Annotated in this window: 100 protein-coding genes and 1 riboswitch (1 of these 101 only partly in view); of the genes, 34 read left to right on the plus strand and 66 right to left on the minus strand. The window is 47.9% G+C overall.

Annotation, left to right across the window (positions count from 1 at the left end; all coding sequences use genetic code 11):
• A protein-coding gene (locus tag ACJJI1_RS20515; RefSeq protein WP_444957843.1) for an enoyl-CoA hydratase/isomerase family protein crosses the window boundary here: on the plus strand, positions 1–176 show its final stretch. It extends 670 nt beyond the left edge of the window; the window shows 176 of its 846 coding nt (coding positions 671–846); the start codon falls outside the window, past its left edge; it ends in the stop codon at positions 174–176.
• 101 nt (positions 177–277) lie between these two features.
• Positions 278–1,270: a zinc-dependent alcohol dehydrogenase family protein gene (locus ACJJI1_RS20520; protein ID WP_444957844.1), complete on the plus strand. Its 993-nt coding sequence runs from the start codon at positions 278–280 to the stop codon at positions 1,268–1,270.
• A gap of 263 nt (positions 1,271–1,533) precedes the next feature.
• On the opposite strand, the gene ACJJI1_RS20525 is transcribed toward ACJJI1_RS20520, so the two are convergent.
• Positions 1,534–2,580 carry a LysR family transcriptional regulator gene (locus ACJJI1_RS20525; RefSeq protein WP_444957845.1) on the minus strand — a complete coding sequence of 349 codons (1,047 nt, stop codon included), beginning with the start codon at positions 2,578–2,580 and terminating at the stop codon, positions 1,534–1,536.
• Here ACJJI1_RS20525 and ACJJI1_RS20530 point away from each other — a divergent pair.
• Both ACJJI1_RS20530 and ACJJI1_RS20535 read left to right on the plus strand, forming a co-directional pair.
• Positions 2,555–3,589, plus strand: a complete 1,035-nt coding sequence (locus ACJJI1_RS20530; protein ID WP_444917287.1) for an alkene reductase — start codon at positions 2,555–2,557, stop codon at positions 3,587–3,589. The two genes, ACJJI1_RS20525 and ACJJI1_RS20530, sit on opposite strands and share 26 nt — an antisense overlap.
• Before the next feature lie 35 nt (positions 3,590–3,624).
• Positions 3,625–4,509: an SDR family oxidoreductase gene (locus ACJJI1_RS20535; protein WP_444913183.1), complete on the plus strand. Its 885-nt coding sequence runs from the start codon at positions 3,625–3,627 to the stop codon at positions 4,507–4,509.
• A gap of 225 nt (positions 4,510–4,734) precedes the next feature.
• Here the strand turns inward: ACJJI1_RS20535 and ACJJI1_RS20540 are convergent, their stop codons facing one another.
• From ACJJI1_RS20540 to ACJJI1_RS20550, 3 genes are read right to left on the minus strand one after another with little or no spacing between them, the layout of a single operon-like run.
• Positions 4,735–5,670 carry a TauD/TfdA family dioxygenase gene (locus ACJJI1_RS20540; RefSeq protein WP_444957846.1) on the minus strand — a complete coding sequence of 312 codons (936 nt, stop codon included), beginning with the start codon at positions 5,668–5,670 and terminating at the stop codon, positions 4,735–4,737.
• On the minus strand, positions 5,663–6,433 hold the full coding sequence (locus ACJJI1_RS20545; RefSeq protein ID WP_444913185.1) for a class I SAM-dependent DNA methyltransferase: 771 nt from the start codon (positions 6,431–6,433) through the stop codon (positions 5,663–5,665). The genes ACJJI1_RS20540 and ACJJI1_RS20545 overlap by 8 nt, the downstream gene beginning before the upstream one ends.
• A complete protein-coding gene (locus tag ACJJI1_RS20550) occupies positions 6,411–7,214 on the minus strand; it encodes an iron-containing redox enzyme family protein (RefSeq protein WP_444957847.1) in 804 nt (267 codons plus the stop codon). The genes ACJJI1_RS20545 and ACJJI1_RS20550 overlap by 23 nt, the downstream gene beginning before the upstream one ends.
• A 1,515-nt stretch (positions 7,215–8,729) precedes the next feature.
• Between ACJJI1_RS20550 and ACJJI1_RS20555 the strand changes: the two genes are divergently transcribed.
• Positions 8,730–9,362: a hypothetical protein gene (locus tag ACJJI1_RS20555; protein ID WP_444917290.1), complete on the plus strand. Its 633-nt coding sequence runs from the start codon at positions 8,730–8,732 to the stop codon at positions 9,360–9,362.
• Positions 9,363–9,686: 324 nt separating this feature from the next.
• Here ACJJI1_RS20555 and ACJJI1_RS20560 read toward each other — a convergent pair whose 3' ends face one another.
• On the minus strand, positions 9,687–10,592 hold the full coding sequence (locus ACJJI1_RS20560; protein WP_444913188.1) for a LysR substrate-binding domain-containing protein: 906 nt from the start codon (positions 10,590–10,592) through the stop codon (positions 9,687–9,689).
• A gap of 230 nt (positions 10,593–10,822) precedes the next feature.
• Between ACJJI1_RS20560 and ACJJI1_RS20565 the strand changes: the two genes are divergently transcribed.
• Complete coding sequence (locus tag ACJJI1_RS20565) at positions 10,823–11,836, plus strand: aldo/keto reductase (RefSeq protein ID WP_444913189.1); 1,014 nt, start codon at positions 10,823–10,825, stop codon at positions 11,834–11,836.
• Positions 11,837–11,848: 12 nt separating this feature from the next.
• Positions 11,849–12,262, plus strand: a complete 414-nt coding sequence (locus tag ACJJI1_RS20570) for an SRPBCC family protein (RefSeq protein ID WP_444913190.1) — start codon at positions 11,849–11,851, stop codon at positions 12,260–12,262.
• Between the two features lie 189 nt (positions 12,263–12,451).
• On the opposite strand, the gene ACJJI1_RS20575 is transcribed toward ACJJI1_RS20570, so the two are convergent.
• From ACJJI1_RS20575 to ACJJI1_RS20695, 25 genes are all read right to left on the minus strand, one after another.
• Positions 12,452–12,787, minus strand: a complete 336-nt coding sequence (locus ACJJI1_RS20575; RefSeq protein WP_444957848.1) for a DUF6488 family protein — start codon at positions 12,785–12,787, stop codon at positions 12,452–12,454.
• A gap of 45 nt (positions 12,788–12,832) precedes the next feature.
• Positions 12,833–13,381, minus strand: coding sequence for a hypothetical protein (locus tag ACJJI1_RS20580; RefSeq protein WP_444957849.1), 549 nt, complete (start codon positions 13,379–13,381; stop codon positions 12,833–12,835).
• A gap of 64 nt (positions 13,382–13,445) precedes the next feature.
• A complete protein-coding gene (locus ACJJI1_RS20585) occupies positions 13,446–14,141 on the minus strand; it encodes a HupE/UreJ family protein (RefSeq protein WP_444957850.1) in 696 nt (231 codons plus the stop codon).
• Positions 14,142–14,203: 62 nt separating this feature from the next.
• Positions 14,204–17,359 carry an efflux RND transporter permease subunit gene (locus ACJJI1_RS20590; protein WP_444957851.1) on the minus strand — a complete coding sequence of 1,052 codons (3,156 nt, stop codon included), beginning with the start codon at positions 17,357–17,359 and terminating at the stop codon, positions 14,204–14,206.
• A 9-nt stretch (positions 17,360–17,368) separates the two neighbouring features.
• Entirely contained in the window at positions 17,369–18,598 is a 1,230-nt protein-coding gene (locus ACJJI1_RS20595) for an efflux RND transporter periplasmic adaptor subunit (protein ID WP_444957852.1), read from the minus strand.
• Complete coding sequence (locus ACJJI1_RS20600; protein WP_444957853.1) at positions 18,595–19,830, minus strand: TolC family protein; 1,236 nt, start codon at positions 19,828–19,830, stop codon at positions 18,595–18,597. Before ACJJI1_RS20600 ends, ACJJI1_RS20595 begins: the two co-directional genes overlap by 4 nt.
• Positions 19,831–19,918: 88 nt before the next feature.
• Complete coding sequence (locus ACJJI1_RS20605; RefSeq protein WP_444957854.1) at positions 19,919–20,872, minus strand: M56 family metallopeptidase; 954 nt, start codon at positions 20,870–20,872, stop codon at positions 19,919–19,921.
• On the minus strand, positions 20,872–21,255 hold the full coding sequence (locus tag ACJJI1_RS20610) for a BlaI/MecI/CopY family transcriptional regulator (RefSeq protein ID WP_444957855.1): 384 nt from the start codon (positions 21,253–21,255) through the stop codon (positions 20,872–20,874). The genes ACJJI1_RS20605 and ACJJI1_RS20610 overlap by 1 nt, the downstream gene beginning before the upstream one ends.
• 579 nt (positions 21,256–21,834) lie before the next feature.
• Complete coding sequence (locus ACJJI1_RS20615; RefSeq protein ID WP_444957856.1) at positions 21,835–22,332, minus strand: hypothetical protein; 498 nt, start codon at positions 22,330–22,332, stop codon at positions 21,835–21,837.
• Between the two features lie 89 nt (positions 22,333–22,421).
• Positions 22,422–23,315 carry a cobalamin-binding protein gene (locus tag ACJJI1_RS20620; protein ID WP_444957857.1) on the minus strand — a complete coding sequence of 298 codons (894 nt, stop codon included), beginning with the start codon at positions 23,313–23,315 and terminating at the stop codon, positions 22,422–22,424.
• 30 nt (positions 23,316–23,345) lie between these two features.
• On the minus strand, positions 23,346–24,179 hold the full coding sequence (cobS, locus tag ACJJI1_RS20625) for an adenosylcobinamide-GDP ribazoletransferase (protein ID WP_413662186.1): 834 nt from the start codon (positions 24,177–24,179) through the stop codon (positions 23,346–23,348).
• Complete coding sequence (locus ACJJI1_RS20630; protein WP_444957858.1) at positions 24,163–24,768, minus strand: histidine phosphatase family protein; 606 nt, start codon at positions 24,766–24,768, stop codon at positions 24,163–24,165. Before ACJJI1_RS20630 ends, cobS begins: the two co-directional genes overlap by 17 nt.
• A complete protein-coding gene (gene cobT / locus ACJJI1_RS20635) occupies positions 24,758–25,804 on the minus strand; it encodes a nicotinate-nucleotide--dimethylbenzimidazole phosphoribosyltransferase (protein ID WP_444908122.1) in 1,047 nt (348 codons plus the stop codon). The genes ACJJI1_RS20630 and cobT overlap by 11 nt, the downstream gene beginning before the upstream one ends.
• Before the next feature lie 18 nt (positions 25,805–25,822).
• Positions 25,823–26,371 (minus strand): bifunctional adenosylcobinamide kinase/adenosylcobinamide-phosphate guanylyltransferase, encoded by a 549-nt coding sequence (gene cobU / locus ACJJI1_RS20640; protein ID WP_444908121.1) that lies wholly within the window; start codon positions 26,369–26,371, stop codon positions 25,823–25,825.
• Complete coding sequence (locus ACJJI1_RS20645) at positions 26,364–27,146, minus strand: heme ABC transporter ATP-binding protein (protein ID WP_444957859.1); 783 nt, start codon at positions 27,144–27,146, stop codon at positions 26,364–26,366. The genes cobU and ACJJI1_RS20645 overlap by 8 nt, the downstream gene beginning before the upstream one ends.
• Positions 27,146–28,168, minus strand: coding sequence for a FecCD family ABC transporter permease (locus tag ACJJI1_RS20650; RefSeq protein ID WP_444908119.1), 1,023 nt, complete (start codon positions 28,166–28,168; stop codon positions 27,146–27,148). Before ACJJI1_RS20650 ends, ACJJI1_RS20645 begins: the two co-directional genes overlap by 1 nt.
• On the minus strand, positions 28,165–29,673 hold the full coding sequence (locus tag ACJJI1_RS20655) for a cobyric acid synthase (protein ID WP_444957860.1): 1,509 nt from the start codon (positions 29,671–29,673) through the stop codon (positions 28,165–28,167). Before ACJJI1_RS20655 ends, ACJJI1_RS20650 begins: the two co-directional genes overlap by 4 nt.
• A gap of 12 nt (positions 29,674–29,685) precedes the next feature.
• On the minus strand, positions 29,686–30,300 hold the full coding sequence (gene cobO / locus ACJJI1_RS20660; protein WP_413662193.1) for a cob(I)yrinic acid a,c-diamide adenosyltransferase: 615 nt from the start codon (positions 30,298–30,300) through the stop codon (positions 29,686–29,688).
• Between the two features lie 36 nt (positions 30,301–30,336).
• A complete protein-coding gene (locus tag ACJJI1_RS20665) occupies positions 30,337–32,193 on the minus strand; it encodes a TonB-dependent receptor plug domain-containing protein (RefSeq protein ID WP_444957861.1) in 1,857 nt (618 codons plus the stop codon).
• Between the two features lie 103 nt (positions 32,194–32,296).
• Positions 32,297–32,444, minus strand: a riboswitch (cobalamin riboswitch).
• A 201-nt stretch (positions 32,445–32,645) separates the two neighbouring features.
• Positions 32,646–33,254: an SMI1/KNR4 family protein gene (locus tag ACJJI1_RS20670; RefSeq protein WP_444957862.1), complete on the minus strand. Its 609-nt coding sequence runs from the start codon at positions 33,252–33,254 to the stop codon at positions 32,646–32,648.
• A 188-nt stretch (positions 33,255–33,442) separates the two neighbouring features.
• Positions 33,443–34,069 carry a LysE family translocator gene (locus ACJJI1_RS20675; RefSeq protein WP_444957863.1) on the minus strand — a complete coding sequence of 209 codons (627 nt, stop codon included), beginning with the start codon at positions 34,067–34,069 and terminating at the stop codon, positions 33,443–33,445.
• 54 nt (positions 34,070–34,123) lie between these two features.
• On the minus strand, positions 34,124–34,777 hold the full coding sequence (locus ACJJI1_RS20680; protein WP_444957864.1) for an RDD family protein: 654 nt from the start codon (positions 34,775–34,777) through the stop codon (positions 34,124–34,126).
• Positions 34,778–35,047: 270 nt separating this feature from the next.
• Positions 35,048–35,401 carry a DUF1428 domain-containing protein gene (locus tag ACJJI1_RS20685; RefSeq protein WP_413662197.1) on the minus strand — a complete coding sequence of 118 codons (354 nt, stop codon included), beginning with the start codon at positions 35,399–35,401 and terminating at the stop codon, positions 35,048–35,050.
• A gap of 234 nt (positions 35,402–35,635) precedes the next feature.
• The gene (locus ACJJI1_RS20690; RefSeq protein WP_444957865.1) at positions 35,636–36,259 is read right to left on the minus strand and encodes a class I SAM-dependent methyltransferase; all 624 of its coding nucleotides are present in this window, start codon (positions 36,257–36,259) and stop codon (positions 35,636–35,638) included.
• 918 nt (positions 36,260–37,177) lie between these two features.
• Positions 37,178–38,113, minus strand: a complete 936-nt coding sequence (locus ACJJI1_RS20695) for an SPFH domain-containing protein (RefSeq protein ID WP_413662199.1) — start codon at positions 38,111–38,113, stop codon at positions 37,178–37,180.
• A gap of 447 nt (positions 38,114–38,560) precedes the next feature.
• Between ACJJI1_RS20695 and ACJJI1_RS20700 the strand changes: the two genes are divergently transcribed.
• Both ACJJI1_RS20700 and ACJJI1_RS20705 read left to right on the plus strand, forming a co-directional pair.
• Positions 38,561–39,847 carry a hypothetical protein gene (locus tag ACJJI1_RS20700; RefSeq protein WP_444913960.1) on the plus strand — a complete coding sequence of 429 codons (1,287 nt, stop codon included), beginning with the start codon at positions 38,561–38,563 and terminating at the stop codon, positions 39,845–39,847.
• A 545-nt stretch (positions 39,848–40,392) separates the two neighbouring features.
• Positions 40,393–41,667: a hypothetical protein gene (locus tag ACJJI1_RS20705; protein ID WP_444957866.1), complete on the plus strand. Its 1,275-nt coding sequence runs from the start codon at positions 40,393–40,395 to the stop codon at positions 41,665–41,667.
• 288 nt (positions 41,668–41,955) lie between these two features.
• Here ACJJI1_RS20705 and ACJJI1_RS20710 read toward each other — a convergent pair whose 3' ends face one another.
• The 4 genes from ACJJI1_RS20710 to ACJJI1_RS20725 form a co-directional block, all read right to left on the minus strand.
• Positions 41,956–45,102, minus strand: a complete 3,147-nt coding sequence (locus ACJJI1_RS20710; protein ID WP_444957867.1) for an efflux RND transporter permease subunit — start codon at positions 45,100–45,102, stop codon at positions 41,956–41,958.
• 13 nt (positions 45,103–45,115) lie between these two features.
• Complete coding sequence (locus ACJJI1_RS20715; RefSeq protein WP_444957868.1) at positions 45,116–46,357, minus strand: efflux RND transporter periplasmic adaptor subunit; 1,242 nt, start codon at positions 46,355–46,357, stop codon at positions 45,116–45,118.
• 14 nt (positions 46,358–46,371) lie between these two features.
• Positions 46,372–47,736 carry a TolC family protein gene (locus ACJJI1_RS20720; protein ID WP_444957869.1) on the minus strand — a complete coding sequence of 455 codons (1,365 nt, stop codon included), beginning with the start codon at positions 47,734–47,736 and terminating at the stop codon, positions 46,372–46,374.
• Positions 47,737–47,820: 84 nt separating this feature from the next.
• Positions 47,821–48,213, minus strand: coding sequence for a hypothetical protein (locus tag ACJJI1_RS20725; RefSeq protein WP_282933047.1), 393 nt, complete (start codon positions 48,211–48,213; stop codon positions 47,821–47,823).
• A gap of 222 nt (positions 48,214–48,435) precedes the next feature.
• Between ACJJI1_RS20725 and ACJJI1_RS20730 the strand changes: the two genes are divergently transcribed.
• Both ACJJI1_RS20730 and ACJJI1_RS20735 read left to right on the plus strand, forming a co-directional pair.
• Positions 48,436–49,368, plus strand: coding sequence for a DUF2092 domain-containing protein (locus tag ACJJI1_RS20730; RefSeq protein ID WP_444957870.1), 933 nt, complete (start codon positions 48,436–48,438; stop codon positions 49,366–49,368).
• The gene (locus ACJJI1_RS20735; RefSeq protein WP_444957871.1) at positions 49,365–49,853 is read left to right on the plus strand and encodes a hypothetical protein; all 489 of its coding nucleotides are present in this window, start codon (positions 49,365–49,367) and stop codon (positions 49,851–49,853) included. Before ACJJI1_RS20730 ends, ACJJI1_RS20735 begins: the two co-directional genes overlap by 4 nt.
• 43 nt (positions 49,854–49,896) lie before the next feature.
• On the opposite strand, the gene ACJJI1_RS20740 is transcribed toward ACJJI1_RS20735, so the two are convergent.
• Both ACJJI1_RS20740 and ACJJI1_RS20745 read right to left on the minus strand, forming a co-directional pair.
• On the minus strand, positions 49,897–50,100 hold the full coding sequence (locus tag ACJJI1_RS20740) for a zf-HC2 domain-containing protein (RefSeq protein ID WP_444957872.1): 204 nt from the start codon (positions 50,098–50,100) through the stop codon (positions 49,897–49,899).
• A 2-nt stretch (positions 50,101–50,102) separates the two neighbouring features.
• Positions 50,103–50,720, minus strand: a complete 618-nt coding sequence (locus ACJJI1_RS20745; RefSeq protein ID WP_444957873.1) for an RNA polymerase factor sigma-70 — start codon at positions 50,718–50,720, stop codon at positions 50,103–50,105.
• 403 nt (positions 50,721–51,123) lie between these two features.
• Here ACJJI1_RS20745 and ACJJI1_RS20750 point away from each other — a divergent pair, with 403 nt between their 5' ends.
• On the plus strand, positions 51,124–52,170 hold the full coding sequence (locus ACJJI1_RS20750) for a methyltransferase domain-containing protein (protein WP_282933054.1): 1,047 nt from the start codon (positions 51,124–51,126) through the stop codon (positions 52,168–52,170).
• A 25-nt stretch (positions 52,171–52,195) separates the two neighbouring features.
• Here the strand turns inward: ACJJI1_RS20750 and ACJJI1_RS20755 are convergent, their stop codons facing one another.
• Positions 52,196–53,188, minus strand: a complete 993-nt coding sequence (locus ACJJI1_RS20755; protein WP_444897503.1) for a hydrolase — start codon at positions 53,186–53,188, stop codon at positions 52,196–52,198.
• A gap of 34 nt (positions 53,189–53,222) precedes the next feature.
• Positions 53,223–54,476: an MFS transporter gene (locus tag ACJJI1_RS20760; protein ID WP_413662210.1), complete on the minus strand. Its 1,254-nt coding sequence runs from the start codon at positions 54,474–54,476 to the stop codon at positions 53,223–53,225.
• Positions 54,477–54,553: 77 nt separating this feature from the next.
• Here ACJJI1_RS20760 and ACJJI1_RS20765 point away from each other — a divergent pair, with 77 nt between their 5' ends.
• Complete coding sequence (locus tag ACJJI1_RS20765) at positions 54,554–55,801, plus strand: ArsB/NhaD family transporter (RefSeq protein ID WP_444933377.1); 1,248 nt, start codon at positions 54,554–54,556, stop codon at positions 55,799–55,801.
• A 9-nt stretch (positions 55,802–55,810) separates the two neighbouring features.
• Here the strand turns inward: ACJJI1_RS20765 and ACJJI1_RS20770 are convergent, their stop codons facing one another.
• The 4 genes from ACJJI1_RS20770 to ACJJI1_RS20785 all read right to left on the minus strand — a co-directional run bounded on the left by ACJJI1_RS20770 (position 55,811) and on the right by ACJJI1_RS20785 (position 61,476).
• Positions 55,811–56,260: a DUF411 domain-containing protein gene (locus ACJJI1_RS20770; RefSeq protein WP_444916207.1), complete on the minus strand. Its 450-nt coding sequence runs from the start codon at positions 56,258–56,260 to the stop codon at positions 55,811–55,813.
• 28 nt (positions 56,261–56,288) lie between these two features.
• The gene (gene egtD, locus ACJJI1_RS20775; RefSeq protein WP_444957874.1) at positions 56,289–57,257 is read right to left on the minus strand and encodes an L-histidine N(alpha)-methyltransferase; all 969 of its coding nucleotides are present in this window, start codon (positions 57,255–57,257) and stop codon (positions 56,289–56,291) included.
• Between the two features lie 2 nt (positions 57,258–57,259).
• Positions 57,260–58,564, minus strand: a complete 1,305-nt coding sequence (gene egtB / locus ACJJI1_RS20780) for an ergothioneine biosynthesis protein EgtB (RefSeq protein WP_444957875.1) — start codon at positions 58,562–58,564, stop codon at positions 57,260–57,262.
• A gap of 362 nt (positions 58,565–58,926) precedes the next feature.
• On the minus strand, positions 58,927–61,476 hold the full coding sequence (locus tag ACJJI1_RS20785; protein WP_444913971.1) for a TonB-dependent receptor: 2,550 nt from the start codon (positions 61,474–61,476) through the stop codon (positions 58,927–58,929).
• 325 nt (positions 61,477–61,801) lie between these two features.
• Between ACJJI1_RS20785 and ACJJI1_RS20790 the strand changes: the two genes are divergently transcribed.
• Positions 61,802–64,129, plus strand: coding sequence for a penicillin acylase family protein (locus tag ACJJI1_RS20790; protein ID WP_444957876.1), 2,328 nt, complete (start codon positions 61,802–61,804; stop codon positions 64,127–64,129).
• 22 nt (positions 64,130–64,151) lie between these two features.
• On the opposite strand, the gene ACJJI1_RS20795 is transcribed toward ACJJI1_RS20790, so the two are convergent.
• The 8 genes from ACJJI1_RS20795 to ACJJI1_RS20830 form a co-directional block, all read right to left on the minus strand.
• Positions 64,152–64,415 (minus strand): hypothetical protein, encoded by a 264-nt coding sequence (locus tag ACJJI1_RS20795; protein WP_444957877.1) that lies wholly within the window; start codon positions 64,413–64,415, stop codon positions 64,152–64,154.
• Between the two features lie 64 nt (positions 64,416–64,479).
• Positions 64,480–65,874 carry a siroheme synthase CysG gene (gene cysG / locus ACJJI1_RS20800; RefSeq protein ID WP_444928045.1) on the minus strand — a complete coding sequence of 465 codons (1,395 nt, stop codon included), beginning with the start codon at positions 65,872–65,874 and terminating at the stop codon, positions 64,480–64,482.
• 92 nt (positions 65,875–65,966) lie between these two features.
• Positions 65,967–67,250 (minus strand): serine--tRNA ligase, encoded by a 1,284-nt coding sequence (gene serS, locus ACJJI1_RS20805; protein ID WP_282933066.1) that lies wholly within the window; start codon positions 67,248–67,250, stop codon positions 65,967–65,969.
• A 47-nt stretch (positions 67,251–67,297) separates the two neighbouring features.
• Entirely contained in the window at positions 67,298–67,672 is a 375-nt protein-coding gene (gene crcB, locus ACJJI1_RS20810; protein WP_282933067.1) for a fluoride efflux transporter CrcB, read from the minus strand.
• A gap of 19 nt (positions 67,673–67,691) precedes the next feature.
• Positions 67,692–69,035 (minus strand): replication-associated recombination protein A, encoded by a 1,344-nt coding sequence (locus ACJJI1_RS20815; protein ID WP_444957878.1) that lies wholly within the window; start codon positions 69,033–69,035, stop codon positions 67,692–67,694.
• On the minus strand, positions 69,028–69,639 hold the full coding sequence (gene lolA, locus ACJJI1_RS20820) for an outer membrane lipoprotein periplasmic chaperone LolA (protein ID WP_282933069.1): 612 nt from the start codon (positions 69,637–69,639) through the stop codon (positions 69,028–69,030). The genes ACJJI1_RS20815 and lolA overlap by 8 nt, the downstream gene beginning before the upstream one ends.
• 93 nt (positions 69,640–69,732) lie before the next feature.
• The gene (locus ACJJI1_RS20825; RefSeq protein WP_444957879.1) at positions 69,733–72,075 is read right to left on the minus strand and encodes a DNA translocase FtsK; all 2,343 of its coding nucleotides are present in this window, start codon (positions 72,073–72,075) and stop codon (positions 69,733–69,735) included.
• A 226-nt stretch (positions 72,076–72,301) separates the two neighbouring features.
• Positions 72,302–73,357 carry a methyltransferase domain-containing protein gene (locus tag ACJJI1_RS20830; RefSeq protein ID WP_282933071.1) on the minus strand — a complete coding sequence of 352 codons (1,056 nt, stop codon included), beginning with the start codon at positions 73,355–73,357 and terminating at the stop codon, positions 72,302–72,304.
• A gap of 410 nt (positions 73,358–73,767) precedes the next feature.
• Between ACJJI1_RS20830 and trxB the strand changes: the two genes are divergently transcribed.
• The 4 genes from trxB to infA all read left to right on the plus strand — a co-directional run bounded on the left by trxB (position 73,768) and on the right by infA (position 76,552).
• A complete protein-coding gene (gene trxB, locus ACJJI1_RS20835) occupies positions 73,768–74,715 on the plus strand; it encodes a thioredoxin-disulfide reductase (protein WP_444917332.1) in 948 nt (315 codons plus the stop codon).
• An 88-nt stretch (positions 74,716–74,803) separates the two neighbouring features.
• Positions 74,804–75,496 (plus strand): leucyl/phenylalanyl-tRNA--protein transferase, encoded by a 693-nt coding sequence (aat, locus tag ACJJI1_RS20840; RefSeq protein ID WP_444959403.1) that lies wholly within the window; start codon positions 74,804–74,806, stop codon positions 75,494–75,496.
• The gene (locus ACJJI1_RS20845) at positions 75,489–76,208 is read left to right on the plus strand and encodes an arginyltransferase (protein ID WP_444957880.1); all 720 of its coding nucleotides are present in this window, start codon (positions 75,489–75,491) and stop codon (positions 76,206–76,208) included. The genes aat and ACJJI1_RS20845 overlap by 8 nt, the downstream gene beginning before the upstream one ends.
• 125 nt (positions 76,209–76,333) lie before the next feature.
• A complete protein-coding gene (gene infA, locus ACJJI1_RS20850) occupies positions 76,334–76,552 on the plus strand; it encodes a translation initiation factor IF-1 (RefSeq protein WP_010130378.1) in 219 nt (72 codons plus the stop codon).
• A gap of 96 nt (positions 76,553–76,648) precedes the next feature.
• Here the strand turns inward: infA and clpA are convergent, their stop codons facing one another.
• Together clpA and clpS are read right to left on the minus strand one after the other, a co-directional pair.
• Positions 76,649–78,928: an ATP-dependent Clp protease ATP-binding subunit ClpA gene (gene clpA, locus ACJJI1_RS20855; protein ID WP_413662223.1), complete on the minus strand. Its 2,280-nt coding sequence runs from the start codon at positions 78,926–78,928 to the stop codon at positions 76,649–76,651.
• Positions 78,929–79,062: 134 nt separating this feature from the next.
• Positions 79,063–79,443, minus strand: coding sequence for an ATP-dependent Clp protease adapter ClpS (clpS, locus tag ACJJI1_RS20860; RefSeq protein WP_413662224.1), 381 nt, complete (start codon positions 79,441–79,443; stop codon positions 79,063–79,065).
• A gap of 265 nt (positions 79,444–79,708) precedes the next feature.
• Here clpS and cspD point away from each other — a divergent pair, with 265 nt between their 5' ends.
• On the plus strand, positions 79,709–80,008 hold the full coding sequence (gene cspD, locus ACJJI1_RS20865) for a cold shock domain-containing protein CspD (protein ID WP_413662225.1): 300 nt from the start codon (positions 79,709–79,711) through the stop codon (positions 80,006–80,008).
• 104 nt (positions 80,009–80,112) lie between these two features.
• On the opposite strand, the gene icd is transcribed toward cspD, so the two are convergent.
• The gene (icd, locus tag ACJJI1_RS20870; protein ID WP_020415259.1) at positions 80,113–81,363 is read right to left on the minus strand and encodes an NADP-dependent isocitrate dehydrogenase; all 1,251 of its coding nucleotides are present in this window, start codon (positions 81,361–81,363) and stop codon (positions 80,113–80,115) included.
• A gap of 149 nt (positions 81,364–81,512) precedes the next feature.
• On the opposite strand from icd, the gene ACJJI1_RS20875 reads away from it, so the two are divergent.
• The 6 genes from ACJJI1_RS20875 to ACJJI1_RS20900 all read left to right on the plus strand — a co-directional run bounded on the left by ACJJI1_RS20875 (position 81,513) and on the right by ACJJI1_RS20900 (position 87,100).
• A complete protein-coding gene (locus ACJJI1_RS20875; RefSeq protein WP_444957881.1) occupies positions 81,513–82,115 on the plus strand; it encodes a pseudouridine synthase in 603 nt (200 codons plus the stop codon).
• Between the two features lie 97 nt (positions 82,116–82,212).
• Positions 82,213–83,358, plus strand: coding sequence for a tRNA 2-thiouridine(34) synthase MnmA (mnmA, locus tag ACJJI1_RS20880; protein WP_444957882.1), 1,146 nt, complete (start codon positions 82,213–82,215; stop codon positions 83,356–83,358).
• 6 nt (positions 83,359–83,364) lie between these two features.
• On the plus strand, positions 83,365–84,003 hold the full coding sequence (hflD, locus tag ACJJI1_RS20885) for a high frequency lysogenization protein HflD (RefSeq protein WP_413665869.1): 639 nt from the start codon (positions 83,365–83,367) through the stop codon (positions 84,001–84,003).
• 15 nt (positions 84,004–84,018) lie between these two features.
• Positions 84,019–85,392 carry an adenylosuccinate lyase gene (gene purB, locus ACJJI1_RS20890; protein WP_413662229.1) on the plus strand — a complete coding sequence of 458 codons (1,374 nt, stop codon included), beginning with the start codon at positions 84,019–84,021 and terminating at the stop codon, positions 85,390–85,392.
• Positions 85,393–85,521: 129 nt separating this feature from the next.
• Entirely contained in the window at positions 85,522–86,676 is a 1,155-nt protein-coding gene (locus tag ACJJI1_RS20895) for a JmjC domain-containing protein (protein WP_444957883.1), read from the plus strand.
• A gap of 1 nt (position 86,677) precedes the next feature.
• Positions 86,678–87,100 (plus strand): GNAT family N-acetyltransferase, encoded by a 423-nt coding sequence (locus ACJJI1_RS20900; RefSeq protein ID WP_444957884.1) that lies wholly within the window; start codon positions 86,678–86,680, stop codon positions 87,098–87,100.
• Between the two features lie 49 nt (positions 87,101–87,149).
• Here ACJJI1_RS20900 and ACJJI1_RS20905 read toward each other — a convergent pair whose 3' ends face one another.
• Entirely contained in the window at positions 87,150–87,755 is a 606-nt protein-coding gene (locus tag ACJJI1_RS20905) for a TMEM175 family protein (protein WP_444908093.1), read from the minus strand.
• 493 nt (positions 87,756–88,248) lie between these two features.
• On the opposite strand from ACJJI1_RS20905, the gene ACJJI1_RS20910 reads away from it, so the two are divergent.
• Positions 88,249–89,547, plus strand: a complete 1,299-nt coding sequence (locus tag ACJJI1_RS20910) for an MFS transporter (protein ID WP_444959404.1) — start codon at positions 88,249–88,251, stop codon at positions 89,545–89,547.
• Here the strand turns inward: ACJJI1_RS20910 and ACJJI1_RS20915 are convergent.
• Together ACJJI1_RS20915 and ACJJI1_RS20920 are read right to left on the minus strand one after the other, a co-directional pair.
• Entirely contained in the window at positions 89,509–90,096 is a 588-nt protein-coding gene (locus tag ACJJI1_RS20915; RefSeq protein ID WP_444957885.1) for a flavodoxin family protein, read from the minus strand. The two genes, ACJJI1_RS20910 and ACJJI1_RS20915, sit on opposite strands and share 39 nt — an antisense overlap.
• A complete protein-coding gene (locus ACJJI1_RS20920) occupies positions 90,093–90,938 on the minus strand; it encodes an arylamine N-acetyltransferase family protein (RefSeq protein WP_444941574.1) in 846 nt (281 codons plus the stop codon). Before ACJJI1_RS20920 ends, ACJJI1_RS20915 begins: the two co-directional genes overlap by 4 nt.
• A 192-nt stretch (positions 90,939–91,130) precedes the next feature.
• Between ACJJI1_RS20920 and ACJJI1_RS20925 the strand changes: the two genes are divergently transcribed.
• Positions 91,131–92,144: a ribonuclease Z gene (locus tag ACJJI1_RS20925; RefSeq protein WP_444941573.1), complete on the plus strand. Its 1,014-nt coding sequence runs from the start codon at positions 91,131–91,133 to the stop codon at positions 92,142–92,144.
• Positions 92,145–92,429: 285 nt separating this feature from the next.
• Here the strand turns inward: ACJJI1_RS20925 and ACJJI1_RS20930 are convergent, their stop codons facing one another.
• Positions 92,430–92,864 carry a helix-turn-helix domain-containing protein gene (locus ACJJI1_RS20930; RefSeq protein ID WP_444957886.1) on the minus strand — a complete coding sequence of 145 codons (435 nt, stop codon included), beginning with the start codon at positions 92,862–92,864 and terminating at the stop codon, positions 92,430–92,432.
• Positions 92,865–94,054: 1,190 nt separating this feature from the next.
• Here ACJJI1_RS20930 and ACJJI1_RS20935 point away from each other — a divergent pair.
• Positions 94,055–94,855, plus strand: a complete 801-nt coding sequence (locus ACJJI1_RS20935) for an IclR family transcriptional regulator (RefSeq protein WP_444928056.1) — start codon at positions 94,055–94,057, stop codon at positions 94,853–94,855.
• 35 nt (positions 94,856–94,890) lie between these two features.
• On the opposite strand, the gene ACJJI1_RS20940 is transcribed toward ACJJI1_RS20935, so the two are convergent.
• The 3 genes from ACJJI1_RS20940 to ACJJI1_RS20950 form a co-directional block, all read right to left on the minus strand.
• Positions 94,891–96,321, minus strand: coding sequence for a coniferyl aldehyde dehydrogenase (locus tag ACJJI1_RS20940; RefSeq protein WP_444957887.1), 1,431 nt, complete (start codon positions 96,319–96,321; stop codon positions 94,891–94,893).
• A 64-nt stretch (positions 96,322–96,385) separates the two neighbouring features.
• Entirely contained in the window at positions 96,386–97,513 is a 1,128-nt protein-coding gene (locus tag ACJJI1_RS20945) for an acyl-CoA dehydrogenase family protein (RefSeq protein ID WP_444957888.1), read from the minus strand.
• Positions 97,514–97,540: 27 nt separating this feature from the next.
• Positions 97,541–98,740 (minus strand): acyl-CoA dehydrogenase family protein, encoded by a 1,200-nt coding sequence (locus ACJJI1_RS20950; RefSeq protein ID WP_444941570.1) that lies wholly within the window; start codon positions 98,738–98,740, stop codon positions 97,541–97,543.
• A 468-nt stretch (positions 98,741–99,208) separates the two neighbouring features.
• Between ACJJI1_RS20950 and ACJJI1_RS20955 the strand changes: the two genes are divergently transcribed.
• The 5 genes from ACJJI1_RS20955 to ACJJI1_RS20975 all read left to right on the plus strand — a co-directional run bounded on the left by ACJJI1_RS20955 (position 99,209) and on the right by ACJJI1_RS20975 (position 105,995).
• Positions 99,209–101,086 (plus strand): acyl-CoA synthetase, encoded by a 1,878-nt coding sequence (locus ACJJI1_RS20955; protein ID WP_444957889.1) that lies wholly within the window; start codon positions 99,209–99,211, stop codon positions 101,084–101,086.
• Between the two features lie 55 nt (positions 101,087–101,141).
• Positions 101,142–102,344, plus strand: a complete 1,203-nt coding sequence (locus ACJJI1_RS20960) for a 3-oxoadipyl-CoA thiolase (RefSeq protein ID WP_444913237.1) — start codon at positions 101,142–101,144, stop codon at positions 102,342–102,344.
• 62 nt (positions 102,345–102,406) lie between these two features.
• Entirely contained in the window at positions 102,407–104,509 is a 2,103-nt protein-coding gene (locus ACJJI1_RS20965) for a 3-hydroxyacyl-CoA dehydrogenase NAD-binding domain-containing protein (RefSeq protein WP_444957890.1), read from the plus strand.
• An 82-nt stretch (positions 104,510–104,591) separates the two neighbouring features.
• Positions 104,592–105,521 (plus strand): DMT family transporter, encoded by a 930-nt coding sequence (locus ACJJI1_RS20970; RefSeq protein WP_444957891.1) that lies wholly within the window; start codon positions 104,592–104,594, stop codon positions 105,519–105,521.
• 24 nt (positions 105,522–105,545) lie between these two features.
• Positions 105,546–105,995: a PaaI family thioesterase gene (locus ACJJI1_RS20975; RefSeq protein WP_444957892.1), complete on the plus strand. Its 450-nt coding sequence runs from the start codon at positions 105,546–105,548 to the stop codon at positions 105,993–105,995.
• Between the two features lie 590 nt (positions 105,996–106,585).
• Here the strand turns inward: ACJJI1_RS20975 and ACJJI1_RS20980 are convergent.
• Positions 106,586–107,272, minus strand: a complete 687-nt coding sequence (locus ACJJI1_RS20980) for a hypothetical protein (RefSeq protein ID WP_444957893.1) — start codon at positions 107,270–107,272, stop codon at positions 106,586–106,588.
• A gap of 346 nt (positions 107,273–107,618) precedes the next feature.
• Positions 107,619–108,119: a hypothetical protein gene (locus ACJJI1_RS20985; RefSeq protein ID WP_444957894.1), complete on the minus strand. Its 501-nt coding sequence runs from the start codon at positions 108,117–108,119 to the stop codon at positions 107,619–107,621.
• A 672-nt stretch (positions 108,120–108,791) separates the two neighbouring features.
• Between ACJJI1_RS20985 and csrA the strand changes: the two genes are divergently transcribed.
• The gene (gene csrA, locus ACJJI1_RS20990) at positions 108,792–108,962 is read left to right on the plus strand and encodes a carbon storage regulator CsrA (RefSeq protein WP_444957895.1); all 171 of its coding nucleotides are present in this window, start codon (positions 108,792–108,794) and stop codon (positions 108,960–108,962) included.
• A 1,040-nt stretch (positions 108,963–110,002) separates the two neighbouring features.
• Here the strand turns inward: csrA and ACJJI1_RS20995 are convergent.
• The 4 genes from ACJJI1_RS20995 to ACJJI1_RS21010 are packed head-to-tail and all read right to left on the minus strand — an operon-like array spanning position 110,003 to position 115,038.
• The gene (locus ACJJI1_RS20995) at positions 110,003–111,463 is read right to left on the minus strand and encodes an efflux transporter outer membrane subunit (protein ID WP_444957896.1); all 1,461 of its coding nucleotides are present in this window, start codon (positions 111,461–111,463) and stop codon (positions 110,003–110,005) included.
• A 40-nt stretch (positions 111,464–111,503) separates the two neighbouring features.
• Complete coding sequence (locus ACJJI1_RS21000) at positions 111,504–112,586, minus strand: HlyD family secretion protein (RefSeq protein ID WP_444957897.1); 1,083 nt, start codon at positions 112,584–112,586, stop codon at positions 111,504–111,506.
• A gap of 41 nt (positions 112,587–112,627) precedes the next feature.
• A complete protein-coding gene (locus ACJJI1_RS21005; protein ID WP_444957898.1) occupies positions 112,628–112,840 on the minus strand; it encodes a DUF1656 domain-containing protein in 213 nt (70 codons plus the stop codon).
• Positions 112,841–112,857: 17 nt separating this feature from the next.
• Entirely contained in the window at positions 112,858–115,038 is a 2,181-nt protein-coding gene (locus ACJJI1_RS21010; RefSeq protein ID WP_444957899.1) for an FUSC family protein, read from the minus strand.
• Positions 115,039–115,343: the final 305 nt, after the last annotated feature.

Below are 115,343 nucleotides of genomic sequence, written 5' to 3' on the forward strand. Positions count from 1 at the left end.
TCGATAAACCTATCGGTGAAGCGCTAAAAGCGGAGGCCTATTGGCTGTATCAAGCAACCAGTAAAACACCTGCGCTAAAACGCTTCTCTATCGCAGATGAACAAGGGTTGGAACACGATATTGAAAATCAGCGGAACTGGAACCAACTGGTTATGGATGTACAAAAAATAAACTAGCAGTAGCAATTGGGCATCCGACGATTTACAGGCTGCGATGCCCTACTTACTTCGGACACTTAGACAAAACTCTACAGAAAGTACAATTTTTGGGAATCAAAATGAGAGCAATGATTGTAAATACCTTTGGCGGCCCAGACGTATTTGAAGCTGCTGAAGTACCCAAGCCGACCACCAAAGCTGGCCATGTGCGGATTAAAATATCAGCAACCAGCGTCAATACCGTAGATACCATGATTCGCCAAATGGGACCTGCATTACCCCTTTCACCTAAAACCCCGGCGATATTGGGTATGGATTTCGCTGGTGTTGTTGAAGAGATTGGCGAAGGTGTAACCGATTATCAAGTGGGCGATGAAGTCTATGGCTGCGCAGGTGGACTGGCTGACTTGCCGGGAACATTAGCCGAATATATTGTTGCAGACGCGAACTTAATTGCCCTGAAACCCGAGAACCTGACCATGCGGGAAGCAGCAGCTTTGCCCTTAGTAGGCATAACCGCCTACGAAGGGTTACAGCGTGCGGGGGTTAAGCCTGGACAAAGTGTTCTTGTTCACGGTGGCTCGGGCGGTGTGGGTCATATAGCTGTACAGCTGGCTCGTCACTTTGGTGCTGATGTTTACTCAACAGGCTCCGGAGATCCTCAACTGGCAATGATTAAAAAACTGGGGGCAACGCCGATTAACTACCGGACTGAATCAGTTGAGTCTTATGTACTGAAGTACACCAACGGAGCAGGCTTCGATATAGTATTCGACTCAGTCGGTGGTGCAAATATAACGAACTCTTTTGAGGCAGCAAAACTCAACGGCCAAGTAGCTACTACCGTTTCCATGGTAGAACTTGACCTGACGCCTGCTCACTTTAAAGGCTTGTCTTTGCATGTCATTTTTATGTTAATTCCAATGCTACACAATTATCATCGTGAGGAACACGGACATATTTTAAAAGCACTAAAAGCCATTACTGAAGCAGGCGATCTCAAACCTGTGCTTGATGAAAGTTCCTATAGTTTGCCTGATATTGGCAAGGCCCATGAACGGCTGGCAAGTGGGCAAGCTATGGGGAAAGTTGTTGTGGATATCGAACCCTAAGTCTGACTAATAGAGATTTCAACTCGCAAATCTCCATTATTGATGGGAATATCGCTAAAAATGTAGATGTTCAGGCCTGATTTGATAGCCTTCGGTTACTCAGAAAACTTCATTTTAGGTCTGAACTGTTTCAACCAGCTCACATTAATTTATCAACATATTTTTTAAAATAGACATCTTATTTGAAGAACAATTTCTCCACTCAAATTTGTAAGGCGGCTTTAATCCCTTATAGTTGTAAATGTATTAAAAATATACCAACCTTAAAAAGAGTCCCAAAATCTACCAGCAATTGGTCCCAAAGAGCGTTCTCTATTACGAATAATACATAGATCAAAACTGCTAAATGCTTCAATCCCCTCAACACTAATGGGTACAAGTAAACCTCGCTCCAGCTCACTCTTTATGAAATGTTTTGGTATCCGACCCCAACCAAGTCCAGCAAGGGTCAGCTCTTTTTTTGTATGGTAGTCATTAACAAACCATCTGCGTCCAACTTCCAGCAAGTTGATATTTCCCTTATTTTCTGAGCGGCCCGTATCCCTCACGACAATTTGGGGTAGTTGTGCCGCTTCCAATTGTGAAATCTCATCGCCAGGAAAAATGTCAGGAGCCGCAACATTAACTAATTCAACCTGCCCTATTTTCTTCCACTCATGTTTACTCTCAACACCGAATAAAGTAGCAAATGCCAGATCAGCTTCATTGTCATCTATACGCTCCATTACGCCCGACAGTAGTTCAGTGCTAATACTGAAATCCGTATTGGGAAATGACAAAACTATAGGCTTGATCTGTTTTAACAAGGGTGATAGCTCAACAATACCGCTGATGACCACGGTAAACTTGGGCTCTATTCCCGCTCCAAGCTGGTGCCCCATTACAGAGAGCTGTTCAAGGCTTTGCATAACTCGCTTAGTCTGCTGGTAAAAAGCCTTTCCCTGCTTTGTGAGGTTCGGTCTATAACTATCTCTATCAAATAAAGGAAAGCCAAATTCCTCCTCAAGCTTCTTAACCGCATTACTAATCGTCGGCTGGGTTTTGAAAATCGCCTTGGCCGCACCGCGAAAGCTTCCCTGCTCCACTACGGCAATAAACATCTTGAGTTGCTCTTGGGTCATACTAGAACCTGATTCATAAAACTTATCATATTGATCTATATATACCATTATTATTTTATCGTCAACATGGCTAATCTGCACCCGATCGAAACAAGCAGAGCCAATAGATATGACTAAGAAACAAGACAATACAAGCCTTTTTTCCCACGGAAAGCTTGGATCTATGGAAACTAGTAACCGTATCATCATGGCCGCCTTGACACGTGCAAGGATAGGTCGAGATGGTGTACCAACAAGCGTCAACGCCAAGTATTACGCTCAACGGGCCAGCGCAGCGATGATCATCACAGAGGCTACCGCGATTTCACCACAAGGGCTCGGATGGGTGGACACCCCTGGCATTTTTACGGAAGAACAAATCGAGGGCTGGCGAGAGGTTACCGATGCTGTACATCGCCGTGGTGGGAAGATTTTTATCCAACTTTGGCACATGGGCAGAGAAGTACACCCCGACCTTATCGGAGGTGAAGCGCCTGTTGCGCCCTCGCCAATAGCTGCGGAAGGAGAAGCACATACTTATGAGGGAAAGAAGCCCTATGCAGTTCCACGAGCATTAACATGTGATGAGATTCAAGGCATTATCTCAGATTACAAACAAGCAGCTAAGAATGCGCTAAAAGCCGGCTTTGATGGAGTTGAACTCCACGCCGCAGGACCCTACCTACCCGCGCAATTTCTTCACGATAGTAGCAACCATCGTACTGATGCCTATGGCGGCAGCGTAGAAAACAGAGCTCGCTTTATCTTTGAAGTAATATCCGCGCTGAGTGAAGTGTGGGGATCAAATAGAGTTGGAATCAAGCTATCTCCGGAAATTAGCTTGACGGACAGCAGTGCTCAAGAAACCTATTTATATGTTGTTAACCAGCTGAATAGGTACAACCTAGCTTATATGCAAATGATGGAGCGAGCCTGGGATAGAGATGAGCAACCAGCCATTGATCACATCCAGCTACGCGATGCATATAACGGCCGCTACGTTGCCAATGGTATGTATGATCTGGAGTCCGCAAAAAACGCTATTGCTAAAGGATCAGCCGACTACGTTTCCTTTGGGCGTTTATTTATATCCAACCCGGACCTTGTAGAACGCCTGGCAACTAATGGGCCCTATAACGAAGAAGATATGTCCTCATTTTTTGCGGGTGATGAGCGAGGGTATGTAGATTACCCATCTCTAACTGAAGAAAGTGCTTAATTGATAGACCTCTTAACTTTGTAATGGATATAACCATGGAAAAAATTCTGATCACTGGCGGCACTGGCAACAATGGCAAAGCCGTTCTTAAAAATCTCGCCAAAACTGATATACCTGTTAGAGCTATGTTACGAGATATTTCAAGTGCCCCAATCAAGGCAGATAACATCAACTATGTGAGAGGAGACTACGAAGATGAACACTCTCTATTAGAAGCGTTGGATGGCATTGAATCAGCCTTTCTAGTTACTGCATTCGAACCCTCATTCCCTCAAAAACATGCTGCTTTTATCCGTATAGCTGAACAGGCTGGTCTTAAACATATTGTACAGCTCTCAGGTTTAGGGGCAGATACCAATTCATCGATTGATATAGCCAGATGGTTAGGAGAAGCAGAAAATTATCTTACCCAGTCAAGTTTAAACTGGACTATTCTGCAGCCTGCTGGTTTTAACAGCAATTTTCTCGCCTCAGCCAGTGAAATTGCCACACAAAATACTATTAGTGCACCTTTTGGCTCTGCACCAGGCGCTACTGTTGTTACAGCCGATCATCAGGACATCGGAGATGTAGCAGCAAAAATATTAGTGGACCCAGGCATGTATACTGGAAAGAAATATGTACTCACTGGATCAGAAAAATTAACTTATAGCGATATTGCAGATGTTTTATCCAAAGTATTAGATAGAAAAATCACATATTTACCTATAAGCGATGAAGCAGCAAAGTTAGGATTGTTAAATGCCGGAATCCAAAAGAAATCGGCTGATGCTCTTGCCCAGCTGTGGCCAGTAACCCGCGAGTGGGGCCATACCATTGAACCCTCTAGTCATGTGGAAGAGCTATTGGGAAGGAAACCAACTACGCTTGAAGATTTTTTCCGACAGGAGACTCAGAAATTTAATAAAGCAATCATTTAAATATAAATACAGACACTTGATCTGACAGTGCAGGATCTGGAGGGTGCATGACTGTCAGATCAAGTTTAATTACATATTTAGTACTTATACCATTTACCGTCATCAATGAACGCTTAAACTATTTAGCTTGCCATAGCATTCTATGCCATCCTATCAACCTTATAGAGTTAGCAAAGGCGCTAATAAGAAATACTTAAAGGCCACCATCTAGTCATATATCAGGAGCTATTCAATCCATACTCGGGTAAATTTTCGCCTTTGGCTTAATGTATCAGTGAACTTTTCTCTATCATGGAGCACTCTGGTATTGTCAAGAAAGAGTAAATCTCCAGATTTCATCGAAAAACTAACTACATTTTCTTTATTATTTAACTCTTGATCCAATAGATCAAAAGATTGACAAACATCCTTGGACAATACTTTACCTACCCTTTCATGACCTTTTTCAATCCAATAGCGCATGTAACGAATAGATAATTTACTATTAATATAGCTAAAAATAGGAAATTGGTTACCAAGCAAATGTTCCACATTTTTTTTACTATCTGGAGTAACCAGGTCTCGAATATAACTCTTATACAGAAGAAGAAGGTCTTCAGGCGATGACGCCCTTACTCTCTCATGAACTTGTGCAGCAGATACTACCTTAGATATACCACCAGATAGCGCAGGCGTTAAACAGCAAAGTCCAACTATCCTTGGTTGAATCAATTTCTGTGAGCTATCAGTATGAACACTGGTAGCTTCATTGGTTTGAGAGATTGGAATGGGCTCCGTTTTATAGTCCATCCCGGCATTCTGAACACCATAGAGTCTACCGTAAGTATCAATGGTATTACCCAATGCAAGACTGAGTTTCAAGAAAAATAGATTAAGTACCTGATGATCAAGATCGGTTACACCTCGTATCCATGCTACACCAGTCCCTTGATGTAATTCTCGCTTAATACCCTGAGACAGGCTGCCAATTTGAGGAGTAGAGACAGAGTTATTTTCAAGCACTTCAACAGGGTTAGTCTGCTTGGAAGCCCACTCTGCCAAGGCGTGTGCTTCAGCGCGCCATCCTTTAGGCAAGGCAAACTTCCAGGAAGAGTTTTTCTCCATATACACCGCATCCCAGGCCTGAGCACGAACCAAGGGTGATGGGGCCAATTCAGTCATTTGCTTGAACCCTAAATAGAACATGAAGTGGATAGCCCTTAAGAGGGCCAAAGAAATTAGTATCAAGTGACAAATGATCTTCAGTTACTGCAAGTTCCTTAACTGATGGTAACCTGGTAAACCCTGCCAATCTAAGAGCCTCAAAGTAATGAGTAAAGTTTTTATGTACACATCGCACAGATACAGCAATACCATCTCTACGCCATATCTTTCCTTCAAAAGTTTCATCAACTCCCTCTAAATATTTTCTCCCTCTATGTTCAAAGTAAAATGGCGGGATCTCATCTCGCATATAGGGTAGACAGGGGTGTGGGACTGTAAATATGAAGGTTCCATTAGAGCTGAGTAGTGATCTCACCCTAGTCATTACCTGTACCATCTCCTCAATGGTTAAGTAATTGAACAGAAAGACTGCTATTGCTTGATCAAATTCAGTCCTTGGGTATTGATTAAAGCTTACCGCGTTTCCAACTTCATAATTAGCCTTATGCAACCCAAGCTCAACCGACATTGACTTTGCTTGACCAATCATTTTTAAAGATGAGTCAACCCCAAATATTGAGCCAGCACCAGATTCCATAATTATTCTAGACATATAGCCTTCCCCACAGCCAATATCTAAAATGTGCTGACCGGAGACATTACCCAGCGCCTCTAAAACTAGAGGTCTGGCTGTATAGTCACTAAGCATCACCTTTTCCGACCGATGCCAATTAGTCGCCTGAGAATTATATATTTCTTCAGTTGATGGAGAGTGAATCATTACGGACTCCTTCCTGTGCATTATTGATGAAACTACTCTCAGGCCCCTTTATTGCTCTTTCCAGCAAACCATCCCAAAACGCAGCTCTAAGATTTAAAGCCTTCATGACACCATGGCGCAGGCGCCTTCTTTCTTCATCAGTGTTAGCAAAATCCAGGGCGACTTGATTAAGGCTCTCTGTATGATTGTCGTCAACGAGTGTATGTACTGGGAAAAAACAGTAGTCAGCCAGACCTAGATCAGGCAGAGATTGCAACCCTCTCTCTATATATGGATAAATAGAGCTTACAATGTGCTCAGTCCCCAACCCTAAAGCCCCTACCGCCTCCTCTGTAGGGCCATGAAGTAGGACACCAGATAGCATTTCATACCAAACTAATGCCTCCTCAAATAGGGGTATCTGCGGGATACCATCTGTTACTCGCAACCTAAAATTTTCGAATAATTCTGTATGCGGAATATCATGGACCCAATCTTTTTTAATCCCGTATTGCTCCAGTTGATTAAGCTCCGCTTCTTCATAATGCCCTGACTCCTCATGAAGGTTTCCCAGAAGTACATTTCGATGTTTCTTTGATGGTAACCTTGCAATTACTGCAGCCAACATATTGATAAAACGGGAAGAGTAAAATCCATACTGCTGGGCAAAGTCAGCTACTGCAAACCTAAAGTTTGGTAGAGTACCATTGGAAAACTGCACAAGATATGGATGGTTTACAGCTCTATGCTCAAGAGCTTCCTTTGAAAGCTGTTTTAACCAAGCTTTTTTTTGAAGGCACATAAAAATCTCCAGCATTAAACACTGATTCGGGGTTGAATAACTTTAACTAAGTAAATATTTACGCATCTATAAATGTATAAAACTATAAATACGACTTATTACTTAAATTTTCTTCAGCAACTAGCGAAATAGATACATGGTTATACCTCCTGTAAATTGATAAATATTCATTCACCAACCTCCAACAACTCTACTCAACAGGTCAACATAATTAATTATTTTTACCTGTTGCGAGGTTATCCCTCACCTCAAAACCAAAATTTTAAATTTGACTCTGACACCACTTACCTCCCTTCCTAAAAAGTTAATATTTAGATTGGCGACAATATCAAGCCTGACATATGCCACCTAAATATCAGTCGAAGGTGAACCGAATATTCTTACAGTTTCCGCTGAATAAATTTCTTCTTAGAAAGATTCAGAACATAGCAATTAGAAATAAGGATTAAGGCGGAGGGCTCACAGCGTAAATGAATCGATTAATCCATGCCACGGTCAAACAACACAGAGATAGCCGGAACAACCAATAAATGAAGAAGACTCACATAACGAGCTCTCCACAGAAAATTCTGCACAAGCTAAATAAAGTTTTTTTGTAGATAATGTGTGAGGGTATCCTATTGCATCTTCTCTTAGCTTATCCTATTTTGAAGTTAATCAGCTTGGCTAGGCATAAACTAAAACAATAAGACAACTCCTTTCCTAAGGAGCATCAAAGGACCGCTCACCCAGATCCTCAATAATGTGATTGATAAAACTGGTGATACGTGTTGACTACGCAGTGTTTCGGTAGCAAATCACATAAATAGGTTGATTTACCTCTACAGTCTGCTCTGGAAATAATTGCACCAACCGCCCGGTTTGACTCTCTATTGGTTTTAAAGCCTGATAAAAATACGATTCCTGCATCTGATAGTGCTAGTTGCAGTAAAGTCTCAGCACTAGATGAAGTAATCGTTGGCTTGATGTCCAGTATGTCCCCACTCTGCTCATACAGCGGACATATGTTGAATCATTCTGGTTTTGTAAAACCAAGTGAGGTGTGTTGGACAAGTTGCTCAACACCCTCCGGGCTACCATGTTGTTGTAAGTAGTCAGGACTGGCTAGAATTCGAACTCTGCTAGAACCGATCTACCTAGTACGTATTATTGAATCCTCAAATGGGCTTTGTCTTAACTAATCCAAATAAGAAGATGCTGCGCCACCTAGAAACCTAAGATTCGACATGAAGAATCTATAAAATTCACCCCCCTTTATTCAATTTTAATTAAATATTTTCGTGATGTTTTTTGCGTATTCGGCATGTTTTTAGCCTCAAAATCTTTGATATTTCTACTCAAACTTCACGTATTGATAAATTCAGCTTTTTATATGTAACAAATTGAAAGCTACACCGACTAAAACTTTGATGTAATCAAATTTACACATCTTAAAAGGACCATCATTAAGAACATATTTAGAAAAAAGCTGTCTCTATCGCTTTCAAATAAATCTGTTGAAAAAAGGAAACTTTGATGTTGCATCTAAAAACTTTACCCAGCCAGGCCGGTAATTCTTGTGCTGCTCACTGCACCGAGATCGCAGTGTCAGGATTCGATATCCGTGCGCCAAGGCCACAGGCATTTGTGGAAGGGACTCTGTGGAACACCATCAAATGGCAGAATGCTGACCTACCTCCGGTTCCACTCGGTGGTAACCACCCCTTAGTGGCGGCCAACAATAGTTCGCCGATACGTGTGCGAAACTACGTGAATGCACAGCCTGGGCGCACCGGTCGGATTCTATACGATGCGGCGCAGAAAGACGTGTGCCTTCAACTCGCGCAGGCGACCAATAGAGCTGATTATAATGCGCTGTTTACAAATCTCATTCAGCCAGCTAGTAACGGGGGAATGCCGAGGAACTTGCGTGCCGACACCTTTTACAATTGCGCTTTTATGATGTTTCGAGGCCCTTCCCCTGTGTCTGCTCAAGAGATGGGTTTCCATAATATCCTGATTGCCAAGGATGGGAACACAGTCAAATATTATAACCCGAATGAAAGCCAACCAGTTTGGAGGAATGATGTTGGATGGCGAACGTTGCGTTATCAAAATAGTGGGGCGCATAGTTACGTTTGGAGTGGTATTGCAATCGAAATCACCTAGCAGGTAAATTGTGGTAGTTCGGACTTAATAAGCAATCCCTGGTTGTGATGTGCCGCTGCAGCATCAGAATATCTTTTGTTTGGCTTTTGAACTTCGATGACTGGCCACTCACCCCCCAACTTGAGTTCCTCAAATAGAATCCTGACTCACTGCTAGGTAAGATCGCTTACCTAGCTTTCCAGAGAAAGTGCTACGCAAGCTAAATAAAGTCTTTCTTTATAGCTTTTTGACAGGGCCTGCTATTACAAATTTTATTGTCCCGTTTTATATTGAAGTTAAACTGCTTGGCAGGGAATAAACAAAAACAATAAGACAACTCTCTACCTAAGGAACATCAAATGGCCGTTCACCCAGTTCCTCAATAATGTGATTAATAAAACTGTTGATACGTGATGAAAGTGCAGTATTTCGGTAGTAAACCGCATTAATGGATTGATTTACTTCTACAGTTTGCTCTGGAAATAGTTGCACCAATCGCCCAGCATGACACTCTCTCTGGGTCATAAAGTCTGATAAGCAGGTGATCCCTACATCCGAAAGAGCTAATTGGAGCAAAGTCTCTCCGCTGGATGAAGTGACCGTAGGCTTAATGTGCAACATCTCCCCATCGTGTCCTTGCACGGGCCACTTGTTGAGAAGTTCAGGCTTTGTGAAACCCAGCAATGTGTGCTGGACAAGCTGCTCCACACTCTTTGGAGTCCCATGTTGTTGTAAGTAACCAGGGCTGGCTAGTATTCGAACTTTACTAGAACCTATCGGCCTGGCATGTAATGTTGAATCCTCAAGCTTCCCAATGCGAAATGCCACATCAGTACGCTTCTCTATCAAGTCGGTAATTCCCTCGTTACTGTTTAGCTCAAGCTCTATCTGTGGATATCGGGTTCGGAAACTTTTTACCAGCGGCGTAATTACATGCAGCATAAATGGCGTGGCGGCGTCTATGCGCAGCAAACCCGAGGGATACTTTTGGCGAGCAGCCATCTGTTCCTCAGCCTCTTCTACCGATCTGAGGATACCTCTTGCATAACTCAGAAAAGCCCGGCCCTCTTCGGTTAACTCCAGTCGCCTTGTAGTGCGTTGTAGAAGGGTAGTTTGAAGCTTATCTTCCAACCTGGCCAGTGCACGACTGACCCCGGAAACGGTCTGCTCTAAGCGTTCAGCCGCCGAAGTGATTGAGGAAGTATCCACCACGGTAATAAACACCTGTAGTTCCTGAAGGGTAATCTGCATTATTGATTCCAAGTCAATTGTCATTTGCTTATAGACGGCTTTTTCGTCAAAAGCAACTAAAGCAAACTGCCTGCGTTAACCCACTGCCCCTGATCACAGACGCATCATTCTGCAGATTCCCTACAGTAGTATTAGTGATAGCGGGCAATGACTGGCTACTCTGACGCTATAAATAAGCAGACTGAATAGTCAATATTTTATGAGTTGCATGCTTCATTTAGGAGTTCAAAGTGAAATTGAAAAATCTTTTCCCCAGTAAACTCGGTTTTGGTACCGCACCTCTCGGAAATATGTTTCGTGAAATTCCGGATGAGGAAGCCCAAGCAACAGTAGAGGCGGCCTGGGACAGTGGTATCCGGTACTTTGATAATGCCCCGTTCTACGGAGCTGGTCTCGCAGAAATTCGTATGGGCGAGGCGCTGTCCAGATACCCACGGGAAGACTATGTAATCAGCACTAAGGTAGGCCGATTGATCCTGGATGAAGTTGAAAATACCAGTGATCGAGACCTTGGAGATAAAAGCGACATTTTCAAGTATGGACGACCCAATAAGATAGTAAATGACTACTCCTATGATGCGACAATGCGTTCAATTGAAGATAGCCTCAAGCGGTTAAAGACCGATCGAATTGAAATTGCATGGGTTCACGATGTTGCCCAAGATTTTTATGGTGACGAATGGCTTAGCATATTCGAAAGTGCTCGCAAAGGCGCTTTCAAGGCTCTTGACAAACTGCGTGATGAAGGCGTGATCCAAGCCTGGGGCCTGGGAGTAAACCGAGTGGAACCCATTGAAATACTCCTTGATCTTGAGGAACCTCGCCCCGATGGATTCCTACTTGCTGGTCGCTACAGCTTGCTGGATCACTCTCGAGCCCTTCAGAGAGTAATACCACAGATCTTAGAACGTGACCTCGGTATCGTAGCTGGAGGCCCCTATAGTTCTGGAGCGCTGGTTGGAGGGCCTAATTTTGAGTATGTGCCAGCATCAGAATCCGTGCTGCAAAAAGTTTCCAAAATCAAAGCGATTGGCGATAAGTATGGAGTTAGCACTAAAGCTATTGGCTTGCAATTTGTATTAGCCAATCCAGCTATCGCTGCAGTAATTCCAGGTGCGAGTAAACCGAGTAGAATCAAAGAAGATGTTGCGGCTCTGGAAACCAATATTCCAGATGCACTATGGCAGGAGCTACGCCAAGAACACCTTGTCGATGAATTCGCCCCCCTACCGATTGAGAAATAAGGAGTAACTGCAATGGCTAAAGCTTCTACATTCACCGAAATCCAAGCCAGTAGTGACGAGGTGTGGCAACTGATTGGTGGATTCAACTCCCTGCCAGACTGGCTTCCATATATACCTAAGTCGGAGCTCGGTGAGGGAGGGCGAGTTCGTTACCTTGAAAACCCAGATGGCGGGATCATTATAGAGAGACTGATAGCTTTTGATGAGAAAAAGCGAAGCTATAGTTACCATATCCTGCAAGCGCCCTTCCCTGTAGCCGATTACTATTCAACATTGCGTGTAAAGGATACTGATACTAGCGGTGTTTCTCGTGTTGAGTGGTTTGGAGAGTTTACGCCAGTTGGAGTATCAGAGGAAGAAGCTTCAAGCCTATTTCAAGAAATTTATGAAAATGGTCTGAGTGCTCTAAGAAAGCATTATGGTTAAATAAAGTATGGTGATTAGGTTAAACCTGGGAATACTTCTTTAAGTAACACTCCAGGTTTAGCCTAATCAATTTTTAGTAACTCAGGCCTCCAAGAAGAGAGTACTACTTAACTAACACACGCCAACACCTCAAGATGTAGCAGCTGCGCCAATGCTTTTGAGCATCAGCGCAGGAACATGATTAAATCATTAACGATCAATCACCTTAAAAGTCAGAAAGTAGCCTTCCGTTGATAAGAAGATTTTTAATATTTTATCCAGGTTGCCATTCTGGTCCTCGGTGCTAACAACCCACTGTCGCTGGTTATCAACACGCTGTATTGCAGCATTGAGTGGCATGTCGGCCCAGGACTTGTTGAGCTTGCCCTCTTTGATTAGGCGAGCGACTTCCTGGCTGGCGATGCCCTTAGCTTCAGCCATCGATACGGTAGCAAAATTGTCTCTCTCGTGATCACCATGGGCGAAAGCAAGATTTGCGAAGCCTAAGATAACTGATACACAGATGACTCGAATAAGTTTGTTCATAATGCTCTCTTTCTTCTCGGTTTTAGCGAATGTTGATAAAAAACGTTACTGTTTGAGTCCAATAACCTCGTAGAACCCCTTTGTTTTTAGAGTGATCTTCACAGATTCCTGACCGTTATTCTTCCAATACCAGCCATGGGAACCATCAAAAGGCGTAGTGAGAGAGCCACTCATTTTATTTGCGGTAGCAATAGCAAAGCTCTCAAAGTAGCCGGTAGTATCGCCTGTGGGTTCGCCGTGAAAATCAAAGTAAAGTTCACCACTCTCCGTTACCCACTCATATTCCAAATGACCGTATTTATCCAATTGAAATTTGTATTCAATTCCACGGCCAGCGGGCACTTCAATAGTTGTAGTGTCAGTCCGATAAGCAAAGGTCTGCTCACCACGCTGCACTATTTCCGGCACAGCAATTTCCTGCTCTTGACTGTTTAATTCAGTCAACCCCAGTGCACTGCCGATTCCGGTGGGGTCTATATTGTATTCAGCTGGCAGGATCACCGTGGTCAACATAATGGCTGCAAGCACACCAGCAGCAAGTGTGGATTTAATCAGCGTTTGTGCAGTCTGCACTGGCATTTCAGTTGTATTCATTCTGTAAGCTCTAAATCTGTGTTCTTTCTGTTCAATTAACTTTATAAAGTCACTTTCTGGCTATCTAACCTACGAAGTAGCCTGTCATCTGGTAACCCACCAACATCAGTCCACCACTCATTAGTAAGGTATTTGTCATAGTGGAGAAGCGCAGGAAACTGTCAAAGCGACGCCAATAATTGATGGCGAGAAGAATAAACAGCAACGCAACAAACTGACCAATTTCTACTCCGACATTAAAGGCCAGGATATTCTCCACCAACCCATCGCTGGACAGCTTGAATTCCTGTAATTTGGTTGCCAAACCAAAACCGTGGAAGAGCCCAAAAATCAGTACGGCAGCCTTGGTATTAGGCTGGAAGCCAAAAACCCGTTTGAAGCCGCCGAGATTATCGAAGCCTTTATAGACAATGGATAATCCAATAATGGCATCGATCAAATAGGCATTCACATGGGTGTCGTTTAGCACTCCAAATAAAAGGGTCAAGCTATGACCGAGCGTAAAGAAGCTTACGTAGATGAGAACATCTTTTGATCGATATAAAAAGAAAATGACTCCCACCAGGAACAGCAGATGGTCATAGCCAGTCACCATATGCTTGGCGCCAATATATAGAAAGGGAATAATAGATACCCCTTCGTTGCCGGCAAGAAAAGTCTTGGTAGCATCGTCCACTCCATGGGCAAATAGTGGCGCTGATATCACCATACCTGCTATCAGCGCCATCAAACCGAAAACTGTTTTTAAACTATTGTGCAACGTTACTATCTCCCGTTATTAAAGTTCTAAATTCTTGTGAACCAAAGCGTACACAGGCCCAGTTAACTGGCTCCAGCCAGAGCCACTTCAGGGTTATCTTGTAAGCTTTCCGACTTGGCATTCCTGCCATGTAAAATTCTGTAGAGTGCCGGCAACACTAAAAGTGTCAGGATTGTTGATGAGACAATACCGCCAATAACCACCGTAGCCAGTGGGCGCTGTACCTCAGAGCCAATACCAGTATTCAGGGCCATGGGCACAAAACCGAGTGAGGCAACCAGTGCGGTACTAATGACCGGACGTAATCGGATCAGGGCGCCCTCAATAATGGCATTTTCTATGCTGTAACCTTGGTCACGCAGATCGCGAATAAAGGAAACCATCACCAGGCCGTTAAGGATGGCAATCCCGGAAAGTGCGATAAAACCAACGGCTGCGGAAATGGAGAACGGGATATCCCGCAACATTAAAGAGAGCACACCGCCGGTTAATGCGAGGGGTATACCGGTAAAGATAATTGCCGCATCTTTTATGGAGCAAAGCGCCAGCAGGAGAAGCCCCATAATCAACACAAGAGTCAGCGGCACTACAATCGATAAGCGTTCAGTAGCAGACTGTAGCGCTTGATAAGTTCCGCCGTATTCAACCCAGTAACCGGGTGGTATTTCCACTTTCTCGGAAACGGACTGCTGCACATCAGCAACAAAGCTACCCAAATCCCTACCCCGCACATTGGCTGTTACTACTACCCTGCGTTTACCGTTCTCGCGGAAAACCTGATTGATACCGGCGGTGAGCTCCAAGCTGGCAATTTCCTCCAGGGGCACATAGTTGCCATTGGGTCGATGAATCGGCAGTTTCTTTAGCGCATCCAAATCCTGGCGCAATACCTCTGGCAAACGCACAACAATATCGGTGCGGCGGTCTCCTTCATAAAAGCGGCCAGCAACCGTACCTCCCAGGGCGGTTGCCAGCTGCTCCTGTACCTGACTGATAGCCAGCCCATACTGGGTTAGTGCGGCCTGGTCAGGAACAATGGCGAGAACCGGTAAACCGCTGGTTTGCTCCACCTGTATATCAGCAACGCCTTCTACACTGCCTATAGCCGCTTCAATTTCACTGCCCAAACGCTCTAATTGCTCGAAGTCATCGCCAAAGACTTTGATCGCCAATTCCGCGCGTACCCCCGCTAAAAGCTCGTTAAAGCGCATCTGGATTGGCTGGAGAAATTCATAGCGGTTGCCGGGAATTGGTTCTACCAGCTTTGCCAGCTCTTCTACCAATTGCTCTTTTGGTTTATCCGGATCTGGCCACTGAGACCTGGGTTTCAGGATAATAAAGTTATCGGCAACACTTGGGGGAACGGCATCGGTAGCCACTTCCGCAGTACCAATTTTGGCGAATACACGCTCCACTTCGGGCAACTCTTTAATCCGCTCCTCTAGGGATTTTTGCAGTGCAATCGCTTGTTCCAGGGATGTGCCGGGAATACGCAAGGCGTGCATGGCAATATCGCCTTCATCCAGATTCGGCACAAATTCGCTACCCATTCTGCTTGCCGTATAGCCGGAAACCAACACCAGTAGCGCAGCAATAGCGACAACCATGCCACGCTGGCGCAGTGCAAACTCCAAGGCCGGGCGATAAATTCTATTCAGCTTCTCAAGTGCAGGATTTTTCTTTTCGATCACCGGTTTGCGGAATAGCAGCGCTATGCCGGCTGGCACCAAAGTGATGGAAAGAAACATCGCAGAAAGCAGCGCAATCACCACGGTTATAGCCATTGGATGGAACATCTTGCCCTCCACTCCAGTCAGGGCAAAAATGGGTAAATACACTGCTGTGATAACGAACACACCAAACATGGCCGGGCGAATCACTTCCCGCGTCGATTGGAATACCAGGGTAAGCCGTTCTTTTAGATCTAACTGGCCACGCTCGCGGGCGGATTCGCTGAGGCGTCGCAGACAGTTCTCGACAATAATGATGCCCCCATCCACCAACAGGCCAAAGTCCAGCGCCCCCAGACTCATCAGGTTTGCACTTACGCGGGCCTGAACCATGCCGGTGATGGTCATTAACATGGCCACCGGAATTACCAGCGCAGTAAGAATTGCTGCTCGAACATTGCCCAACAGCAGGAAAAGAACCGCGATAACCAACAGCGCACCTTCCATAAGATTGGTTTGTACAGTGCGCAATGTCTGGTCAACCAGACCGGTACGATCATAAACCGCAGTCAATGTGATACCTGGTGGTAGACTCTGTTTGATATCCTCTAACTTTTCACCAACTGCACCTGCAACGGTGCGACTATTTTCGCCAACCAGCATGAAAACGGTACTCATCACCACTTCCCTGCCGTTCTGAGTAGCCGCCCCGGTGCGCATTTCGCGCCCCTCTTCGATCTTGGCCAAGTCGCCAAGGCGAACAGCAACCCCATTCACCTCCGCAACCAGGAAATCCTTCAGTGTCTCTAACGAGCTTGCCTGCCCCGGAACCCGCAACAACCACTGGGCGCCACTGTGTTCAATAAAGCCTACACCGCGGTTACGATTGTTCTCCTCGATCGAGCGAATCAGGTCTTCTTGGGTCAGGCCAAATGCCAGCAGTTTCTCTGGCTCTATAGCAATTAGAATTTCTCTCTTGAATCCGCCAATCGGATTGACTTCCACCACACCTGGTACACGCAATAACTGCGGGCGCACAATCCAGTCATGCACCGAACGCAAGTCTTTGGGTGTTACTGCACTGCCATCAGCATTGGTGGCTCCGGGTTCGGAGTCCACTGTAAACATAAAGATTTCGCCAAGACCTGTGGCGATAGGTCCAAGCTCTGGCTCCAAACCAGCAGGCAGTGCACCACGTACACTAGTGAGCCGTTCATTCACTAACTGGCGGGCAAAATAAATATCGGTGCCATCTTCAAAAATCACCGTAACCTGAGACAGCCCATATCGCGAAACGGAGCGTGTATAAGCAAGGCTCGGCAAACCAGCCATTGCATTTTCCACTGGGTATGTAACCCGTTGCTCAACTTCTTTAGGGGTATACCCCGGTGCCTCCGTATTAATAACCACCTGGATATTGGTGATATCCGGTACCGCATCAATGGGCAGCCGGGTGAAATTCCAAATACCCAAACCGCACAGTAAAAGCACAAAGGTAATAACCAGCCCGCGATTTTGAATTGAGGTTCTTATCAAGTACTCAAGCATGTCGAACCCTCAGTGATCGTGGGATGCACCGGACTTTTCAATGTCCGCTTTAATGATGTAGCTGTTACCGGTGACATATTCGATTCCCGGTCGAATCCCCCCCAGCACTTCAACCCAGTCGCCTGCTTCACGCCCCAGCTCCAACATGCGCACTTCATATTGATCGCCCACCTTGGCATAAACGACAGTAAAATCGCGGAACGCCTGTAAACCGGAACGCTTGACGGCGAGAGGCACCTCATATTCAGCAACTTGGATATCGCCGCTTACAAAAGAACCTGGTGCGAGGCCTGAGGGAATATCTTGCAGTGACACTCGAACGGCAGTGGCCTGGTTGGGCTTCATCAAAGTATCAATTTGTTTAACTACCCCGAGCAGAGGAGTTTCCAGGGACTTGATATTTACGGAAACGGGCGCGCCTTGGCGAATCTGGGGGCGTGTCGAGGGAAAAACATCCAGCTCTGCCAATAAAGCAGTATCATCGGCAACCGTTAATAAAGCTCTACCTGCGGTCTGTTCACCAGGGTTTACATTGCGCTGAATTACCACACCGGTAATGGGGGATTTAATACTGTAAGTTTTCAGGTTTTGATCGCTGTTAACTGCGATTAGGGGTTGCCCTTTTTTAACGCGCTCTCCCAACCCCACCTGCACATTTTCTACAAAGCCATCGAAACGTGCACTAATTTCACGTACCTGCTCTGGATCTACAATAAGCCTGCCATAAGCGCGGCTGGTCTCACTCATCCTGGCGGGGCCGACGGTTTCCGTATCAATTTCCATGGATTCAGCAATACCGGATTCGATACGGGTTCGCCCCTCAAAATTATCGTATTGCCAACGGTATTCATGCCCCTGGTACTTGGCTGTTAGAGTCACAACAAATGAGTGAGGCTCATAGATCACCATATCGCCACGCAGATAATTCCCCTCAGGCCTGAACTCGATGTGATCCTCTCCATCTCCAAGCCTTGTAAGAACCACTTTAAGATCAACCTGGCGAGGATTAACCAGCTCTCCATCGTTACTCACCCAAACCCGAAACTCCGGGGGAACACCAGTTTCATAAATACTTAGCTCAACGGCAAAATCACCTTCTCTCAACATGCGCCCACGATTGGGCCCTTTTTCCGGTTCTGCCTCTGCGACAGCTCCGGCCGCATACACACTGCCGCTGCCACTTAGGAACAAGGAAAGTAAAGCACCGAATATCAGGCTGGAAAAAACTGCGGATCTCATATCTCGCTCTCGCTTATCTGTGCCAATGACAGGCCGGTAAGTTTTTCAATTTCAATCAGGCTAAGGTGTGCGTTGTACTGTGCCTGGAGCAGTGAAAGCTGCGCATCGCTAAGCCCCTGTTGGGCTAGAGCCAACTCCGAGTAGTTATAGCGGCCACGTCGATAGGCTTTTTGCGTAGCGATGAGCGCTTTATCCAAACTGGGAATCATCTTTTCATTCAAGGCGGTAGCTACGTGCCGGTGATGCTGTAGCCTTTGGGTCATCACAAAGAGCTGTGTATCCAACTCAATCTCTTTCGCATTTCTTTCTGTTCGGAAACGATTTTGTTCCGCCCTCAAAGCAGATACCTTGCCGCGATTACGGTCACCCTTACCTAGTGGGATTGCGAACCCTGCCACCAACCCATAATCTCCGCTCGCTTCGTTGCGACGAATTCCTGTATCAATCCTCCACTGAATACCAGCTTCTGCACGTGCCAAATCAATTTCCGCCTGCGCCACGCGCTCGCGGCTCATGAATATTTCCAAATTTGGGTTGCTCGCCACCAAGCTTCGCAATCTAGATAAATCAACTTCTGGAAGGACACTGGAAAGAGAACCAGCCACCGCACGAAAACTGGGCTCTCTGGAGCCCCACTGGGCAGCTAATTGATATCTGGCAATATCCAACTCGTGCTCGACATCTTCCACAGCTAAGAGCCGACGCTGTAAGTCGACTTCCGCCCGAAAAGAATCGGCTTCATTCGTTCTGCCAACACTAACCTGACGATTAATTTCAGCGGATATCCTGCGAGCCAGGTCGACTGCTCTTTTAGCAATTTCCAGGCGTTCCTGCTGAGCCAGGACCTGGAAAAAGTAACGCGCAGTATTAGCGGCAACTTCTAACTCAAGAACCTGCTTTTGGGCCTCAATCACGGAAGTCTTACTGCGTGTAGCCAATACACGTTTTTCTGCGAGATCACCCTGTAATAACCAACTGATACCTACTGTTACCTGGGAACTGCCGCTGCCATCACTGCTCTTATCCTCTCCCACCCCCTCAGCGGCAACACTAAGCTCCGGTCGTGGTCCTAGCTTGGCGTGCTCGGATAGAGCATCCACAGCTTCAAACTGATATCGGTAGCCCGCCAGTTCAGGATGATTTTGCAAGCTTTTAAGAATTGCCTGCTCATAAGTAAGTCCCGATAACTCCTCGCCCTGTTCTGCCCTAAGGGACCCACTTAATGCGGCCAAAAAGAACACAGCTCCGGCCACAAAAAACCGATCTATAATCGGTTTTTTAGTTATGACTAAACGCAAACAATTAAACACTTCGGCTTCCTTAGTGGGAGAAAAGGGTTTCGACGGTGTGGTGGAGCGCATCCACCGAAACAAGGCAAGTGCCTGTAAGAGCCACAAACATTCCAGCTAATAACAAGGGGGGTAAGCTGCGCCCCTTATCATCAGACAGCAGGTAACGAATACGAGCATCCAATTGGTCAAGAGCGAAATAACAGACCATTGCTGAACTTCTCTCTTTGGGATGCAACCCATTGGAGATACGGGTTACTTTAAGTAGGGTTTGGGCGATAAAAGTCTCACTCCACCCCTGCCTATGAGCATATGCATCTGCACGCTGCTCCATACACAGCGCCATCTGCCGATTCAGGTAATTCCCCAAACGCGTAGGGAAAAAGCTGGCAAATAAAGCGAATATTAATTTCTTCAGAGGATCAAATTTTTGCGCATGGGCTTCCTCATGCAGGCGCACCACCTCAAACTCTTCCGCTGTTAACTGGTCTCGCAGACCGCTGGTATAAAACCCTTGCGGACGGAGCAGACCACTGGTGAAAGCCTGGGGCCCCTTTGCCTGGATAATACTCTGGTCAGACTTATCCCTTTCGCAAAGTTGCATTAACAAACGGAGCTGCGCCAAATGGCGATGAGCTCGTTTAAAACTTTGAAACGCCAAAAAACCGCTAAAGAAAAGAAACGCAATAGTAAAAACACCGTGCCAACTATAGAGGTTAAAAGCGTTGATATGGTGCCAGTGCGCCAGTGATGCAACGCCTCCCAAAAGGCTAGGGAAAGCCAGGATTACAGCGGCGGTGGAAGCCGCGAACCACGGCAGCAATACCGCACTCCACAGCAGTAAGCGCCGGCTACTGACAGACAAGCTAAGTGAATACCGGGAAACGGAAAGGCAGGCAGCTGATACCAGTAAAATACCGACAAACAGGCCAAGCGCTGCAATAGTCAGCAGGTTTAGCCAGAGTGCAACCTGCCCCAAAATCATTAGCGATCACCCTGCTGGCGCTTTATCTTCTGGCTTTCGATCAACTGCTCCAGTTGCTCTAATTGGCTTTCGTTCAGCTCCGATGAGATGGAGGTAAACGCGGCTACCAGCCCGTTCTCATCATCAACAAACTCACGAGTAACATCTTGAATCAGTTGCCCGACAAACTCGTAGCGCTCCACTGCCGGGCTGTATTGGTATGCATGCCCCTGCTTCTCCCGGGACAGCAAACCTTTCTTGTAAAGGCGATCCAGCGTGCTTTGGATCGTATTAAGAGAACCTCCACGGGCCCTGCTCAAGTCCGAGTGGACCTGCTTGGCATCCGCAGATTTTTTATCCCAGAGGTATTGGAGCACCTGTTTCTCAAGATCGCCAAGTCGCATAGACCATTATTCCAGAGGTTAAAACTGTTCTTTGAATGATGGTAGAGCGGCAAAAACCGATCGTCAATAGGTTTTTTTTGCATTTCAGCCTACTTCGACTGTGGGATGGGTTTTGTTCCAGGCTCCAAGGATACCTACCCAAGAAAATAGCCGTTTTCTTAACTTCAATACCGCAAGCTAGATAACGATACGAATAATTTAGACACCTTGGAAATACCGCCAGCATTTGGCAATGAAATTAAGGGGCCATTTGACTTGAACTCAACATTAATACAGCTAGGGGCGGCTTTACCATTGATGAGCCCTGATCTACCAAAAAGTGATTTTTTCACTACGCAATGATCATGTAAGTTATAGGAGAGAGGTCCGGCGGCCATCTCTGTGGCTGACTCTTCAGCAATTCCTTATCATGGATATATCTTCCAGTTTCGGATACTACCGATAAACACAAGAACGATGATAGCTTTCAATTATAAAGAAGAATCGTCGGACTTTACGACATTAAACACACCCGGACCCACCAAAATTTGAGCACTAAGAAAATTGAGATTTATCAGACTGCATCAATTACATTGCCGACTATCTGTCACCGTCTAAAGTTCCAGATTCTGTTTTATCTCTATTGCTGAGTACTTGTTGCTTTACACATCTAACTGACACCAAAAGTATAGCGATGGCTCCAATAAATGTAGTGGCTACCATTGACAACTCTAGAGCAATCAACGTTAAAGAAATGACACTTATCGATAACAGCTTTAAATTTTTGATATGAAATTGAAGATAATCTCGCCTCAGAAGATCTTCAATTAAAAACAACATGAGAACCGCCAAACCAAAAGCAATTACTATAAATTCAAAACTTCCTGTCGACACCCCTCGATAAAACGATATATAACATGACAAGCCAGTGACTGGGATAGCTGCAACACTTTGCATTGTATAATAGTCTGCGGAAGCCAGCCTCCAGAAGGTTGACCACTGACTACTTTCATCTTGTTCAAGTATGGTTAGTTTAATCACCAAATATGGGACTGCAAGCAGCCCTCCGACAAAGAGAATAACAAAAAATATCACCATAAAAATATCTAGCCAGCAAATTCAATTTCGATAGTTGATCTACAAAATAATACGCTGCGAGTGAGCCTTCCTGCTGATAAGCAGAAAAACTAACCGCTTTTTCTCACCCGATTCAAATCATCACAAACCATCTCCATACCATCCAGCACCCGAAAAGTATGTCGCTGAATGATATCCGGTGGTACATGAAACAGGTTTCCCTCTTTAACTGCATTAATTCTTGGGTAAGCTGCCCAGGCATCCAACCAATCTGGCCGCTCTTCACCCATTCCGCTGGCGATAATTACTCTCGGGTCTCTATCGAGTACAGACTCAATGCTAATCTTCGGTGCTAATACCAATGCATCGGCAAATATATTACGGCCACCACAGGTTTCAATAACATCGCTAATCAGGTGGTCGCCATTAAGTGTTTGCAGTGGCTCATTCCAAACCTGATAAAAAACACTGACCGAATCCAGGTTCTTATGGCTGAGCTGTATTTGATTCAGTCGCTCAAGCCACTCTCCGGCAGATTTATCTGCATAGTCACTTGTTCCTGCAAGTTTACCGAAGCGCTTTACATTCACAGCGATATCTTCAAGAGTGTGAGATTCAGATACGAAAACTGTAAAACCGAGATCCTCCAGTTTATTAATCATCTGATCGCCATTTCCCGATCCCCAGGCAACAATCAAGTCAGGATTTAGCAATAGTAAACTTTCATAGTTTACCGCTTTATAGTTACCTATCTCCGGTAATTGCTTGGCTTGCTCGGGGTAGTCACTGTAGCTTACCGCAGCAATTAGCTTATCCCCTGCCCCGGCACTGTAAAAGTTCTCCACGATATTTGGCGCTAGCGCAACAATACGCTCTGCTGGTGCAGGCAGTTCAACCCATTGGCCACGGGCATCTTTTACCCGCACGGAATCATCCGCCCAAGTATTACTCACCAATAACAGGTTCAAGGTTAAAACAACACGGACAATACTGCTTCGAGACATCTCTTTAACTCGACTATAACTAAGGAGCTTCTAAACAGCTCCGTAACTCACATTGGCAACCACTGCCACCCATAAAATCAATATCGACAACTCACTTATCTCGACCAAACCGCCCAAACAATCGCCGGTATAACCACCAATAGCCTTATCCCACAGGCGACGCCAGAATAAAACCAGGGCAATCAAACTGCAGACGATGCCTATGGCAATGGGTATTGGCGCCGCTAAACATCCAATAGCAACTACGATTGCAACTACCGGCAATAAGTCCCATCGGCGTTCGGAGCCAGAGGGCGGTACATGGCCTTCAACACGTGCGTATTGTGAAATTCCCATTAAAGCCAGGGCCGCAGCCCTGGCTAGCATAGGTGAGAGCACTAACGGCAGATAGACCCAAGCATCTTTTGTTACCGGGTTTATTAGCTCTAGCAGGGCTGCAATTGCAGCGAACTTTATCAGTAGGAAAACAACAACAGCCGCTACTGCAATAGAGCCGCAGTGGGGATCGTGCATTACTCTCAAAATATGCTGACGTTGCTCTTCAGGATCCGCGCATTTATGTCCAGCAAAGTAGGCATCAGTACAGTCAGCAAGACCGTCGAGGTGTAGTGCACCTGTCAGGACCACCCAGAAACCCAATAGTATTGCGGCTTGCAACTGAGTACCTAAAGGAGCCAGAAGGTAGGCGGCCCCGGATAACAGTACACCAATCACCACTCCAACCAGGGGGTAAAAATATATCGACCGCTTCACCGTTTCCTTGTCCACCTCCCGCAGCAAGCCCGCCACCGGCAGCCGGGTAAGAAATACCAGCGCATACAGAAATGCTTGGGATAGGTTGTACAACTTACGGGCAATAAACATAAGCTGACTGCTCTGGGTAGGAAACGGTAAAGGACTTATTGTCCGAATCGTATCTCAGCGATGCGGCAAACCCGTAATTAACTTGCAGTGAAATCATTTTCACTGGAAGCCAGTTATTCGCATACGCGAGCAACAACTTGATAACGCCACCGTGAGTAATGAGCAGCAGGGACTCTCCCGAATATTGCTGGGCTAGATTATCAATAGCTTGAAGAACTCTGGATCGAAATACGGGAAAGGGCTCACCTCCCGGCGGTGCGTGCTTTTCTGGGTCACGCCCCCAGGCTTCACACTGTGCTCGTTGCTCAGTCCAGATTTTATCGACTGACTGCCCCTCCCAATCCCCGAAACCAATTTCCCGGATATCAGGAACTTCAGTTATCGGCAGTTTTTTCTCTCGGGCAAGCTGAGCAGCAAAGCGTTGGCAGCGTTGTAAGGGTGAAGTAACAATTCGGTCCCAGGAGCCATCGAGTTCGGCAAGCCCTCGCAACATCTGCTCCCTACCCTCACTGGTTAGGGGCACATCGATCTGGCCACGAAAAATATTTCCACCTTCGCAGGCACCGTGTCGTAAAAGATCAATCCGCAACTGGCACTCCTGCCTCACTGAACGTGAACATTTTGTTATGCAGGTTCAGCGCTTGCTTGATAATACTGATGGCCAACACTGCACCTGTGCCTTCGCCAAGGCGCATATTGAAGCTCAGCAATGGCTTCACCCCCAGGCACTCGAGGGCTAGTTTGTGACCAGACTCGTCAGAGAGATGGGCGTAGAGCAACCAGGGTTTCACTGACGGATTAATAGCACCGGCAATAGCTGCCGCAGCAGTCGCCATAAAACCATCAACCAATACAGGGACACCTCGCTGGGCACTGGCGACAAACGCTCCTGTTAAGGCTGCAATCTCAAAGCCACCAAAAGTTTGTAAAATAGCAAGTGGCGAGCCCAGCGCTGCCCGATGCTGCTCCAAGGCAGATTCGATCAGTTCCACTTTGCGGGCGAGCACTGCATCGTCGATACCTGTTCCTCGCCCCGTAATGCTGCCAACCTCTAGCTCAAAAAGGGCAGCAAACATGGCAGCGGCGGAAGTGGTATTGCCAATACCCATATCTCCGCCAATAAAACAATCTGCATCGGTACACTGGCGGCGACCGGCATCAAGAGCAAGAGCCAGCTGCGTTTGGGTCATAGCTGGGTTACCTTGGGAGAAATCCGCAGTAGAGGGAGCTATAACTTCATCAATCAGGTCAGGGTGTTCAGCGGGGACCACACAACCCAGATTAATTGCGGCAAAGTCAGCATTCTGCTCGCGGCTCAATACATTAATAGCCGCCCCACCCTCGCAAAATAGTTTCAGCATTACAGAAGTGACTGCCTGAGGAAATCGGGAAGTTCCCTGAGCTGCAATACCGTGATCAGCACCGAATACGCGCACCGACAATTTATTCAGTTGGGGTTGCTCCCTCCCCTGGAATCCGGCGAAATCCACGGCAATGCTCTCGAGCCGACCGAGTGCGCCTTGCGGCTTAATCAATTGCTTCTGGCGGGCAATCGCGGCATTGCGAGCACTCTGGTCCGGGGTTGGTGCAGGCTTATCGAGCCAACTGAGTTCATCTGTCATCATTATCAGTTTCAGGTAATTTTACTTTACAGTGAGCGGCAAACCAGCAATTGCCAAGGTGACGCTATCAGCTCGCTCGGCTAATGCCTGATGAAGCCAACCTGCCGCATCCACAAATTCCCGCGATAACTGCCCAAGGGGCACAATACCCGAACCGACTTCATTACTGACAAAAATCCAAGGTGGGGTATTACCGTTAGAGAGAGTAAGCCTCTGATCGATACATTGCAGAAGCGCCTCTTGCTCACGCTCCCAAACGCCTTGATGAAGACAGTTGTTCAACCACAAAGTGAGGCAGTCCACCAGTACACAGTGGGACTCAGGAGCTGTAACCAGAGCCTCTGCCAGTGCAATAGGCTCTTCCAGGGTCTGCCAGCGATGATCCCGGTCTTCCCGATGTCGAGCAATACGGGTAGACATTTCTTGATCGCCCGCCGTAGCCGTTGCCAGGTAGGTAAGTCCACCATCGCTACTGCTGCTTAGCCACTGCTCCGCGCGCTGTTGCGCGAGCCGGCTTTTTCCACTGCGTGCGCCCCCTAATACCAGATGCACACCACTGGTGCTAGACATCGGCAATCACCAGGGATTTACCGGTTACCGGGTGTGGCATCACCGTGACACTGTAGCCGTAAAGCTGCTGCATATTCTCCGCAGTCAATACATCCTCTGGATTTCCGTAGGCCATACTGCGCCCCTGCTTTAAGGCGAGGATTCTGTCGCTATAGCCGCTGGCATGGGCCAGATCATGGACCGTCATTACCACAGCTACGCCACTTCGCGCGAAGTCTCTTACCGCTCTCATCATTCCATATTGGTGTGCAATATCCAGGCTGGCAGCGGGCTCATCTAATAAGAGGAGCCGCTCTCCACCATCCTCTGCCCGCCAGATCTGGGCCATCACCCGAGACAATTGCAAGCGCTGCTGCTCGCCGCCAGATAATGTTGGGTACAGGCGCTCAGACAAATGACTAACATCCAGCGCTGCCATGGCTTCCAGGCAGATTTCTCGGTCCCGGTCAGTGCCAGTGGAATGCGGAGTTCGACTGAGGGCGACCAATTCCAGCCCGGTAAAGGCAAATGTCAGTGGGTTATTTTGCGGCAGGACGGCAACTTGCCTGGCTCGATTGCGGGCGGACAACTTTGAAAAAGAGCTGCCTTTAAAGTGGACCTGCCCGGAATCCATCCTGACTTCACCGCAAAGGGCACGCAGCAGAGTCGACTTACCGGCGCCATTGGGGCCAATCACACAAACCAGCTCGCCGACATCTACCTTCAGGTTGATATCTTGCAACAGCGGCCGATTATCGACACTAACCGCAACTCCCTCCACCTGTAGCAGAGCCATTAAATTGCCCCCCTGCTTTTACGCAACAAGGAAACAAAGAAAGGCACTCCAATTAGTGCGGTGATCAGCCCTACCGGGATCTCCACCGGGGCAATAATGGTTCGCGCCAGGGTATCGGAAACCAGCAATAAACTGGCTCCAGCCAGGGCAGAAAGCGGCAACAGTTGCCGGTGATCAGGTCCTACCCATAAACGCACTATATGGGGCACTACCAGCCCCACAAAAGCAATACTGCCGGCTACAGCAACCGAAGTGCCCACTCCCGCCGCAACAAGCACTATCAAACGGGTTTTTACCCGCTCCACATCAATACCGAGGTGCCGCGCCTGGGATTCTCCCAATAAAAGAACATTTAGTGAGGTGCCGAAGCGGGACATACTGGCAAGCAAAGCGCCCAGCACGGCCAAAACCAGGAAAGCGCGAGGATAGCTCGCTGCATCCAGCCCTCCCATAAGCCACAGGCTCATACGGCGCAGGGTGTCGTTATCAGCAAAGTACTCCATTAGCCCGATCAGGCTTGCGGAAAAAGCGGTAACGGCAATCCCCATTAGCAACATGGTGGCCACGGAAGTGCCATTAATACTTTTCGCCACTTTGTAGACCAGTGTCACCGCTAAAAGGCCGCTGAAAAAAGCAGCTATGGATACAACGGGCAAACTCCCAAACGCAGCGGCAACCTCTGCTCCTAGCAGGATGGCCAAACAAGCACCGAGAGAAGCCCCTGCGGTAACACCAATCAGGGATGGGTCAGCTAGAGGGTTTCGAAATAAGCCTTGCAACATTGCCCCGCAGATGGCGAGCAAAGCACCCACTCCAGCCGCCAACAGCGCCCTTGGCAATCGTATTGCCTGAACAATATCCCCAGCGAGTCCACCATCGCCCTGGCCACTGATCGCGGCAAATAGTTGTGAGGGTGAGAGATACACTGCACCTATAGCAACGGCAGCAGAAAAACTCAGGGCAAGTGCTGTGGGCAGTAACCACCAGGCAATATTTAATGCTTTGATACGGGCAACAGTCACTGAGCATCCTCTTGCAGCATTGCCGTCTCCCTGGTTCCCTCAAATTGCTCGAGCCAGTTTCCCTGGATATTCTCGGCAATAGTCTCAGCCAGCCTGTCCAATTGTTGCTGTCGCTGTTTACCCACATCCAGCGGCGTAGAGTCTTTCAACCCACCCCAGGCAAAAAGTGCGCTCAGCGCTTCGGGTGAATCGAACAGCCCATGCACGTAGGTCGCGAATATCTGTCCATCAGCACTTATTGCACCATCAGGCCTGGAATTTCCGTCTTTATCACAGATATATACTGCCGGAGTTTGCAGAGCTACACCTTCGGTTATACCACAGTGGATTTCATAGCCCTGAACAGGAGTAGCTTCTTTTACTTCATTTTCCAAAGCTAAAAAGCCGGTAACATTTTTCAGTGCTTTGACTGGTTGCAAGCGAGTTGTGTAATCCAGATAACCCAAGCCCGGTTCGTTACCCGACGTATCCTCTACCCCATCCGGGTCCTGCACCTCGCTACCCAGCATTTGCAAGCCACCGCAAATACCCACGAGTTTGCCGCCGTAGCGCAGATGCCGATCCAACTGTGCAGGCCAATCGTTTTCTTTTAAGTAGGCCAAGTCTGCCCGTACATTTTTACTGCCGGGAAGAATAATCCAGTCGCACTGTGGGACTGGTTCACGGACACTGACAAATTGCAGATCGATATCCGGATGCAACCTTAGCGCATCAAAATCTGTATGATTGCTTATGCGCGGCAATACCGGCACTACCACTTTCAATCGAGCATCAGCACCGCTCTGTTGGGTACTAATGGCATCCTCCGCGTCAAGGTAGAGGTCATGGAGATAAGGTAAGACTCCGAGTACTGGCTTGCCGGTATACTCTTCTAACCAGTCGAGCCCCGGCTGAAGTAATTGCAGATCGCCACGAAAGCGGTTGATCACAAAACCGACGACACGCTCTCGCTCTGAGGAAGACAGCAGTTCGAGGGTGCCTACCAAGTGGGCGAACACACCTCCACGATCGATATCAGCAATCAGTACAACCGGGCAATCAACGGTCTCGGCAAAGCCCATATTGGCAATATCGTTTTCCCGCAGGTTAATTTCTGCCGGGCTGCCAGCCCCTTCAACTAACACCAGCTCATATTGATCATCGAGCCGTGCGAAGGAGTCCAGCACTGCTTTTTGCGCGGTAGCCTTGTAGTGGTGGTAATCCAGCGCCTGCATATTCCCCAGCACTTTACCCTGGATAATAACCTGAGCCCCGGTATCTGAAGCGGGCTTAAGTAACACCGGGTTCATATCGCTGTGGGGGTCGATCCCACAGGCCTGGGCTTGCAACGCTTGTGCCCGCCCTATCTCACCACCATCCACCGTTACGGCACTATTGAGTGCCATGTTTTGCGGCTTAAAAGGTGCGACACTGACTCCGCGCTGGGAAAAGTAACGAGCGAGCCCGGCCACCAAAGTACTCTTGCCGGCATCGGAAGTCGTGCCCTGAACCATCAACACGGACATAGTGAAAACAACCTAGTAATCTACGCCTTTGCGGGCTTTGATGCCCGCTTTAAAAGCGTGCTTAACATCTTTCACTTCAGATACCGTATCCACTAGCTCTTGTAGTGCACTACCACCACCTCGACCAGTCACCACCAAACTCTGTTCCTGTGGCCGCTGGGCTAGAGTCTCCAATACTTTGGACTCATCCAGGTATTTGTATGCGAGCATATAAGTGAGCTCGTCCAACACCACTAAGTCATAGGTGGTATCGGTGAGCATTTTTTCTGCCTCTGCCCAGGTTCTCTCTGCAGCAGCAATATCACTGGTGCGATCCTGAGTATTCCAGGTAAAGCCAGTACCCATTTGATAGAGAGTAACTTCCGGGCAATGGTTTTTAAGGAAAAGCTCTTCCCCAGATTGCTGTGCGCCTTTAATAAATTGCACTACACCCACTTTCTGTCCGTAACCCAGTGCGCGTATCACCATGCCGAAAGCTGAGCTCGACTTCCCTTTGCCATTTCCAGTGAGAAGGACAGCAACTCCACGCTGGATATCGGCTGCTGCAATGTTGGCATCAACCTTCTCCTTGTGTTTTTGCATTGCCTGCTTGTGCTTGGCATTTCGTTTTTGCTCGTCTTCCGACATGGCCACCTCAGTTCAAGAACCTATAAAAAAAGTGTTTTAGAAGCTGAATTCCACACCAGCATAACCGGCGAGGCCCGCAGTGTTATAGCCAGTGACTTCCACATAATCTTCATCGGTGAGGTTTTCACCCCGAACAAATACCGTCGTGGAGTTGTTCAGCTGATAACGGACACTGGCATCTAGCACTTGATAATCATCCAGCGAGGTGCCATCGCTATCTACCACATCCGCACTGGAACGCAGGTTCATAACAAGGCTCAAGTCACTGGTAGGCTTATAAGTGAAGCCGAGATTCGCCAAGTGCTTGGGACTGCGGGCTCGGGGAGAATCATCGGCTTCTTCAGCATCGGTGTAGGTGTAATTGGCAGAGAGCAATAGACTGTCAGTCAATTGCGCTTCGACAACAAACTCAGCGCCTTGGGACACGCTTTCTCCACTGCTTTGCAGGTAACCTGTGTAGTCGACCATATCGAATCCGATTTCATTCTCAATGACCTGTTTAAACAGTACGAACTCCAGGTAGAGAGAGTTTTCACCAAAGTATTCAACACCAAGATCCAGGCCTCGGCTCTCTTCCGGCTTAAGAGACGGCAACTCTAATGGAGTAAAAGTTAACCAGTCGAATGCGGTAGCGTTGTAGTCAACTTCATATAAGCTCGGGGCACGGAAGCCAGTGCCGTAACTACTTTTTATTTTTACCGTACCGTTGGCAACATCCTCAAATAAATAGGCTGAGCTGGCGCGGAAGCTGTTGTAGCTGCCAAAATCAGAGTTATTGTCATGGCGAAGGCCAAGGGTGATATAAGCCTGATCGGCATAGCTTCCCTGATATTCGGAATAAACTGCCCACTGATCCCGATCCAGGTCTCCCGAAGTATCTTCACGGTGCTCTACCCCGTAGACCATTCCATGTTCGCGACTAAACCCGTAGGAACCGGTGAAGTTCAACTTTTCGATATCACCTTCCGCTTCATAAAAGGGCACGCCTTCACTGATATAGGTACGCTGCAAATCAGAACGTGTATAAGCCAACTCCTGCTGACCATCTTCGCCTTTATGAGCTAAGCTGACACGAACACTTTCCTGGCTGAAATCAAAGTTACAATCATCCTGAGAGGGCCAGCCGCAGCGATCATACTCACCTGAAGCATCGGTATCCCGCGCCACAGCCTCAAGTCGCCACTGCTCAGAAATATTCCAACCTACACGGCCATGCAAGGTTTCATTATCGTAACCGTCGTCATCTCTCAATTCCGTGTCATAACTACTGGTATTAAAACCATCGGTTTCTGCCGCCGCTGCAGAAACAAAATAATCCAGTGCTTCATTGGCTCCGCTAGCGCTGGCATTGTAGCGTTCAGTATCGAAGCTACCGCCCTCAGCTGACACCTCAAAGCGCTGCCCTTCTCCCTCGCGACGAGTCGAGATATCCAGTACACCACCGGCATCGGCTCCGTAGAGCATACCTTGTGGACCGCGTAATAATTCCACGCGCTGCAAGTTGCTGCTCATAATATGTTCAATATGAGCCCCCGCCTGGGTACCGGTTGGGTCAGAAATGTCGATACCGTCTATCTGGACCAAGGTTCTGAAACCGGACTCTCCACGTACCCTTAAGGAGGTTGTCTTGCCCATACCCCCTGTATTGGTAACAGACACGGAAGGCACACTGCGCAAAACATCGGCAAGGGACACCAATCCCCGCTCTTTTAGCTGCTCTTCATCCAATACAGTTACTGAAGTAGCTACCTGGCGCAGCGGCTCGCCCTGACGGGAGCTCACAACAACCACGGTTTCCAGGTCTGGAATTGAAGATTCGGTAACAGTGGATTCAGCAAAAGACGGCGCGCTCACGGCTGACAGTACAGCCAGGCTCAATATAGATTTTTTCAAGTTTCAACCCCTAAGACAAAAGCACATGGGATCGAGGGAGGAATAGCAATGCGGCACGCCGAAGCGCGAAAGATCGTATTGCAAGATGGTAGCCCTCCGCTCCATCGTGTTTAGAAAAGAGGCCGGTATCGGGCTTACCACTTAGAATACAGGTGGATCACCGTTGCGGGGGCAGCGCCGGACTTCCGGACTTCCCGTTTAACCTTCTCAGCCAATTCAGGGCAGAAGGCACCTCTAATCGTGATCGCGAAACTAGTGGAAAGGTACCGGAAAGTCAACAGAAGCCAAAAAATGTGAGGGAAGCTTGTTCGTGAGTCGGGTATTCCCTCACTACATAAGTACTAGTTATTCATGAGCAAGATTTCAAAAGCGCTTAGCAAGGTACCTTCACATAAACTGAGATCAACCTTGAGTTGCAGCCATAATAAAGAATTTATCAATAAATCATTCCGCTAACTATTATCAAATACTGCAAGCCAATCTGTGTAATATTTATCCGCATATTGACGAAAGAATGGAAACAACCAAGATGCACTTCTTTCATGAAGATTAAACCCACATCCATCATCAACAAGTACATCTTTGCCAACTATTCCGGAGAGCGCATGATGTAGAGCTGAAGCGCATAGTAGAAATTGCCCTATTGAATCGGCGATAGGCCTAAAATCCCACCCCCCAGCCCCATGCATGGCACGATATACCTTTGAATTTCGGTTGCTTTCGGCCAAGTCAACAATGATTGGATCTGCACCCTCATCGGCGAATAAAAACCAAGTTTTATCCCAACCGGGTATTGGTTGATTATCAACCGGGTTGTAGTTATATCCATTCATCACCCATGACAAGCGCCTGGCACTATAAAGATCAATTGGATTGCCCACGCCATCAAGATATTGGCTGTGGGCAGGCGCATAGTGAACTATATACTCTTGAAACTCTTTCGGAAAAACAAAATCCCTTTCCTTTTGCAATCGAAAACAGATAGAGCTTCCACCTCCCTGAAGTTCAAAATCTGTCTTTGAAAAACTATGGATCAACTCAATATAATCTTTAATATCCATACTACGTAACTCGCGAAACTACTTGCTGTATTTTTTTTTGGGGGGGTACATATTAAGCAAAGGGTGCGGCTTACCCTACTCATCTAGCTGCTACCTACTTACCACCTTGCTTCTGACAGCATGAGGAATACTGTATATTTTACAGAAGCACCCAAAATAGATTTTTGTATATTCTTACATACATCTTCCTATTTTGATGTGCCAACTAAAATACAACCAGCACCAACAAAAGTGGAACCAAATATCCGACCGAGAAATCGACTTGAGGCCATATTCCTAGATTTTTCTTTAGTACCAAAAACTAATAAGCTATAACAAAACAAACAGCTAAAAGATAATGCCATAAAAGTGAAAACCAGCAAGGAGAACTGGGGCAACAGTGGATCTGACAAGGAAATAAATTGCGGGAAAAGCGCGGTTGTGAATATAATCGCTTTAGGGTTCGTTAAGGCAATTAAGCCCCCTTGAACATACAATTTCAATGCGCCTCGCCTAGCATTACAAGTTACATCAGCAGAATCCGCTCTTCCTATTCCATTTTTCCAAAGTTTAACCCCCATATAAATCAGATATCCAGCCCCAACCATCTTTACCATAGTAAACGCTACGGAAGAGTTAAGGACAAGTACACTCAATCCAATAACTGAAAGCCCGGACATAACAAACAAACCAGATATATTACCCAATGCCGTGAACACACCCCCTCTAACACCGTCCGATAGAGTATTGATAGAGACCAGTAGTGCCGCAGGCCCTGGGGTAGCAGTCGCCAAGAGTGCGATTACGCAAAAGGCTAACCAACTTTCAAATGCCATTTAACTCACCTTAGTTGACCATTGCTCCTCAGGGGAAGGTAAATCGGTAGTAGACTAGTAAACTTCCAGCCTTATTCTCCTCGCCCCATATAAGCGACCAGACCACCCCAGCCAAGGAAGCACAAAAGCCGAAACCCAAAAGAACAAACTAATTAGAAACTGCATAGAACTTTCCAGCTGACTGCAAACCTGCCTAAAAGCACACATCTCCGATACTAAAAAAAAAGAAATCATGGATGCGAAGAGCATTGAGAGTAATAGATATCCACCTACTACAACCAACCTCCGAACCTTTCCTGGATACTTACAGTCTAGCGATTCAGTGCGCTCATCAAGCACCTCATAGCCTGGCAATGAAGCCGGGTCCTTTACAACCACTAGCGACATAGAAAGAAAATCATGCACAGCTTGACGCTTCTTTGATGTAAGAATAGCTATTAGTGAAGGAACCCCTAAGAATAGCTTAAAGAACGTCCTGACAAGTGCCTGAAAAATATTAATTTTTTTATTGGCTCCCACCTTACGGATACAAATACCCATTAGATGATGCCCAATATTCCCACCAGTTAACGAAACCAATACCGGTTCAAATAAGATGATCGGCATTAGAATTAAAGCTGATTGGTACACATCATTTTTTAAGTCGATGCTAGTACCAATAGCTATTGAGAAGGCAACAACTGCAACTAGCACCAAAGAATCAACCATCAATGCTCTAAGTCTTCTGGATAGTTTGGGGTACATATTTGTTAGAAGTTTCTATTCAAAGTGGCTTATTAAAGAGAGGCCCTTGTATACCACCTTTACCACCTCATCTAAAGTATTTCTAGTAGATCTATACTCCGAGGACACATGCATGCCAACTGTCTGCGACACCTTTGTACCACTAAAATACAATCTCATGGCAACGCAAGCTAAGGAGTTGATATTGCTCTCAACCACTCATGTTGACATGCTGCAACAACCTACAAATATGCCTTATTTATCCAAAATAATATTGAAACCACCATAGATTAACCTCTTACCATCAAATGGCATGGGGTTTTGATCTGGATTCATCCTCGGATCATCCATAACCGCCTGCCATCCGGAGTCTCGAACCTCTTTAGAAGGCCAGAGGACCCAGGAGAACACTACAGTTTCATTGCCAGCACACTTTACAGCCAAAGGAAAAGAGGTTAATTCGCCTTCTGGAACATCATCACCCCAAGTTTCAACAACCTTTAGGGCCCCCTGCTCTTTAAATACCTCTGCAGCAATTTTTGCATGCTTAATATATTCTTCTTTGTTATCTGAGGGTACAGCTGCTACAAATCCATCTGCATAAGACATTTTTAACTCCCCGACATTTTCTAATTTGATAAGTTACTATTTAAATTAAATACAGATTTGCAAAGCACTTCTACTGCCCTGATCTAGTGATAGCGATACCTCTCTATCACCAATTTTTCTTACGCCCTACATAGAGCACAAAATCAAATGCTATCACTCTTCTCTCTTGTGGTATTTTCCAAACCTCCCTGGCCTTACGGTAGGTCCGCTCCATAAATTCACCACCCGTGTCATCTATACATCTCCGCACAGCCGAAAAAGTATGTATAAAATTAAAAACTCATTCAGGTCCCAGACTGCCTCCATAGTTGGCTTCAAAATCTGTATAGCACTAAAAGGAAAGTCTATATCCTTAAAATGATTCCAGAGCAACTTGTTTTGTGGAGCCCAGTACGTCTCTATTGGACCCAAAACAAGTTCATTGAATATTTGAGCCAGATCTCCAACTAAGACTGGCCAGTTATAGCCCCAAGCTGAAAAAATACCTTTTGGCTTCAAAAGCCTTAGAACTTCGGGCCAAAAATCATCAAGGTTAAGCCAATGCAACGCCTGGGCTACACAAACCAAATCACAACTCTCATTTGCCAGGTCACACTGCTCAGCAGGTCCTACTTGATAGTGAATATTAGGGTGAACTTTAGCCGCTTTTATTGGCTCGGCGCTAATATCAGTTGCGTACACACTACCAAATAGTTTAGCCAATCCTATCGCTGCCTGACCACTACCGCATGCACAATCCCAGGCAAGTTTATTTGATGGAGCCAAGCTTGAGAGACACTTATAAAGCTCTGGAGGATAGGTTGGCCTAGCAGTCTTATAAAGCTCACTCTTGTCACTGAATAATTTGTGATGGTGCATTTCTGCCCCCGACAAATAAGGTTCTTTAAGCAGCCGCGGCAAGATAATATATATGAGCTACTATAGCTGCACCTCTTACCCTAGCTCTTAGGTCAAAATCAAAAAAACCATATTATTCTTATTTATTAGCAGCTGGGACCCCCTCCAAGCATTACCCTACCAATAACTTCTTGAGATGCAACAATTCATGTGAGACCAATACTGGCGCGATAGTGGACATCAATACTCCTGCCCAATACCAACAAACTACAAAATAGCGATACCTTGCCCTTCCGAGACATAATACGAGCATCATCTTCCAGGTAAAAACTTGACAGCTTCGATATCACGTATAATTTTCCGCCACTAGCTATGCAGACCAAATACACACTAGGAGTCATAATAGAACTTCGAAACAGCAATAGCACAAAATACTCTAAGAGCTTTGCTTCAACGGCCTTCTAAACAGGCGAAACATAGTCCTCCATCCAGGGCCAAAAATAAGCCAAAAAAATAAGAGTGCTTTGAAAATATCATCCCACATATAAAGTGCAAATGATTTATCTAGATTACCGATCATTCATGTCATTGCTCGAATGAGAGCTAGGGTGATTACGCAGGCTAACAGTGTTTTTATAAATACAATCAATTCATACCTTAACTTGGGCCAACCATAGTCGGGACTAGCCGGCTTGGACTCGCCGGTAAAATGCCTAGCAAAGATCATGTCGGCCCATTGACTCAAATTACGACCAAAGACAACTGATAAAGCAATATAAGCAGCGCCAGGAGCATGAAAAATGTTGTAGTTGTACCACTTAGAATATCAAGTACTGTAGCGCTGAGCAGTACGACATCAACTATCGGAGTAAAGTACTATCAAGATACCCCGAAGCTACCAAAGGATAAGCCCATAGGCTTACCCCTCGGATGACCTTACTAGACAGGCTCGGGCTCTCTCAGCGGCCGTTGTTTTGCTACCGCAGCCGACTTATCAGGTAACGGCAAAGCGACTGGTACTTGCTGCGCCTGGCTGGTAGCCATTACCACAGTACTACCGTGACGTGCAGCGGTTACCAGCGCATCATTATCTGCAATGGCAGTCATAAAGCGCAACGCTTCGTCTGCACTGGTACCAGCGCTGGTGAGAACCTTAATAGCCTCGGCTGCACTTTGTGCATATACCCGTCGTGCCTCCCCCATTTTCTCCATACGAATCTTTACGGACTCGCCATCAGCTTTAGCCTTACCCACTTCGCGCTCCCGGATCGCCTCAGCCTCGTAGGTAGCGGCCTGCTTCTCCCGCTGCATTTCCATAACTTTGTTAGCCTGAACTTCTACCGACTTGGGAAGCCGCGGCTCATCTGATAATACATCGACAATCTCTACACCAAAGTCGTGGAAAAATTGGCGAAGGCGCTCCTTAGCCTTGTCAGCTATATGTTCTTTTTTGTTATAAACGTCTTCCAGCTCAATGCCATTGGCAACAGGAATAGCTGCATCTGTTGCAAACGACTTCAGCTGTGCCTGGTAATTCTCTAGATCATAGAGAGCTTTGTATGCAAGCTGCACATCCGACGACACCTGATGCTGAACCTTTAGAATCAAGCCAAATGTGACATGATTACTGGTCTTTAGACTCAACTCAACAGGGGTTTCGTGTAGAGCCGTTGAGGCTTTTTTGTCTACCCAGGAAAGGTAGGGAATAATCAAGTTGAAACCAGGGGTGGCAGTTTTCCAGTACTTACCAAGAAATAGCACGAAGTGGTACTGCTTTGGCTCCACTATCACGATGGATTTAGCTAGCAAAAAAAGTACTACAGCTCCAAGTATCGCAGGCCAAAAAGGTAAAAGTGTAAAGAGTTGTTCCGGCATATTTAAAAGCCCAGTCAGAATAAATTATATAAGATGTGCAAATTATCTTACTCAGCAAGGGGCAACCAATGGATAAGCAAATATCCCCCCTACTAAGAGCACTCACCCACAGCTTACATCAACTACAACATGCTGGCCACAAAGCTACTGTCCAAAACCCAACTGTAAGTCTACTACCCCCCCAGCAGGGTAAAAGCAAATGTAAAGAACTTCACTAAACCCGCTACAGACCAATAAACAACAATTTTCCTGGAAAAACCCTTAAATTAAAACCCGCACCAATAAAACTATTGTTAGTACAACTTACCATCACTTAACTATTCTTCTGCAACAAAGTATCCAAAATCAAATCTACAGTCATTTATCTTTAAGCAATTGTTTTTTGCGATTCAAGCCTATTCAAGTTACTTTACATGATATGGATGGGCTTTAAAAAGGAGGTACTTTGTGCCGGCTACAGAGCTCTCCAGAGTATTAGGTGCAGAGGAGGCTATGTTCACCGAGTTGGCAAGGCGAACTTGCGGGGGGACATTAGTAATCTCCTTTATCAAAGTACTCACCCCTCTTAGCGTTGAAAAATTGATAAGTGGTTTCGCATCGGCACATAAAATCTACCCACTTTTACAGGCAAGAGTTGAGTCCGGCAACAAGCTTCGATGGCGCTGCGACGTACCATTCGAGTCAATCCCAATTGAGGTTCGAAAATTGAAGGAGCCTCTTGATTTCGAGGCTGAATTCAATCGCCGGGGGAAGACGGGCCTTGATGTTGAAAAATGCACATATACACTTTCTTTCTATATCAATTCCCATGACGAAGTTGAATGGATCTCACTAGTCAGCAGCCACGCAGCTTTGGATGGCCGATCAGTGATGACTTTATTCTGTATTTTGGACATATTCTTTAAAGATGAAGGAACATTCAGGTTGGGCGGACAACCACTTTACGAAGCTGTCGAAAGCTACTTTAGCTCCTCTAAATACTTTGCCCATGAAAAACCATCTTCTCAAAAAGATGAACTTTTTAATTGGCCCGTAGAGGAACCTGCTTTTGTATCAGAACGTGAAGGTCATGCTATATATCGGCAATTTACGATTGCAGAAATTTCACAACTTGTAAAAATAGGGAAAAGTCACAAGGTAAGGCCAAGCGCCCTGTTTTGCGCCATTGCGATTCAAGCATCCAAAATATTACCCAACCATAAAGATTGGATAAAAATTTTACTACCCATGGATGTTCGTGAACTCTGCGGCACTGAAATTGGATTAAGTGCAGTAGGTGCTTTTTCATCAGCAACCACTCTTGAAATCATGCCCAATATAGATATAGAAGATACTTGGCAACTAGCGCGCCACTTACAGATTGAGCTTGATAAACAGGCGGAAGAAGGAGAACCATTCAAGTTCATGTTCCCCAAGAAATATAAACTCGAGGATATTATTGAATGGGCTCAGGATTATGAGGAAAAGAAATCTGTCTTTTCTGAAGGAATGTGTATATCTAATGTAGGCAGCATGAAAGCGCTTGGCACGGCAATGAAGTACTTTGAAATCATCACGGCAATTCCATTTCAAACACATGGGGCTCACCCTATCTCACTACTAACCTATTCAACGGTACGTAATTCTGTATTTATATTTTCGTACTGTGATCCACTCACAAAACGAGATAGTGTTTTGAACTTTGCAGAAAAATTCATCAACACTATCAAGAGGCTTTTAGAACCTGAGAACTAACCCTTGACTTGAAAAAACGAACAAAAGCAAAAGTAAAGCAAAGGCGCCCACTACTCCCTAATCAGCTGAGGCTACCCCAAAATAATTTCACCTTATGTACGATTCTCCAACAAAGAATCAATTGGTCACTACAAGTGACCACCAAAAATCAATGTAAGGAAATATTGGCAACGCCAACCAAGTACAGTCAGTCATATCATATACATCTCACAGATTTCACCAAACATCAACCTTAAGCCAATAAACCATATAAAATTCAGTACTTGATTTTTAATGTAACCTACCAAAAGGAGGCGACATTACTAGCTTTATTGAAAGGCATACATGTATTCCAAAGGAGCTATTGCCCCATACCCCCACTCAAGTAATGCACCTCAAACCAGTCAACATTAGATCAAGCCACGACAAATCTTAGCCAACACTTATGTACTCCGAACATGTATATATAGATAAGCAAGTAATATTTAGGCATCAATATCTTTGCATCTTAACTTCTATTTTATTAAGTTTGACATTAAGTCAATCTGTTCTTGGAAAGAGCACCTATGTCCAGCCGAGAGCTCTCCAGGGTGCTGGGGCCTGAAGAAGCATTATTTACCGAGCTAGCCAGGAGAACTTGCGGGGGAACCTTGCTAGTTTCCTTTTATAGAGTTCTAATTCCACTGAGTGTTGAGCAACTTAAAACTGCCTTTTCTTTAATCCATAAAATTTACCCCCTTCTACAGGCTCGTGTTGAGTCAGGTGAGCAACTGCGCTGGTATTGCGACGTACCCTTTGAGGATATCCTTTTAGAGATAAGGGAGCTTTCAAAACCCATTAATATTGAATACGAATATACTCGCAGAGGTAAAACAGGACTCAACGTTGAAGCATGTACATATACTCTTTCCTTCTATCTAAATTCACTCGGTAAAGTCGACTACATATCTATGGTCAGTAATCATGCTGCATTGGACGGCCGGTCTGCCGGGATAATATTCTATATTTTAGATTTGTATTTTTTGGATCAAGGAAGATTCAGGTTAGATAGACAGCCGTTATACGACCCTGTTGAGACCTACTTTGATTCAAGCAAGCATTTCTCCAACCAGCAAACATCTGGAATTAAAGAAAATTTATTTAAATGGCCAGTAGAAGAAGCCGCTTTTGTTACTGAACGGGAGGGCCATATTTTATATCGCAAATTTCCTTTGGAGGAACTCTCTCACGTTGCAACTATTGGCAGAAAACACAAAGTAAGACCTAGTGCGCTTTTTTGTGCTATTGCCATCCAGGCATCAAACATACTGCCAAATCACAGAGAATGGATCAAAATATTATTACCCATGGATGTCCGCGACCTATGCGGCACCGGAATCGAGTTAAGCGTTATTGGTACCTTTTCTGCAGTTACTACTCTTGAGGTTACACCAGATATCGATATCGAGAACACCTGGGAGCTGGCAAAGCACTTACAGATTGAACTTGATCGGCAGGCAGAGTCCGGCGAATATTGTAAGTTTAACTTTCACAAGAACTATGATTTAGGGAATATTATTGAGTGGGTTGAAAAATACGAAACCAACAATCCCTACTTTCTTGAAGGATTATGCGTATCCAACTTGGGTAACCTGGAATCCCTGGGTGTGCACATGAATTTTTTTGAACCTATCATAGGTACCTCACTCCAAACTCACGGAGCCCATCCAATATCATTGAGCACTTATTCAACAGAAAAAAGTTCCGTTTTTGTCTTTTCATACTGTGAGCCACTGACAAAAAGAAATAACGCTTTAAATTTTGCTGAAAAATATATCAACAATCTAAAGAATTTGATATGAATCAGCTGCACATAAACTAGGCGTCTCAAGCTATCGAGTCACTTTCGGCATGTACCACTCTCAAAAACACAGCGCCATAAAAGCAATGCATTTAAACCATACGCAGTCTGTATATTAAACACTAAGATTATCTTACAGACTTATAGGGGAGTTTATTAGGACGCCGAACGACCTGCACTCATACCTTTTGTTTAGAGCGTCACTAGGAGTCAATAAATTAACTGAATCTTGCCTCATTGGTTCTACACCTACTTCACCTCTTTTGTGAGGTGAAGTAGGCAGAAACATCTACTTAATAGAGTTTTTAGCCATCTCGTTTCCTCCCCTGCCATGCACAATCCGATAAAGTAACGGAAGTACAAACAGAGTTAGAAGTGTGGAAGAAATAATCCCCCCAATCACAACCGTGGCCAGGGGCCTTTGTACCTCTGCGCCGGTACCCACATTCAATGCCATAGGCACGAACCCCAAGCTGGCGACCAGAGCAGTCATCAGTACAGGACGAAGACGAATCATTGCTCCGTCAATAATCGAAACCAAAAGCTCACCGCCCTGTTGCCGCAGCTGACGAATAAATGACAGCATTACCAGGCCGTTTAAAACCGCAACACCAGAAAGGGCAATAAACCCAACCCCTGCAGAAATCGATAGAGGCATACCGCGCAGCCATAGAGCTAGCACCCCGCCAGTTAGCGCTAAGGGAACTCCTGTAAAAATGATCAAGGCATCTTTGAATGAGCCGAAAGCCATTACTAGAAGACCGAGGATTACCAAAAGCGTCAGCGGGACAACGATAGAAAGACGCGTACTTGCAGATTCCAGTTGTTCAAATGTACCTCCATATACCAACCAGTAACCGGCAGGCAAAGACACCTGTTGTTGGATTTGGGCTTTTGCCTCCTCTACAAAAGATCCTAAATCGCGATCGCGTACATTCGCGGTTACCACTACACGGCGCTTGCCATTTTCACGACTGACTTGATTGGGAGCCGGTGTCATTTCAAGATTGGCTACTTCAGACAAGGGCACATAGCTACCTAGCGGGCTACCAGCGGGTAAAGGTACAGGTAAGTCACCAAGGTTTTCATAGTCCCGGCGCAGCCCTTCCGGCAGCCTTACTACCAATTGGAAGCGGCGGTCACCCTCATAAATCAGCCCTGCAGATTCCCCACCAATTGCGGTTGATACCAAGTCCTGTAGGGTTTTCAGGTCGATACCATAGCGGGCAAGCGCTATACGCTTGGGGACTACAGAGAGAACTGGCAGACCTTCAACCTGCTCTACTCGAGCATCGGCTACACCCTCAATCCCATTTAACACACCCAGGATTTGATTAGACGAAGCGACCAGCTGGTCCAGGTCATCACCAAATACTTTGATGCCCAGATCTGCACGCACACCAGAAATTAACTCGTTGAAACGCATCTGGATTGGCTGGGTAAATTCGTAGTTATTACCTGGTAGCTCTCGAACGGCTGCTTCGATTTCTGCCACTAATTGCTCCTGAGGCAGTTTTGGATCGGGCCATTGGTTTCTGGGTTTCAGGATCACAAAGTTATCAGCCACATTCGGAGGCATTGGATCTGTAGCCACCTCTGGAGTACCAATTTTTGCAAATACCTTGTCTACCTGGGGGAACTCCTTAATGCGCTGCTCTAGTAGACGCTGCATTTCCACCGACTGCTCGAGGCCAGTCCCCGGAATACGTAAAGCGTGTAGTGCAATATCGCCCTCATTAAGCTGAGGGATAAACTCAGAACCGAGAGTAGTAGCTAGCCAACTACAAAACAGTACTAAAGCAAGAGCCCCTGATAGTACCAGCCAACGCACTTTCATTGCGGCAATTAAAAGCGGCTTGTACAGTGACTTAGTAGCAACAATCACCTTATTTTCTTTTTCACTGACTTTCCCGGTGAGAAAAACAGCAACTGCTGCAGGTACTACGGTGAGAGAAAGAACCAATGCAGCCAATAACGCCATAACCACAGTAGCGGCCATAGGGTGAAACATCTTTCCTTCGACACCAGTCAGTGTGAACAAAGGAATATACACCACCGTGATAATCAACACTCCAAAAAGGCTCGGGCGAATCACTTCATTGGTGGCCTGGAATACCAGCTCCAGTCGCTCTTGCAGAGGTAACTTACCGCCCTTGCGCTGTTGGGCTTCGGCGAGCCTGCGAATCGCATTTTCTACGATAATTACAGCCCCATCGACAATCAGACCGAAATCGAGCGCACCGAGACTCATCAGGTTGGCAGAAACACCGGTTTGCACCATACCAAATATAGTGGCGAGCATGGACAGCGGGATTACAGCAGCTGTAATAAAGGCAGCCCGAATATTTCCAAGCAGCAAGAACAGCACGACGACTACCAGCAACGCACCTTCAATAAGGTTTTTCTGCACGGTAGCGATGGCTTTGTCCACGAGCGTCGTGCGATCATAAACAGCTTCCACCTTTACACCTTCAGGTACAGTGGATTTTACTTGCTCCAAAGCTTCCGCCACATTGCGCGCCACCTCGCGGGAGTTTTCCCCCACCAGCATCATAGCGGTGCCCAATACGGTTTCTTCACCATCTCGCGTAGCAGCACCGGTACGCAGCTCTTTACCAATAGCCACTTCAGCAACATCAGAAATTTTAACCGGCACCCCGGATCGGCTGGTAATTACTACGTCTTCAATTTCTCCGATATTCTGTAGTTGTCCCGGTGAACGCACTAACAGTTGGCGTCCATTATTTTCCAGATAGCCAGCACCTCGACTTTCGTTGTTGCGACGCAAAGCTTCGGCAATGTCCTCCATAGATACGCTGAAGTTAAGCATCTGGCGGGGGTCCGGTGTTACGTGATACTGCTTGTTATAGCCACCGATAGTATTTAGTTCCGTAACCCCCGGAACGAGAGACAATTGCGGTTTAATAATCCAATCCTGAATCTCCCTCAGTGCAGTGGCGTCGTAGGGCTGACCATTGGGCTGGGTTGCTCCGGGCAGAGCCTCCACGGTATACATAAAGATCTCACCGAGCCCGGTGGCAATAGGCCCCATCTCCGGCTCCAACTCCGGGGGCAGATTGCTCTCGATGGTACCCAGACGACTGTTTATTAAGTTTCGCGCAAAATAGAGATCTGTCCCCTCTTTGAAAACCACGGTCACTTGGGATAGCCCGTAGCGCGAAATCGAACGGGTGTACTCCAAGTTGGGAAGTCCGGCAAGTGCCGCCTCTACCGGATAGGTGATTCTCTGCTCAGCTTCTAAAGGCGAGTAACCAGGTGCTTCAGTATTAATCTGCACCTGAACATTGGTGATATCGGGAACCGCATCAATAGGGAGTTTCTGGTAACTCCAAACCCCGAGCCCCACCAGAATAAAAATTAGGGACAATACGAAATAACGCCGCTCAATGGAGAAGCGCAGGATGCTTTCAATCATCTTCTGGCCTCAATTAATGGTGGTGAGCAGCGCCGGATTTCTCTACATCCGCCTTGATTAAGTAACTGTTTTCAGTGACGTAGCGGTCTCCAGGGTTGAGTCCACTTAATACCTCTGTAACCCTGCCATCGGTCCGCCCAAGTTCCAGTGGGCGAATCTCATAAGCATCCCCTACTTTTACAAACACAACGGTCCAATTGCGGAAGGGTTGTAGCGCTTGATTTTCCACCACTAAAGGCGCAGGACTCTCATGGGTAACCACATCTCCTTGAACCATCAGGTCTGTTGTCCAAATGTCCTCTGGATTCTCAATCATCGCGCGGGCTATTGCGAAAGGCGTGCCATTGCCCCCCGGTGCCAAGCTGACAATTGTCGAATCAAATGAGAGCCCATCGGCGGTAATAGAAACTTTTTGCCCGCGAGCAATTTGTCCCCGGCGAGTGGGGAATACTTGAAGCTCTGCCCATATTTGCTTGTAGTTCGCAATCGTAAACAGCACCCGATCACCGCTAAACTCCCCTCGACTGGCCTGCTTATCAATAATCTGACCGCTAATAGGCGCTATCAAGGAGTAGGTTTGCAAGCTGTCATTGGACTCAATTGTTGCCAGCTTTTCTCCTTTCTGTATTGAATCTCCCAACGCTTTCTCAATCGTGACAACTGTGCCAGGATAACGAGCACGAACATGACTGAGACTGCGATGATCAATAGTAGTTTTACCGTAAAGGGTAATGCGCTCTTGAATGACACCAGGGGCAGCTATAGCAGTTTTAATACCGGCCTTTTCCGCTGTATTTTCATCTATTTTTACTCTTCCTTCATATGATTCAAACTGCCATTTGGCACGGCCTCGCTTGTGAGTCAAAGAGAGTTCAATGTCGAATGAATGAGGTTCAGCCAGATTTTCTTGGCTGCGCCAGTAATCAATATTTGTATCGCGGTGTAAGGCAATATGTTGTGACTCTCCCCCTAGTCGAACTAGAGTTAGGGTCAATTCTGCATTGTCTAGCGCTTTTCCGTCTTCCTGAACCCATGCGCGAAACTCAGCGCCACCACTCCGCTCTACCAGAGCCAGCTCAACCACGAGATCCCCCTGCTCTAAGAGGCGGCCCCCATGTGGCCCTTTACTTTCTTCTTGATGATGATCTCCACCGTGGGAGCCACTGGCATAACTAAAATTTGCCACCCACCCTAAAGGTACCAAAAGGAATAGGAACAGCATCGCTAGCTTTAAAGTTCTATTTAATCTGCTCATTTTTAAACTCAACTTCATCTACTGCTCTCGACAACCACGACACCTAATGGCCGGGCAGTTAATCTCTCAATTTCCGCTCCATACACATGAACAGAACGTGCCGCCACAATTCTCGAGCGCTCAGCATCGAGCAATTCCTCGCGGGCAGAGATCAACTCAACATAGGAATAGCGCCCCCGGCGATAGGCCCGGTCAACCTCAGAAAGCGCCTTGCGCAATGTGGGAATAACGGTATTTTGCATTTCGTCAACAATGGCCAGCGCTTGTTCACGGCTCGTTACCGCCAAGAAAAGCTGGGGATAGAGCTTTAGCAATGCCGCTTCTCTATCCAACTGAACCTGTTCCAGCTCAGCCATTGCAGAAATCTCTTTACCCCGATTACGCCGCCCGGTAAAAAGCGGTACGTTAAAGCCAACAACGACAGCATTCTCATCATCTTCTTTGTCGTTCCGATAGCCTGCATACCAACCAATATCGGGGGTCGATTTCGCTTGTGTCAGATGCAGGTGAGATGCGCGCAAGCGCTCTTCAGAGGCAAAACGGGCAATAGAAGGGTTTTCCTGAGCCCGCTCGTACAGAACATCAAAGCTGGCATTTGGCTCAAATCGGAAGAGCACGCTGGAGTCAACTGCAAAGTCCTGAGTAGGTTGCCCCCACAGCGCGGATAGTGCGTACTTGTAGTAGCTCAGCATTCGCTCCTGTGCCTCGGCGGCCAAAATGGCATTCGCCAGTGCAGACTCAGCCCGCATACGTTCAGCTATGGGGGACGCAGCAGCATTGACCCTTGTAATTACAGCGTCCAACGCTTCTTGCGCCAGCGAGACCTTCTCTTTTTCCAGAATCAATAATTCTGCGGCGGCGAGAACTTGCGCATAACCACGAACCACCTCGGCCAAGACATCCAGTGCTGTCGCTTGCTCATCGGCAATTAAGAGATCCCGCTGAGCATTGACAACATCAATTCGAGCCTGGCGTTTGCCCCCCAACTCAATAACTGATGACAAAGAAGCAGTCAGCTCAAGTTCCTTGTCATCATCATCATCGTCGTCACTTGGCGGACCGGGCCGGCCGGGGGAGCCTGAGCTTGAGCTTGATGAACCATCATCTCCGTATACCGCATACTCAGCTTCGAAACCAAAATCCCATGCAGGACGTAGGCCGGCTGTGAACTCAGCACCATCCAATGCCCATTGCTGGAGTGGAAAAACTGCAATCTGGGGATTTTGTGCCAGAGTTTTCTGTATTGCCTCTGGCAACGTCAATACTTCTCCCTTCTGCGCAGAGGTAGCTTGCGCAGATATAAGTAGAGCGGTCGTCAACAAAAATCTAAAGGATGCACGACCAATCACGCTCAGCGAGAGCGTGGAAAAAAAATCCATGGAATTCTCCCAAGTCACAACTCGATCATCGTGTGCGAGCAAAAGCTACATACTTCTATAGCGGCACACGCTGTATTTAACTAATCAGACTTGGGTTATAGGTGGGCGTAAAAGTGGAGAAAAATAACCTGAGGGCGCAGCTGCACTGATTGTGTCACTGTAACTGATAGTGCCCCGAAGAAGAGGTTGATAAGACTGCCCCAAAAGCCCGGTTGCATTAATTCCGTGACAATGGCAACAGTGATTACAGAAATCCAACGTCGGTGTAGATTGCTCTTCACCGGAGGAAGGCAGCGAGAAAGTGACGGAACCCCCATCAGGCTCGTCAGTAGGAGCTACCCCCGGGAGTTGATCAATATGATTTGAAGAGAAGTGGATGGTGATATCTTCTAGCTCATCATGACTGTCATAGAAGGCGCCAGCTGTCTGGAAAATCAGCAGCGCAATCAATAAAAATGACAGACGAACCACATTCATAGGAGCAGGCTAGTATCAATAATAGACCGACTCTAGCAAACATAACCCGGAGCCTCAATTGAATACGGCAAAAGTTTTGTAAAACAACAGCTTATTGACCAGCAATTCTGGATAGCCAGTCTTGTTTCAATACTCGTTTTTACGCAACGGCAGGCGCGAAGGTTCTCCTCTACACTGATTCAGATGCCACAACTATGGCTATGTATTGGGAGGTACCGGTAAATGCTTGCTTTTCAACCCTTTGGTGGCTTGGCTAAGGCGCTGATTCTTGCAGCGACGGTGGCATTAGCCCCTGCGATTGTCGCTCAAAACCCGACTCCACCCCCGCAACCCGATAGCACTGGCTCCCAAGGCCAAACCCCGCCACCAGGGCACCCCACTCAATCGAACGATGACAGCAATCCCCCCCAGCCACCAGGGCAAATGCAGCAAGGCAAACCTCCTCAAGGCCAAATGGGGGCCATGGAATCAAACGAGCCCCTAGACCCCAAGGCGATGGCAACCTTGAAACGAATGGGTGACTACCTCGCCAGCCTCAAAATGATGATGTTTAACGCCGATATATTCACTGAGGTCGTTCTGGAAAATCAGGAAAAGCTCCTGATTGGCGGTACCGTCAAATATATGGCAATGCCACCGAAGCAACTGCGTGTAGACCTGAAAACAGATTCTATTACCCGACAGTTTATTCACAATGGCGATAAGTTTACCGTGATTGCTCCCCGCGATGGTTATTTCGCAGAAATGGAAGCACCCCAGCCTACAGCGGAAGTTTTGACCAAAGCCGCCAAGGATTACGGCATTGAGATTCCTTTTGCCGACCTCCTCGAATGGGGAAGGAAGGAAAATGTTTGGTCCGGTATCAAAGAAGGCTTTCTGGTAAACCGGCCTATGGTTGACGGCCAAAAAACCGAGCACTGGGCATTTCGCTCTGAAAACCTGGACTGGGAAATCTGGATCAAGGCTGGTGACAAGCCCCTGCCCCTGCGTATTTCAACAGTTAACACCCGCGACCCCGCCAAGCCGCGCTTTATTGCCACCTTGAAATGGATGGAAGCCAAACCTGGTGCCGCCGGGCAATTTACCCCTTCCATCGACAAGCTCAAGCTGATCCAGTTTAAGAAGGCGGAACCCAATAAGGAGGCCACACCATGATGCATCGCAACGGTCAAAAGACGGGTTTCCTTGCACAACTGGTTATGCCTGCCCTGGTCACGGGGGCACTACTGACTGCATTGGCCAGTCCCTCAGCCGAAGCCTTTGGTCGGTTTGGTGGTGGTGGGGCTCATTTCAATATTGGGGGACATTTTAATGGGATGCGCCCGATGGGCGGAGGATTCCACGGTGGCTATGCGCCGGGAGAGTTTGCGAGGCGTTTTCCAAATCATCCTCCATTTCGCCCGCATCGCCCACCCTACCCACCGCCACCTTGGCGCCCCCACTACTGGCCATACCCGGGACCAGCATTTTGGGGTACCGCAGCGGCCGTAGGTGTTGGTGGATGGCTATATACGTTGCCTCGCAGCTGTGTTGCAGTAACTGTTGGTAACGTCACCTATGAGCACTGCGGGTCCTACTGGTATGAACCGCACTTTGTCGGTGGCCATATCGCCTACCGTCCGGTTCGCCCTCCCCGCTAGGGACATTCATATGGGAAAAGTGGCCCCAGAGAAGTGCGAAATACTATTTTTCGGTATCTGCTTTCTCCGGGCCACCCTCGGCATAGGATTTGGTGATATGCCTGAGGGTCTTCATCTGCTTATTGAAATTGCGGCAAGCTCCACAAACCGCCAAATGTAATTTCAAACTCGCCTTCTCGGAAATGAGCAGGTCCCGCTCCTGGGACTCAGACATCAGCCTCGTGGCTTCCCGGCAGGTCTTCATCATTGTCACTTCTCCACACCAAACCAGTTATCTTCCAGACACTCGCGCAAGCGAAGGCGCGCCCTGTGCAATGTGACATTCAAGTTGCTAACGGTAATCTCCACAGCAGCACAGATCTCATGGCTTTCCAGCTCAATAAATTCCCTCATCATAAAGATCTGCGCTTGGCGCGAAGGAAGATGGCTGAGGCAGGCCTCGAAGATTCGCCAGAAATGCTTGTCGTGGATTGCGGACTCAGGATCAGCCCAGCGTTTGGGCTTTTCATCCTTCTGCCAGTGCCCCGTCTGATCAAACAGCTCGTCGTGATCATATTCTTCCCTATCCCCACGAACCAATTGATCCGCATCTACGAAGCGCTGTCTCTGTCGCAATATGTCGGCAATCTTGTTCTTGAGAATGGCAAAGACCCAGGTCTTCAAAGCCGAGCGACCGGAAAAGCTGCGCGAGTTCTTTAGGGCACCCATCAATGCTTCTTGAACGGCATCCTCAGCCAACTGCGTATCCTGCAACTGCAAACTGGCAAAACGCAGCATCTGCTGGCGCAAATCCACCAGGAACTGCGAATTCTGTAAGGAATCCTCGGCGGACTCTGTCGAAGCACTGGGAGCTAGGTGATCGCTCAATTACGTTCCCTCATAATATCGAAGCGGAGAGAGTCGATATTAACGAAAATAATGCGATTCTCTACAAACCAATTCCCACTGGCGCCAAAAGGCAATTTTGCTAATTCTGAAATATCCAGTGCATCATGCTGGTATTTTTGTGCCAATTGAGACTTTTCTGCTTTACCCCGCCTCTCGAGCCAGAATGAGTGAAATATCATGCCAGTATAGAGCTCTGCATCAGATTCGAAAGCGGAAACCTTTGGCCAGAAGAACCTCTAACTCCTCAACTCCTCCGTGATTCCTCTGGTTTTTAGTCGCGGGAACCGCAGACTTGTTACACTTCCTCAGCAAAATTACAAAGAGCGCCAATACCGGCGCAACTGCGCCTTTTTGGTTAACCCCCGCAATAGGTAAAGAGCCAATGCACGATTTAGTACAGGACTACTACGGACGCCAACTAAAGAACTCTTCAGACCTGAAGACCAATGCCTGTTGTGACCCCAGCGATATGCCAGAGTGGCTAAAACCATTGCTGTCCAATATTCATCCCGATGTCCTATCCCGCTATTACGGCTGCGGACTTGTCTGCCCTCCACTTTTGGAAGGCTGCCGGGTACTGGATCTTGGCTGTGGCTCAGGCCGGGATATTTACTTGCTCTCCCAGTTGGTAGGCCCAAAAGGTGAAGTAGTAGGTGTCGATATGACGGAAGAGCAGTTGGCTGTGGCCAGGCGGCACCAAGCCCATCACGCCGACAAGTTTGGCTATGACAATGTCCGCTTCCTGCACGGCTACATCGAAAAGCTGGAGGAACTGGAATTAGAGCCTGAAAGCTTTGATGTGATCATTTCCAATTGTGTGGTTAACCTTTCCACAGACAAAGATGCTGTACTCAAAGGCTTGTTCCGGCTGCTGAAACAAGGGGGAGAATTTTACTTCTCCGATGTCTATGCCGACCGCCGCATTCCCCCCGCAATTAGCTCTGACCCCGAGCTGTTTGGCGAGTGTCTTGGGGGCGCACTCTACTGGAATGACTTTCTGGAAATTGCTCAGGGCAGCGGCTTCCGCGATCCACGCCTGGTGGAGAGTCGGCCATTACTTATCACCAACCCAACCCTGGCCCAGCGCTGTGGATCAATTCGATTTTTTTCCGCCACTTATCGATTGTTCAAATTAGCGCAACTGGAAAAAGACTGTGAGGATTACGGCCAAGCAGTGATTTACAAAGGCACACTACCGGGCTCTGCCGATCAATTCGTTCTCGATGGACACCACATTATTGAGACCGGACGAGTATTCCCTGTGTGCGGTAATACTTGGAGAATGCTCGCAGAGACCCGTCTCGCACCCCACTTCGAGTTTATTGGCGATTTTTCACGGCACTTTGGCCTGTTTCCCGGCTGCGGCAAGGAAATGCCATTTGCCAGCGACACTCCCGAAGCGGATCAATCGAGTACCCAGTGCTGTTAACCCTGAGCCTGGAAATGGGAGCCCCCTAACGGGCTCCCTTTGGAAACCCAACGACTGCCCCCAAAAAGTAGGGTATTTTTTTCTCCAGCCAATAACTGGGGCTCCATACCGTCCCATCTATAAACCCTACATGCCCCCCTCGATCACTCACCGCCAAATCGACAGCAGAACTAACTTCGCTGGTTACAGGTATCGCTGATGGACAAATAAAAGGATCATCAACGGCGTTGATAATCAAAGTCGGCGTGCGAATATCTTTGAGTAAAGGCTTACTGGATGCCTGGGTGTAATACTCATCCACATCACGAAAACCATGTAACGGCGCAGTGAAAGCATTGTCGAAATGCCTGAAATCGACAAAGTCCTCACTGCAATTGAGATCGGGTAAGGCCGCAGCCAACTGTGGGTCTTTCGCCTTATGAAGCAGGCTCAAACGAAGCCCGCTAATCAGGTGGCGCTCATAAAGGTGGGATATACCAGTGTTGATGTAGCGACTACAGGCATGGAGGTCCATTGGCGCCGAAACAGCAATCCCAGCGGCTACCTGCCCGCGGCCACCATCTTCACCTAACATTTTCAGAACAACATTTCCGCCCAATGAGAAGCCAACCACGGCAATCGTCATTAATGGAAACTGTTTCTTAAGTTCACTAACCAGCCAGCGAGGATCTTCAGTGTCACCACTGTGATAGGCCCTCGGCAACTTGTTAGGCACACCACCACAACCTCGAAAATGCATTACAGCGACCTGATAATGGTATGCCAGAAGGGTTTCCATCAGCCCCTGCACATAGGGCGACTCTACCGAACCTCCCAAACCGTGAAGTATCAATACCAGAGGATAATCGGGATCATTGCGTAGCGGCCTGGGAAAATGCAAAGAAAGGCGATCGCCATCAGGCGTTTCGTACCAGCGGCAATCTGTCTCAATCCAGGGGGTGGCGCGGTGAAAACGACTGAATACGGTCTGAATATGTCGATTGCCAAGGCCTGGGGCTGGAGAAAAAGAATTAACCATAGATTTCTATCAATAGTCGAAACAACCGGGGCTATCAGTTTCCTGCTGATGGTTTAGGGATTGTTGCCCCTTTCGTTTCTGGGACAAAAATCAGAAAAAATGTACCGGCGATCAGAGCAATAGCTCCCAAAGTAAGAAAAGCAACGCCATAGCCAAAATACTGAACAATATATTCCGCAGAAAAATTACTACATGCCGAACCAATTCCCACCAAGGCGGCCATAGCGCCCTGGGTAACATTAAAGCGGCCCGTACCACGTGTCAGGTCGGCACACATTAAAATAATAATGACGCCAAATATACCATTAGCCACGCCATCCAGGGATTGAATTGCTACCAGGAAGTACGGATTGTCCGTAGACATAAACAACAGCGCCCGTACCGGATTGATAAAAAAACCGATAAGGAAGATTAGCTTGCGCCCCCAGGTATCCGCTTTGGCCGCACACAGAAAGGACATCAGCATCATCATAAACTGGGCGGCGATGATACAAGCTGATGTAAAGGCAATAGCTATATCGGCATTCGAGTTAATCGACAGTTTCTGACTCACCAAGGGCAACATCGCGGCATTGCCAAAGTGGAATAGAAACACGCTGACAGCCAAAGCGACCAGGCGCCTGTCAGACAGCAGTGACTTGAAGCCCGACGGCTGTGCTTTGCCCTCTAGATCCTTGTGCTCTCCGCCCCGAGCACGGATATGATCGATAGATTTTCCCGGAATAAAGGCTACCGAGATCGCCATAAGGGCACCCATAACCGCCATCAACCAGAACACCCCCTGCCCGGAAATAGTCAGGGCAAGAATCGCTGCAAGCCCAGCAGCAAAGACATTGCCCGCATGATTGGAGGCCTGGTTGGCACTGGTTTGATAGGTAAAGTTTTTATCGCTGGTAACCCCGAGTGTGATTGCCGCAATAGAAGGAGCCACGAAGGCAATTGCGCCTCCCATCAAAACCTGGGAGAGATAAATCAATGGCTTGTGGCTGGTAAATTCCACAATAGTGATAGAAACAATACCGATAATGATCCCGCAAGTAGCAATAAGCCCTCTCTTAAAGCGAGTACTATCGATAAATGCGCCAGCAGGTGTCTGCAGCAGTACAGTGGTTACCCCGCCAATTGCCAGGACAACCCCAATATCTCCCGGCTTCCAGTGCATGGCTGAGAGCAGGTAAATAGCCAGGTATGGTCCCAAACCCGCAACCACATCTCCAGCAAAGAAATTCGTAAAGAGAAGAGGTTTGTTTAAACTCTTATGAATGGCCTTGTTGGCACTCTGCTGCACTGGATAGAGCCTCAGAAAAATAGCAACGCTGAAAACCAGAGTAGCAGTTGGGACTAGCGACACTCGGATAACGATAGATGTCTATCAGCTTAACCGTCTCGGCAATCATCTTTATCCTAATAGCCGTGCGCCAATGGCTACCGTCTGCCGTTCGTATCTGGCACATCATGACCCTTGGCGCAGTAGCACTTTTGGCCTTGAGGCAAATCACACTTAAAGACGCATTCTTTGCTGTAGATTGGGATTTAATCCTCTACTTATTCTCTGTATTTTCGATTGCATCCGCTCTATACGACACAGGGATTTCAGCACAAATCAGCAGGCGAATACTCTCCCGTAAAAACCCCAATACCATACTGGCAAGCTATGTCCTGATCATGGCCGTCTGCGCAGCCCTTCTCACCAATGATGCTGCAGCAGTGATTGGTGTACCCATCGCGCTATTGATGGCTCGGGATATGAACTGGGGTGTTGTACCCCTACTTATTTTACTTTGTGCCACCGTAACGATCGGCAGCATGATCTCACCTGTCGGCAACCCACAAAATATCTTGATTGCCAACGCAGGGCAGTTTGACAATATGTTTCTGGTATTTGCCGAGTGGATCTTTATCCCGGCAGCAATCACCATGCTGCTGTCGATTCTTTGGTTAAAAAGGTTTCTTAAAGTTGACGAACCCAGTCACAATGTAGGCATTCAGCCTCGAGAGGACAATGAGATAGCACAAAAATGGCCACCTCTATTGTCGGCAGCCCTTCTGGTAATTCTAATAGCATTAGGCAGTGTACTTCATAACGTAGAAGGTATTTACCACCCAACCTTGGGTCAAATAGGCTTGGTCGCCTGCTCACCCATTTATCTGGCAAGTCATGAAAGAAGAAAAATACTGAGAGAAGTAGACTGGCCCACTCTCTTTTTCTTTATTTCCATGTTTATAGTGACCGGCTCACTACTCAAGTCCGGATCACTACAGTTTTTTTTGCACGAGAGCGGGATTAATCTGGCTGAACCCGGAACTGTAACTTTTGTCAGTTTTTTTGCCAGCCAACTGTTTTCCAATGTTCCCGTAGTGGAAATATACCTGAATCTGCTACATGAACACGACACTCAAACACTTATGATGCTATCAGCCATATCTACAGTTGCTGGTAACCTATTTATAATCAGCGCAGCCAGCAATGTAATAGTGCTGCAGCAGGCGGAAAAATTTGGTGTGCAACCATTTAACTTCTGGCAGTTCTTTTTATTGATGTTGCCGGTAAGTGTTATCAGTGTGGCAGCGAGTTATCTCTATATTATTTGGTACAGCTCGCTACAGACCTAAAAACAAGAGCTAACTCTGGGGCTTCTCGACTCGGACAAAGGGGCGATAGTCTCCCCCTTCCAGCAGCAGATAAATATTGTAAGGTTCAAACTTTCCATCCACTTCCATTCCTGGGCTACCAACGGGCATCCCGGGTACTAATAGACCGATTCCATCCTCTGGAGGAGAGGAAATAAATTGCAGGATATGTTTGACGGGAACATGGCCTTCAAAAACATATTTGTTGTGCCACACCGCCGTATGGCAACCCTCCATCCCCCGAGGAACACCCCATTGCTGCCGAATTTTGGCCATATTCAGCTCAGAACTGGTAGATACGGCAATGTCGTTACCCCGTAGATAATCCACCCATTTGTTACAACAGAAGCAAAGCGGATGTTTATACACAATAAAACTATCAGCATCCCACTGTTTTTTTTCCTCCGCACCAGCAAAACTTGCTGGTGCGGCCAATATCACCAGTGAGAAAAGGAGACCTAAAACCTCCCTAGATAGCCTGGGCATAGTGAATAGCATAAGATTCAGAGGAATCAGTCCAGTGGCGAACAGGTTTAAAGCCGCCTTTCATCAACAGGGTATTAAAACTACTCACTTTATATTTATGGCTATTCTCGGTATGAATAGTCTCCCCTTCCGAAAAGACGATTTGTTCCCCAGCGATTGCGACGCTTTGATCCCGGAGGCTAACTAAATGCATTTCTACGCGTTGTCGCAATGGCTGATAGAAGGCGCGATGAGAGAAAGATGACAAATCAAAGTTGCCTCCCAACTCACTGTTAATTCGTTGCAGGAGGTTCTTGTTAAACTGCTCCGTAATATGCTCACTATCGTGATACGCCCTCTCCAGCACAACTGAATCTTTAACTAAATCAGTTCCGATAAGCAGGCCGTCTCCCGCTCTCAAATTTGCCGCAAACGTCTCCAGCAATTGCTCCGCCCTATCCGGCTCAAAGTTTCCAATTGTCGAACCAGGAAAAAACACCACACGTTTTTTTGACTCAATATTCGACAGATTGTCCCATACTTCGGCTTGAGTAAAGTCACCCACTTCCGGCCAGATAGAAATATGAGGTAAGCCTTTTTTAATTCGTTGCCCCGCCAGATAGAGAATCTCCGGGGAAATATCGATGGGATAGTATCCGCTAGGGCTTTTTAAAAGATGCAGTAGGCCCTCTACTTTTTCGCAGTTGCCTGCACCAGGCTCCACCAGTAGCACCCCTGGGCCAATTTCCTCAGCAATATCCGGTAGATACTGATTGAATATCTTAGCCTCAGTACGGGTTAAATAATAATCGTCTACATCACATATTTTCTCGAATAACTGAGAACCAAGTTCGTCGTATAGGTATTTACACGGTAGTGTTTTCTGATCTCCGGCCAACCCCCGTAACACATCATTGAGAAATTCATGGTCTTGTTGTGAACTTTCCTGCATCGATGATACGGCTGCTTTCACATTTAGTCTCCTGCCAAACGGATACCGGTAAATTGCCACGACTGGTGTGGATAAAAGAAGTTGCGGTAACTGATCCGGATATGGTCAGCCGGGGTTGCAAAAGATCCACCGCGAAGAACCTTTTGGTTACACATAAACTTTCCGTTGTACTCCCCTACTGCATCCTCCCGGGCTCTGAAGCCTCGATAAGGTAAGTAAGCGCTGGAAGTCCACTCCCACAAATCCCCTAAGAACTGCGTTTGCCCCCGCTGCGCCTGCAACGGCCTGAAGTAACGTTTTTCCAGGAAATTAGCTGATGCCATCTGATTCGGCTGGCGTAAATGGCAAGCAGCTGCCTCCCATTCAAATTCGGTAGGCAATCGTTTTCCAGCCCAGGTTGCGAAAGCATCTGCCTCATAGAAAGAAAGATGACAGACAGGCTCAGCTGGATTTAAGGGTAGCAACCCAGAGAGGGAGTACTGATGCCAACCATCACTGTTCAGCCGCCAATAGGATGGGTGCTTTTGCTGATTTTTCTGCAAATGCAACCAACCATCCGAAAGCCACAGCCGATGCTGTCCATAGCCACCATCCTCTATAAATTCAAGGTACTCCCCATTGGTAACCAGTCGGGAGGCAATCACAAAGTCATCGATAAACTGCTGATGCTCAGGACCTTCATTATCAAAGCAGAAAGCATCCCCATTACTCCCAATCCCATAGAAGTCCTTGGGTATGCTCAACCAACGCAGTGGTTCCAGTGCCCCGTCTTCATCTTCAGGAAACATATCCCGGTAAGCTGGTGCCATGGGATTAGTTGATAGAGCATGCTTGATATCCGTCAATATCAATTCCTGGTGCTGCTGCTCATGATTCAACCCCAGCTGGACCAACGCAGCCAAATTTTCAGGAATCGGGTACTCACTGAGCAACCGGTACATGGAGTCATCGATAAACTTTCGATATTCATAAACCTGGGCACTATCCGGACGCGAAATTAGCCCCCTGTTAGGGCGTGCAAAGGGGGTACCCAAACTGTTGTAGTAAGAGTTGAACAGGTGGTTGAAGTGTGGGTTAAACGTTTGATATCCCCGCAACCGGTTGGCAAGGATAAAAGTCTCAAAGAACCAGCTCGTATGTGCTAGGTGCCATTTGGTAGGACTGGCATCCGGCATAGACTGTAACTGCATATCCTCCGGGGATAACGGCAACGCGAGGTTCTCTGTCTCTGCACGAACTTTCTGGTAATCACTGAGAAGTTGATGTTGTACTTCCTCTAAAGTTACTTCACCGACGTGTATTGCCATATTAGTAATCAACTGCGACACATTTCTTCTCTATTGAAATCATCATACGCAGTTTTAGGTGTAAACCTAGAGGCTAGCTATTCAACAGAAGGGTATATGCGCCAGTTTATTTTTCTCTTGAAGGGTCAATAAAAAAAAGGGCCGGATAAACCGGCCCACTCTCTCGTCATGCTGACAGGAATAACTTAATAAAATAGAGCAAAAATTGTTTTATGTAATATTTCTTTCAAAATTTAGACGCAATTTTCACAATCTAAACGTTTTTTATAGGCTACTGCCGAAATAAGAAGCTCTAAATAATCCCACAATGCCCCTGTGGCCTTTAAATGACCTCCCAAGGTCGACAACAGCACATCCCTGTGCCGTATTAACCCATGGGTTAATTAAAATCGGACCGTTAAATCCGCACCGTACATTCTCGGCATAAACCGCCAAGCGGGGCTAGCACCAATGGCTGCACCAGTACCACCATAGCCGCCAGCGATTTCTTCATCCGTCAAATTTTGTATCCAAAGCGCTAAAGAATAACTATCTGAAGGGCTGTTCCAGGCTGCCCGCAGGTTGAACAACTGATAGTCTTCCACGATACGTGTCCGATCAGTAATCGAACCAATTCGCTCATCTGTCCAGTTATAATCGCCACGGAAAATAAACTCCCCGCCAGATGCAAGGTCCACTGTGTATTCAGCCATTAGGTTGAATTTATTCTCTGGCGTTGATACACGGGACTGACCTACTTTCGAGTCCTCTTCAGTCTCACCAATGGCTTCGATGATCTGGTAGTCAGTAAACTCTGTATCCAGGTAGGAGTAATTACCGGCAATAAACAAGCTCTCCGTTACTGCCCACTGTACTTCGATCTCCGCCCCAGTACCCTCCGCATCCGAATTCCGCAAGTTATAACTGGGAATAGGAGTACCCACCAGATCCAGCTCCTGCAAATTGTTGTATTCGTAGGTGTAAATAGAGGTATTCAAGCGTACTCGGTTGTCGAACAGGCTGCTCTTAAGACCAACCTCCAGGTTAACGACATCTTCCTGATCGAAAGATGACTCAACCCCGGGACCAAAGTTAAGACTATTGAATCCACCGGCTTTAAAACCATCCGCCAGGGAGACATAGGTCATCACATCGTCATTCCAGCGGTAATCCAGCACTATACGACCGGAAAGGTCGCTCCAACTATCACTCAATTTGGAGTCCAAAACCGGCTGGCCATTGTTGAAAAACACAATACCAAACAACTGGGACCCCAAATCGACCTCAGGCAGGGTTACAGTGCCGATTACGTTGCCATCTCCGTCAACCAAGCGCACATCTCCGCCGGATAGTGACAGAGGAATACTGTTGCCATAAGCCGTCTGGATGGTGAAATCTTTTTGATCGTATGTATAACGAGCACCGACAGTCAGGTCCATCTTATCGGTAAGGCTCCAGGTCATATCACCGTAAATAGCACTGGAACGGTAATCACCTGTGTTGCGAACGCTCTCCCCCCAATGTGCATCCGAGGCTATCCAGGGATTGAAGCCCGCCATCATCTGTCCGACTACATCTTCCGCATAGAGCATATCGCCGGTTATACCAGTGGCCCCTAACTGAGCGAGTAACGCATCCACCTGGCCTGTTTGCAGCATTAGGTCATAGACAAAGGAAGCGCTGGCAATTCCCTCCAACCCCGCCTGCTGTAGCTGCGCACGGGTGATAACCGCTAAGTCCTCTTGCTCGGTTTGGGTCAGGTCTGGATAGGCAGCCTTTACCCCTTCATAAACGGCGAAGGATTCCACCGATCCGGTAGTGAAATTGGCATAAGTGGTGTGATCCACCTCTTCTTCGGAGTAAGAAGCTCCCAGAGTCCATTTGATAGTATCTGTAGCACCATTGAGACGGAATTCTTGAGAGAACTGGCTTTGATCATCAGTATTAGCCGACCCAAACATATAGTCCGGGTTGGCGGTACCATCCTCATCCTGCTGCAGGTGGGCATCGAATTCGCTGTAGGCAGTAATCGAAGTAAAAGTGAAATTATCGAAATCTTTGGTAATTGTCAGTGATGTGCCAAAGGAATCACGATCCTCAATGGTCGGGGTATCCAAGGCGTAGTCGCCAAAAACATCCGTTTCATCTTTAAGGCTGGGCACTATGGTTGTTCGCAAAGCGCTGCCTTGATCCATAATCCCGTAATTGGCGCGCCACAGCACCTCGGTATCCGTCGCCGGCTCCCACAACACAGAGGCGCGGTAGGTCTGAGTATCCTGATCCCCTACAGAGAACCCATTTGCTAAATTATCGGCAAATGGATCGCGACGATTTGTCGACGCCGAAAAACGACCATACAGGTTGTCACTAATCTGGCGATTAACCAAAAGATCCGACGACTGGCGCCCATAATTACCGGCAGTTAGATTTAATTCTGTAGAATCATCAGCCTGCGGTTTGGTGGTAATAATGTGGATCGCACCACCGGTGGCATTGCGCCCGAATAGTGTGCCCTGAGGCCCCTTGAGGACTTCAACCCTCTCAATATCGGTCAGCGGTATCTCGGCACCTGCACTGCGGCCGGTATAAACCCCATCCACATAGACCGCCACTGCTGGATCAGAGCCTATGGTCCAGTCATTAGTTTGCACGCCGCGAATACTGTACGTTGGTTGCAGGGCGGTATCATTGTGCATTTCCACGCCCGGCGTATATTTCCCCAAGTCAGTCAAATTTTTGACACCGGCTTCTTTTATATTTTCCCCGGTGAAGGCGGAAATCGCGATAGGTACGTCCTGTAGGTTTTCCGCTCGCTTCTGCGCAGTAACGACAACCTCCTCAATTTCCGCAGCGTGAACGTGAGAGCCGACAGCGGTGAGGAAAGCAATGGTTCCAGAAAGAATGGAAAGATTGAATCTACGGTTTGTTACATCTCTACCAACATCGTGCATCATCGCGTCCTCGCGTTTATTGTTATACAGCCTGATGTTTTCGATTTCTTGTTGTTTTTGTTATTGCACGCCATCTTACGGTTGCGTTTTCATATTGAAAACCCTGCGATGACTTTTTTCTTGTGACCAGTCAGTTCTTCGAGAAATAGCAGTGAATGACAGGAAAATCCTATAATTTAAAGCTTGGGTTTTGTCACTAAAAGTTACTCTTTGTATCGCTTAGTAACTTTGCGAGTGAAATTAAAATTGCACAAAAAAGTGCTACCGACATTAACTCAGAGATTTTGCGGCCACCACAATGACAACATTTCCATTTCTCAAGCGGTATATGCCAGCAATAATTTTCAGCCTATTGGGTTTGATAATTATATTTTTAATTGGCTCCTGGATCTGGCTCCGACAGAGCTTGCCTTCTCTCGATGGAACCATTACCACGGGTGAATTAAAAGACCCGGTTGTTATCGAGCGCGATTCACAGGGAGTGCCATTAATTCATTCTGAAAACCGAAACAGTTCGGCCTTCGCATTGGGCTTTTTACACGCGCAGGAACGTTTTTTCCAAATGGATCTGTTGCGGAGAAGTTCTGCTGGGGAATTATCAGAATTACTGGGCGCATCCACTATAAAACACGATCAAAAGGTACGTTTACATCAATTTCGCCAGCGAGCAGAGCGAAACATTGCTGCGATGCCGACGGAACAAAAAGCCCTTCTGGATCAATATATCAACGGTATTAATTTTGGCCTCAACCAGCTTCCCGCAAAACCCTGGGAGTATTTGTTATTGGGTCAGGAACCGCGTCCCTGGAATTCTGCCGACAGCCTGTTAACTATCTACAGCATGTACCTGACGCTACAAAGTGAACGCGGTAGTTATGAACTTCGCGACACCGCTTTAGCCGAATTGCTTCCAGCAGATCTCTACGCTTTCTATTTTCCCCAAGGCGGGCGATGGGACGCACCACTATTTGGCGAAGCACGAGAAAAAGTCAGCCTCCCAGAAACGCCGATTTCTGCGCTTTTAGATGAACAGGACACTATCGTTTATCAGGCGATGGAGAGTGATGACAAAATTTACGGCAGTAATAACTGGGTGGTCGGCGGTAATTTGACAGCGCACAGTGGAGCCATTCTTGCCAACGATATGCACCTCGGGCTGAGTGTTCCCAATATCTGGTTCCGAGCAGGCTGGAGCATACCTGGCACCAACCGATTTGTCCGTGGCGTAACCCTTCCAGGCGGCCCAATTATGGTTGCCGGAAGCAACGAATTAGTTGCCTGGGGATTTACCAACACCGGGGGCGACTGGAGTGACCTGATTCCACTGGAACTCAGCGAAGACGGCAATCAATATAAAACGCCTGAAGGCTGGAGGAATTTTGCCTATGAAACAGAATCTATCGCCGTCAAAGGCAGCGACCCAAAAACCATAGAAGTTCGCGCAACTATCTGGGGTCCCGTTATCGGTACAAACCACGATGGCGTTCCTCTCGCATTCCGCTGGGTTGCTCACGACACTCTGGGCGGCAATATGAACTTGATTGATATGGAAGTTGTTCGTACCGCCGAAGAAGCTCTGGAGCTTGGCCCCACCATAGGCATCCCCCACCAGAACCTAGTGGTTGGCGATAGTAACGGCAATATTGGTTGGACTGTGGCTGGCGCTATTCCCAAGCGAGTCGGGTTTGATGGCAGTCGATCAGTCAGCTGGGCAGATGGTAGTGCCTATTGGGACGGTTATTTAAGCCCCCAGGAGCACCCCCGCCTGTATAACCCAGAGTCAAGCCGAATCTGGAGTGCCAACGCTCGAATCGTTGATGGGGACTATCTCAAACTCATGGGCAACCACGGCTATGCGCTCGGCGCACGTCAGCAACAAATTCGCGAACGGCTTTTCGCTCAAGAAAAATTCAATGAGCAGGACCTTTTAAATATCCAGCTCGACGATCAGGCAGTTTTTCTCGAGCGGTGGCAGCAACACCTCCTCACCTTACTTGAAGATCAGCAAGACTACCGCGAGGTATATATACAGATTCAAAATTGGGGAGGCCGAGCCGCCATCGACTCCGTAGGCTATCGCATCGTTCGCAACTATCGCCTGAAGTTGATGGAGCTTACGACAGCGCCCATTTTGACTTACATGCGCCGCTATCAGCCCAAGTTTTCTTTCGGCCAACTCAAGCGCCAATTTGAATACCCACTTTGGGAAATGGCTCAGCAAGAGCCAAAACAGCTTCTCAACCCGGATTTTGAATCCTGGAACGCGATAAAGCTCGCCGCTCTGGATCAAGTACTGGAAAAAATGAATCGCAGCAATCAGCCCCTTAAGCGTCAATCCTGGGGTGCTGAAAATACGGCAAAGATCCAGCATCCACTGGGCAAAGCAATACCACCGCTGAACTGGTTCCTGGCAATGCCTGCGGAGCCTCTCGCAGGAGATACCCATATGCCCCGCTTCCAGTCTCCCACTCATGGCGCATCCCAGCGCTTAGTGGTTTCACCGGGCCGGGATGCAGACGGTATTTTCCATATGGCCACAGGTCAAAGTGCTCATCCACTCTCACCATTTTTCGGCAACGGCCATCAGGATTGGGTAAAGGGAAACACTTCATCATTTATTGAACGCGAGCCTCGCTACCGACTCACGTTAAATTAGAGGTACCGCAGGGACGCTAAAGTCAGGCAGTCTCATCGAGAATTGCAAAAGACAGAAACGTGGTGAAGAAGGCAAGACTCACAACGAAAGGCAGCACTGGAAAGCACAACATCAGTGCCGCCGATGTAATCCAGAGATTTCTCACCCAACTCTTCTTTTGATGGTAGTGGTAGGTGTAGCGCCGGGTGTGACTGTCTAGCTGTGCAGGAATTGCTATTTCACGGACCGGTGGGAGAAAAAAGCGCACAGCATTGGTGCAATAAAAGCGAATAAATGCAAGCAGCATATTGAACACCACTCTGAGAGTACCTTTTCAGTATAGGTACTCTCGGCGTCATTGGGTCCCTGCCTTAATCTTCTCGATTTGGCTGATACCACTGAAGCTTTTCATGCAAGCTCACTACCCCACCAATGATGGTGAGTGTTGGCGCTCGAACTTCACTGTTTTCAGCAAGGGCCGGCAAGCTGCTCAAGTCACCGACAACTACTCGCTGGTCTCGCGTAGTGCCCTTTTCAACCAAGGCCGCCGGCGTATTCGCATCGAGCCCGTGTTTAATCAGTTCAGCGCAAATGGTTTGTAACCCCGTAAGCCCCATATAGAAAACCAGGGTTTGTGCTGGGCCCGCAAGTTCTTGCCAAGGGAGGTCCAACTCACCCTCTTTCAGGTGCCCGGTAATAAAGCGCACAGATTGAGCGTGATCCCGGTGAGTCAGTGGGATACCAGCGTAACTGGCACAACCAGAGGCCGCTGTTATTCCCGGCACCACCTGAAAGGGAATCCCCGCCTCTGACAATTTATCTATTTCCTCACCGCCTCGACCAAAAATAAAGGGATCGCCTCCCTTAAGCCGCAAAACCTTTTTACCTTGGCTGGCCAGATCTACCAACAGCTGATTGATATCGTCCTGTGGCACCGCGTGGAAAGCCTTGCGCTTACCCACATAGATCCGCTCTGCATCCCGGCGCACCAACTCCATCACTTCCGGTGAAACCAGCCGATCGTAGAGCACCACATCCGCCTGCTGCATCAAGCGCAGTGCGCGAAAAGTCAGCAGGTCTGGATCTCCCGGACCTCCACCCACCAGGTAAACCTCACCCACCGGATTGGGGCTCCCCTGCCAGTCTTGTAGCGCATCCACCAGCGCCTGCTCTGCATCTGCTGGTTGCCCCGCCTCCATGCGATTGGCAACGGGGCCGGCAAAAACCCACTCCCAAAAATTCTTGCGGCGAGACTCTGGCAACGCTGCCTTAACCCTATCGCGCATTCGCGCCGCCAAAGTCACCAGCGGTCCCAGACCCGGCGATAGCAGAGCTTCGAGCTGAGCCCTGATTCTGCGCGCCAGTACTGGAGCCGCGCCGCCACTACTGATACCGATCGATAGATCTCCCCGCTCCACAATGGCCGGGAAAGTAAACGTGCACAACTCTGGCGCGTCCACCGCATTGACAGGTAGGCGCTGAGCCTGGGCATCGGCTGAAACCTGTGCATTCACGGACTCACTATCAGATGCAGCAACGACCAGCCCCGCTTTCTGTAAATACTCGCTCGAATAAACTGATTGAAACCATTCCCCACCAGAATCAGTCACCATTTGCTGAAGCTCATCGGTAATTTCCGGGGATACCACCAATATCTGTGCACCCGCTTTGTGCAATAAGCGAGCTTTACGGGTGGCAATGGAGCCGCCTCCAACAATCAAACAGGGATGATCTTTGACATCAAATGCGAGGGGTAAATAACGCAACTTCTTATTCCATCAAATAGCGGGCAAAGTGAAACTCATTACTACAAACAAAAAAGGGCGAACTCTACGCTCGCCCTTTTGGAGTGCTACGCTCAGGAAGCTGAGATCACTTCCTGGCCTCGCATATAGGGCCGCAATACTTCCGGCACCTCAATACTGCCATCCTCGCGCTGGTAATTTTCCAGAACAGCGATGAGGGTACGACCCACGGCAAGGCCGGAGCCATTCAGTGTATGCACCAATTCGGGCTTATTGGTTTCCGGGTTGCGCCAGCGTGCCTTCATTCGGCGCGCCTGGAAGTCACCTACCAGGGAGCAAGAGGATATCTCGCGGTACTTATCCTGGGACGGAATCCAAACTTCAATATCGTATGTCTTTCGAGCAGAGAAACCGATATCGCCACCGCAGAGAATCACTGTGCGGTATGGCAGGTTCAGCTTCTGCAAAATGGTCTCAGCATTTTGCGTCAGGGTTTCCAATGCCTCTTCAGACTGATCCGGACGCGCCACCCAAACCAGTTCTACCTTTTCAAACTGGTGCTGGCGAATCATGCCACGAGTGTCGCGGCCGTGAGAGCCAGCTTCAGAGCGGAAGCAGGTAGTGTGAGCAACCAATTTATGCGGCAGGCTAGCACTGTCTTCAACAATATGATCGCGATACATATTGGTGAGGGGCACTTCCGCAGTCGGGATCAGGTAGAAACCACGATCATCCTCGAGCTTAAACAGGTCTTCCTCAAATTTAGGCAGCTGGGAAGTGCCGTACAGGGAATCAGCATTCACAACAACCGGCACATTGGTTTCCTGGTAACCATGCTCTTCGGTGTGAGTATCCAGCATAAACTGTGCCAACGCGCGATGCAGACGCGCAACATCACCGCTCATTACCGCAAAGCGGGAGCCGGTGAGCTTCACTGCCATCTCGAAGTCGAGGCCACCAAGGTGTGTGCCCAGGTCTACGTGGTCTTTAACTTCAAAGTCAAAAGTACGCGGCTGGCCCCAGCGGCGAACCTCTACATTATCGTCTTCACTCTCGCCTTCAGGCACTGAGGCATCCGGCAAGTTGGGAATCGCAGACAAGATTGCATCCAACTCTCCCTGCAATTCTGTCAGTGCATGTTTGGCATCTTGCAACTCACCACCGAGGGACTCCACTTCTTTCAAAAGCGGAGCAATATCTTCACCATTCGCCTTGGCACGGCCAATATTTTTCGACTTGCTATTGCGCTCGTTTTGCAAACTCTCGGTGCGCACCTGCAATTCTTTGCGGCGTTCTTCAAGGGCTTCAAGTTTGGCAGTATCCAGTTCTACACCGCGCTTTTTCAGGGCAGCGGCCACCTGGTCCATATCCGTGCGAATCAGTTTGGGATCGAGCATCGTTTCCAGTTCGCCTGTTATCAGGCTCCTACAACAGAGAAGTTAAATTAAAAATACCGTGTCGCCAAAGCGACAGCAGCAGCGGTGGCCAACAAACAACCAACAAGGCTGCCGACAATATAGCCAAGGGCCACCAGCGGCTGGCCATTGTGCCACAGTATCAGGCTTTCGAGGGAGAAAGTGGAAAAGGTTGTCAGTGCGCCAAACATGCCGGTCATCAACAGTAGACGCCATTCCTCCCCCAACATGGCGCGGTGAGCGATCAGTACATAAACAATACCGATCAAAAAAGAGCCTGTTAAATTGACAATGATGGTTCCTAGCGGAAACCGACCCTCAAATACCGGAAAGCTCCAGATACTCACCAGGTGGCGAAGAACTGCCCCAAGTGCGCCGCCCAGGGCGACTGCCAGCCACTGCATTTAGCTGCTTCCTTTCTATCTATTTAGAGTTTCTGTAACGCTGCCTGTCACTCTCGCGATTCAGTCGGCGCAGAGTCTGCAATTTTTCTGAAATTTTTAACTCCAGCCCTCGGGGAACCGGCTGGTAGTACTCGCGCTCAGCAATCTCTTCGGGGAAGTAATTCTCTCCCGCAGCAAAAGCATCGGGTTCGTCGTGGGCGTAGCGATACTCCGCACCGTGGGACAGGCTTTTTGCCAGTTTGGTAGGGGCATTGCGCAAATGCACTGGCACTTCGTAACTGGGCTCGCGACGAACATCCGCCACGGCACGATTGTAAGCGGAGTAAACTGCATTGCTTTTTGCCGCAACCGCCAGGTAAGTAATGGCTTGGGCAATTGCCAGCTCGCCCTCGGGGCTCCCCAAGCGCTCCTGCACATCCCAGGCATTCAGCGACAACTGCAAAGCCCTCGGGTCCGCATTGCCGATATCTTCACTGGCCATACGTACGACACGGCGAGCGATATATAACGGATCGCAGCCTCCATCCAGCATCCGCACAAACCAGTAGAGCGCCGCATCCGGGTCAGACCCCCGCACTGATTTATGCATGGCGGAAATTTGATCGTAAAAATAATCGCCGCCTTTATCAAAACGGCGAACATCGGCACTGAGCACCTCGGCGAGCACGTCTTCATCGACAATCAGTCGCCCAGCCTCCTCTTTGGCCAGATCGCAGGCCACTTCCAGCAAGTTCAAAGCACTGCGGGCATCCCCATCGGCAGCCCGGGCAATCTTACCCAACACTTCTTCGGGAATGTTGACGCTCCGCTCGCGCAATTGCTGGTCGGTTTGCAGGGCGTAGCGCAGCAACCCCAACAACTCCTCTTCGGGAATACTGCGCAAAAGATAGACCCGACACCGGGACAGGAGCGCATTGTTCAACTCAAAAGCCGGGTTCTCCGTAGTCGCCCCGACAAAAGTCACAGTGCCCTCCTCCACGTAGGGAAGGAAGGCATCCTGCTGAGCCTTATTAAATCGATGCACTTCATCGACAAATAAAATAGTGTGTCGGCCCGACTGTATCCGGTGCTGCTCAGCTTCGGCCACCGCCTGACGAATATCTTTCACTCCGGCGAGTACCGCAGACAGTGTGGCAAATCGAGCATCGCACTCTTCTGCTAGCAACCGCGCAAAAGTGGTTTTACCCACACCGGGAGGGCCCCACAAAATCATAGAGTGCAGCTGGCCGCGCTCTATGGCCTCCCGCAGAGGTTTGCCCTCCCCCAATAAATGCGACTGGCCCACATAGTGGGCCAGGGAATTCGGTCGCATACGGGCCGCGAGGGGTTGGTGGGTTTTGGGAGTATCGAACAGATCACTCATCTTTAATAATGTCAGTACCGGCCGGGGGCTTAAAATCAAATATAGAAGCGGATAGTTTTGGATTCGCCTCCATACCACTGAACTGAATTTCAGTGGTTTGTCCCATACCATCGCGCACGGTCATTGCCGACGGCAAGCCATTTTTGGCAAATCGAATTTCCATGGCTTTAAAAGGGGCCGAGGGGTTCTTGGGGGTCAGGTGATAAACCCCTTCTTTCTGGCTCACATTAAACGAGCCCCGAATTTCCTCTACTTTGCCCCCCAGCAATAGGGCTGGGGTATCCTTAATACGGGCATCCACTGGGCGAACTGTCACCTGCTCCAGATCCGGATCGTACAGCCAGAGCGTCTTGTTGTTTGTCACCAGTAACTGGGGGTAAGGCTCACCGGTTTTCCAGCGCAATTTGCCCGGGCGCTGCACAGAAAAGCTACCATTGCTCTTCTGTGTGACCTCACCGCGCTCGTCGATCAATGTCTGTTTGAAATTACCCGAAATCGCCTCCAACGGCTTGAGTAAATCGCTCAGGTCATCGGTGGCATCAGCCCAGGCCGCGCTGGCGGTAACACTGATTGAAAGCAGCAGACCCTGCAGAATTCTTTTCATAGTGGAGTCCCAACGTATTGATTTCCTTAAAGATTAACCCCGACTAAGTGAACAGTGGCTTAACCCGCCACTGCTCCAAGGGCCAAACTCCTATCAGGCTGGCGGCGGTGCCAGCACCTCTCGATTGCCGTTGTGGCCCGCCGCAGATATCACCCCAGCAGCCTCCATGGCGTCAATAATTCGAGCCGCGCGATTGTAACCAATCCGCAGCTGACGCTGCACAGAGGAAATTGACGCCTTGCGGGATTTAGTGACGAAAGCTACGGCTTCGTCGTAGAGCGCATCGGCTTCAGGGTCTTCATCCTCACCGCCTTCAGACTGTAATCCAGGCACGGGAATACTGTTATTACTATCGTCGACAATACCATCGATATAATCAGGCTCACCGCGACGGCCCCAATCCGCGACAACTTTATGCACTTCGTGATCGTCGACAAAAGCGCCGTGGACACGAACGGGAACACCACTTCCAGGCGGTAAGTACAACATGTCACCATGACCGAGCAGCTGCTCCGCGCCGCCCTGGTCGAGGATTGTGCGGGAGTCCACCTTGGACGAAACCTGGAAACCGATTCGAGTAGGTACGTTAGCTTTAATCAAGCCGGTAATAACATCCACCGACGGACGCTGGGTTGCAAGCAGTAAGTGGATCCCAGCTGCACGGGCTTTTTGTGCGATTCGCGCGATCAGTTGTTCGACCTTTTTACCGACAATCATCATCATGTCGGCAAATTCATCAATCACGACAACAATGGCAGGCAGTGCTTTCAAAGCCGGTGCGGTTTGTTCATCTTCCGGCACGCTGGAGGCGGGATCTGGCTGCCAGATAGGATCGATCAGCGGCTCCCCGGCCTCTTCCGCTTCTTTCACTTTGCGGTTAAAGCCTGCGAGGTTTCTCACCCCCATTGCCGCCATCAACTTGTAGCGGCGTTCCATTTCTCCAACACACCACCGCAAACCATTGGCAGCATCGTTCATATCGGTGATGACCGGGGTCAACAAATGTGGAATGCCCTCGTACACCGAGAGCTCCAGCATTTTTGGGTCCACCAGAATCAGGCGGACCTCATCGGGCGTCGATTTGTACAGCAGGCTCAACAACATAACGTTGATACCCACAGATTTACCCGAACCGGTGGTACCCGCTACCAGCAAGTGAGGCATTTTGGCCAGATCGGCCACCACCGGCTGACCGGAAATATCGTGACCGAGCGCCAGAGTCAGCGGCGATTTGGCATTATCGTAGACATCTGCCGACAGCACTTCACTGAGGCGCACCATCTGTCGATTTTCGTTAGGGATTTCAATACCCACAACCGACTTGCCTGGGATTACCTCAACCACACGCACACTGATCACCGCCAGTGAGCGCGCCAGGTCTTTTGCCAGATTGGAAATCTTGCTCACCTTTACGCCGGGAGCTGGCTGAATTTCAAAGCGGGTTACTACCGGCCCCGGCAGAACAGATACCACTTCGGCAACAACACCGAAGTCTTTCAGCTTAAGTTCCAGCAGGCGCGACAGCGCTTCCAGGGATTCCCGGGAGAAGCCGGCCTTCTTGTTTTGATCTGCTGGATCGAGAAGACCCAGCGGCGGCAGGGCTCCAGTAACCGGGCCACTTTTGAAAAGCTCTCGCTGTTTTTCCTTTGCTGCCCGAGGACTCTGCTTCGGCTTGGGGGCTGCGGGCTCAATCTTCGGGGGAATTCGTTTGGCAACTCGCTGCTTCTCTTCCTCCACAGCGGCCTTGCGCACGACGATCGCCTCTCTGGCCACCCTCCGCTCATTGCGCTTTTGGCGCCAGCGTTGATAGAAACTGCCCAGCAAGGCAAAAAAGCCGAGCACATTCTTGCCGATTGCCTCTGCCAATTTGAGCCACGACAACCCCGTAAAAACAGTGACACCGATAGCAAATATCGCCAGCAGTAAAATGGTTGCCCCTACATAGCCGAGGCTAGAACCCAGGGCAGAAGCCATCGCGCTGCCGATGATGCCCCCGTTGGTAAACGGCAACGGGTTTTCTGCGGGATCAAAACAAAGAGTCGCCATTGCCGCCCCGCTGACAAGAACCAGCAGCAGACCAAATACTCTCAATGCAAACAGCGGTAAATGGAAGCGGGCATTGCGATCGCGAAGAATGTGATAGGCCCGCAGACCAATCAGCAAGGGGAACAGGTAAGCCATCCATCCGAGCAATGACAAACACACGTCTGCCAGCCAAGCACCGGCTGGGCCAATGGCATTGTGCACTTGTTGGGAACTGCCAGTTTGCGACCAGCCCGGATCTTCTGCGCTAAAGCTTAACAGGCTAATGGCGAGCAACAGGGCACCAGCCAGCAAACTGATCAGGGCCCCCTCGCGAACGAGTCGGGCGATCAATGAGTCTGGCAATGCATTGCTCTCTGCAGGGCTTTTTTCAGTTGCGCTTTCGGCCTTCAATGGCTTACCTCAATAATGCTGTACTTTTTATGTCTACATGAACTTGGCGGTGTCTACCTGGGGCCTGAATCCCCATGCCGCCTGACAAAATTCTGTATTGCTTACAGAAGAAAGCAACTCAATCAGGCTATTTTACAATCTACGCTTTCAGATTGCGCCTTACGATCCCTGACACCAAGTAGTTTTTTGTTGTTTGGCGGCAGTATCGGAAAACCTGGAGCGATTCCTAGCCAGTATTCTCTTCTAAATTTATCGGTTTGTACGTGCGATAGATGCAATTTGGAATCATCATCGAGATATCTTGCCCTGAATCCTCCCAGCAAACCTCATCAATAATCGCCTGGGTAACTCTCTCGCGGAGGTAACTATTCAGAATTTCCAATTTGTATTGATCCCCGCCCAACTCTGTTTTTAATTTGTCTTGAGTACTATCCCGGTAATAGGTTCTGGATACCCGCTCTGCTTGCGAAAAGCCTGCATCGCTGAGCAATTGTAACAACTGGTCTTCCCGCAAAAAGAACCGATCCAAGAGCAACGATTCACGGTGTGTCAGCGCTGACAGTTTTCGCTTTTGGGCACACAGTAAATCTTGGACCCCGGCAGATGCCGGCATCAAGTCCCAAACCAACAGCGGACCTCCCGGCTTCAAAACCCGATAACACTCCTGGAGAACCAGGGGCTGATCTTTATAAGGCACTTCGTGCAGGCCCATTCTGATTGCCACAGCATCAAATAATTCACTGGGATATGGCAAGTTTCTTCCATCCCCTATAGTGATATCGGCAGCTAGCAATTGAATATTTGGGTCAAGGTTTTCAAGCTGCGAAGGGTGGGAATCGCACAAGCTACATTGAATAATAACCCCATGAGCTTTGGCAAACTTAAGCAGGTAGCTACTCAGGACTCCCCTTCCACACATCAAGTCGAGAACTCGACAACCATTGCTGAGGCCCAGCGCCATAGCAAACTTCTCGAGTTCTTCTGGCTCACCCGCGCAAGTAACCGCCCCACCTCCTGTATCACCATATCCATCAGAGACAATTTCACAGCGTATTTGCAAGTTGAGCGCGGTAAATAGATCCAGCAGGTGGGGTGGGCCATGTAAGCTCGCCCGGTGATCGCCATCGGGCTCCAGATCAATGGAAAAACGCAACGAATAACTATCGTCGATAATTTCGGCTACGAAAGCCTGGGCCTCCTCACTAAGGGTCAGAAAAGTTTTAGGATGCCCCAACTGCTCTCGCTTCAGGTTTAAGGGTATGAACTTTCTTTTGTAGCGCATAACGATCCTCAACCCACTGGGGTTTGGGCACTTACTCGAAGTCACTGGCCTCTATGACGCTCACACACTCAATACATCTAACAATCCGTAATTTTAATTTGTGACACCCCATTCTCCCCCTAGCAGTGCCAGCAGCAGCTGCCCCAGATTGGAACTTTTTTACATTTTTCCAGCTCTTACGGCCAGCTATGGCGCAAACTCCGATTTGAGCCAAACCTCTAGCCAGGTCAAAGAGAGTTGAATAGGTACGATCAATCGAACAAATTAAGGCAAACTATTTCGCCGAATGGTAAATATCGCCTATTATATCGCCCAATTTAATAGTCTCGCCTGATCAAAAAATGGACGGGCATATGGACTCCCAGCCCATTGGGTAAACTTCGCAAATTGAGAGTTTTAAAGAGTACTTCATGAGCAATAACCATCATCGACTGATCATCCTCGGCTCAGGCCCTGCCGGCTACACCGCGGCTATCTACGCTGCACGGGCAAACCTGAACCCGGTTGTTATCACTGGTATGCAACAGGGTGGGCAGCTGACCACCACCACTGAAGTCGAGAACTGGCCGGGTGGTATTCCGGAGCTTCAAGGTCCGGACCTGATGGTGCAAATGCAGCAGCACGCAGAGCGCTTCGAGACAGAAATCATCTTCGATCACATCGAATCGGTTGACCTGAAACAGCGTCCTTTCACCTTGAAAGGCAACGAAACTTACACCTGTGACTCGCTGATTATCGCCACTGGCGCCTCAGCTCAGTACCTGGGCCTACCTTCTGAGGAAGCCTTCCAGGGGCGCGGTGTCAGCGCCTGTGCGACCTGTGACGGATTCTTCTATCGCGACCAGAAAGTTGCTGTTGTCGGTGGTGGCAACACCGCCGTAGAGGAGGCCTTGTACCTCTCCAATATCGCCAGTGAAGTGACCCTGATTCACCGCCGCGACGAGCTTCGCGCAGAAAAAATCCTTCAGGACCGCCTGATGGATAAAGTGGAAAACGGCAATATCAACGTCTGCTGGCACAACACCCTGGACGAAGTGCTCGGTGACGACAACGGTGTAACTGGGCTGCGCCTGCGCAACACCCAGGACGACACCACTTCAGAGCTGGACGTTTCCGGTGTGTTTATTGCTATCGGTCACAAACCGAATACCGGCATCTTTGAAGGCCAGCTTGAAATGAATGGTGGTTACCTCATTGTGGAGAGCGGCCTGAACGGCAATGCCACCCAGACTTCTGTTCCCGGTGTATTTGCCGCAGGTGACGTATCCGACCATATTTACCGCCAGGCGGTAACTTCTGCGGGTACCGGCTGTATGGCCGCCCTGGACGCCGAGCGCTTCCTCGACGCCGAGAAGTAAGCCAAATCCCCGGGCAGAGCTTTTCTGCCCGGTATCCCCCTCTACCGACAGGAGTCAGATCGTGGCAGGGAACACCCAAAGCCGCCTGATGTGGCTCGACCACACCGTTATAGACTTTCCCCCAACTGAATTCGCACTGGATGACCCCAATGGCTTGCTGGCAGCCGGAGGAGATCTGACTCCCGAGTGGCTGGTTGAAGCCTATCAAAGAGGGGTCTTCCCCTGGTATTCAGATGACCAGCCGATCTTGTGGTGGAGCCCCTCCCCTCGCTGCGTGGTTATCCCGCATAACTTTCGTATTGGCCGCACTTTGCGCAAAGTATTGCGCCGAGGAACCTTTTCGGTCACCTTCGACCAAGCCTTTCCCGAGGTAATTGAGGCCTGCCGCGCCCCCCGGGCGGATGAAACCGGCACATGGATCACCGATGAGATGTGCGACGCCTATATCGACATGCACCATCAGGGGTTTGCCCACTCAGTGGAGGTTTGGCGCGACGGTCAACTCGTTGGCGGACTCTATGGTATTGCGCTGGGGCGAGTGTTCTTTGGGGAGTCGATGTTTCACCGGGAGACAGACGCCTCAAAAGTCGCTTTTGTCCACCTCGTTCGGCAATTAGAATTGTGGGGCTGCCCACTGATCGACTGCCAGGTGAGCAATCCTCATCTCAGCAGCCTTGGGGCAGTGGAAATGTGTCGTAAGGATTTCGAACAACTGCTGGCAGACGGCGTTAAGCAGCCGCCTTTCCCGCAGCCCTGGAAGCTTTCGTGGACTTATGGGTAAATACTCTCAGCTGGATTCAGTGCGCCTACTGGCCACCCTGCCCCACCCCTGCGGTTACCTGCCGGATCGGGAGGCAACAACGGTGTTTGTCGATCCGCAAACAGAAGTGGATCAGCGTCTGTACAACCGTCTGTCAGAGCTGGGATTCCGGCGCAGTGGTGCCTACCTCTATCGCCCCCAGTGCGCGACCTGTCGCGCCTGTATACCGGCTCGCGTACCTGTGAGCCTGTTTGTCCCCGACCGCAACCAGAGACGCTGCTGGAAGCGCAACAAGGACCTGGACATATTCCATATCGAGTCCATCGATACAGATGAGCATTACGAACTCTACGCCCGCTATATCGAGCAGCGCCACGCCGATGGGGAGATGTACCCGCCCAGCCGGGAACAATACCGCAGCTTCCTGAGTCAGGCTTGGGGGTCTACTCGCTATATTGAGCTAAGAGCCCGCGGCAAGTTGGTGGCAGTGGCTGTAACAGATATCCTGACTGCCGGGTTATCGGCGATCTATACTTTCTTCGATCCCGATGAGGACAAACGGAGCCTGGGCAGTTACTGCATCCTCTACCAGATCGAATGGGCCCGGCGCTTGGGACTATCTAATCTCTACCTGGGGTACTGGATTGAGAAGTGCCACAAAATGGCCTATAAAAGCCAATTTCGCCCCATCGAAATGCTAAAAGAAAACCGCTGGAGCCTTAAATCGCTCTAGTTCAACACACTCTCCCTTTGCTCTATCTTGCCTTTTCGTGCAAAATGCTCGCCCGTCAAGCCGCGGCTAGGCCAAAGAGCCTCCGGGGTAAAGGTCTGATCAAGTTATTGTAAGGTTGCTGCCGCATGGCAAAAGACGATTATATTGAAATGGAAGGCGAGGTGATCGACACCCTGCCGAACACCACTTTCCGCGTAAAGCTGGAAAACGGACACGTGGTAATTGCGCATATCTCTGGAAAGATGCGTAAAAACTACATTCGCATTCTCACCGGCGACAAGGTGAAAGTGGAGCTGACTCCATACGACCTGAGCAAGGGCCGCATTACGTACCGCGCGCGCTAATTCGCTCAGAGGCCAAATTCCGCAAGGCAATTTGACCTGAAATAAAAAAGCCACCTCTCGGTGGCTTTTTTATTGCTTGGCTGAAGCTAATTTACTTTAGGCGGGCACCGCCGTTTTAATCGCCAGCTCATCATCTTCAATAGTGACGCAAACACGCCCACCCTCTTCTGCCAACTCACCAAAGAGCACGGCTTCTGCCAGAGGCTTGCGCAGCTTGTCGCGAATCAGACGGGACATAGGCCTCGCACCCATCTTCTCGTCATAACCCCGCACCGCCAACCACTCTCGAGCCTCATCATCAACGACCAGTGTCACCTTGGAGTCATCCAACTGGGCCTGCAACTCAACGATAAACTTATCCACCACCGTCTTCACGACATCCAGAGGCAGAGAACGGAATTGAATAATATTATCGAGGCGATTGCGGAACTCCGGGGTAAACATCTTCTTGATCTCCTCCATTCCATCTGTGGAGTGATCTTGATGGGAAAAACCGATTGAACGACGGCTCATCACCTCAGCGCCCGCATTGGTTGTCATAATCAGGATGACATTGCGGAAGTCCGCTTTGCGGCCGTTGTTATCAGTTAGAGTACCGTGATCCATCACCTGCAAAAGCAGATTGAATACTTCGGGGTGTGCTTTCTCAATTTCATCGAGCAGCACAACACTGTGAGGGTGCTTGGTAACCGAGTCTGTCAGTAAACCACCTTGGTCAAAACCCACATACCCAGGGGGCGCGCCGATCAGGCGGGAAACCGTATGGCGCTCCATATACTCAGACATATCGAAACGAATCAGCTCGATACCCATCACCTTCGCCAACTGTCGGCAGAGCTCTGTCTTACCAACTCCGGTGGGGCCCGAAAACAGGAAGGAGCCGATGGGTTTCTCTTCAGAACCCAGACCGGCACGACTCAGCTTAATCGCCGTACCCAGGGCATCAATCGCGCTGTCCTGCCCAAACACCACCATTTTGAGATTGTCATCCAGACGTGATAACTGCTCCTTGTCAGAAGCAGACACGCTCTTGGCAGGTATTCTCGCCATCTTGGCGATAACCATCTCAATCTCACAGACCCCAATAACCTCTTTGCGGTCCTCTTCAGGCAGCAAAGATTGGTAGGCTCCTGCCTCATCAATTACATCAATGGCCTTATCTGGGAGGAATCGCTCGGTGATGTGACGACTGGATAGCTGCGCAGCAGCATCCAAAGCTCCATCGGTAAAGCGAACCTTGTGGTGATCCTCAAAGCAGCTTCTGAGCCCCTGCAATATTTGCACGGTCTCTTCCACTGAGGGCTCACTGACATCGATCTTTTGAAAACGGCGCGACAGCGCGCGATCTTTTTCAAAGATACCGCGATATTCAGTAAAAGTAGTGGAGCCTATGCAGCGCAATTGGCCGCTGGAAAGTAGCGGCTTAAGCAGATTGGAGGCATCCATGACGCCTCCTGAAGCGGCGCCGGCCCCGATGATGGTGTGGATCTCATCAATAAACAGTACGGCGTGCTCACGCTTCTTGAGTTCCGCCAGCAGCGCCTTAAAGCGCTTCTCAAAATCACCGCGATACTTGGTTCCTGCCAACAGGGAGCCGAGATCCAGAGAGTAAATAGTGCTCTCCTTCAAAGGTTCGGGGATATCCTCATCGACAATACGCCGTGCCAAGCCCTCAGCAATTGCCGTCTTGCCGACACCGGACTCACCCACCAACAGTGGATTGTTCTTGCGGCGACGAGCGAGAACCTGCGTGACACGCTCCACCTCAGGTGCACGCCCCACAAGCGGATCAATACGGCCAAGAATTGCCTCTTGATTGAGGTTGGTGGCGTAGCTTTCCAGGGGGTCGGAACCACCTGGCTCAGCGCCCCCACTAATTTCCTCATCTACCTGCTCAGGTGCAGTATCGGAACCGTGATGGTGATTATTACCACTGGAGCCAACGCGGGAAATTCCGTGGGTGATGTAGTTAACTACGTCTATCCGGGCAACACTCTGCTGCTTCAAGTAGTAAACAGCCTGGCTCTCCTGCTCACAAAAAATGGCGACCAGGACATTTGCCCCTGTAACTTCCTTTTTACCGGATGACTGGACATGGAATACGGCCCTCTGCAGGACCCTCTGGAAACCCAATGTCGGCTGGGTTTCTCGATCTGTATCGGCCTCCGGGATCAACGGTGTTGTGGAGTCCACAAACTCCAGGAGTTCACGGCGCAATGCACTTAAATCCGCCCCGCACGCATGTAGAACATCTGCTGCGGATTCGTTATCCAAGAGCGCCAGCAATAGGTGCTCAACGGTCATGAATTCATGCCGTTTCGCTCGAGCACCTTTGAACGCTAGATTAAGCGTTACCTCTAAGTCCTTGCTGAGCATCTAAACCTCAAACCCTAATCGCCAATATTTCCCGCCGACTCCGCTGGTAGGCGCGCACCCTTCGCCGGCGTTTATATCCTGGCTGATTCCCTTCAGGTGACGGGACCCTTTGTTCAAAGCAGTTTTTGTCAGAATCAATCCTCTTTGCTTTCGTCCGCTTCAATTTCACATAACAGGGGATGCTCATTCTCTTGAGCGAACTGATTGACCTGTGCGGCCTTTGTCTCCGCTATATCCCGAGTATAGACACCACACACTGCTTTTCCCCGTGTGTGAACCTGCAACATTAACTGTGTGGCGCGCTCCCGGTTTACTGAAAAAAACAACTCCAAAGTCTCAACAACAAAATCCATGGGGGTGTAGTCATCATTGAGCATAACGACTTTATACATCGGCGGCCGCTTCAGCTGCGGCGGCGCCTCCTCAAGGGCCAACCCACCATCGAAATCATCGAAGTACGGGTTGTCTCCATCGGAGTCACTGGAGCTTAGTTTAATGATTCGCGAAGTACTCATAACAATTATCAATGAATTCTATCGAGCCTGAAAATTGCACCCAATGCAACCTTCAATGACGTGACATTGTAACCTTATTTGACCTTTGACACAGCGGTCAGCGGGGAACCTTGACAATCCCCCAGCTGTTGACTACAAGAGGTAGTGACCGCTACATCAAACGTTAGTCGCAGATAGGATCGCAGCCGACTAACCAGCAGGTCAAATAAATATAAAAACTCTGTAAGGTGGCCAGGGGCCACTCAGGCAATTAGAGGGAATCGTTATGCCTACCGGTACTGTAAAGTGGTTCAACAACGCTAAGGGATATGGGTTTATTCTTGCAGATGAGGGAGGGGAGGATCTGTTCGCGCACTATTCCGCAATTCAGATGGAAGGCTACCGAACCCTGAAGGCCGGCCAGCAAGTCACCTTCGATATTATTCGGGGAGACAAGGGCTACCACGCTGCAAATATCTCCGCATTGACCTCCGAAACCACTTCACCCAACACTTCGAGCAAAAGCGAATCTGATGCGGTACACACAGAAAAGTCGAGGGAGAAGGAAGCGGAAGCTGTCGGCTAAGCGAGCCCAGCAAACAGACAATAAAAAAGCCCTTCACCAATGTGAAGGGCTTTTTTCATGGGACTCGGGCCAACTTAAAGCCAGCCCGGCCTCACGGATGTAGCTTAAGCCATGTGCTTGATAACTTCGTCACCAAACGCAGAACAGGACTTCAGCTCAGCACCGTCCATCAGACGCTCGAAATCGTAGGTTACGGTTTTGGCTTCAATAGCACCTTCCATACCCTTGATTACCAGGTCAGCAGCTTCGTTCCAGCCCAGGTGACGCAGCATCATCTCAGCGGAAAGAATCAGGGAGCCCGGGTTAACCTTGTCCTGACCAGCGTACTTAGGCGCAGTACCGTGGGTTGCTTCGAACAGGGCAACGTCGTCGGACAGGTTTGCGCCCGGAGCGATACCGATACCACCAACCTGTGCAGCCAGTGCGTCAGACAGGTAGTCACCGTTCAGGTTCAGGGTAGCAATTACGTCGTACTCAGCCGGACGTAGCAGGATCTGCTGCAGCATAGCGTCAGCAATTACGTCCTTAACAACGATTTCCTTGCCAGTCTTCGGGTTCTTGAAGCTGTGCCAGGGGCCGCCGTCCAGCGGCTGAGCGCCAAACTCGTCGCGAGCCAGCTCGTAACCCCAATCAGCGAAGGCACCTTCGGTGAACTTCATGATGTTGCCTTTGTGTACCAGGGTTACAGAATCGCGATCCTGGTCCACAGCGTACTGGATAGCCTTGCGCACTAGACGCTTGGTACCTTCTGCAGAAACCGGCTTAACACCGATACCACAGTTCTCAGGGAAACGGATCTTCTTAACACCCATCTCGTCCTGCAGGAACTTAATAACTTTCTTAGCTTCGTCAGTGTCAGCTTTCCACTCGATACCAGCGTAGATATCTTCGGAGTTTTCACGGAAGATAACCATGTCTACCTTGTTCGGCTCTTTAACCGGAGAAGGTACACCGCTGAACCAGCGCACCGGGCGCTGACATACGTACAGATCCAGCTCCTGACGCAGGGCTACGTTCAGGGAACGGAAGCCGCCGCCTACTGGAGTGGTCAGGGGGCCTTTGATGCTAACAACGTAGTCTTTGATCGCTTCCAGAGTTTCAGCCGGGAACCAGTCGCCAGCGTAAGTCTCTGCTGCTTTCTCACCGCAGTAGATTTCCATCCACTCGATTTTCTTTTCGCCGCCGAAAGCTTTTTCTACAGACGCGTCGATCACCTTGCGCATTACCGGGGTGATATCCACACCGATGCCGTCACCCTCGATGAAAGGAATAACCGGGCGATTCGGAACATTCAGCGAACCGTCGGAATTGACTGTAACTTTTTCGCCGTCTGCCGGCACTTGGATATGACCCATATTGCGTAAACTCCCAAAATTCTATGACTTTTTAGGTCCAGCGTTGCTTGCACCGCTCCCCCGGGACCTTAGGGCGGGGATGAAAAACGGCGGGATTATAGCAGCCTCGGCTAATTTTTGTAGTTGGATTACAATACTCAATTTTTCTTATGGCAAAGATTATTCTCCTCAACAAGCCTTTTGGCGTATTAAGCCAATTTACAGATGATCAGGATCGCGCCACTTTGGCTAACTTTATCCAGCACAAGGGATTCTATGCGGCGGGCCGCCTGGACTACGATTCTGAAGGATTACTACTACTGACTGATGATGGAGCGCTACAACATCAAATCAGTCACCCCAAGCGGAAAATGCCCAAAACCTATTGGGCCCAGGTGGAGGGTGAAATTACTGATGATGCCCTTTATATGCTCAGGCAAGGGGTCGACCTGAAGGATGGCCGAACCGCACCTGCCAAGGCCAAGCGCCTGCCTGAGATGGAGCCCTGGCCCCGCACGCCGCCAATTCGCGAACGCAAATCGATCCCAACCAGCTGGCTGGAGCTGACTATCTCTGAGGGGCGGAATCGCCAGGTAAGGCGGATGACTGCGGCGGTAGGCTTCCCTACCCTGCGGCTAATCCGGGTGGCGATAGGCAGCTGGAAGCTCGACTCATTAAAGCCTGGCGAGTATCGAACGGAGGAGGTTTTTAGCGCTCCCAAGCCCCGAACAAAGCCGGCAAACAACCGCAATCGACCGCGCCGAAAGCGATAATCTATAACGGAAGATCAAAGCGGTCTTGGTCAAATGGGGCGTTCGCAGGTAAAATTCGCCCCCCTTTCATACCAGTGAAGTAGTGACTGTCCTTCTTATGCCTGATTCCACCCACAACAAACAGCCAAAGCGCATCATCGTCGGTATGTCCGGCGGTGTGGATTCCTCTGTAGCCGCACACCTGCTGATCCAGCAGGGCTATCAAGTGGAAGGCCTGTTTATGAAAAACTGGGATGAAGACGACGGCACAGAATACTGTACTGCCAAGGCGGACCTGGCGGATGCCCAGGCAGTTTGTAAGAAGTTGGGCATCAAGTTGCACACCGCCAATTTTGCTGCGGAGTACTGGGATCACGTATTCGAGTACTTCCTGGCAGAGTATAAAGCCGGGCGCACTCCCAACCCGGATATCCTCTGTAACCGGGAAATCAAATTTAAGGTCTTTCTTGAGTACGCCGAAGTGCTGGGTGCCGATGCAATAGCCACCGGGCACTATACCCGTCGCCGCGATATCGATGGCCGCACCTATTTATTGAAGGGCCTCGACGGTAACAAAGACCAGAGCTACTTCCTGCACGCGGTGGGAGAAGCCGAATTTGCCCGCTCGCTCTTTCCCTTAGGGGAGCTGGAGAAGCCCGAGGTTCGCCGTATCGCTGAAGAAAACGGCTTTATCACCCACAACAAGAAAGACAGCACCGGCATCTGCTTTATCGGCGAGCGCCGCTTCAAGGATTTCCTCGAGCAGTACCTGCCCGCCCAGCCGGGCGATATGGAAACCCCAGAGGGTGAAGTCATGGGGCGCCACGCGGGCCTGATGTACCACACCATTGGCCAGCGCCAGGGGCTCGGTATTGGTGGCGTCAAAGGTGCAGGCGAACAGCCCTGGTACGTTGTCGGAAAAAACCTGGAGCGCAATGTATTGATTGTGGCCCAGGGTGCACACCACCCCCTGCTTTATGCAACGGGGCTGGAAGCAACACAGACCCACTGGATTAATGGCGCAGCACCGGGCAAAACATTCCGTTGCCAGGCCAAGACCCGCTATCGCCAACCAGATCAGGATTGCACCGTGCACCTGCAGGATAATGGCAATTTGGTTGTAGAGTTCGACGAGCCACAACGCGCAATCACACCGGGACAATCTCTGGTACTGTACGATGGAGAAACCTGTCTCGGTGGTGCGGTGATCGAGAAAGCCACGGGAGTTGGCGCCGCAGTACCGGAAAAATACAAGAAAGATTAAGGAGTAATTTTGAATAACTGGCGGGATCAGGCACTGGCACTGGCAGGAATATTCCAATCCGCAACACTGGTGGAGCGCCTGGCCAAAACAGGCTCTGCACCGCAGGAACAGCTGGAAACCGGGGTATATAGCCTCTTCCAGCTAAACCCTGATCGCACTGAAGATATATTCGCCGGTGCAGACAAGCTGCTGCCCGGTTTAAAAGTATCGCAGCAAATACTAAAGACCCGGCAACACCCGGAATATACCGACGGTCTACGCTACGCCCTCTCGGTGATCTACCTGCAGCGACAACTCAGCAAGAATAATGACCTGCTATCAATCATTGGCAGCCGATTGGATAAGGCCAAGACTCAAGCAGAGCACTTCGAGCTGACTCACGAGAATGTATTTTCCAACCTCGCCAGCATCTACAGCGATACGCTAGGTACCTTCCGCTTCCGGATTCAAGTACTGGGTGACTTCAATTACTTGCAACAGCAGCGTATCGCCAATCAAATTCGCTCCATGCTATTTGCCGGCATCCGCTCGGCAACTCTATGGCGACAGTTGGGTGGGCGTCGCCTGCACCTTCTGTTCCAGCGCAAAAAGCTTTTGAATGCGACCAACGAATTGATCGCACATATCGAATCTATAGAACACTAATCCCGGAGATTTACTATGACAGTTGAGCTTTCCGCACTCACAGCGGTATCCCCTATTGATGGTCGCTACGAGAGCAAGACTGCCCCCCTGCGTGAAATTTTCAGTGAATACGGCCTGATCCGCGCCCGCGTTGAAGTGGAAGTACGCTGGCTGCAAAAACTTTCCGCACATAAAGAGATCGCCGAAGTTGAGCAGTTCGACGAAGCTGCCAACAAGCTGCTCGACAGCATTGTGGCCGACTTCTCCCTGGAAGATGCTGAGCGCATCAAGGAAATCGAGCGCACCACGAACCACGATGTAAAAGCGGTTGAATACTTCCTCAAGGATAAAATCAGCAGCAATGCCCAGCTGGCAAAAGTGAGTGAATTCGTACACTTTGCCTGCACCTCTGAGGACATCAATAACCTATCCCACGCCCTGATGCTTCGCGCCGGCCGCGACAACGTCATGTTGCCTGCGATGGAAGCCCTGATTGACGCTATCGTAGGCCTGGCCCAGGACTTTGCCGACGTACCCATGCTGTCCCGTACTCACGGCCAGACTGCCAGCCCGTCTACTGTTGGTAAAGAACTTGCCAACGTGGCCGCGCGCCTACGCCGCCAGGTAGCCCAGATTAAAGCGGTACCGCTGCTGGGTAAAATTAACGGTGCGGTAGGTAATTACAACGCTCACCTGTCCGCCTATCCCAATATTGATTGGGAGCAAAATGCTGAAGAATTCATTTCTTCTCTGGGCCTTAGCTGGAACCCCTACACCACCCAGATCGAGCCCCACGACTACATTGCTGAGCTGTTCGACGCTGTTGCCCGCTTTAACACCATCCTGATCGATTTTGACCGCGATGTATGGGGCTACATCTCCCTGGGTTACTTCAAGCAAAAAGTCGTAGCCGGTGAAGTTGGCTCCTCCACCATGCCGCACAAAGTTAACCCCATTGACTTCGAAAACTCCGAAGGCAATCTGGGTATCGCCAACGCCGTATTCCAGCACCTGGCAGCCAAACTTCCAGTATCCCGCTGGCAGCGCGACCTGACAGACTCCACCGTGCTGCGCAATATGGGGGTGGGTGCGGGCTACTCTGCCATTGCCTATGCCGCCACCATGAAAGGCCTGGGCAAACTGGAAATCAACCGCGAGCGCCTGGCGGAAGACCTGGATAATTCATGGGAAGTGTTGGCAGAACCGATCCAAACGGTTATGCGTCGCTACAACATTGAAGAGCCTTACGAAAAACTGAAGGCCCTTACCCGTGGCCAGGGCATCACCCGTGAAACCCTGAAAGTATTTATCGAGAACCTGGAGATTCCCGCAGAAGCCAAGAGCGATCTGCTGGAAATGACTCCGGCATCCTATATCGGTAACGCCGTAGAACAAGCTCGCAAAATTTAACCGAGCCCAGCTACCAGCCGCCCCCAGTGCGGCTGGTCATCTTTTAAAAAATACAAAAGTACGCTGGATAGTTTCCGAACCTCAGAATATCCAGATACAAACCCCAGCCTTCTGACAGTGAGAGTTACCGTGGCCAGCCCCCTTACCCATCTTGGCGACATGCCCATCGAAGTTTTTATGCGTGACTACTGGCAGCAGAAACCCCTGCTGATACGCAATGCTTTCGCCAACTTTGAATCACCCATCTCGGGTGAAGAACTCGCTGGTATGGCCCTGGAGGAAGCGGTCGAGTCTCGCTTGGTATTGGAAAATGGTGAGAGCGGCCCCTGGGAGCTGCGCACCGGTCCATTCACTGAAGAGGATTTTCTCTCCCTCCCTAAAACCCACTGGACCCTGCTGGTACAAGCTGTCGATCAGTGGATGTCAGAAATTGCTGAACTAAAAGATTTCTTCCGCTTTATCCCCGACTGGCGGCTGGATGATGTGATGATCAGTTACGCCGCCGATAAGGGCAGCGTTGGTCCCCACTACGATCACTACGATGTGTTTCTTCTCCAGGCCGAAGGCAAGCGTTTGTGGCAACAAGGCCCCAAGGTGGATGAAAGCAATCCCCGCCTGGAAGGAACGCGCCTCAATATCCTGAAAGAATTCGAAGCAGAAAACAACTGGGTACTAGAGCCCGGCGATATGCTTTACTTGCCGCCCCAATACAGCCATTGGGGAATAGCCGAAGGTGGGTGCACCACGATCTCTATTGGTTTCCGCGCGCCTTCCGCCGCGGCGATCCTCGAAGATCTCGCCGCTGAAATCGCTATGGATTTGCCGGACAGCCAGCGTTACACCGATGCCGGTGCTGAAGTGGCGAAAAACCCAGCGGAAATTGACCCCGCCTCTGTTGCCCGCCTGCAACAACAACTCGGCGAATGGCTGCAGCAGCCGGAGAAAATCGCCCAGTGGTTTGGTGCGGTTATGACCGAAGCAAAATACCCGGATACTGTCGCCCTGGATGCTGACGATGCTGCAGACTGGCGCGAACAAATGCCCCGGGGAGCACAACTGGTTTTAAATCCCGCTTCCCGCACCGCCTTTTGCCGCGAGCCAGCCACTTTGTTTGTTGATGGTGAAGCCTTCCCCTGCCCCCTGGCGTTTGCCGAGCAGTTTGCTGAATCCCATGAAATATCCTGGGATGATATCGAAGCCTTCCCGGAAATTGCCGAAGACAGCGGCATTCTCGATCAGCTGGTTGCACAGGGCACCCTGATCTACCCTCCTGAGGATTTCTGAGATGCCAGTAGCTATACGCCTAGCCGATTGGGACACTGACCGGGACGCAATTCGCTCAATACGCGAGGCCGTTTTTGTGCAGGAACAACAGGTACCCGCAGACCTGGAATGGGATGATCAAGAGGAGACATCCCAGCACTTCCTCGCCTACCGCGAAACAACACCGGTTGCCACCGGGCGCCTCACCCAAGGCGGAAAAATTGGTCGTATGGCTGTACAGAAATCTTCACGCGGATGCGGCATCGGGGCCCGGCTATTACAGGCCATCTGTGAGCGGGCGAAGGAACAAAACTTTCAGCAAGTCCATTTACATGCACAGCAACATGCTGAGGGGTTTTACTTGCAGGCTGGGTTTGAGGTGGAAGGCGACGTGTTTTACGAAGCGGGAATTCCCCATATCAAAATGGTGCGCAGCCTGATTTGACCATTTTGAGGCCTGCCACCAGCAACCATATGGCAGGCCCGGCCCCACCTCAACTCTCTGCAGGGACATAGCGCTTCTCGACAAAGTGAGCCAAAGGCGCTATCCCCAACACATACACTATCCAAAGCCCAAGCCCCCAATAGGGATTGAAAAGGGTCAACAAGCACGCCAGGATACTGGTACACAACATCACCATGCTGACCACTAGTACACGGTGCGCGGATACGTTCGTTCGATTGGCAGCGACACACCACATACCCGCAATTGCTATAGCGGCCACCGCATAGCTTGCTGACAATAAGATCACTGACCAAACCTGGTCAGGATATTCCCCCATCAAACTTGCTGGAAAAGGAATAAACGCCACCGCCCCCAATAGCAAAAAGTTAAAACTGGTAAAGGCAACCGATTTAAATTGGTGGTCCGACATCAGATGATTGTGGGTAAGCCATAGCCGACAGAGAATCGCAAAGCTCAGTATCCAGGAAAAAAAGTGGGGCAACTGCTGAAGAATATTGCTGTGGAAATCCTCGCCCGGCTTTATATCCTCCAGATCGGGAATCTGGATATTAAAAACCAACAGCGTCATAGCAATGGCAAAAACGCCATCACTCACGGCATTAATACGGCTAGCCAAGAAAGACTTTCGACGCATGGGCCACCATCGATTGCCAGGGTTGCATACTCATTAAAGCCCAGTCCCGAAGCACGATCTCACCTCCAGTATCAAGATGCCAACAGCGTTCACACTGCTCACATCCCTTCCACCTGATAACGAGCCACGGAATGTTTCTATTGGGGAGATGAAATCACGTGATAACGACTTTGTAAGTGTATTCTTTTGAATAAAGAGTCTATTAAAGCTCCTCAATACGGCACCGCCTAGCAAATAGCATTCAACTTCAACAGCCGTTGGCGATACTTTGATCAAACCTAGCTGCCCGATCGATTTCAATCCTGCTTACTATCAACTACTTGTGTTCGGGCTACGGCTCCTAATTGCTCTAAGATCTATCTAATGCGACTTGTTTCATATCCATTTAAAACCCTAGCGCTTTATCCCTATTGGTCGCTGCAATCATAAGCAGGAGCTGAGGAGTGAAGCCCAAGGCCGAGACGTGGCAATAGACACCGATAAAGAAAAGCCTATGGGGCAGAAACACTTCCGCTACGCGTCTTGGACAGTTGCAGTCATATTTTTCAGCGCCAGCGTAACCAACTCAATCCTATTTGCCCTACTATCACCTAGCCTCACTCAAGAACTCAATCTCAACCATCAAAGCTTAGGGATGCTGGGAGGATATTACTTTGTCGCCTATTCTATTGGTCAACTGACACTTGGCTCACTATTGGGCCCTATAAGTCCACGGTATTTACTGGGTATCTCAGCCGCCCTCGCCGCTAGCGGCTGTGTAATTTTTGCCAGCAGTCATTCTTTCGGAACAGCCCTTACAGGACAGCTCTTAGTCGCACTTGGATTATCCAGTAGCTTCTTGGGAGTTATCCATATTATCGGCCGGGATTTACCTAAAAAGTTTTCACTGATGGCCGCTGTTAGCCAAGGACTAGCTAATTTCGCAGCAGCCTCACTCTCGTTACTTATCGGTTTGTTCGATACCGAAGTCTCATTCCGGGGGCCCTACTTCATCGCAGCGCTATTTTTTATTTGCCTTGCTGTGCTGCTATTTATTTTTATTGGCAGCAATCAAAACTCTTCCCATGAACTCTCCGTAAAAAAAGCTACTCAATTTGACAAGCTAAATTCATGCTTCAAATCAAGAGCTTTTTGGCTAGCTCTCACCTTCTACTCCTGCCTTTTTGGCGTAGTTATCGCCTATTCTGATTTATGGAATATACAGTTCCAAGTTGATTTTTTTCGTGAAACATCCAGGGAAAGTGCCCTACTCAATGCGATGATTTCAACGGGCATCATTATCGGCAGCTTTATTGTCGGTGCTTGGTCTCATTACCGGGGAGATTATGTAATTCCAGCGAGAACTTTTAGTTTCCTCTCAATTATTGCTGTCACAGCTTTACTGAGTATTCACTTGTCGGACTCCTGGACTTTGGCGGCAAATTTTCTCTTAGGGTTTGGCCTCAGCAGCTCAATTCTATCTCTCTCGATAGTGCAATCTGAACTTCCTGAAAAGGCGCACGCCATTGCCTCTGCCCTTATTGTAACTGGGGGCTTTGTCTTAGGAGGGGTAATTCAAACCCTCATAGGGCTCTCACTTGATCAAGATATAGAGTTCGCTTATATCCGCTCCCTCAGCGATTTATTAGCCAGACTTTTTGACTTTGCTCCACAACCAACACAGAAATTCTACAATTACCAAGCGGGATTTCAGCTAATCGGGATTGTCGCCATCGTAGGCTGCATCAGCAGCCTACTTTTGAATAGCAAAAAGCTAGTCAAGAAACGAGGTCCTAAAATCGGAAGTTCGTAGTACTAAGCCTGCGATTCGACGGCCTAAATGTACGGCTGTAAGTCGGTCCAACTCATGAATTTCACCAGCTCCCTCAGCGACAGCTACCAAGCCCGACTGACAACCACCCCGGTTTCTACCCAGGGAATCTTGGCTCGGTAGAATATCCAGGGGAACCCACAACATGCCCATTTGTGCAGCAAAGACCTGTAGAGTCCTGATGGTACCTAGCTGATCACCACTAAAATTACTACCAACAGTAAATCCTGCAGCTAACTTATCCAGCCAGCACCGATCTCCATAGCGCTCACTTGCTGCATCCATAAATGCTTTGAATTGAGCGGAGACAGTACCCATAAAGGTCGGCGAACCCATTACTATGGCTTCACATTGATCCAACTGAGCTAATAATGACTGATCTTCATAACGTCCGTGAAGAATGCTCTCTCCCTGAATCTCAAGGGCAACACCAATACACTTCTCTAGCGTGTTAACCCCCTCCACCACGGACTCCGCAAGAACTTTACTGCAACCAGATACAGAATGGTAAACAACACCCACCCTCTTCATATGACGCGCTCCGCTATGCCGTCTGACTCAAATATCCGGCCTAACTTTTGATCAATTTCTCTGCCAAACGGCACTTCTATCCCAAAGATATCCAGTAAAGTAGCCCGAAGCTCATCAACATCCGCTAACATGACAACACTCTTGGAGCCTAAAAGTGGTTGATAGCTTAACTGTCTATTGAAAAGTGTATGCCGCCCCTCTGGGAAAGACCGAGCAACAATCAAGTGCTCTACAAACCTGGATTTAGGGTGCGTTGAACAATACCAACTACCAATTTTATAATCGCCATGAGTTTTAGGTTTCAAGTCAAAGCTGTACATAGGTTGCCAACCACTATCGGTTGTAACCTCTAACAGGTACTCATCATCTATTAAAGTAAAGCGGTAAACACCGTGCGGTGTGCTCTGACGATCACTGGAGTCTAAATTGAGTGGTGCAGTCAAAGTGTTACTTCCAAATCCCGCATCTATCAGGAAGCGTGTACCCTCAAGCTCCACCATCAGAATCATATGCGACTGAGCGGGTTGATGCCCTATCGGCATTTGCCACAGTATCCGTGCGGCGAGGTTCGTAACTTTAAAACCGATTTGCCCTAACACTGCCCCTAATAAGGCATTTTGCTCGTAACAATAACCTCCACGTTTTTGTTGTACCAACTTGGCCTCAATAGATTCCAACTCAATATCCACGGGGCTTCCCAAAAATGAAGTGACGTTCTCGAATGGAATCGTACGGACGTGCTGGGTCAACAACTGCTGTAGACACTGCAAGTTAGCACCCGGGGCTCCATCAAAATTAATACGGTCTAAATATTGCTGCAAGTTAATACCAGGGGTACCCATCTCGATTGTCTCCTCAAAACCCGGCCTCATAAACAATAGACGGGAGCTTAATACCTAAACCTAACTTGAGGTCAATAGCTTTTTTTCATCTTCTACACTGCTTATCAATCAGAAGTTAATCACAGCCAAAGCTCAGGAAGACCCCTAGCCACCGTAATCTTCAATATTGCTAAACAATCAGGTAGCGACTAAGTGGAAATACTGTTTTTGGGGACATCATCAGGCACTCCGACCAAGCAGAGGAATGTTTCTGGTATTGGGCTATTAGAAAGCCTGGGAAAGAACTGGTATTTGATCGACTGTGGGGAAGGTACCCAGCAGCAGATTCTACATACAAACTTATCACTAAATAGGCTAAGTGCAATCTTTATCACCCATAAGCATGGCGATCACTGCTACGGACTCCCTGGTCTACTTGGTAGCTCAGGAATGCAACGAAGGACAAGACCACTGACACTTGTTGCTCCTAGGGCCGTCTATGATTGGCTTCTATCAACTCAAACAATCACAGAACTCTATTTTCCATTTGAACTCAACTTCATTCCTGTTGAAGATTTACCCCAAATAGAAATGGGACAGTTCACCATAACCACTATACAACTTTCCCACAGGGTCCCCTCTTATGCGTACAGTTTTACGGAAAGATATGTTGAGGTTATATTAGATACACAAAGTTTACTTGCCACCGGTATCCCTAAAGGACCGCAATGGGGAAAGATAAAGAACGGTATCGATGTCGTTCATCACGGTAAAATATACACTGCAACGGACTTTATTCTAAAGCCGAGGCCTCCACGTAATATTATAATTTGTGGAGACAATGATAACCCTGAGCTTTTAAAAGATACCTGTGCCAACTGCAATGTCTTAGTGCATGAATCGACTTATGCAAAAGATTTGGCTCAGAAAGCGGGGCATGTAGGGCACAGCTATTCCACCCAAATAGCCTCTTTTGCCGAGAGCCTTTCAATTCCCAACCTGGTTCTCACACATTTCAGCACACGCTACCAAAAAGATAGCAAGGCGAGCTGCTCAATTGATACTATCAAAAAGGAAGCGCAGTTGATTTATAAGGGACAACTATATTTAGCTGAGGATTTTATGCATCTTTTATTGGAGAAATCTGGAAAACTCCTCCATATACAAAAAACCAGCGCTAAAGGCTATGCGGCAACTACACGTGGATATTTACCCCCTAACCTTTAAGGTATTATGTATACAAAGTCTAATTTTTCTACCCAGTAAAAATAAAAAGCTACATTTAACACTTCTTTTTAGTCATCACTTTTCCAGCCATTAGAGATTCTATATTTCAAAGCCCGAGCAATCACACTTGCGCAGCGTACCCACTCAATTTTAAATCGGGATATAAGACAGCTACAGAGTGCAGCAGACTATGCCCTATATTTTGCTTATCATATATCTACTAGTGACTCATTATCCAACAGTATAAAAATATAACCCGAACAGTTGTCAAAAAATCACCTCCATTCACCAAAAAAGTTCCGAAAATTTGAACCCTGCTCGCTGAATTCCATTCCATAGGACTAAAGATATTGAACCCAGATAAACTACAGAAATGAATAGCGTAAATATGCTAATTTGATATGGAGATAGCTCTGATCTACTAAAATAGATGGATACCAAACTACAAGGATGGACAATAGTTAAAATACACATCGCCAACTTGTAAACAGCCATTTTATTTTTATCACTAGCTTCTGGATTAGCTATTAATAACTTTTCTCTAGGTAATTCCAGTGCAGAACTAAGTGCGCTTAATGACTCTCGTGAGCAGGCTCCAACTTTTTCAATCCTTTGTATAGTTCTCAAGCTGACGCCACAGATATCAGCCAGTTGCTGCTGTGTCCAATTATTGCTCTCACGAGCTTTTTTAATTAGTGCAATGTTTACGTTCATATCCATCTTTCTTTCCCACACATTAGAAGTTTCCATCTAAAGTACTTAGAAAGCTCCCTTAACTCTACGAAACCTTTACGACATCATATGACACAACAGCGTAAACGTCTAAAATTTAGCCAATAATGGGATACCCGACTTGCAGAACATGGTACAAAGTTAGCAATTTCGAATAGCTGTAACGATAATAGTCGCCTCACATTCACCTGTGATACACAATTATTTTCGCTCCAATCAATATACTCTTTTGAGGTCAAAAAATTATAAATTATATGGATAAATAAATGCTTGTAAGCCTCAAACAACAAGCGTACATGAGCCACCTATTCATTCCATATAGAACAACCGATATACCTTGCCCTGCGCTCGATTTGTAACTCCATGCATACGGCTTAATATATTAACTGAGTTAGACTGCTATTCCTCATAGAAACACTGACTGTAACTCTAAGTACACAGGATGTGTACCATTTACAATTAATACCATAGGTTTGAATTAGCTGCTATGTAAAAGTAAATGTTAGGGACCACTTCAAACTAATAACGACTTTATGAAACCCTCTCTAGGGAACATCTTACTTTCACCTTATACCTCGCACCTGAATAGCCTGCCGCATCTCACTATCAGGAGTTATTTTTTATACGCCAGTAAGATCGAACACCCAACCTGACATCCATTTATAAATAGCCGTTCAAGCTCTTTTAAAAATTCATATCAAGTGTTGATCGCAATGCTACAAATTATATTTACGCTCAAACATTTACCTTTACCATAAATCGTTATTTCATAGAGGTAATTTAAGATTCACATGTTAAGTTACACCCGCGATAACATAACGGTCAGTCATTCTATGTAATCAGCACCTTCCACCCCATATTTGTATAATTATAGCGCCCCAATATAATTCAATCATGTTTCAAGACATATAAATTTAAGGGAGGTACGGCAATTAGATTCCGTCGCCAAGCTATTTTTCCAATCATTCTTGGAAAATTTTAAAATGGTTCTCCAGGGCATATATGTCTGTAAGATTCACATACTCTAACCATAAAGAGCACCCACTGTTTAATATATTCCTGATGAGTATTTTTCGAAGTCAGACAGGAGCAAAATTAACATATAAACCTTAGGGTGTTCACTTTAGCTCTGGATACAAAACTTATATACTTATTAGCAACAAAGTAGGACTAAGCCAATGGTTTCCTTAAGTGACCTTCCCAGACAGAAAGATACTGAACCAGATCGAAAATTTATTGAGGCTTTAGCTCGTGGGTTGGATGTACTCCGAGCTTTTCAACCAGGTGATGGCTTCCTAGGTAATTTGGAGATCGCCCAGCGTACTGGCCTGCCCCGCTCCAGTGTTTCCAGACTGACTTATACTCTAACCAAGTTAGGTTATCTAACCTACTCCGATCGAATGGAAAAATATCAGCTGGGTAGTGGCGTCCTGGCTCTTGGTTATGCTTTTGTCTCAAATCTCACAGTCAGGCAGGTAGCCAAGCCTTTAATGCAGGATCTGGCTAATTCTACTGGTACCGCTGTTGGTCTCTCTGATCGGGACCGGCTGGATATGATTTTTGTCGAGTTCTGCGCTCCAGCAAATGTCACAACTTTTCGCCATGAAATCGGAAATCGCGTACCCATAGCTTCCAGCGGCTCCGGGCGAGCCTTTTTGGCAGCACTCCCTCAAGAAGAACGGGAATATTTTTATGGCTACTTGGAGAAAAAAGCTGGTGATCAATGGCCAACGATCAAAGCCGGTATTGAAGAAGCGGTCAACAGCTACCAGCAGCGCGGCTTCTGCTGCTCTTTTGGCGAATGGAATCGCGATGTCAACGGTATCGCAGTACCTCTCTCTTTAAGCCAAGGTCATATTTACACTTTTAATGCTGGCGGACCTGCTTTTAGACTTAACCCGGAATACTTAGAAAATGAAGTAGCTCCTCTGTTGAAAAACCTGGTAGGCAATATCGAAGCTATGTTAATCCGATATTAGTCGACTCAAACTCCAGATCTTCTCAACCAGTACAGCTACAGCTTGAAGCGTAGTAGAAAATTGAAAATTTTATCAAATCTTTGGCCATAAGGTGGTCGTAAAGGCACCGCCGCTGACTTTTTGGCTTGTGTAAAGATCGGTCGTAATTTTGAGAACTCCAAAAAACCCTCATAAGCGTGATATTGCCCCATGCCACTCGCCCCAATACCCCCAAAAGGCAAGTCTGCCTGGGAGACATGCATCGCGCAGTCATTAATACAAACACCTCCAGACATTGTGCTTTTGATAATCTTTTCCTGAACATCTCCGCTAGAGCTAAAAATATATAATGCTAAAGGCCTATCTTTACTATTTATGTAATCTATCGTATCAGACAGATCCCTATAGGTAAGAATAGGTAAAATAGGACCAAATATCTCCTCACGTAGCAGGCTCATGTCTTCTGTCGGGTTTAACACTAAGGTGGGAGCAATTTTTTGCAAACCTTTACTGTTTTCAACATCTAATAACGGCAGAACTGTAGCTCCTTTCTCCAGAGCCTCCTTTAGACAAGTAGTCAGCCTATTAAACGCCTTTTCATCAATAATCGAAGTATAATCTTCTGAATTTAAAGATGGATACCATTTGGGCACAAGTCTCTTAGCCGACTCTAAGAATCCTGAAAGTTTTTCTTCAGGAATCAATAAATAATCTGGAGCTACACAAGTTTGGCCCGCATTGAAGAATTTTGAGCTCAAAATACGTTCCGCAGCAATATTTTCATCAAAGTCGCCACATATTATGGCTGGCGACTTACCTCCCAGCTCTAATGTCACAGGAGTTAGGTGATCCGCAGCCCTCCGCATTACCACTTTTCCTACTTTGCCAGATCCAGTAAAGATCAGGTGATCATATGCCTGGGCTGTAAACTCCGTGGCGCTTACTTCCGGAAGAATAGCTACCAGATCCGCTGAAAAGAACCTATTAAATAGCTGATGTAATAATGTAGAAAGGGCGCGCGAGTTAGCAGCCATCTTGATCATACAGCGATTCCCTGCGGATATCGCACTCACCAAGGGCCCGACAGACAGAAGTAGTGGGTAATTCCAGGGGGTAACAATAGCAACCACCCCTTTTGGTTGAGGTAATACGCGATTTTTTACTCCTCGAAGTAGCAAAGGCACATGGCGCTTCTGAATTTTCATCCACTTTTTTAAGCGCTTACGAGTGTAACGAATCTCCTCGATACACCCATAGATCTCTGCAATTTTAGTTTCCTGGATGGCACGATTACCAAAATCCTCGCTTATTGCCTTTGCTATGGATTTCTGGTTTTCCAGGATCAATTGCTCTAATTTTTTTAAACTTTCCAGACGCTCCTGAAGACTCGGATAGGGGTTCCTATTAAATGCATCCTTTTGAAGTTTAAAAACACTCTCTACTTTACCTATGCTCACAGATCTGGTGTACTCGACAACTTTTTCCATGTGTGTGCCCTCGCAAAGTGGCAAGTAGAGAGTGAGTTTGGCCGTATAGTCAGTACTTTATAATTTACAGCTTGGCAAATCGTAAAGTGTGGTAATCAGTACTGCCAAATAGGTACTGAGTTGTTGTTAGACGCTTAAAGTAGTGACTTACATCCAACTCCTCAGTAACCCCTATACCGCCATGTAACTGTATCGCCTCTTGGCCGATAAACCGCGCAGCTTTACCAATACGGCTTTTTGCAGCGGATATCGCCTTAGGCGCAACTCCGTTATTGCTATCAAGCTGTAGCGCAGCCATCAACAATATTGAGCGCGCTTGCTCATACTCAGTAAACATATCCACCATGCGGTGCTGTAGTGCCTGGAACTTGCCAATAGGAACACCAAACTGCTCCCGCGTCTTAGTGTACTCAACTGTCTTCTTATAGATCCTTTCCATAGCTCCAACAGCTTCTGCACACAATGCCAACGTCGCTCTATCAACAGCCTTTTCTATAGCTCCTAAAGCCGCCCCCTCTTCCCCTATAAGATTAGCTATGGGTACTTTCACGTTACTGAATTTAATTTCGGCGGCACGGTGTGCATCCACAGTGGCATATCCATGCCGCTGAAGCCCTTCTGTATTGGGATCGACAAGTAGTAAGGTGATCCCCTCACGATCTCGCTGTGCTCCGCTAGTCCGCACAGCAACTAAGAGTTTATCTGCTACGTCACCATTTAGAACGACAGCTTTATGTCCATTCAGGAGGTAATTGTCTCCATCCTTTACCGCAGTCATGGCTATATCAGTAAGGTTATAGCGACTCTGTGACTCAGTAAAAGCGAATGCCAATTGCAATTGGCCTTCCATTAACATTCCCAGGAGTTCTCGCTTTTGCACCTCACTAGCGCAGTCAGCGATAAGACCACCACTGAGAACAACACTGGCCAGGAAAGGCTCAACCACTAAACCTCGGCCGAACTCCTCCATAACCACCATCAAGTCTACGGCGGAGCCTCCTAGGCCTCCATCATCCTTTCCAAACGGCACCATTAACCAGCCGAGTTCCGCAAATAGCTTCCAATTTTCCTTACTGAAGCCAATATCGTTACTCACTATTTTACAACGACGGTCAAAGTCATAATCCTGCTGGATAAACTTGCTCACACTGCTTTGCAGCATCCGCTGCTCTTCGCTGTAGGAAAAATCCATCGCTCAAGTCCTCTTTAGATGCTGCACTTACAGGCCAAGTACCCATTTACTGATAATATTTTTCTGGATCTCATTACTTCCGCCATAAATTGAGGATTTACGGTTATTTAAGTAACGAGGCACACTGCTGGCAATAACACCGGGGCCCACCCATTCTCCGTCAAACCCGCTCCTAAACTGCTCTCTCACAAACGGCATTCCGTAGTAACCCGCCATCTCCATATACAGTTCATCGATAAGTTGAGCGACTTCGGTTCCTTTGATTTTAAGGATGGAAGATTCCGCTCCTGGGGCACCACCTGTACTTACCGCCGCAAGCGTGCGTAGTTCAGTAAACTCCAGGGCCAAGAGATCAATTTCAACTTCGGCCAGTTTTTGGGCAAAAGCCGGGTTCTCAAGTAGACTATTTTCTCCATCGCAGGTCTCTTTGGCTAAATCCTTTAACGTTTGTAAGCGTTTCTTGGATTTTGCCACCCGCGCAATACCGGTGCGTTCATGGGTTAGCAAAACCTTGGCGTAAGTCCACCCTTGCCCCTCCTCGCCAATACGGTTTTCTACCGGCACCCTCACATTATTGAAATGGACTTCATTTACTTCATGGTGACCACCCAAGGTCATAATTGGCGAAACCGTAATACCCGGGTGTTTCATATCAATTAGCAAGAAGCTGATAGCAGCCTGGTTCTTTACTTGAGGCCCACCAGTACGAACCAAACAAAATATCCAGTCTGCAAAGTGACCCAAGGTATTCCAGGTCTTGGTGCCGTTGACAATATACTCATCGCCATCACGGACAGCTGTTGTTTTTAAGGAAGCTAAATCTGAGCCAGCATTTGGTTCTGAATACCCCTGACACCACCAGACATTACTTGCCAGGATGTCAGGCAGAAATCGTTGCTTTTGTTCTTCACTACCGTAGGTAAAGATCACTGGAGCAACCATTTTTAAGCCGAAAGGAATCAACTCTGGTACACCATAGTTAGCACATTCGTCTGCCCAAATATGTTTCTGAGTAGGTGTCCAACCGGTACCTCCATATTCAACCGGCCAATTCGTAGCTGCCCACCCTTGCTCATAGAGTATTTTTTGCCAGCGAACAAAATCCTCTTTCTCCAGGGGGATTTCCTTCAGGGTTTTCTCTCTAATATCTTCAGGAAGTTTCTCTTGGAGAAACTGCTGGACCTCCTGCTGAAAAGCTAACTCTTCGGGAGAAAAATCTATATTCATTCGCCTGCTCCTTTATTAGTCGGCGCATTGAACAGCAGTTCCTACAAACTGCTTCTATCACAATCTTGCGCAGCAAAAATACGCAATCTTTTGAAAGATCCCCGGTACAGGCGGAACTAGTGTTTAACAGGTTCACCTCGACAAGTTACTTAATTGCCTTTGAATCGATCCCAACGATTTAAATTATTGGCGCAAAATGCCTTTATCGAAATAAAAACCCGAGCATTTCTAGCGCCAACCAACTCCAGATAGACACACAAATCAACCGCTTGAAAAATAAAACAGGAAAAACCTCAACAACATGGCGCCTTTTTATTTTTTATAAGTTTTTTTGCGCCATTTTCCATTAAAAAATGCATTAGGCACTTCTTAATATGTAAAACACTAACACCTTATTCCGCAGAGTGGAATGCTGTATTCACTTTTGCTATGGTCGTCACCATAATAACCAAAGTGAGAGAAGCTCCCATGTCGATCACGCCCATTCAATCCTCCGATACAATGTTGCAGTCACTTGCTGAAATTCAGGAGTATGAAAAAGTCCCCCTTTCGCAGCGATACCCCTGGGAAAGCACTTTTGATTTAATCCGGCAATCTGCCCGCCTCTACCAACATGACTCGGCCATCGAATTCCTGCCAACGGCCGCACCTGACGAAGACACGGTTAAAGTAAGTTTCTTCGAGTTATCCCAGCGAGTGCACCAGACTGCCAATCTTCTTCACTCCATCGGTGTTGAGCCAACCGATACAGTGACTTTATTACTACCCAATTTGCCAGAAACTCATTTTGCACTTTGGGGAGGCCAGGCAGCAGGTATTACCAGCCCTATTAATCCGTTGCTGGAACCCGAACATATAATCGAAATTATGAATACCACCAGGGCTAAAGTCCTGGTCACTCTTGGCCAAGATCTTAGCGAGGAAATATGGGATAAAGTAACGCAAATTCTCGAGCAAGTTCCCACATTAAAAACTCTGTTACTAATCAGTAAAAAGCCAATTAGCAATACTCCAGTTCCAGCGGGTATTCACGCAGATAATTTTGTCTCGGCTATATCCCAACAGCCGGACGATCATCTAAAGAGTGAGCGTTATATCCAGGGGAGTGAAACCGCTAGTTATTTCCACACCGGGGGCACTACTGGAAGACCTAAAATAGCCCGCTTAACTCACAGCAATATTGCCTTCGTCGCTCAATTAAGTGCTGATACGTCATCCAGTAAAGGGCGCTTCGCTACCCTAAGCGGACTTCCGCTGTTTCATATTTTCGGTACGGTTGTTGCGGGTATTGGCACCCTATTGGCCGGACGCACAATTGTTATCATGACACCCTCTGGTTTTCGCTCACCCAATGTCCTGCCAAATTGGTGGCATCATGTTGCGCGTTTTCAGGTGAAGGGCTTTGCCGCCGTCCCCACCATCCTCGGTGTATTGATGCAAATTCCAGTGGGTGACAATGACATCAGCTGTCTGACAGACATTGGCTGTGGAGCCTCCACCCTGCCAACGGGGTTGAAGAATGCCTTTGAGGAGAAGTTCAACGTCCTTGTCAGTAATGGCTATGGCATGACAGAGTCCAGCTGCCTTTTAGCTCGCCCTCCTACCGATATGCAAGCCCCTGAAGGCAGCGTCGGCCGGCGATTGCCTTATATGGAAATGAAAATTGCCGAAGTAGACGGTACCCGACTGGTTAGAACCTGCAATACAGGAGAGGTGGGCATAGTACTCGCGCGCGGGCCACATATTTTTTCTGGCTACTTATCAGAAGAGGATAATGCTAAAGCCTGGGTCGATAAGTCCTGGTTTAATACCGGCGATATGGGATATCTCGATGGAGATGGTAACCTGTTCTTAACCGGGCGGGCCAAGGATTTAATTATTCGCGGCGGCCACAATATAGATCCGGCTCTGATCGAAGAACCATTATCCCGTCACCCTGCCGTTGCTATTGCCGTTGCAGTGGGTCAACCAGATGCTTATGCCGGAGAAGTTCCAGTAGCTTACGTTACCCTGTTTCCATCCACAAACCCGCCCACAGAAGAACAACTCATTGACTATTGCCGTAGCCAAATTTCTGAGCGTGCAGCCATTCCTAAACGCGTGGAAATTATTGATGAGATTCCACTCACTGCTGTAGCCAAAGTATTCAAACCAGCTCTGCGCAATCGCGCTACCGAATATGTCGTAGGCCAGGCATTAGAGGAAAAAAGTATTACCGCTAAGTTTTCCGCCCACTTCGATGCATCCCTTGGCCAGATAGCAAAAGTTCAACTTGAACAAGCCTCCAGCAAAGCCGCTGTAGAGGAAGCCCTGGAAAATTTACCCGTGGCTTTGGAGTTTGAATAAAAGAAATTACCGCATGACTCAATGCACTTAGAACTCCAATATCGGAAATTTCACTATGTCACATGCCTATATTTATGACGGCGGCCGCAGTGTTTTTGGCCGCCACGGGGGCAGCCTTTCCAGTATCCGGCCCGACAACCTGCTTGCCCATGTCATCAGGACCCTGACTGAAAGAAACAATTTTAACCCTCAACATTTTGAGGACGTTATTGCGGGCAATACCAATCAGGCGGGAGAAGACAGTCGCAACGTTGCCCGATTTTCAGGCCTGCTAGCAGGCCTGCCCATATCCACTGGCGGCATAACGGTAAATCGCCTTTGTGGTTCCGGCTTGTCCGCCATAGCAGATGCCGCTCGCTGCATTCGCGCCGCAGAAGGAGAGCTATTTATCGCGGGAGGTGTCGAATCAATGAGTCGCGCCCCCCTGGTTCTCTCCAAAGCCAACAGTGCTTTTGATCGCAATCAGGTGCTGGCAGATACGACCCTAGGTCCCCGCTTCACCAACCCAGACATTGTTGCTGAGTATGGAAGCCACAGCATGCCTCAGACCGCAGACAATATTGCATCAGACCTGAATATTTGCCGGGAAGAGTGCGATACATTTGCATTGGCATCACAAACTAAATACGAGTCGGCACGTACCGATGGCTTCTTTGTCGATGAAATTATTCCCATCGAAGTACCCCAAGGCCGCAAGAAGCCAGCCCTTCTTATCGATACGGATGAACATCCCCGTCCCAATGCAACATTGGAGCGACTTCAAGCCCTACCCGCGCTTTTCGAAGATGGAGTGGTTACTGCCGGCAACGCTTCCGGCATCAACGATGGCGCGGCGGCACTCATTGTTGGTAGCGCCGAAGCAGGCCAAGCAGCAGATCTAAAGCCAAGGGCACGTATTCTCGCCAGCGCCATTGCAGGAGTAGAGCCGCGAGTGATGGGGTTGGGCCCGGTACCGGCTACCCGTAAAGCCCTTGCCCGGGCGGGCTTGGAGCTTGGGGATATGGATGTAATGGAGTTCAACGAAGCTTTTGCGGTACAGGCTATGGGCTGCCTCAAAATGCTCGAAATTGATTATGCGGACCCACGGGTAAATCCCAATGGTGGTGCCATCGCCGTTGGTCACCCCCTGGGGGCCAGTGGTGCCCGTATTTTGCTAACAGCATTGCGCCAGCTGGAACGTACCGGCGGGCGCTATGCACTGGCCACCATGTGTATCGGGATTGGCCAGGGCATCGCTGTAATCATAGAACGCATTTAAACCTGATTAGATGTAAATAAAACCGAGACCGAACAGTTGTCACTTAAGATCTGGAGATAGCAATGTCTAGTGTAAGTTATGAACTCATTGGCGATATCGGTGTAATTCGATTGAACAATCCCCCTGTGAACGCCCTTTCTCACGGCTTGCGTGAGGGCATTTGGGGAGCGATTAAGAACGCTCAAGGCGATGCATCAAAAGCCCTGGTGCTAGTGTGTGAAGGCCGAACTTTTATCGCTGGTGCCGACATTACGGAATTTGGCAAGCCACCACAGGCGCCCGCCCTATCAGAAGTGATTGAGGAAATAGAAAACTCCTGTAAACCAGTGATCGCCGCCATTCACGGCACGGCACTCGGCGGTGGATTCGAAGTCGCGCTAGCCTGCCATTACCGCTGTGCAATAGCATCGGCCAAAGTGGGGCTTCCAGAAGTCAAACTGGGATTACTGCCAGGGGCCGGTGGCACCCAGCGCACCCCACGCTTGGCTGGTGTTGCCGCTGCACTGGAATTAATCACAAAAGGCAGTCCAATACCGGCCTCTAAAGCCAAAAGTATGAAGTTAATAGACCGGGTTATCGATAATGACTTGTTAGAGGGAGCCCTCGCCTTTACCCGTGAATTGATAACAAATGAAGCTCCTCTGCGCCGAGTCAGAGACATCGCAATAGATCCTGACAGCATTCCTGAGGGGTTATTTGATGATTTCCGCAAGCGCCTTGAAAAGAGATCACGAGGTCAGCTTGCACCGCAACATATTGTTACCTGTATAGAGGCCGCAGTTCACCAGCCTTTTGATCAAGGTCTCGCGAAAGAGCTCGACCTGTTTATCGAATGCCTGCTCTCCAGCCAATCGGCCGCCCTCAGGCATTTGTTTTTTGCCGAGCGCACTGCAACCAAAGTCACGGGCTTACCAAAAGACCTACCCACCAGGGAGATAAAGAGCGTGGGCATTATCGGTGGAGGCACTATGGGCGGAGGCATCGCCATGAATTTTGCCAATGTCGGTATTCCAGTCAAACTGGTAGAAATCGATCAAGCTACAATAAATCGAGGGTTAGCAGTGATCGACAAGAATTACACCATCAGCATGCAGAAAGGGAAACTCACAGAAGGTCAAAAAACTCATTGTCTCTCGTTGATTTCCGGCACAACTGACTACGCAGACCTAGCTGACGTAGACCTGGTCATTGAGGCCGTATTTGAAAATATGGAGCTCAAACAGGAAATTTTTGCCAAATTGGATCGCTCCTGCAAACCCGGTACCATCCTTGCAACCAACACTTCTTACCAGGATATTGATCAAATCGCAGCTGCAACTAACAGGCCTCAAGACGTTATAGGGATGCATTTTTTCAGCCCTGCCAATGTAATGAAACTACTCGAGGTGGTTCGCGGCTCGCAAAGTGCTGACGATGTAATTGATACTGCCATGCAACTCGCTAAAACGATCAAGAAAGTTCCCGTACTAGCGGGAAACTGTTACGGCTTTATTGGCAATCGTATGTTGCGCCCCTATGGCAGAGAATCGCAGCTGTGTTTAATCGAGGGCTCAACCCCGGAGCAGATTGATTCGGTTATGCAGTCTTGGGGGATGGCTATGGGCCCTATCGCCGTTGGAGATCTAGCGGGACTGGATATCGGTTACAAGGCGCGCCAGGGCCTGAGCGAATCAGAAAGAGGAGAGCCAAAAACCTACTGTATTGCAGATGCCCTGGTTGAAATGGGCCGCCTGGGGCAGAAAAGTGGAGCCGGCTACTATCGCTACGATCCCGAAACTCGCGCTCGCAGCAGCGACCCGGAAGTACTGAAAGTCATTGAAGCCCAAGCTAAAAGCCAAGGGGTTGTAAGGCGGGAAATTTCCGACGAGGAGATTCTAAACCGCCTAACTTTCGCGCTGATTAATGAAGGAGCCAAAATCCTGGAGGAAGGTATAGCCCAACGTCCGAGTGATATTGACGTTGTATATGTTTACGGTTATGGCTTTCCGCCCCATCGTGGAGGACCTATGCACTATGCCGACAGTATCGGCTTGAAGGAAATCTACGAAAAAATATGTACTTTCCGCCAACAGCATGGAGATACCTACTGGACTCCAGCCCCTTTACTGGAACGGCTAGCCCAAGAGGGAAAAACATTTGCGCAATGGGCTGATGGCAAAATCTAAGCTTGTAAACTATAGGGGAAGTCAGTATGGCTACTGGCTTCCCACTTTACCCGCTGCAGCCAAATAAAGAAATTGTGTCACCATGAGTAGGCCTAATGCCTTAGTCGAAGTACAATCCCCATTAAGTCAGCCACTCCGCACGGATATCCAAAACTGGAAGGGCATTGGTTTTGCATTGGCTACCGCGCTGGTAGCAAGTACAGCGGCCGCAGCCAGCAAATGGGTGTCTACCGCGGTCCCCGTGCCATTAATTACGCTCAGCCAATACAGTATCTGCCTGATACTGCTAACCCCATGGCTAGTGCGACAAACACCTCGACACCTTACCACCCAACACTGGAGAACCCACCTAATACGCGGTTTTGCTGGGTGGTTATGCTTTTTCACATATTTTTCTGCCCTAAGCAAAATTTCACTAATGGAAGCAGGGTTATTGCGTAATGCAGCTCCCATTTTTGTTCCCCTTATTGCCTGGCTTTGGGCTCGAGCACAGATCCCCATAACCCACTGGCTACCAATCTTACTGGGCTTACTCGGGGTCACCTTGATTCTTCAACCCAACGTAGACGGTATTAGTAGCGGTCATGCCTTCGGTCTGATTTCCGGGCTTACCCTGGCTGCCTCTATGGTCGGAACACGAATTTTGTCCCATACCGACCGGCCCAGCCTTATATTGTTTTACTACGTATTAATCTCGTTTGCGTGCAGCCTGCCCCTGGGTATCTATTATTGGGAACCAGTACCTTTATGGACACTCCCCTATCTTATTTTCAACGGTGTGTCTGTACTCTTGGCTATCTGGCTGTACACCAAAGCATATAGCTATGCAAAACCCAGCGTGGTGTCACCAATCAGTTACTTTGGTGTGGTTATTGCCGGACTTCTAGGTTGGCTCATTTGGCAGCACTTACCTAACACTATTGCACTGATGGGGACGCTGATCGTTATCAGTGCAGGATTGCTCACAGTCTACCTTTCAACTCAGAAAACAGATTGTAGCGACCCATCATAAACTTACTTTCTAAGGTGAAATTGGATGAATTGGCAGAACAAGAAACAACCCCCGTTCAATGACCATCTAGGTGTAACCATAGATAATTGGCAGGAAGGCCATGTGGCAATCAGCGTAGAAGTACAACCGGAACATCTGAATACCCACGGTGTACCCCACGGTGGTTTTATTACAACATTAATCGATATCGCTGGCTCTTACTGCGGCCTCTACTGCCCCCACCCCAACCGCCGTCGTAGAGCTTTTACACTTTCTTTAACAGCAAATTTCACCGGTCAGGCAAAAACTAATCAACTCACTGCGATAGGTAAGCTAACGAGTACTGGACGAAAGATATTCTATTCATATACAGAGATATACGACAGTGAAGGAACTTTAATTGCCACCGGCCAAATGACTATGCGCTATCGTGGTGGCAGTGAAACATTAGATGGCGAACTAATTGATGAAAACACTTTCGAAGTTTCTGAGTAGGTATTTAGAGCATTGTTGCGATCAAATCTAACCTCTCACCACTCTCCTCTTGATTCAACCCTATTCTCCAGCGTCACAGATTATTTGCAGCGGCTCTTACGGCCTGTTTCTTTAGTTACCATACTTTGCTTAGCGGCTTTACCACCTTAGTGAAGTGTCCGGAAGTATTAGACCACTACGGACTGCCCAAAAGAATCGAATACCGTCTACATCTTGCTATTCAAAAATAGAAAGTCACGGCTAGGTATCTAACCAAAACACTGACTCTATCTCAGTCAAACTTTAAAAGTTGTTCTAAGGGTCTGATGGGATCAGCAGAAACTCCGGCTTGATAAATACTCGGTACAGAGCATAAGCGGACGGAACTTCCTTGCTACAATACCCTGTTTATTCCCAACATTACCCCTTCTGCCTCTATCCAAATTTATCATTCCGAGCCTTAAGTGAAACTCCACGACCTTATAACGTTTAGCTCTGAATCAAGTTGAAATGACCTTAAAAGATCAACGCCAGTAATACCGTTAACGCCTTTCTCTAACCTATGGACGTTTAAATTTTTTCCTATTCATTGCTGCTTTTAATTTCATTTATCAATCCAGCTTCACCAAGTCAGATATATTTACACTTGAATCAACCATCACACCAGACAGCAACCAACGCCCACCCTCCCCTGCAAATATAAAATGAAGGCAATTGTTACATTCAGGAGTCGAAGCATATACTACCGATTTCGGCTCGACAGGTCTTCCTTCAGCTTTAAGGTAAGCCTTTTTAAAATCGCCGTACCTATGGAGAAACCGCTTCCAAAGGCTTAAACCAGAAAAAACAAATTCAAATTCCTCCGCTGAAAACTTAGCTCTCGATACGATTTCATATACACTAAAAAACTGCTCAACACTTTCTTCAGCAGAGCTATTGTTAAGCCTTACATGAATAGCATCCCGCCCCTTAATCTCACCCGCTCCTTTCGGAGAGTATCCCTTCGGAAAAACGTAGAATGATGCCCCACCTTCCGAGCTGTTGCTCCACTTATATCCTGTACTTTCGGAATCTATTTTCGATAACCATACTACCTCACGCCCTCGATAATTCCTGACTTCTACGGAAAAATATCGACTCCCTGTCTCGCCACGCCTAACACAGACATTATCGCCTGTAAACGTACATTTACCAAAGGCTACATCACCGTGCGAATTAATACCAAGTAAGACAAATAGGAACAGTAGATAATGTTTCCGAAAACGCATCACTAACCTTCGTATTGGGAAAACAGCCAATCAAATTCCTTATCATACAGGACCCCAGATCTACGCTGACCATCTAAATGGCTACAAGACATTAAGCTATTGGTAAAATTCCTCTGATACCCAAGCCCAAGAGCGCGCCCAAAACCGTGGGCAGCAGTATTTTTACTCCTATCCGCCTCGAACTTAAAATAGATAGTGGGCATACGGCTGATGAACCTCTCTAACGGGCATAGCCTTGGGTATCCTCAACTCAATCATGGGGTCCTAGTTACGACCATTCATATGGATAATGCCAAGGGCATCCACCAGCTAATAGTCAAAAAGCCGTGAATGGTGATCTCATTTAGGCTACCCATCAACTGGTAGCTGCTACCGATCAGGTCACTGATCGCCAGGGAACCCAATTGCTATCGCGGCGTTTACCCCAAGGATCAATCGAAAATGGTACACGTGAACGCCCTGCCAGTACGCCGGATGCCAGGTTGCCAGGTTGCCAGGTTGCCAGGTTGCCAGGTTGCCAGGTTGCCACACTGTAGACGTAATCTACCCCAGCGTCTTTGGGAACAGCGTTGGGCTTGGTGCTTTCGTAGGCTGTTATAACGACTGCGGAAAATTTCACCATCGGCGACGCAGCTAGCGATAAGTCGATGATAAGGCGCACCCTTGGCAGTTTTTCCTGGAGGACTTTTTCTTCATTGATCACCGTATAGGTAGCCATCGGATGATAGGTGCCCGGCTGGTATTCAAACAGGCGAATATGGGCTTCGGTGGTTAAAAGCCCGTAGTGGCCGTCCTGGTCGTACAACCTAGTAATGGTATCGCCATTATTGACTATGCCGTGAACCCGGCCGAGCTTATCACAGAAGGTGCCAGCCATCTGGATCTTGGCACCGGAGCTGACAGTGCGCTCACTGAAGGTTTTGTATTCGAAGCTACTGCATCCACTGTTGAGGCATTATTAATTTTCAATTCTGCTTTTTAAATCAGGACAACCTCAACTTAAGTGCGAACTATTGATAGGGAGTTGATATTTTTATAGATAAAGTCCATAAAAATATAGGCACGAAAATAATCATATTAGATTTTATTCAGTTTGTTTTAGTGTCAAAGCTGAGTAAAATTGGCAGATATTTATCGATATTTTGGCCGTAATTGAGTATGCCTGAATAGGCTCGCAACCAAAAGATTAAGAAACCCAAGAGCTTTCCAACCCCATTTCTCAAAGGAGAACAGTAGCGTGACATAAGAGTAAGTAAAAGGCGCTGACCCAAGGTGCGGACACACCAGGGGCCAGCTAACCAAGTTGATAACTAACCTATCAAAGTGGCTCAGTGGATAATACGCTAGAAACCCGCTCGTCTTCAATAAAGTGGAGCAGATTCAGAGTCTTGAAGAGATTTTTTAAGCTCTGGCAGCGTTGCGTCTGTCTTTTCTTATTCCACGCCTACCGTTCTCGTGCACCGCCCTTCACTTCTGCCACGCATTACTTACCAAGCATCCCCCATGCGGAAGATCCGCACACGATTTTTAGTCTTTACAGGAAATGACCATGTTTATTTTAAAACGCCGGACCGGCGAGAACTTAAGAATTGGAACTAATATCTCAGTTACAGTATTGGAGGTTAAGGGCAAACAAGTGAAGATAGGAATCAATGCCCCCAAATCCCTTTCCGTTTACCGCGAAGAGATTTATTTACGTATCAGGAGGAGTAGCAAGTGAGAAACCAAATACGCCGAAAGGGCTTCCCTTTCGGCTAGATTACTATTTAGAGCTAGTGGACTGGAGTGGTCGAAATTTAGATCCCAGAAAGCGCGGCTCCATTAATGAGAAAGCCCCCATACTCGAACACCTGGGTATACCACCAAAACACTAGTTGTATCTCAGTTGTAATTTTGAATACCGCTCTAATGGCCTGGTTGGAGCAATAGAAACTGTACGACAAGCTTAACTCAAGCTCGGGAAATACTGGATACAGGGCATCAGCGATTGCCAACGCTACCTTTCTGAAACACTCTACTAATTCTGACTCCCTCCAATTGCCTTCATTCCTCTCAGATTTTTCCTAATACCTTAATTTTAGCATCCGAAGCATAATGCTTACCCCTTTCACTACGCCTTAGTACCAATTTAGAAAAAACCAGTCGTTAAGGGGGATACCTGTGCCTTAGCTCGCCCCTCACCCTTATCTATGGGTGTCGTGAATTCATCTTTCCCCAGCAGAGTAAGAGCTACCTTTATCAGCAAGCTCCGCATAAAAACCCCTGTCAAAACTAATTATCATTTGAACAAACTGTATTGCACCACCTAAGTTATTTCTTATCGAAGAATTACAGCACCGAGAGCCACGAGGAGAGAGAATGTAAATATCATTCCACCACTAACAACAAAACCTACCAAATAAATTTTTCTGGAATTTAGACCAAACCTATATGACATAAAACTTGTAATTAATGCTAAGCCTCCGACAATATAAAAAAGTAAAGCTGTATCTATTCCAATCTTGGTATGACTAAAACCATAATTAGTCCGCCCTAATAACTCCGATAGGTGCCACCCTAAAACTAAACACAACACGAGCAAGCTAAGCCCAGCTAAATTTGAGAATATAGATTTCATCAGTTAGTACTCCACAAATTGTCTGTTTGGAGTTGATCACAACACCAAGATAAGGCTCCACTATAAAATCATATAAAAACTGATATGCATCTAGAAGGTATATGTCTAGCACCTTCCTCCACACAACAAACTACAAGCATGAACTATTCAACCTTATTCCAATACGGTGTTCTTTCTAACATTTCCTGCTGAATATCTTCTGGAAGAAGTTGAAATGGTGGAATTCCCTGCTGTATCTGCCATCCACCTCCTAGCGATAGATACACCTGCACCAGATTCGCTGCCACGGCACCTCGTGCTATCGCCAAAATATCCTGCTGCTGAACATCTGATATCAGCGTAGTTATCACAGTATCAAATTCCACTTGGCCATTAGTATATTGAGACAGGGAAATATCGACAGATCGCTGGGAGGCCTGGGCAGCCACCTCATAGTGAACTAATTGCCTTTGAGATTTTATATAAGCGACAATAGCGTTCTCCACATCAGCTTGAGCTAACAAAACTATTTGCTGATAGTCAGACACCAACTGCTGAAAAATCGCATCCTGTAGCCTGACATTGCTCCGAAGTCTTCCGTAGTTAAAGAGATTCCAGTCAAATTCAATAAAAAGGTCCCAGGCACTACTGCTGCCATTAAGTTGACCGCCATTGATATCGATAGCCCCTATCTCCCCACCGATACTAAAATTTGGATAGAGTTCCGCCCTCGCAACACCTATTAACTCACCTTGAGCTGCCAGCCGTCGCTCTGCTGCACGGATATCGGGTCGCTGCCTTAATAGATCCTGAGGCATACCAACAGTAACGACTTTAGGAATCATAGGTATGGATGAGGGAAAAGAGACTATGTACCTCAAACTATTAGGAGGTATTCCCAGAAGGACTGCCAGGGCATTTTCAAACTGCTGTAAGCTTATCTCCAGTCCCGGCACACTGGCCTCCGTGTTACTGAGCAAAGCCTGCGCTTGCTCCGCATCAAGTGCACTGACCTCTCCTGCACGAAATTTGACTCTCGCGATCCTTAAACCCTCACGTTGTACGCGAATGTTTTCCCTGGCAACTTCTAGCCTGCGTTTCGTTGTGCGAATATTGATATAGGTTTGCGCCACCTGGGCAATAATAGAAACCAGCACACCATCATAGTCCGCTATGCTGGCTTCAAAATCTGCTGCGGCCGAATTAACCAGCCTTCTTAACTGCCCCCAGGTATCTAATTCCCAGGTTAAATTAAAGTTCGGGTAATATTCAGTCTGCAGATTGCCAGTGATCCCCGATCGAACATACTTTGAACGATCAATAAGTCCCTCAAGCTGCTGTGTTTGGGGATACTGGTTACCTATTGCAATAGCTAGTTGTTGCTGGGCCTGGAGAGCCCTGAGAGCCGCAGAACGCAGCTCCAGGTTATTTTCAATCGCAAGTGAGACCAATTCGTCCAGCGTCACATCTGAAAATGCCCACTGCCACCACAATGGGTTAACGGCTTCCAAGGTATCCAGTTTTGAGCTGGTTTGATAGATCCACTCACTTTCGACCTCTACCGGCGGGGGATGGTAATCTGGCCCCAGCATACAACTACTGCCGAAGATGAGCAGCAATGCCAACAGACACCCCTGTAGGCTCCGTATTAACCCTTTCCTGAAACTATTGGGATTGCACCGGTTCATCTTGCTCGGTGCCCGCAGAATTGCTCATTACTAGCACTGAGCTGGTAAATCCAACACGAAGCTTCACAGATTCGGGGACTTCTGTCAGATGAATCCTGACAGGAATACGCTGTGCAAGGCGAATCCAGTCAAATGTGGGATCTACCATTGGCAATAAGTCATTACCTGCAGTTCCATCTTTGCGAGCAATACCCCAGCCAATACTTTCAACATATCCTTCCAATTCTAGGTGAGGATAAGCCATCAACTTCATAAACGCTTTATCCCCCGGAGCGATCCGACGAACAAAAGTTTCGCGAAAAAAACCATCAATGCGAAAAGTGCTTATATCAACTACAGAAAGTGCAGGTTGGTTGGCGACAGCCTGATCACCGTAACGAAAATCTATATTGGTAACATAACCAGTAACCGGAGCAACAACTGTTGTGTATTCGAGATTAAGCCGCGCCTGCTCCAGCAGCGCAAAAGCCGCACGAACGCCCGGGTTATCGGCTCCAAGCGCTCCCAATTGTGCTCTAACCTGCTCCAGCTCCGCTTGGGATTGCTCCAAAGCAGCCATAGATTCCACCAAGCTGGCTTCTGCACCCGCTCGATACTCAATTGTGGATTCATACTCAGCCTGAGCCGCTTGCAATGCCCTTACTGATGTCGCTCTCTGGGGTAGCAGTTCTCTCTGCCGATCATATTCAGCTTTGGTTCTTGCAATTTCCGCATCAAGCGCGCCAATATTACTTTTTGCCAGATCAATATTTGCTATTGATTCCCTAATCCTGGCCTCATAAGCGAGAACATTCTTGTTTTGCGCTCGGTATGTATCGAGAGCTTCCTCGTACTCTGCCTTGGCCTCTTCCAAGGCTGCTTCATATATTCTCGGATCAATCTGAAACAGTAGTTCCCCTGCTTTAATAAACTGATTATTCTTAATAGGCAACTCAACTACCTGTCCAGTTACCCTGGGAGTCACTTGAATAATATCCGCCTGCACCTTTCCATCCCTGGTCCAGGGATTATTGAGATACCTCCAGAACTGGACAATAAGTAACAGCAGTGCTACAAGCACTATTGTTCCAGTAAAAATATATTTTCTATACCTAGCCACTACTATATCCCCAAGAATATCCTTCCTATAAAAATTGCATAAATTAAACTGAGGGAGATAATGACAACCGGCGGATTTGCAAAGTATCGGGACAAACGATACCGATCCAAAAGCCTAGCGGTTAACAATGCCGCAACAACACCAAACAATGCTATCACTAATATTGGAGATAGATAGAAACTGCCTATTGATATATCATGCGGTACTCTTTCCATTTAAAATCCTACAGGCATTAAAGACACCTTTCCTCGCAAAAAGCCTTCCAGTCCACAGTTTCCGAAAGACGACGAAACTCTACCAAATAATTATTTATACAGTGGGTAACACCCAAGAAATAAAGGAAATTTGTTACACCCTCCCTGGATTTTTCACTACATCCCCTTAGCTCCATCAACTCACCAACATCAATGTTTGCCCTCTCAAATATTCTTCTATAACCTCTCCGCAGGGATTCAATATCAACTTTCTGATTTCCGCCAGAGAAATAAATCAGTATTTTGCTAGCTAACCTTCTCCATATGAACGCCTCACGAAGCAACCTTTTAGGAGCCACAAAATTGATTTTTTTCTTATCTATCTTATATAAAAGTTTAACCTGGTTGGATATCAACATAACCAAACCTATCAGGCTTTGCATCTCACTTTTGGTCATACCCCGCATTTTTTTATCAGAAATACCCTCCACCCAATAGAACACTCTCTTCCTTGAGATCATAATAATATTCAGGTGGTACAATATATATAACCGGAAAAACAATGATTTTCTCTTCTTTTTCGGAATATCGCCCTCCACCACCAGCCATGCGGCACTATTGAGAATTCTATCAATACTTCTCTTCAGGTTTATTTCTGGGTGGGCAGTGAAGGGGATATTTCTTGAAACGGCCAAAATACAAAAAATTATTGCTAACACAAATAGATAATTTGTGTAAACCACAAAACTATACTCTTGAGAGTTGTTGAAATTGAAAATAATCTGAGGAAAGATAAGAACCAAGGTTCGAATCATCGACTGGGGCCCAAAGACCTTATTTGAGGAAAAGCTTACTACAAACGTCCATACAAAGATCACGACAGCCAACGAATAAAATCCATGCAATTTCGGCATTAAAAAGAAATAGATAGGTGCCGATAATATGCATACTAAAATCGTGAAAACACAGGTTTCAAACAATTGAATTTTGGGGGTCATTGAGGCGAGAATACCTATTACTGTTATCAGTAATATAACCAGCAATCCACCAATCATATCAGGGATAAAAAGATATGCCAGATAAGCGATCCACATTCCCATCTGAACACGGACAATATTAGTCAACCTGTCTGGGTCGGGCATCAAAGCTCCAAGCCACCCTATACCATCACTACTTACCTGTCTCGAATAGGAGTCACCCCGGGTTTGTATATCATTTACTGAATCAATCAGAGATCGGGTTTCTACCTCCAAGTCATTTAAGGATTTTCTAGTAACGGCTAAAGCAGCGGTTTCAAAGGTTGACAACCTCTTTACTTCTTCAATATTTCCTCGAACCACTCTCCCATTGGCACTATCTACAGGCATTTCCTCTGAAAGGGCAGTTTCCACTTGCGCGAGACGCCCCTCAATGTCGGGCATGTATTCGTCGACACCAATAAGGAATTTTGATATACCAAGATCACCAGAGAGGGCTAAGCTTTCTTCCAACTTCAAGAGGGATTGCGTGACGGCTGTCGCAGATTGACCAAAGTGACCCCACTGCTTTCGACATTCCCACACCTCATAACTATCTGAGCTCGCATCGCCAATGGCTGTTTGTAAGCGCGTATCAAGCTCTAAAAGAGCAACACGCTTTTTACGCCTAATTTTTATTTTCTCGCCACTTCTAACCCGGGAAAAACAATTATCCGCAAACCGACGATGCTCTCTCAATAATTCCAGAGATGCTCTTCTTAACTCACCACGACTACAGTTAGGCCAGATCAAAACGGCTACCAATCCGTAGACAATTATTCCGAGCAGGGACTCCTGAATACGTAATACCCCAGCCTTGTAGGAGATAGAAAAGTCACCACCGGTCACATCCCATAATAAAAAGATGACATAACCACTTGTAAGCCAAAAGTACTGGTAGTTCGACCTCTGTAAAAAATAAACACAGATAGACACCCAAATAGATAGGGCGATCATAAACAACCAGCGATCCTGTGGAAATAACGCGACGATTAACCAGCCAGCTAGCAAGGCAAATAGCGTCCCTAAAATCCACAAAATAGCTCGATTTAGCGACTGCCCAAGATTTGCCTGGCTGCAAACAATAACAGCAAATCCACCCCAAAAAGGTTTTTCCCAATTCAGGCCCAAGGCAATGGCATAAACGATCACTAAAGCTGTTGCTAGCTTAATCGACTCTTTAACATTACGAGACAACTGCAAAGCTTTCTCCGACCATTTCTACATACTATTAATTCGTCATTTTGATCTATGACACAGCAATATATATTCACCCCGAATATATACTGGATAACCAAAAGGAAGTATGGCATACCAAGAGCTAAAGAAATTCGCTATCGGCGAGCTTCTCTAAACCAGCCCCAGATCTAAGAATCAATCCAAATAATATGAAATATAAAAGCTGACAAACAATAAAAATAAACGCCTAAATCCCCCAAACATGCAGGTACATCCTTATAGACTTTTCCTTTCTGCAAGCCTAAAGATCAAGATTATGACTAACTGAG

The sequence above is a fragment of the Microbulbifer maximicatervae (SeqCode) genome (assembly GCF_052467065.1).

Coding starts and splice junctions, on each gene's coding strand:
- ACJJI1_RS20520 (WP_444957844.1), top strand. CDS start 278: ATGAGAGCAATGATTGTAAATACCTTTGGCGGCCCAGACGTATTTGAA.
- ACJJI1_RS20530 (WP_444917287.1), top strand. CDS start 2,555: ATGGAAACTAGTAACCGTATCATCATGGCCGCCTTGACACGTGCAAGG.
- ACJJI1_RS20525 (WP_444957845.1), bottom strand. CDS start 2,580: ATGATGATACGGTTACTAGTTTCCATAGATCCAAGCTTTCCGTGGGAA.
- ACJJI1_RS20535 (WP_444913183.1), top strand. CDS start 3,625: ATGGAAAAAATTCTGATCACTGGCGGCACTGGCAACAATGGCAAAGCC.
- ACJJI1_RS20540 (WP_444957846.1), bottom strand. CDS start 5,670: ATGACTGAATTGGCCCCATCACCCTTGGTTCGTGCTCAGGCCTGGGAT.
- ACJJI1_RS20545 (WP_444913185.1), bottom strand. CDS start 6,433: ATGATTCACTCTCCATCAACTGAAGAAATATATAATTCTCAGGCGACT.
- ACJJI1_RS20550 (WP_444957847.1), bottom strand. CDS start 7,214: ATGTGCCTTCAAAAAAAAGCTTGGTTAAAACAGCTTTCAAAGGAAGCT.
- ACJJI1_RS20555 (WP_444917290.1), top strand. CDS start 8,730: ATGTTGCATCTAAAAACTTTACCCAGCCAGGCCGGTAATTCTTGTGCT.
- ACJJI1_RS20560 (WP_444913188.1), bottom strand. CDS start 10,592: ATGCAGATTACCCTTCAGGAACTACAGGTGTTTATTACCGTGGTGGAT.
- ACJJI1_RS20570 (WP_444913190.1), top strand. CDS start 11,849: ATGGCTAAAGCTTCTACATTCACCGAAATCCAAGCCAGTAGTGACGAG.
- ACJJI1_RS20575 (WP_444957848.1), bottom strand. CDS start 12,787: ATGAACAAACTTATTCGAGTCATCTGTGTATCAGTTATCTTAGGCTTC.
- ACJJI1_RS20580 (WP_444957849.1), bottom strand. CDS start 13,381: ATGAATACAACTGAAATGCCAGTGCAGACTGCACAAACGCTGATTAAA.
- ACJJI1_RS20590 (WP_444957851.1), bottom strand. CDS start 17,359: ATGCTTGAGTACTTGATAAGAACCTCAATTCAAAATCGCGGGCTGGTT.
- ACJJI1_RS20595 (WP_444957852.1), bottom strand. CDS start 18,598: ATGAGATCCGCAGTTTTTTCCAGCCTGATATTCGGTGCTTTACTTTCC.
- ACJJI1_RS20605 (WP_444957854.1), bottom strand. CDS start 20,872: ATGATTTTGGGGCAGGTTGCACTCTGGCTAAACCTGCTGACTATTGCA.
- ACJJI1_RS20610 (WP_444957855.1), bottom strand. CDS start 21,255: ATGCGACTTGGCGATCTTGAGAAACAGGTGCTCCAATACCTCTGGGAT.
- ACJJI1_RS20615 (WP_444957856.1), bottom strand. CDS start 22,332: ATGGTGATATTTTTTGTTATTCTCTTTGTCGGAGGGCTGCTTGCAGTC.
- ACJJI1_RS20620 (WP_444957857.1), bottom strand. CDS start 23,315: ATGTCTCGAAGCAGTATTGTCCGTGTTGTTTTAACCTTGAACCTGTTA.
- cobS (WP_413662186.1), bottom strand. CDS start 24,179: ATGTTTATTGCCCGTAAGTTGTACAACCTATCCCAAGCATTTCTGTAT.
- cobT (WP_444908122.1), bottom strand. CDS start 25,804: ATGATGACAGATGAACTCAGTTGGCTCGATAAGCCTGCACCAACCCCG.
- cobU (WP_444908121.1), bottom strand. CDS start 26,371: ATGTCTAGCACCAGTGGTGTGCATCTGGTATTAGGGGGCGCACGCAGT.
- ACJJI1_RS20645 (WP_444957859.1), bottom strand. CDS start 27,146: ATGGCTCTGCTACAGGTGGAGGGAGTTGCGGTTAGTGTCGATAATCGG.
- ACJJI1_RS20655 (WP_444957860.1), bottom strand. CDS start 29,673: ATGTCCGTGTTGATGGTTCAGGGCACGACTTCCGATGCCGGCAAGAGT.
- cobO (WP_413662193.1), bottom strand. CDS start 30,300: ATGTCGGAAGACGAGCAAAAACGAAATGCCAAGCACAAGCAGGCAATG.
- ACJJI1_RS20670 (WP_444957862.1), bottom strand. CDS start 33,254: ATGGATATTAAAGATTATATTGAGTTGATCCATAGTTTTTCAAAGACA.
- ACJJI1_RS20675 (WP_444957863.1), bottom strand. CDS start 34,069: ATGGCATTTGAAAGTTGGTTAGCCTTTTGCGTAATCGCACTCTTGGCG.
- ACJJI1_RS20680 (WP_444957864.1), bottom strand. CDS start 34,777: ATGGTTGATTCTTTGGTGCTAGTTGCAGTTGTTGCCTTCTCAATAGCT.
- ACJJI1_RS20685 (WP_413662197.1), bottom strand. CDS start 35,401: ATGTCTTATGCAGATGGATTTGTAGCAGCTGTACCCTCAGATAACAAA.
- ACJJI1_RS20690 (WP_444957865.1), bottom strand. CDS start 36,259: ATGCACCATCACAAATTATTCAGTGACAAGAGTGAGCTTTATAAGACT.
- ACJJI1_RS20695 (WP_413662199.1), bottom strand. CDS start 38,113: ATGCCGGAACAACTCTTTACACTTTTACCTTTTTGGCCTGCGATACTT.
- ACJJI1_RS20705 (WP_444957866.1), top strand. CDS start 40,393: ATGTCCAGCCGAGAGCTCTCCAGGGTGCTGGGGCCTGAAGAAGCATTA.
- ACJJI1_RS20710 (WP_444957867.1), bottom strand. CDS start 45,102: ATGATTGAAAGCATCCTGCGCTTCTCCATTGAGCGGCGTTATTTCGTA.
- ACJJI1_RS20715 (WP_444957868.1), bottom strand. CDS start 46,357: ATGAGCAGATTAAATAGAACTTTAAAGCTAGCGATGCTGTTCCTATTC.
- ACJJI1_RS20720 (WP_444957869.1), bottom strand. CDS start 47,736: ATGGATTTTTTTTCCACGCTCTCGCTGAGCGTGATTGGTCGTGCATCC.
- ACJJI1_RS20725 (WP_282933047.1), bottom strand. CDS start 48,213: ATGAATGTGGTTCGTCTGTCATTTTTATTGATTGCGCTGCTGATTTTC.
- ACJJI1_RS20730 (WP_444957870.1), top strand. CDS start 48,436: ATGCTTGCTTTTCAACCCTTTGGTGGCTTGGCTAAGGCGCTGATTCTT.
- ACJJI1_RS20735 (WP_444957871.1), top strand. CDS start 49,365: ATGATGCATCGCAACGGTCAAAAGACGGGTTTCCTTGCACAACTGGTT.
- ACJJI1_RS20740 (WP_444957872.1), bottom strand. CDS start 50,100: ATGATGAAGACCTGCCGGGAAGCCACGAGGCTGATGTCTGAGTCCCAG.
- ACJJI1_RS20750 (WP_282933054.1), top strand. CDS start 51,124: ATGCACGATTTAGTACAGGACTACTACGGACGCCAACTAAAGAACTCT.
- ACJJI1_RS20755 (WP_444897503.1), bottom strand. CDS start 53,188: ATGGTTAATTCTTTTTCTCCAGCCCCAGGCCTTGGCAATCGACATATT.
- ACJJI1_RS20765 (WP_444933377.1), top strand. CDS start 54,554: ATGTCTATCAGCTTAACCGTCTCGGCAATCATCTTTATCCTAATAGCC.
- ACJJI1_RS20785 (WP_444913971.1), bottom strand. CDS start 61,476: ATGATGCACGATGTTGGTAGAGATGTAACAAACCGTAGATTCAATCTT.
- ACJJI1_RS20790 (WP_444957876.1), top strand. CDS start 61,802: ATGCCAGCAATAATTTTCAGCCTATTGGGTTTGATAATTATATTTTTA.
- ACJJI1_RS20795 (WP_444957877.1), bottom strand. CDS start 64,415: ATGCTGCTTGCATTTATTCGCTTTTATTGCACCAATGCTGTGCGCTTT.
- serS (WP_282933066.1), bottom strand. CDS start 67,250: ATGCTCGATCCCAAACTGATTCGCACGGATATGGACCAGGTGGCCGCT.
- crcB (WP_282933067.1), bottom strand. CDS start 67,672: ATGCAGTGGCTGGCAGTCGCCCTGGGCGGCGCACTTGGGGCAGTTCTT.
- ACJJI1_RS20815 (WP_444957878.1), bottom strand. CDS start 69,035: ATGAGTGATCTGTTCGATACTCCCAAAACCCACCAACCCCTCGCGGCC.
- lolA (WP_282933069.1), bottom strand. CDS start 69,639: ATGAAAAGAATTCTGCAGGGTCTGCTGCTTTCAATCAGTGTTACCGCC.
- ACJJI1_RS20830 (WP_282933071.1), bottom strand. CDS start 73,357: ATGCGCTACAAAAGAAAGTTCATACCCTTAAACCTGAAGCGAGAGCAG.
- trxB (WP_444917332.1), top strand. CDS start 73,768: ATGAGCAATAACCATCATCGACTGATCATCCTCGGCTCAGGCCCTGCC.
- aat (WP_444959403.1), top strand. CDS start 74,804: ATGTGGCTCGACCACACCGTTATAGACTTTCCCCCAACTGAATTCGCA.
- ACJJI1_RS20845 (WP_444957880.1), top strand. CDS start 75,489: ATGGGTAAATACTCTCAGCTGGATTCAGTGCGCCTACTGGCCACCCTG.
- infA (WP_010130378.1), top strand. CDS start 76,334: ATGGCAAAAGACGATTATATTGAAATGGAAGGCGAGGTGATCGACACC.
- clpA (WP_413662223.1), bottom strand. CDS start 78,928: ATGCTCAGCAAGGACTTAGAGGTAACGCTTAATCTAGCGTTCAAAGGT.
- clpS (WP_413662224.1), bottom strand. CDS start 79,443: ATGAGTACTTCGCGAATCATTAAACTAAGCTCCAGTGACTCCGATGGA.
- cspD (WP_413662225.1), top strand. CDS start 79,709: ATGCCTACCGGTACTGTAAAGTGGTTCAACAACGCTAAGGGATATGGG.
- icd (WP_020415259.1), bottom strand. CDS start 81,363: ATGGGTCATATCCAAGTGCCGGCAGACGGCGAAAAAGTTACAGTCAAT.
- ACJJI1_RS20875 (WP_444957881.1), top strand. CDS start 81,513: ATGGCAAAGATTATTCTCCTCAACAAGCCTTTTGGCGTATTAAGCCAA.
- mnmA (WP_444957882.1), top strand. CDS start 82,213: ATGCCTGATTCCACCCACAACAAACAGCCAAAGCGCATCATCGTCGGT.
- purB (WP_413662229.1), top strand. CDS start 84,019: ATGACAGTTGAGCTTTCCGCACTCACAGCGGTATCCCCTATTGATGGT.
- ACJJI1_RS20900 (WP_444957884.1), top strand. CDS start 86,678: ATGCCAGTAGCTATACGCCTAGCCGATTGGGACACTGACCGGGACGCA.
- ACJJI1_RS20905 (WP_444908093.1), bottom strand. CDS start 87,755: ATGCGTCGAAAGTCTTTCTTGGCTAGCCGTATTAATGCCGTGAGTGAT.
- ACJJI1_RS20910 (WP_444959404.1), top strand. CDS start 88,249: ATGGGGCAGAAACACTTCCGCTACGCGTCTTGGACAGTTGCAGTCATA.
- ACJJI1_RS20915 (WP_444957885.1), bottom strand. CDS start 90,096: ATGAAGAGGGTGGGTGTTGTTTACCATTCTGTATCTGGTTGCAGTAAA.
- ACJJI1_RS20920 (WP_444941574.1), bottom strand. CDS start 90,938: ATGGGTACCCCTGGTATTAACTTGCAGCAATATTTAGACCGTATTAAT.
- ACJJI1_RS20930 (WP_444957886.1), bottom strand. CDS start 92,864: ATGGATATGAACGTAAACATTGCACTAATTAAAAAAGCTCGTGAGAGC.
- ACJJI1_RS20935 (WP_444928056.1), top strand. CDS start 94,055: ATGGTTTCCTTAAGTGACCTTCCCAGACAGAAAGATACTGAACCAGAT.
- ACJJI1_RS20940 (WP_444957887.1), bottom strand. CDS start 96,321: ATGGAAAAAGTTGTCGAGTACACCAGATCTGTGAGCATAGGTAAAGTA.
- ACJJI1_RS20945 (WP_444957888.1), bottom strand. CDS start 97,513: ATGGATTTTTCCTACAGCGAAGAGCAGCGGATGCTGCAAAGCAGTGTG.
- ACJJI1_RS20950 (WP_444941570.1), bottom strand. CDS start 98,740: ATGAATATAGATTTTTCTCCCGAAGAGTTAGCTTTTCAGCAGGAGGTC.
- ACJJI1_RS20955 (WP_444957889.1), top strand. CDS start 99,209: ATGTCGATCACGCCCATTCAATCCTCCGATACAATGTTGCAGTCACTT.
- ACJJI1_RS20960 (WP_444913237.1), top strand. CDS start 101,142: ATGTCACATGCCTATATTTATGACGGCGGCCGCAGTGTTTTTGGCCGC.
- ACJJI1_RS20965 (WP_444957890.1), top strand. CDS start 102,407: ATGTCTAGTGTAAGTTATGAACTCATTGGCGATATCGGTGTAATTCGA.
- ACJJI1_RS20970 (WP_444957891.1), top strand. CDS start 104,592: ATGAGTAGGCCTAATGCCTTAGTCGAAGTACAATCCCCATTAAGTCAG.
- ACJJI1_RS20975 (WP_444957892.1), top strand. CDS start 105,546: ATGAATTGGCAGAACAAGAAACAACCCCCGTTCAATGACCATCTAGGT.
- ACJJI1_RS20985 (WP_444957894.1), bottom strand. CDS start 108,119: ATGGCTGGCACCTTCTGTGATAAGCTCGGCCGGGTTCACGGCATAGTC.
- csrA (WP_444957895.1), top strand. CDS start 108,792: ATGTTTATTTTAAAACGCCGGACCGGCGAGAACTTAAGAATTGGAACT.
- ACJJI1_RS21005 (WP_444957898.1), bottom strand. CDS start 112,840: ATGGAAAGAGTACCGCATGATATATCAATAGGCAGTTTCTATCTATCT.